The following is a 114,236-nucleotide window of genomic DNA, read 5'->3' on the forward strand; positions in this document are numbered from 1 at the left end:
ACGGGCAGGCGCGGCGAGCGTGCTGTGGACACCTCGGGCGTGCAAGGGCCGCACTTCCAGGACGAACGCCAGGGGTTGCTCAGCCGACGCCGAGCGCATCGGCGCGGCGATGGATGCAGGGGTGGTTGCATCGTTGGTGACCACCATGGGCACCCGCGATGCAACCATCGGTGCAACCAGGAATCGGGAAGCGGGGACGCTCCGTTCGGCCGCGGCGCGGTGGCGAGCTGCTCCAGTGCGAGGTCGCGGTGCGGCGCGCCGGGAGCTGCTTGCGGACATCGGTGCTGTGCAGCGCAGATGTCGGGCAGGATGTACGCCATGGACAGGCAGCAGGAGTTCGTGCTCCGCACCGTAGAGGAGCGGGACATCCGCTTCATCCGTCTCTGGTTCACCGACGTGCTCGGGATCCTCAAGTCGGTGGCGGTCGCCCCCGCCGAGCTGGAGGCTGCCTTCGCCGAGGGCATCGGCTTCGACGGCAGCTCCATCGAGGGGCTGACGCGGGTCTACGAGGCGGACATGATCGCCAAGCCCGACCCGTCGACGTTCCAGGTGCTGCCCTGGCGCGGCGAGCGGCACGGCACCGCGCGCATGTTCTGCGACCTGCTGACGCCCGACGGGGAGCCGAGCCTGGCCGACTCCCGCAACGTGCTCAAGCGCGCCCTGTCCAAGGCCAGCGACAAGGGGTTCACGTTCTACACGCACCCCGAGGTCGAGTTCTACCTGTTCGACGCCCCCGCGGACCCGGCCCAGCCGCTGGTCCCCGTGGATCAGGGCGGCTACTTCGACCACGTCCCGCGCGGCACCGCGCACGACTTCCGCCGCGCCGCGATCACGATGCTCGAGTCGATGGGCATCTCGGTCGAGTTCTCCCACCACGAGGCAGGACCGGGGCAGAACGAGATCGACCTGCGGTACGCCGACGCGCTGACGACGGCCGACAACATCATGACCTTCCGCACGGTCGTCAAGGAGGTCGCCCTCGAGCAGGGCGTCTTCGCGAGCTTCATGCCCAAGCCGCTGGCCGACCAGCCCGGCTCCGGCATGCACACGCACCTGTCCCTGTTCGAGGGGGACCGCAACGCGTTCCACGAGCCCGGTGCACCGCTCGAGCTGTCCAAGGTCGCCCGCTCCTTCATCGCCGGCCTGCTGGTCCACGCTGCGGAGATCACCGCCGTCACCAACCAGTTCGTGAACTCGTACAAGCGGCTCTGGGGCGGCGCCGAGGCGCCGAGCTACGTCTGCTGGGGCCACAACAACCGCTCCGCCCTGGTGCGTGTGCCGATGTACAAGCCGGGCAAGGGCAACTCGAGCCGCATCGAGTACCGCGCTGTCGACGCGGCGACCAACCCCTACCTCGCGTTCGCCGTCATGCTCGCCGCGGGCCTCAAGGGCATCGAGGATGGCTACGAGATGCCTGAGGGCGCCGAGGACGACGTGTGGGAGCTGACCGACGCGGAGCGCCGCGCGCTCGGCATCGAGCCGCTGCCGCAGTCGCTCGACGCCGCCATCGCCGTGATGGAGAAGTCCGAGCTCGTCGCCGAGACCCTGGGCGAGCACGTCTTCGACTTCTTCCTGCGCAACAAGAAGCGCGAGTGGGACGAGTACCGCGCGCAGGTCACGCCCTACGAGCTGCGGCGGTTCCTGCCGGTCCTGTGAGCGAGCTGCTGTGAGCGAGTCACGTGGGGCGAGCCTCGCCGGGAGGCTGACGCGCGTCGGTGTCGAGGACGTGCGGCGAGCCGAGCGGCTGGTCACCGACGCGGCACTGCTGGAGGTCCAGCCCGACGCCGCCGAGCTCGTCGTCGGTGCGCTCGCGGACGTCGCGGACCCCGACGCCGCGCTGCTCACGCTCGCCAAGCTCGCGGGAGCCGTGCGCGGCCGGCCGGACCTCGCGGCACTCCTGCGCGACGTGCTGACCGACGGCGGCCCGGCGCGCCACCGGCTCCTCGCCGTGGCGGGCGCGTCGGTCGCGCTCGGCGACACGCTCGTCGCGCACCCCGAGAACCTCCGGGTGCTGGCCGACGACGCCCCGGGCGTCGGCGTCCCCGTCGCTGACGTGCGTCGTGAGCTGCTCGTGGCGGCCGGCGCCGACCCCGACGACGACATCCCCGTGGCGACGGTGGCGGGCAGCCCTGGTGTCGACGCGATGCGCCGCGCCTACCGCACGCGTCTGCTGCGCATCGCCGCGAGCGACCTCACCGCCCAGGACCCGCTCAGCAGGCTCCCCGGCGTCGCCGCCGCCCTGGCAGACCTGGCCGGTGCGGCGCTCGAGGCGTCCCTCGCGATCGCTCGCGGCGACCTGGACGACCACGGGCGCGACGTCCGGCTCGCCGTCATCGGCATGGGCAAGGGCGGTGGCCGCGAGCTCAACTACGTGTCCGACGTCGACGTCATCTACGTGGCGGAGCCGGCGGACGGGGTCGACGAGGCGCGCGCCCTGGCGGTCGGCGCCAAGCTGGCCGCCGGCCTGGCCCGCGCCTGCTCGACGCCGTCGGCCGAGCCCGCGCTGTGGCCCGTCGACGCGGCCCTGCGGCCCGAGGGCAAGGACGGGCCGTTGGTCCGCACGATCGCGAGCCACCGCGCGTACTACGAGCGCTGGGCCAAGACCTGGGAGTTCCAGGCGCTGCTCAAGGCGCGGCCGCTGGCGGGGGACCGCGCGCTCGGCGCCGAGTACGTCGAGATGACCCAGCCGTTCGTCTGGGCCGCGGTCCAGCGGGACAACTTCGTCGAGGACTCCCAGGCGATGCGGCGTCGGGTGGAGTCTCACGTCCCGGCGGCCGAGGCCGACCGGCAGCTCAAGCTCGGCATCGGGGGCCTGCGGGACGTCGAGTTCACGGTGCAGCTCCTGCAGCTGGTGCACGGCCGGTCGGACGACGAGATCCGCAGCCCCAACACGCTCACCGCGCTCGCGAGCCTCGCGGCCCGCGGGTACGTCGGGCGCTCGGACGCCGCCAGGCTGGCCGTGGACTACCGGTTCCTGCGGCTGCTCGAGCACCGCATCCAGCTGTACCGTCTGCGCCGCACCCACCTGCTGCCGACCGCGGAGTCCGACCTGCGGCGCCTGGCCCGAGCCGTCGGGATGCGTGCGGAGGGTCCTGCGGGCCTCCTGGAGCGGTGGCGATCGGTGCGTCGTGAGGTCCGCGGCCTGCACGAGGAGCTCTTCTACCGCCCGCTGCTCCCCGCCACCGCCCAGCTCTCGGTGGAGGAGGCGGCGCTCGCACCCGACGCCGCCCGGGCTCGGCTCGCGGCGATCGGCTACCGCGACCCGGCCGGCGCGCTGCGGCACCTCAAGGCATTGACCGAGGGCCTCTCGCGTCGCGCGGCGATCCAGCGCCAGCTCCTGCCCGTGCTTCTGGGCTGGTTCGCCGACGGCCCGGACCCGGACGCCGGCCTGCTCGCGTTCCGCCGGCTGTCCGAGGAGCTCGGCACGACCCACTGGTACCTCAAGCTCCTGCGCGACTCCGCAGCGGCCGGGCAGCGCCTCGCCGCCGTCCTGTCGACGAGCCGGTACGTGGCGGACGCCCTCACGCGGTCGCCGGAGTCGGTGCGTTGGCTCGCGGACGACGACGAGCTCGAGCCGCGCTCCCGGGACCGGCTCGCGGCCGAGGCGGACGCGGTGCTGACGAGGGCCGACGAGCCCGCGGTGGCGATCGGGCTGATGCGCGGGCTGCGCCGACGCGAGCTGGCGCGCACCGCAGCCGCCGGCGTGCTGGGCGTCGTCACGGGCACCCGCGCGTCCGAGAGCCTCACCAACGCAGCGGACGTCGTCGTCGGCGGCGCGCTGCGGATCGCCGAGTGGGAGGTGCGACGTGAGCGCGGGCTCGACGAGAACCCGACACGTGTCCTGATCGTCGCGATGGGCCGGTTCGGCGGCCGCGAGATGGGCTACTCGTCCGACGCCGACGTGATGTTCGTGCACGACCCGGTGCCGGGCGTCGACCAGGTGCTCGCCCAGGAGTTCGCCGTCGCCGTCGCGAGCCAGGTCAGGGCGCTGCTCAGCGCCGTCGGTCCGGAACCGGCGCTCGCCGTCGACGCCGACCTGCGTCCCGAGGGGCGCAACGGTCCGCTCGCGCGCTCGTTCGACGCGTACGCCGAGTACTACGGACGGTGGTCGTCGCCGTGGGAGAGCCAGGCGCTGCTTCGTGCCCGGCCCGTGGCGGGGGACGTCGAGCTCGGTGAGCGGTTCGTCGCCCTCGTCGGCCCCCTGCGCTACCCGGCCGGAGGTCTCGACGCGACGGTCGTGCGCGAGGTCCGACGGATCAAGGCGCGGGTCGAGGCCGAGCGGCTTCCCCGTGGCGTCGACCCGAGCCGGCACCTCAAGCTGGGGCGAGGAGGGATCTCCGACGTCGAGTGGACGGCGCAGCTCCTGCAGCTCCAGCACGGCGCCGAGGTGCCCGAGCTGCGGACGACGGCGACGATCGGGGCACTGGACGCGGCGCGCGACGCGGGTCTCCTCGAGGTTGACGACCACGCCGCGCTCGTCGCCGCCTGGCACCTGGCCTCGCGCCTGCGCGACGCGAACGTCCTGTGGACGGGGCGCGCGGAGGGGGCGCACTCCGACGTCCTGCCGCACGACCGGCAGGCGCTGGCCGGGCTCGCGCGCGTGCTCGGCTACCCGGCCGGGTCGGGCGGTGACCTCGAGGAGGACTACCTCCGGACGGCACGTCGAGCCCGCTCGGTGGTGGAGCGCGTCTTCTACGGTTGAGCGGGCGGTCGCTCGTCGTCGGAGGTCGCCACAGCGTCGGTCGGTTGGTCCGCCGGCGCGTCGCCGGACACCGGAGCGCCGGCGACGGCGTCCTCGTGCACCTGCTTCCACCCGTGGTTTCTCTTCAGCGCGGCGACGTCCTCGGTGAGCAGCGGCGAGTCCACGAGCTCGTGGCGTCCGACGTACGTGCTCGCGATGGCCTGCACCGTCGCGACGACGGGCAGCGCCAGGAACGCGCCGATGGCGCCGAACATCGCCCCGAACCCGATGACCCCGAGAAACGACACGGCGGGGTTGAGGTCGAGCGAGTCGGCGGAGATCTTGGGGGAGAAGATCAGGTTCTCCACCTGCTGGTACGCGATGATGAACGCGAGGACGAGCAGGCCCTTGGCGGGGGAGATCGTCAGCGCCACGGCCACGGGCAGCGCCCCGCCGATGTAGGTGCCGATCGTGGGGATGAACTGCGAGACGATCCCGGTGAAGACACCCAGCGGGAGGGCGTACGGCACGTCGACGATGAGCAGGAAGACGGTGGTGAACGTCGCCGAGAGTCCGGCGAGCACGAGGCGCGACGTGATGAAGTTGGCGATCTTCTGCTGCGACACCTCCCACACGCGCAGCACCTCGACCTGGTGGTTGGTCGCGAACATGCGCAGGACGGAGGCGCGGAACGCGGGTCCGCGGCTGGCCATGTAGTACACGACCAGCAGGATCGAGCTCGCCATGAACAACCCGCTGACGATCGACGCGCCCGCGCCCAGCACGCCGGGCGCGATGTCACGCCAGTGGGCCGTGATCGTGCCGACAGCCTCGTCCGACGTCGGGATGTCGATGTCGAACTCGTTGTGCAACCAGCTGGCCAGATCCGCGTAGTACTCGGGCAACGACGAGATCAGGGCGACGAGCTGTTCGATGAACAGCTGGCCGAACAGCGCCAGGACGACGGCGCTGCCGACGAGGAACGTCACCATCACCAGGCCCGTCGCGCGCGTGCGGCGCCAGCCGTGCCGCACGAGCCAGCGGATCGACGGCTCCATGGCCAGCGCGATGAACCAGGCCAGCACGATGATCACGATGGTCGTCGTGAGCGCGCCGAGGGCACGCCAGATCCACATCCCGACGAAGGCCGCGATGACGATCATCACGAGCGCGCGCGGTAACCAGGCAGGTGGTCGCTTGTCGTCGCGCTCGGGCAGCGGCGGCACGGGCTGCACGGTCATGGCGTCCTCGAAGGTGCGTCGGGTGCTTGGCTGCAACCTATCGGTCGACGCGCCGGTTGCGGGGGAGGCGAAGGCGTCCGGACCGTCGGGCGGGTTCGCTCTGTCCCGGACGGCCCACGACTGGCAGGATCAGGGCGTCGGCGCAGGTCATCACAGCAGCAGGAGGTCGTCGTGACACCACCCCGGGGGCGCAAGCCCGCAGCAGGGAACACTCCCGAACCGGACGAGACGGTCGGCGACCAGCCCGTCGAGGACCACCCGATGCAGGACGACACCTTGGCGCTGGACCTTCCGTCGCAGGCCGACGCCCCGGTTGACGTCGACGAGCCCGTCGAGGCCGACGAGCCCGTCGAGGCCGACGAGCCCATGGCCGCGACCGAGTCCGTCCCCGTGGCGAACGACGTGGTGTCGCCGTCGGACGCCGAGCAACGGCTGGCGCGGCTCGAGGAGGAGAACGCCGCGCTGCGGGCCAAGCTCGCCGCACCCGCCGTGGAGGCGGCGCCGCGCAAGGACTCGTCGCACCGCGGTCGCCGCTGGGCTGCCGTCGCGCTGGTCGCGATCGGTGCGCTGCTGGCTCCGCTCGGCGTCGTCGCGCACTGGGCCGACCGCACGCTGACCGACACCGACCGCTACCTCGAGACGGTCGCGCCGCTCGCGGACAAGCCGCAGATCCAGAGCGCGATCATCAACCGCACGACCACGGCGATCATGTCCAACATCGACGTGTCGAGCGTGACGGGCGAGCTCGAGAACTTCCTCTCCGAGCAGGGTGCGCCGCCGCGCCTGACCGAGGCCATCCCGCTGCTCGAGCAGCCGCTGCAGAACGGCGTCCAGACGGTCGTCACCCGCGTGGTGACGCGCTTCGTGGAGTCGGACGCGTTCAACTCGCTCTGGCTGCAGGTCAACCGGATCTCGCACGAGCAGATCGTCGGCATCCTCGAGGGCGACCCGGACATCGCGCTGCAGCTCGACGACGACGGCAACCTGACCCTTCAGCTCGGCCCGATCATCGACGTGGTCAAGCAGCAGCTCGTCGACGCGGGCATCGGGATCGCGGCGTCGATCCCGGCGATCAACCCGAGCATCGCGATCGCCCAGGCCGACTCCCTGAGCCAGCTCCGGACGGGCTACAAGCTCCTGAACGCGGTCGGCACCTGGTTGCCCTGGGTCGCGCTCGCGTTCCTGATCGCGGGGGTGCTGATCGCGCCGCGGCGTGCGCGCATGGCCGTCGGCGCCGGGCTGGCGCTCGTCGTCGGGATGCTGGTGCTGGCGCTCGGCCTCGCGATCGGGCGAAGTGCGCTGCTCGGCGCGCTGCCGGCGGGTACGTCGGGTCCCGCCGTCGAGGTGCTGTTCAACGACATCGTCAGGTTCATGCGGATCAGCCTGCGAGCCGTCGCGGTGGTCGGCCTGTTCGTCGCGATCATCGCGTTCCTCGCGGGCGGCTCCGCTGCCGCCCTCGCGACGCGGCGCTCGGCCGCGTCCGGTGCCGGCGCCGTCCGCTCGTGGGGTTCGGGCCGGGGCGTCGACACGGGCGCGTTCGGGCTGTGGCTGCGGGCGCGGCTGGTGCCGCTGCGCTGGGTCGTCGCCGCGATCGCGGTGCTGGTCATCGTGCTGGCGGACACGCCGACGGCTGCACTGGTCGTCACCACCGCGATCATCGCGCTCGTGGTCCTCGGCATCCTGCAGCTGCTGAGCACGCCGCCGGCGCCGGTGGAGGCAGCGCCGGTCGCGGAAGTCCACTGACGAACCAGGTACGAGCGGAGGGCGAGGGACGATGGGCGTGGTGACGCGAGGTTTCGGTGGCAGACGGCCCGATCCCGACCGGGAGCTCCCTCCGGGGCAGTTCCTGACCCAGGACTTCCCGGTGCTGTCGGCGGGTCCGACGCCGAACGTCGACGAGGCCCACTGGCAGCTGGAGATCCACGCCGAGACGGGCGAGGTGCACCGCTGGTCGTGGGAGCAGTTCCTGGCGCTGCCTGCCCAGGACGTGACCACGGACATCCACTGCGTCACGCACTGGACCAAGCTCGGCACGACGTGGCGGGGGGTCAGCCTCGACACCCTGTTCGAGGACGTCGAGACCAGCGCCGACTTCGTGATGGCCCACTCCTACGGCGGCTACACGACCAACCTGCCGCTGCAGGACCTGCTCGACGGCCAGGCATGGGTCGCGTTCGAGTTCGAGGGGGAGCCGCTCGACCCGGTGCACGGCGGCCCGGCACGGCTGCTGGTGCCGCACCTGTACTTCTGGAAGAGCGCCAAGTGGCTGCACGGCCTGGTCATGCAGGACGACGACGAACCCGGGTTCTGGGAGCGCAACGGGTACCACCTCTACGGCGATCCCTGGCTCGAGCAGCGGTACTCGTGAGCGGGTCTGCAGCCGGTTGGCACGTGGCCACCGTCGTGGCCGCGCGCCCGCTCACGCCCACGGCGCGGGGCCTGACGCTGGCCGTACCCGGCCTGCCCGCGCCGCTGCCCGGGCAGCACGTCGACCTGCGGCTCACCGCGCCCGACGGCTACACGGCGACGCGGTCCTACTCGCTGGCCGCGAGCGGGCAGGCGGAGCGCGTCGACCTGGTCGTGGACCGCGTGCCGGGCGGCGAGGTGTCGCCGTACCTCGTGGAGGAGGCCCGGCCGGGCGACGTCATGGAGGTGCGCGGTCCGCTCGGCGGCTTCTTCGTCTGGCACGAGGACGATCCGGGCCCCGTGCTTCTGGTCGCCGGCGGCTCGGGCGTGGTGCCGCTGCTCGCGATGCTGCGGGCGCGGCGGGCGTCGTCGAGCGTTGCGCCGTTCCTCGTCGTCGTCTCCGTACGTACGCCTGACGACGCGATCGCGCGGGCAGAGATCGACGAGCCGACCGTCGGTGTCGAGGTGCGGTGGGTGTTCACGCGCCGGACGCCGCCGGACTGGCCTGCTGGCCCGCACCGATTGGCGGCCGATGACCTCGTCGCACCCGGCTTTGCGCCCGAGGACCACCCCGCCGTCTTCGTGTGCGGGCCGACGGGTTTCGTCGAGCACGCCGCGGGACTGCTCACGACGATCGGGCACGCGCCGGGCCGGGTGCGCACCGAGCGATTCGGAGGTACCTCATGAGCGACGATGCGCAGAGGACCGACCGGCTCGACGGCAACGCCGTCGCCGGCGCGCTCGGGGCGGCGTACGGCATCGACGTGACGCTCGCCGTCGTGCGGTGCGTCTCGTGCGGCCACACGGACGTCGTGGCCCGGACCCGCGTGCACCTCAGCCCGATGGGGGCCGTCGTGCGGTGCGCCGCATGCGACGCCGTGCTCGTGGTGGTGGTCGAACGGCCCGACGGGACGCTCGTCTCGAGTCCCGGCGCGAGCTGGGTCCGCGGCTGAGCGTGGTCAGCCGCCCAGGCCCGCGTCGCGTGCCGCGACGATGGCCTCGGCGCGGCTCGCGAGGTGCAGCTTGTCGAGGATCGCACTGACGTTGTTGGCGACGGTCTTGGGGGACAGGAACAGCCGCGCGCCGATCTCGGGGTTGCTCAGCCCGGCGGCGACGCCGTCGAGGATCTCGCGCTCCCGCTCGCTGAGGCTCGGGAACGCCCGCTCGGGGCGGTACGGACCGGCGCGGAACCATGCCTGCAGCCGTCGCGCGAGCGCCGTACCGAACACCGCCTGACCTGCCGCCGCAGCCCGGACGGCGGCGACGATGTCCGCGCCGTCCGCGCCCTTGAGCAGGTAACCGACCGCACCCGCCCGCACGGCGGCGAACACCGTGTCATCGTCGTCGAACATCGTGAGCACCACGACCTTCGTTGCCGAGCCGGCCGAGGCGAGCTCGGCCGTGGCGTCCAGCCCCTTCAGCTCCGGCATCTGCAGGTCCATCAGCACGACGTCCGGCCGCAGGTCGAGGCAGAGGCGGACCGCCGCCCTGCCGTCGGCCGCCTCACCGACGACCGTGAGGTCGTCGCTCGCCTCCAGCACCGCGCGCAGCCCCTGGCGGACCAGGGGGTGGTCGTCGGCCAGCACGATGGTGGTCACGTCAGCACCTCCAGCGGGTAGGTAGCCCGGACGCGACCGCCGGACGGCCCCGGTCCGGCGGTGAACGTCCCGCCCAGCTCGTCGGCGCGTTCTCGCATCGACGCGAGCCCCACGCCGGGCATGCCCCAGTCGTGGCCCGTGCCGTCGTCGACGACGGTGAGCGTGAGTGCGGTGCCGACCTCGACGACGACGTCCACACGCGTCGCGCCCGCGTGCTTCACCACGTTGTGGACAGCCTCGACGGCGGTGCGCAGGGCGGCCACCTCGACGGCTGCGGGCAGGTCCAGGGCATCAGGCACGGTCGTCGTCGCCTGCAGGGTGCCGGCCACGTGGGCGACCTGCAGCTTCAACGCGCCGGCGAACCCGAGCTCGTCGAGGTTCGGTGGTCGCAGGTCGTAGACGAGGGCGCGCAAGGTGCGGATCACCTCGCCGGACGCGTCCTTGGCGGTGGCGAGGTACTCGTTGGCACGGTCGGGGTCGGCGCGCGCCGCGTCCAGGTTGAGGCCCAGGCCCGTGAGCATGGGCCCGATGCCGTCGTGCAGGTCGCGCCGCATGCGTCGACGTTCCTCCTCACGCGCCGCGATCAGGCGCTGGCGGGCGTCGAGCAGGTCCGCCGTGAGGACCTCGGTGCGCAGCGAGCCGGCGACGAGCCGTGTCGTCGACGCGAGGACAACACGGTCCTGGCTGCTGATCTGCTCGCGACCGAAACGCGGTGCGCAGACCAGCTCGCCGAGCACCTCGCCCTCGTAGTCGATCGGCCACCGCTCGACGTCGTCCTGCGCCTGCCCGACCGACGCCACGACGACCGCGCCGCGGCACACGGCGACGTACGGCAGTCGGAGCAGGTCCGAGGTGGCGTGCACGATGCCGTCGAGCGTGCCGCCGCCGCGCAGGTGGTAGCTCGCGGAGCGGCGCACGATCGAGTCGATCGCCCACAGGTCGTAGCGCAGGATCGCGACGAGCAGCGCGGCGGGCGCGACGAATGCGGACGCGGCGAGCAACCAGGGCGGCGCGTGCCCGGTGGCGGCGACGGGCCAGCCGAGCAGTGTGACGACAGCACCCCCGGCCATCCACGCCAGCTGGCGACGTTCCAGGTCCCGAGCCCGGTACCAACGCACGACGACGTTCACGCCGGCGACGCCGGTCAGCAGCACGAGCAGGGGGAGGACGACGAGCAGTGCGGAGGCGATGCTCGGCACGGGCGTGCCGTCGATGAACCGCGACGTCCCGGCGACCGCGTCGGTGCCGTTCCAGTCCTCGAGGAGGCCGGCGCAGGCCCCCACGACGACGCCCCAGCGGATCACACGGTCGAGGAGGACCCACGTGCGGCCTGCCGGAGCACCTGTCGGGAAACGGCAGAAGACAAGCCCGAGCAGGACGTCGGGGACCCATTGTATCCCTGCCAGAGAGTAGGCCCACAGCAGCGCCGAGCTGCCGTGCCCGTCATCGAACGCGACCGCGGCCGGCACGCCGACCCCGAGGTAGACGACCTCGACCACGGCGCCGGTCGCGAAGATCCACCCGAACGACAGATCGGGCCTTCGCACGAGCAGGATCGATGCCGTCAGCCCCCAGGCGACGAGCTCGGCCGTGCGCTCCGGTATCTGCGCGTCTGGGCCGAGGTCGTCGCGGACCTGCATCCCGATCGCGGCAGCAGCGACGACCGCGGTCAGCACGAGCAGGGCGAACGCGATCACGTCCGCGCGCCTGATCAGGGCTGACCTCACGTTCGAAGTCTGGCCCACCGAGTGCCGCCATGGGGTCGACGCGGGTCCCGAGTTCCCGGGAACCGTTCCTGCAGCGGCGGGATCGCGGCGTGAGCCCGTGCCCTGTGGCCGGGATCGAGCCGGGGGCCACGGTGGGGCTACCTCGAACCGAAGGAGATCATGATGGCTTCCCTGACGAACACGCCCACCGGGCACCTGGCGCCCGAGCCCACCACGGTCCACGACGCCCGCCGGTTCTGGCGGCTGCTCCTGGCCGTCGTCGTCCCGATCCCGTGGCTGGCCAAGGGCATCCAGTACGTCGTCGACGGACGCAGCTTCGACCACGCCGCCGACCAGATCAGCTACGACGCCGCGCACGGCGCCTACCAGTACCTGCAGTGGCTCGACGCGCTGTTCGTCGTCCTGGTCGTGCCGTCGGTTCTGGCGATGGTGTTGATCTCCCGGCGCGGGGCGCCGCGCCTCGCGACCGCGGCGACCGTCCTGATGGCGGGCGGCTTCCTCCTCGCGTTGACGCTGAACAACGCTGGTGGCGGTGACTGGTCGGCATGGGCGGCGGCGCAGAAGGGGATGGATCCCGCCACCACGGGCGCGACGCTCGACGCGCTGGTGGATCCTCGTCAGCCCGTCGGGATCCTCGGCTTCCTCGTGGCGATCGTCGTCGGGTCGATCCTGATCGGACTCGCACTCTGGAAGAGCGCCGCGGTGCCGCTCTGGGCCGCGTTGTGCATCGCGCTCGGCGGTGCGACGCACATCTTCCTGACGTTCGACCACGTGGTGCATGGCGCGGGTCTGGTGGTCCTCGCCGCGGGCTGCGTCGGCGTCAGCCGTGCGCTGGTCCAGCTGCCCGACGACGAGTTCGACCTGCGCCCGTTCACCGAGCGGACGAGCTGAGTCGACGACGAGAACGAACACCCCCGCCGCCCTGAGGGCGACGGCCGGCCGGACAAGGCCGACACGGACAACGATGGCCTCCCGGACCCGGTCTGGCCGCGCCTGACGTCATGTGCGGCCTGGGCGGTAACGACACCATCAACGGCGGCAACGGCGACGACGTCATCGACGGTGGAGCCGGCAACGACACGATCGCGGGCGGGATGGTCGCCGCGGCCGCGCTCGTCGCCAAGAAGCTCGAGGCTCCTGAGCTGGGCAGGGGAGCGGCGAACACCTTGAGCCAGAGGGTCGGCACCGCCCCCACGATGGACCCGGCAGCAATCGGCCGGATCGCGGCCGTTGTCGCAGTCTCGACGACCCTGTACCGCGAGTCGCAGGTCAGCTCCGACGCCGAGCGGCGCGACCGGGTGACCCGCGCAGTGCGGGCGTGCTCGCAGACGGCCGTGCTCTTGATCCTTCCGGACCGAGGCGCCGCTCACCCGTGCAGGTTAACCCGATCTTCCTTCCGGGGGAGACCGACGCCGGCGGCGCAGCGCGCAATGACGCTGCGGCCATCGCTGCAGACCCGAGCAAGCTGCTGCTCCAGTACGCGCCTGCTGCCGAGCGGCTCCCTGTCGTCCAGGCCGCACTGATCGCTGATGGGAAGCCGTCGAGCAACCCGCGCCAGTGGTACCAGCAGTACGACCCGTGCAAGACGTACTCGGCTCCGTACGCCTGCGATGAATATCCATTCTTCGCATCGACGCGTTCGGGGCCGCCGGTTGGCGGGGCCGGGTCGCGGCTGGCCGTGGTGCTCGGCTCGGAGAACACGGCCGAGGGGAACGCCTACTCGGCGTTCACCAGGTCGTGCCCTCCGGTGAGCTCGACACCGCGCAAGCCGTTCCTGGTGGTTCCGCTGGTGGGGCCCGCAGCCGCTCCGACAGACTGGGTTTGCCCCCGATGAGCGGGGCAACGGCTTCAGATGGGACAGCGTTGAGTAACGAAGCAGACCGGTTCAGTGCCGCCTCGGAGCAGTTCGAGGCGGCACTGGCCGCCCGCAACCACCCACTGGGCCGGTTTTTGCGCCCGGGGCTGTCCGTCGAGCGGATCGAGTCGCTGATGGCCACAACCCACCGGGGCACGCCACCGGCCGGCGCGAGCGGGCCGCCGCTGCGGCTGCCTGAGGCGGCCGCGCGGTTGTGGTCGTGGCACGACGGGGTCGACACCACGGACCTGACCCGCGTCCCGGGCAGTGAGCAGCTACCCGGAGGCCTGGTGTTCCTGCCGCTCGAGCTGGCCGTGCAGAACTACCAGGCCTCCGTGGCGGACTTTCCGTGGACAGACCTGGACGACATGTCACCGGACTGGTTCCCCATCGCCACGATGGGGCACGGTGACCAGCTGCTTGTCGACTGCGCCGGCACAGCGCAGGGCCAGCTCATCTACCGGAAGCTGGGGGACTACAACACCCAGGAGGACTTCGAGCGGGAGAACCTGCCATCGATCGCTCACGCGTTCGAGGCGTGGACGAGACTGCTGGTCAGCGGGGACTGGGCCTTGGACGGCGGCACGTGGACGTACACCCGAGAGTGGCAGCCTGAGCTGCCCAGCTGGTACTGACCGACTGATCTCGGTGGATGCTCCCGCGCTCGCAGCCGAGCTCATCGCATCCGGTGCGCCGGGAAGTTCCGCAGGAAGGGGCGTCGAGCGCGGCACCTGACGCGGTTCAGCAGTAGCTCGAGACGTGGGTGTCGGGCTCCCGCCACACCGTCGTCAAGCTCGGAACGACGATGCTGACCAGTTCGGCAGGGGCGGCCGGGATGTACTTTGCGCTCCCCACTACTCGGATGCCGACTCGGTCGGCGGGGACGCGTGCCAAGCGTTCTGCCGGTGAGCCGGAAAGCAGGCGGGAAGTCGGGTCGGCCCAGCAGGGCTCGCGTGGCGCGGGTGCCCTGGCGCAAGGCCACGGCGATGTGCTCGACCGCCCAGATCGGGTCGGCCTGGTCGACCGGGAGAAGTGGTGTGCGTCCGCTGTGCATGACGCGGAACGTCCCCACTCGCCGCGGGGGGCGCACTCCCCGCATGGAACTTGTGGCAAAACGTGTGGCACCCCCGCCGCACGGAGGCGACGGGGGTGCCGTTACTGCAGGTCACCGCCTCACGGGAGCAGCCGTGAGGCGGGACGATCACACGTCGTAGTAGAGCTCGAACTCGTGCGGGTGCGGCCGCAGGCGAATCGGGTCCACCTCGGCGGAGCGCTTGTAGTCGATCCACGTCTCGATCAGGTCGGGCGTGAAGACGTTGCCCGCCGTGAGGAAGTCGTGGTCGGCCTCGAGACGGTCCAGGACCTCGCCCAGCGAGCCCGGGACCTGCTGGATGAGCGCGTGCTCCTCCGGGGGCAGCTCGTACAGGTCCTTGTCGACCGGCTCCGGCGGCTCGATGCGGTTCTGGATGCCGTCGATGCCGGCCATCAGCATGGCCGCGAACGCCAGGTACGGGTTCGACGACGGGTCCGGCACTCGGAACTCGATGCGCTTGGCCTTCGGGTTGGAACCGGTGACCGGGATGCGGATGCACGCGGAGCGGTTACGGGCCGAGTAGACCAGGTTGACCGGGGCCTCGAAGCCGGGGACCAGGCGGTGGTAGGAGTTCACCGTCGGGTTGGTGAAGGCCAGCAGCGAGGGCGCGTGCTTGAGCAGGCCGCCGATGTACCAGCGGGCCGTGTCGGACAGGCCGCCGTAGCCCTTCTCGTCGAAGAACAGCGGCTCGCCGTCCTTCCACAGGGACTGGTGCACGTGCATGCCCGAGCCGTTGTCGCCGAACAGCGGCTTCGGCATGAAGGTGGCCGACTTGCCGTTGTTGTGGGCCACGTTCTTCACGACGTACTTGAAGAGCATGACCTTGTCGCCGGAGATCGCCAGCTTGTCGAAGCGGTAGTTGATCTCCTGCTGGCCGGCGGTGCCGACCTCGTGGTGCGCGCGCTCGACGCCCAGGCCCAGCGCGTCCAGCTGCAGGCTGATCTCGTCGCGGATGTCGGCGAAGCCGTCGACCGGCGGGACGGGGAAGTAGCCACCCTTGTAGGGGATCTTGTGGCCGAGGTTGCCACCCTCCTCCTCGCGGCCGGTGTTCCAGGCCGCCTCGAAGGAGTCGATCTTGTAGAAGGACTCGTTCTGCGCCGTCTTGAAGCGCACGTCGTCGAAGATGTAGAACTCGGCCTCGGGCGCGAAGAACGCGGTGTCCGCGATGCCGGTCGAGCGCAGGTACGCCTCGGCCTTGGCGGCGACCTGACGCGGGTCGCGGCTGTAGGGCTCGTCGGTGTACGGGTCGACGATGTGCATGTTGATGTTCAGCGTCTTCTCGACGCGGAACGGGTCGATGTAGGCCGACGTCACGTCCGGGATGAGCTTCATGTCGGACTCGTGGATGGCCTGGAAGCCGCGGATCGACGAACCGTCGAACATCTGGCCGTCGGTGAAGAACGCCTCGTCGACGGACGCTGCGGGCACGTTGAAGTGCTGCATCGTGCCGGGCAGGTCGCAGAACCGCACGTCGACGAACTTGACGTCCTCGCTCGCGATGAACGCCAGGACTTCCTCTGGCTTCTTGAACATCCGCTGCTCCTCGGTTGGTGGCGCCCGTGCGTCGGGCAGGGCTGACGTTACGAGCGCGCCGTTTCTCTGTGGTGTACCAAATGTTTCCGCCGCGTTACGCCGAAGGCTCGGGTGTAACGATCCGTGGTCGAACCGGACAGGCGTCCGGACCCAGGTACGGCACCTACCCTGGTCGATATGACGTCGCGCGACAACATGGGTTCCTGGCTCGAGGGTGGACCGACCGGTCCGGACCAGTCCGGGCGTCGCCTGGGCCTGCCCGAGGACGGCCCCGGCTCGCGGGCGGATCTGGGGCGGCGCGTCGGTGCGCTCGCCATCGACTGGGTCGCCTGCCTGGCGATCTCGGCGGCGTTCTTCCCGACGAGCACCGGCGCATGGCTGACGCGCGGGAGCTCGGGCGCGACGCTCCTGATCTTCGCGATCGAGAACCTGCTGCTGATCGGTTCGCTGGGCTTCAGCTTCGGGCATCGCCTTGTGGGACTGCGGGTCCGGCGGATGCTCATCGCGACCGAGGGGGGAGCGGCGGAGCCCGACGACGGCCGCGCACCCGGCTTCGGGCGCGCGCTGATCCGCACGGTCCTGCTCTGCCTGGTCGTCCCGGCCGTCGTGTGGGACTCGGACGGCCGCGGCCTGCACGACCGGCTCGCTGGGACCGCGATCGTCCGCCGCTGAGCCCGTCGGGGATCCGTCGGCGTCAGCGCCCGCGCATGCCCTTGCGGTCGGGGCGTGCCCGCATCGGGTCGACGCCCTTCGGGACGGGCAGACGGACGCCACCGAGGGCGGTGAGGCGCTTGCTGACCTCGGCGACCTCCTGCTTGGTCAGCTTCGGCTTGAGCTTCTGCACGGCGCGGGGCAGGCTGCGCAGCGCGACCTGGCCCTCCTCGTTGCCGCACTGGATGATTGTGATCGGTGCACCGGAGATGACGCGGGCGGTGCGCTTGCGCTCGGCATCGAGCAGGCGCCCGACGCGGTTGGCCGGTCCCTCGCTCACCAGGACGACGCCGGCACGGCCGAGGCCGCGGAAGACCATGTCCTGTGTGCGCGGGTCCACGGCCACGGGCTCCTCGGCGAACGTCCAGCCGCGGCGGATGGTGCCGAGCGCCGCACGCGACGCACCCGGCTGCCCCTCGATGCTCGCGTACGCCGAGCTTTCGGCGCGGCGGGCCAGCAGGAACATCCCGACGAGCACCGCGAACGGGATGCTGAGCAGCGCCATGTAGACGGTGTGCCCGATGATCAGGCCGACGACGACGCCGAGCACGATCACGCCGAGGAACGAACCCAGGACGATCCACGTCACCGCCGGGTCGTTCTTGCGCGTCATCTGGTACGCCTGCCAGATCTGCGTGTACCAGCGGGTCTTCTTCACCTTGGGCGCATCGGCGGCAGAGTTGTCACGGGCCATGGTCAGTGAGTCTACCGAGCGCCCGAACCGGCGCGGACCGCGTCCGCTCAGGGCGCAGCCGTCCGGGACGTGTCAGCGCGCGAGCAGGCTCGCGGCCTCCTGGCGTGCGGTCGTCGGCTCGCCCAGGTGGGCCAGCGCGTCGGGGATCGGCAGGCCGCGGCGGCGCATCGCCTGGCCCCACAGGCGTCCGGCGCGGTACGACGAGCGCACGAGGGGCCCCGACATCACGCCGAGGAACCCGAGGCGCGTGGCCTCCTCCGACAGCTCGACGAACTCCTCCGGGCGGACCCAGCGGTCCACCGGGTGGTGGCGCAGCGACGGGCGCAGGTACTGCGTGATCGTGATGAGGTCGCAACCGGCCTCGTGCAGCTGGGCGAGCGCCTCGACGATCTCCTCGGTCGTCTCGCCCATGCCCAGGATCAGGTTGGACTTGGTCACCAGCCCGGCCTCGCGGGCGCGAGTGATGACGGACAGCGACCGCTCGTAGCGGAACCCGGGGCGGATCTGCTTGAAGATGCGGGGGACCGTCTCGAGGTTGTGGGCCAGCACCTCGGGCCGCGACGAGTTCACCTCGTCGAGCAGCTCGGGAAGCGCGTTGAAGTCGGGGATCAGCAGCTCGACGCCCGTGCCGGGGTTGACCGCGTGGATCTGGCGCACGGTCTCGGCGTACAGCCACGCACCGCCGTCGGCCAGGTCGTCGCGCGCCACGCCCGTGACCGTCGCGTACTTCAGGCCCATGGCCTGCACGGACGCGGCCACGCGGCGGGGTTCGTCGGCGTCGAAGTCCGCGGGCTTGCCCGTGTCGATCTGGCAGAAGTCGCAGCGTCGCGTGCACTGGTCGCCGCCGATGAGGAACGTGGCCTCGCGGTCCTCCCAGCACTCGAAGATGTTGGGGCAGCCGGCCTCCTCGCACACCGTGTGCAGGCCCTCGCGCTTCACCAGGCCCTTGAGCTCCGAGTACTCGGGCCCCATGGTGGCGCGGGTGCGGATCCACTCGGGCTTCTTCTCGATGGGCGTCGCGGCGTTGCGGGCCTCGACGCGGAGCAGCCTGCGTCCGTCGGGTGCGGTGGTCACGTCGTTCACCCTAGACCGCCTCGCCGGAGTTGGGACTGCGGCGAGGTGGACGTCACACGGGACCTGGGTCCCACGCGGACCGGTCCGGGTCGGGAGAAGGCTGGGGGAACGACGACACGTCGTGAACGTCCGGATCGGAGGGGTCGTCATGCGGGTGCTGGTGAGCGTGGCGTCGCGCCACGGCGCGACGGCCGAGATGGGCGAGGAGATCGCGCTCGAGCTGGCGCGGGCGGGGCACGACGTGCACGTGGTCGAGCCCGACGAGGTCGAGGGCGTGACCGACTACGACGCGGTGGTGCTCGGCTCCGCCGTGTACGCCGGGCGTCTGGCCGTCGCGCTGCGGGCGCTCGTCGAGCGGTTCGGCGGACAGCTGCGGGCGCGGCCCGTGTGGCTGTTCTGGTCCGGGCCCGTGGGTGACCCGCCGCTGCCGATCACACCGCCCGACGACGTCCACGTCATCGCCGACGCCGTCGGCGCGCTCGAGCCCCGGTGCTTCGTCGGCCGCATCGACCCCGGCGTCCTCGACCTGAGCGAGCGTGCGCTCGTCGCGCTCACGCAGGCCCCCGCGGGCGACTTCCGCGACCTCGACGCCGTGCGCGCGTGGGCGCGGACCGTCGCCGAGAACCTCACGGCGCAGCCCGTCTGAGGTCCTCCAGACGCGTGACGGACCCGGACTCGGCGACGAGGGCGGTGGCCGGGTTCGTCACGCCACCCCGTCGTCGGCTTCTCAGCCGGCGACCGGGGCCTCGACGTCCGGCCGCGTCGCGGCGAGCAGCGGTGCCAGGGCGTCGACGAGGTGCACGCGCACCAGCGGCACCACCTCGGCGATCGTGACCCGGCGGCCGGTCTCGAGCGTCAGCGACGTGACGTCCGCGTCCGCGATCCCGCACGGGACGATCCGCGTGAAGGCGTCCAGGTCCGGCTCGCAGTTGAGCGCGAAGCCGTGCATGGTCACGCCGCGGCTGACACGCACACCGATGGCGGCGACCTTGCGCTCGCGGCGCCCCGTGGCCGGGTCCGCGGCGAACCAGACACCGCTGCGCCCGTCGACGCGGACGGCGGTCAGGCCGAGATCGGCGCAGGTGCGGATCAGAGCCTCCTCGAGGGCGCGGACGTAGCGCACGACGTCGAGCGGTTCGCCCAGCCGGACGATGGGGTAGCCGACCAGCTGGCCGGGACCGTGCCACGTGATGCGACCACCACGGTCGACGTCCACCACCGGGGTGCCGTCGACGGGGCGGTCCCACCGGGCGGTGCGGCGACCGGCCGTGTAGACGTCCTCGTGCTCGCACAGCAGGACGGTGTCGGGTGCGTCGCCCGCGACGACCGCGGCGTGGACCTCGCGCTGCAGCTGCCAGGTCGGCTCGTAGGGCAGCCGCCGCGTCCCCAGGTCCAGCTCGTCGAACCTCATGGCGAGCAGGCTAACCCCGCGCGTGCGACCTGCGAGAGCGCGCGCCGTCCCGCAGGATGTCTGCATGCCCCGATCACGTCGCGCCGCGGTCACCCGCGCCCTCGTCCTCGTCGCCGTCATCGCCGTCTGGCTCGTGTTCGGGTCGATCGGGGGGCAGGCCCAGGGCAAGCTCTCCGAGGTCCAGACCAACGACGCGGCCGCGTTCCTGCCCTCGACGGCAGAGTCGACGCGGGCCGCGGAGGCGAGCCGCGCCTTCGTCGAGCAGGAGACGCTGCCGGCGCTCGTCGTGCTCACGGCCGCGGACGGGACGGCGATCACGGCCGAGCAGACGGCCGCGGTGCAGGAGTTCGCGGCAGGCGTGCCGGACCGTGCGGTGCCCGGCGGCGGGACGTGGTCCGAGTACCTGGTGGGCCAGCCCGCCGTGGTGCCGTCGCAGGACGGCGCGGCTTTGCTTGTCGCGTTCTCGCTGGACGCCGACGCGGCCGAACAGCTGCTGCCCGACGGCGACGGCGTCACCGACGCGTTCGTCGTCGACCTGCGGGCGGGTCTCGAGGACGACCTGGGGGCCACGGCGACGACGTCGGGGGACCTGGGCCTGCATGCCTGGGTGACCGGGCCCGCGGGCTTCGTGGCGGACCTCGTGACGGCGTTCGGTGGGATCGACGGTGTGCTGCTGCTGGTCGCGCTCGGGGCGGTGCTGCTGATCCTGGTGCTGGTGTACCGGTCGCCGCTGATCCCGCTCGTCGTGATCCTGACAGCGGTCTTCGCGCTGTGCCTGGCCGGGCTCGTCGTCTACCACCTGGCCGACGACGGCACCATCACGCTCAACGGTCAGGCGCAGGGGATCCTCTCGATCCTGGTGGTGGGCGCGAGCGTCGACTACGCGCTGCTCCTCGTCGCGCGCTACCGCGAGGAGCTGCGGTCCGTCGACGATCCCTTCACGGCGATGCGGCGCGCGTGGCGGGCCTGCGTCGAACCGATCGCGGCCAGCGCCGGCACGGTGATCGCGGGCGTGCTGTGCCTGCTCCTGTCCGAGCTCGGCTCCAACCGCGGTCTGGGGCCCGTCGCCGCGATCGGGATCGCGTCCGCGCTGCTCGCCGCGCTGACGCTGCTGCCCGCCCTGCTCCTCGTCGGGGGCCGGGGGTCGCGCGTGCTGTTCTGGCCGCGGGCGCCGCGACCGTCGGCGCGCGACGCGGACGGTCGGGGTGCGCCCGACCCGGCGCAGGGCACCGGCCTGTGGGCGCGGCTCGCGCGCTTCGTCGGCGCGCACGCACGCGTCGTGTGGATCGTCACGGCACTGCTGCTCGCGGTGGGGGCCGCGTTCCTGCCCACGCTGCGGGCGTCGGGCACCAGCCAGGCGGACGTCTTCCGCACCGACGTCGACGCGGTCAGCGGTCAGGAGGTCCTCGCCGAGCACTTCCCGGCGGGGTCGGTGCAGCCGGCGACGATCATCGTCGACCAGGACCAGGCTGACGCGGTCTCGCAGGCGGCCCAGGGCGTCGACGGCGTCGAGTCGGTCGCGCCGTACGCGGGGGCATCGGCCGGCGCCGGCGAGCCCGACGAGGGCGGCGAGCCCGTCGTCGTCGACGGCCGGGTGCGGCTCGACGTGGTGACCACCGCCCCGTCGGACTCCCAGGAGGCCGTCGCCACGGTCGCCGACCTGCGCACCGCCGTGCACCAGGTCGACCCCGACGCGCTGGTGGGTGGTGCCGCGGCCGAGCAGCTGGACACGCAGCAGGCCGGCGAGCGGGACATCCGGGTCATCGTGCCGGTGGTGCTGCTGGTCATCGGCCTCATCCTCATGGTCCTGCTGCGGTCGATCGCCGCGGCGGTGCTGCTGCTCGTCGCGAACGTGCTCTCGTTCGCGGCGGCCCTGGGTGTCTCCGCGGTCGTCTTCAACCACGTCCTCGACTACCCGGGCGCGGACCCGACGGTCCCGCTGTTCGCATTCGTCTTCCTCGTGGCGCTCGGGGTGGACTACTCGATCTTCCTCATGACGCGCGTCCGGGAGGAGTCGGTGGCCTCCGGCACCCGGCTCGGTGTGGTGCGCGGGCTGGCCGTGACGGGCGGTGTGATCACGTCGGCGGGCGTGGTGCTCGCGACGACGTTCGCGGCCCTCGGCATCATCCCGCTGCTGTTCCTCGCGCAGATCGCGTTCATCGTCGCCTTCGGCGTGCTGCTCGACACGCTCGTCGTGCGCAGCCTGCTGGTGCCCGCGCTCGTCCACGACCTGGACCGGCGCACGTGGTGGCCCAGCGCGCTGAGCCGGCGGGCCAGGTCGTCGGCCTGACGTCGCGCGGCGTCAGACCGACGCCGCGACCTCCTCGAGCGCCTCGCGGAAGGCGGCGACGGCGGGGGAGCCGAGCCCGGCCGTGCGCTGCGCGGTGAAGACCGTGCGGTGAGGCGCCCCCGCGAGCTCGACGAGCCGACAGGTCGTGTCCCGTCCGACCCAGAGCAGGTCGGGCAGGAACGCGACCGCGTTCCCGGACTCGACCAGCCGGATCTGCGCCTGGAGGTCGGCGGTCTCGTAGCGGACGTCCGGCTCGAAACCGGCGGTGCGGCACGCCTGCTCCGCGAAGTGCCGGGTGGCGGTCCCGCGCGGTTCCATGACCCACGGCATGTCCCGCGCGCCGAGCAGGTCGGTCGAGGTGAGCGGGACCGCGATGCCGGCGGGCGGCAGTGCGAGCCGGATCTCGTCGCGCGTGAGCTCGCGTCGGTCGAGGTCGGGGAGCCACGCGGCCGTGTGGGACGGGTACTGCTCGGCGACGACGATGTCGAACTCGCGCGCCCAGGTGTCGTGCAGCGCCTCCTCGGGCTCACGCTGCACCATCTCGACGCGAACCTCGGGGAATCGCTCCGACATGATGCGCAGCGCCTGAGGCATGAGGGCGAGCGCGGCCGACTGGAACACCGCCACCCGGACGCGTCCCCGCACCTCCGTGAGAGACGCGGCCAGCGTCGCCTCGGCCCGCTCGATCGTGTCGAGCAGCTCGGAGGTCGCTTCGACCAGCACCTCGGCCTGCGGGGTGAGGCGGACCCCACGGCCCGACTTGCGGAGCAGCTTCACACCCGCCTCCTTCTCGAGCAGGCTGAGCTGCTGCGAGACGGCCGACGGACTGTGGTTCAGCGCCTGTGCGACCGCGGCGAGCGTGCCGCGGATCGAGAGCTCACGCAGGAGCACGAGGCGATGCAGGTCGAGCACGAGGCCTCCCGATGTGCGTGTGCCATGTCGTCCTCATGTGTACAGCACCCCGGCTGGACCCGCGCCCAGCGCCTAGGGTGGTGCGCATGCGGGTCGGGTTGATCGGGTACGGCGGGGCAGGACGAGGCATCCACGCGCGGCTCGTGCGCGCGGCGGGACAGCAGGTGACGCACGTCGTCACGCGCAGCCGTGGTGAGCAGGTGCGGGGTGACTGGCCGGACGCCGTCGTCGTGCCGGACGTGGAGGCGCTGCTGGCGCACGCGGACCGGCTGGACCTCGTCGTCGTCGCAAGCCCCACCGGCGACCACGTCGAGCACGCGCTCGCCGCGCTCGCGTCGGGTGTGCACGTGCTCGTCGACAAGCCGCTCGCGACCACCACGGCCGACGCGGAGCGGGTGGCGGCCGCCGGGGACGGTCGTCTCACCGTGTTCCAGAACCGGCGCTGGGACCCCGAGCAGCTCGCGCTCGCCGGACTGCTGCGGGACGGTTCGCTGGGAACCGTTCACCGGTTCGAGCGGCGGTGGGAGAGGTACCGGCCGCAGCCGCAGGACCGGTGGAAGGAGAACGACGTCGAGGCGGGCGGGCTCCTCCTCGATCTCGGCGCGCACCTCGTGGACTCGGCGGTGCAGCTCTTCGGCCCCGCGACCAGCGTGTACGCGGAGCTCCGCGCCCTGACGACGCCCGCATTCGACGACGTCTTCCTCGCACTGACCCACGCGGGCGGAGTGATCAGCCACCTGCAGGCCGGCGGGCTCGTCGGCGCACCCGGGCCCCGCACGCGCGTCCTCGGCTCGGGCGGCGCCTACCTGGTCACCAGCTACGAGGGCGAGCCGACGCCCTTCGCGGCGTTCGACGACGCGTACGCCGAGACGCGGCGGCCGGGCGAGCCCGAGCACGAAGGCTGGCTGGTGCAGGGCAGCGACCGCCGCCCGGTCCCGGCACCGTCCGGCGGGCACGGGGACATCTATCCCGCGGTGGCCGCGTGGGTGCGCGGCGACGGACCGGTGCCCGTCGACCCGGCGGACGCCGTCGCCACGGCGCGGGTCCTCGACCTCGCGCGGCTCTCGTCGGAGCGTGGGCAGGTCGTCACCGCCGGTTGAGGTGGGGGCCTGTGGATGACGGCCGACGCGTCGTGCACCAGCGCGCTTGCATGGGCGCATGGACCCCGCACTGGTGCCGTTGGACGTCACGGAGGCGCTCGCCGAGCTCGGTATGCGGGCGGTCGCGCCTGCCGGGCCCGAGGGCACCGGGTGGCTGGCGGTCGCTGACGACCGAACCGACCGCTACGTCGAGCTGCACGTGGTGCCCGTGCCGTTCGATGACGAGCTGGCTCGCCGCCTCGACCTCCTACGGGCCCTGCACCACCCGCACCTGAGCGAGCTCCTCGACGCCCGTGAGCTGTCCGCCGGCCGGCTCGCACTGCTCGTCGAGCACGTTCCCGGTCTCACGCTCGACGAGCTGACCGGGGCGCGGGCACCTCTGAGCGACGGGGAGGGGGTCACGCTCGTCGTCCCGATCCTGCAGGCCCTCGCGGCGCTGCACGGAGCCGGCCTCGTGCACGGGCCCGTCACGGCGTCGACCGTCGTCGTGCGGCCCGACGGCCGGCCCGTGCTCACCGACCTGCGGGGCGCGGTGCTCGGGTCGGGGTCGGTCGACGGCGACGTGCGGCGATGGCTGGCCACGGTCGTCGGCCGTCTGCCCGGCGCCGACCTCGACGCACTGCTCCCGGTGCCGCGCGACCCCACGTTGCGCGAGGTGCTCGAGCCCGCGCTGCGCGACGACCTCGACCTCGACACGCTCGTCCGGTCGTGCTTCGCGGCCGCCGAGCCGGAGGGCCTGCGGCTTCCCGACCCGGCCGTGCTGGCTGCGGGCGAGCTGACCCGGCAGGGTGCTCGGCGCGGTGAGCCCCCGGCGCGTCGGGCCGACCGTGCGCCGGTGCGGGCGATGCGTGCCGGCAGAGCACCACGACCCCGCAGGGAGCGCAGTGACCGCGGCGGCCCGGACCGGTGGACGCTGGGCCCGCGTGCTCGGGCGTGGTTGATCGGCGCGACCGTCCTGTCCCTCCTCGTCACGGGCGCCGCGCTGGTGATCGGCGCTCTCGGTGGCGATCGTGGGGGAGACCGCGTCGCGACGAGGCCCGACGCGGTCCGGGCTGCGGTCGATCTCAGCCGGGCTCGGGGATCGGTGCTCGCGGCGGGCGACGCGGACGCGCTCGGTTCGGTGGAGGTGCCCGACGGGCCGGCGCATGCCGCCGACGCGGCGTTGGTCGCGTCGTGGGACGGGGCCCGCATGGAGGGCCTCGCGGTCGAGGTGCGGTCCGCGACGCGCGCGGAGCCCGCCGGGACGGACGACGCGCCCCGGGTCGCGGTGACCTCCGCGGCGGGCAGCTACGTCCGGGTCGACCCGGACGGGGGTCGCACGCGAGTGGCTGCGGCTCGCGAGCGCGCCGTGGTGCTGGAGCTGAGGTGGACCGACGACGGGTGGCGGGTGTGGGCCGTCAGCCCGTCGTGACCGCCCACGCGGCGGCGTCGTCGAGGTCGGCGAGCTCCGGCTCGAAGCCCGACGCGACCAGAGCCGTCGGTATCGCACGGACCGAGCCGAGCACCTCGGAGGAGAAGTCGCCCAGCGCGAGTCGCAGCGCGAAGGCGGGGACCGGGACGCGAGCAGGCCGGTGCATCGCGCGGGCCAGCGCCTCGATCACCTCGATGCTGCGGCGTGGCTCGGTCACCAGGTTGACCGGCCCGTGCACGTCGGCGGACAGCAGGTGCTCGATCGCGCGCGCCTCGTCGAGCAGGCTGATCCACGGCCAGTACTGCTCGCCGGAGCCGAGCCTGCCGGCCAGGCCGAGCCGCATGATCGGGAGCAGCGGGCCGAGCGCGCCCCCGCCAGGGCCGAGCACGATGCCGGTCCGCAGGTTCACGACCCGCACGTCCGCGTCCCTCGCCGACGCCGTCGCGGACTCCCACTCGCGCACCACGTGCGCGAAGAACGTCGAGCCCAGCGGCTCAGCCTCCGTCAGCACGTCCTCGCCTCGCGGCCCATAGGCGCCGATGCCCGATGCCTGCAGCAGCACACGCGGCCCGTCGTCCATGCGTGCGAGCGTGTGGGAGAGAAGGCTCGCTGAGCGGACGCGCGACGAGAGGACGAGCCGCTTGCGGGCCGTGGTCAGAGGCCGGCCGGCCGGGTTCACGCCCGCCAGGTCGACCACCGCGTCGACACCGTTCAGCGCCGCCGGGTCCAGCTCGCCCGCGTCCGGGTCCCAGAAGATCTCGTCGGCCGACGCGGGTGCGCGACGCACCAGGCGACGGACCTCGTGCCCCCGGTCCTGCAGCAGCGGCACCAGCGCACCACCGATGAACCCGTGCGAACCTCCGACGACCACGCGCATCCGGTCACCCTATGCGCGCCGGACGCACGACGCCCCCGGACCGCCGAAGCGAGCCGGGGGCGTCGTGGTGAGCCTGCTCAGAGGCCGATCTCGGCCTCGAACGCGCCCTCCTCGAGACGGGCCTTGAGAGCCGAGAGGTAGCGCGACGCGTCGGCGCCGTCGACCAGGCGGTGGTCGTACGACAGCGACAGGTAGCACATCGAGCGGATGGCGATGACCTCGCCGCCGTCGCCGTCGGAGATGACGACGGGCCGCTTGACGATCGCGCCCGTGCCCAGGATCGCGGACGTGCCGCCGGGGACGATGGGCGTGTCGATGATCGCGCCGCCCGAGCCGGTGTTCGTCACCGTGAAGGTGGCCCCGCTCAGCTCGTCGGGCGTGACCTTGTTCTCCCGCGTGCGGCCGGCGAGGTCGACGATCTTGCGCGAGATGCCGGCCAGGTTCAGGTCACCCGCGTCGCGGATGACCGGGACCAGCAGGCCACGCTCGGTGTCGACGGCGATGCCGACGTTCTCCTCGCCGTGGTACGTGATCTGGTTGCCCTCGAGCACCCCGTTGATCTTCGGGTACGCCTTGAGGCCCTCGATCGCGGCGAGCACGAAGAACGGCAGGAACGTGAGGTTGACGCCCTCACGAGCCTTGAAGTCGTTCTTCGCGCGGGCGCGCAGGCGGGCGATCTTGGTGACGTCCACCTCGATGACCGTGGTGAGCTGCGCCTGCGAGTGCAGGGCGTCGACCATGCGCTCGGCGATGATCTGGCGCAGACGGCTGGCCTTCTCCGTGGTGCCGCGCAGCGGCGAGACCGACGGGACCGTGGCGGCCTTGGCGGGCGACGGAGCGGTCGCCGCAGGGGCGGCCTGAGCGGCCTTGGCCGCCTCCTCCGCCTTCGCGGCCGCCTCGAGGACGTCCTCCTTGCGGATGCGACCGCCGACGCCCGTCCCGGTGAGGGTCGAGACGTCGACGCCCTTGTCCGCGGCCAGCTTGCGCACGAGCGGCGTCAGGTACGAGCCCGAGGCGGCAGGCGCCGCAGGAGCGGCGGGAGCTGCGACTGGCGCGGGCTGCGGGGTGGCCGGGACGGGTGCGGGAGCGGACTTCGCCGTCTCCTGCTCCGCGGCGGGCTCGGGCGCGCTCTGCGGCTCGGGCTTCGCCTCGGGCTTCTCCTCGGCCGCCGGTGCCTCGGGCTCCGCGGCGGGCTCGGGAGCGGACGGCTGATCGGCTGCCGGGGCGTCGCCCGAGCCGATGACGGCCAGAGGGGCGCCGACCTCGACGGTCTCGTCCTCCTGGACCAGGATCTCGGTGAGCGTGCCGGCGAACGGCGACGGGATCTCGGTGTCGACCTTGTCGGTCGAGATCTCGAGCAGTGGCTCGTCGACCTCGACGCTGTCGCCGACCGACTTGAGCCAGCGCGTGACGGTGCCCTCGGTCACGGACTCGCCCAGCGCGGGGAGCGTGACCTTCTCGCCTGCACCGGCCCCGCCGGAGCTGCCCGACGACGCGGCGGCTGCCGGCTCGGACTCCTCGTGCTGCTCAGGTGCCTGCTCGGCCGGGGCGGCCTCGGCGGCCGGCTCCTCGGCGGGGGCCTGCTCCGCGGGTGCCTCCTGCGCAGCGGACTCCTGTGCGGGGGCCTCGTCGGACGACGAGTCGTCGCCGGACACGCCGTCGCCCGAGCCGATCACGGCCAGGGTGGCGCCGACCTCGACGGTCTCGTCCTCCTCGACCAGGATCTTCTCGAGCACGCCGGCGAACGGCGAGGGGATCTCCGTGTCGACCTTGTCGGTGGAGATCTCGAGCAGGGGCTCGTCGACCTCCACCGTGTCGCCCACGTTCTTCAGCCAACGGGTGACGGTGCCTTCGGTGACGGACTCACCGAGTGCGGGAAGCTGCACGTTGTCGGACATGACCGCGTCGTCTCCTTTGATCCTGGGGTCAGTTGTGGGCGTGCAGCGGCTTGCCGGCGAGCGCGAGGAAGGCCTCGCCGACGGCTTCGGTCTGCGTGGGGTGTGCGTGGATGAGCGAGGCGACGTCCTCGGGGTAGGCCTCCCAGTTCACGATGAGCTGGCCCTCCCCGATGAGCTCGCCGACGCGGGCGCCGATCATGTGGACGCCCACGACGGGGCCGTCCTTCTGGCGGACCAGCTTGACGAAGCCCTGCGTGCCGAGGATCTTGCTCTTGCCGTTGCCGGCCAGGTTGTACTCGAGCGTCTCGACCGAGTCCTCGCCGTGCACCTCCTTGGCAGCGGCCTCCGTGAGACCCACCGAGGCGACCTCGGGGTCGGAGTACGTGACGCGGGGGATGCCGGACTCGACGATCGGGGCCGGGTTCAGGCCCGCGATCTGCTCGGCGACGTAGATGCCCTGCGCGAAGCCGCGGTGCGCGAGCTGCAGGCCGGGGACGATGTCGCCGACGGCCCAGATGTTGGCGACGCCCGTGTGCAGCTTCTCGTCGGTGATGACGAAGCCGCGATCGAGCGTGACGCCCTGCTCCTCGAAGCCCACGCCGTTGGTGCTCGGCCCGCGGCCGACGGCGACGAGCAGGAGGTCGGCGTCGAACGTCTTGCCGTCCTCGAGCGTGACGTGGACGCCGTTGTCGTCCTGCGTGACGCCGGAGAAGCGGACGCCCAGGTTGAACTTGATGCCGCGCTTGCGGAACGCGCGCTCGAACGCCTTGGACAGCGCCTCGTCCTCGTTGGGGACCAGGTGGGGGAGCGCCTCGATGATCGTGACGTCCGCGCCGAACGACTTCCAGACGCTCGCGAACTCCGAGCCGATGACGCCGCCGCCGAGGATGAGCGCCGACTTCGGCACCCAGTCCAGCGTGAGGGCCTGGTCGGAGGTCATGACCCGACCACCGATGTCCAGGCCGGGCAGCGAGCGGGCGTACGAGCCGGTCGCCAGGATGATGTGCTCCGCGGTGTACCGCGTGCCGTCGACCTCGACGGCGTCGGTCCCGACGAGCTTGCCCCAGCCCTCGACCACCGTGATCTTGCGGGACTTGATCAGCCCCTGCAGACCCTTGTACAGGCCGCCGATGACGGTGTCCTTGTACTGGTTCACCCCGGCCATGTCGATGCGCTCGAGCGAGGAGTGCACGCCGTAGTGCTCACCCTCTCGAGCGTTGTCCGCCAGCTCGGCGGCGTGCAGCAGGGCCTTGGTCGGGATGCAGCCGTTGTGCAGGCAGGTCCCGCCCAGCTTGCCGGCCTCGATCAGGGCGACGTTCTTGCCGAGCTGGGCCGCGCGCAGCGCCGCGGCGTAGCCGCCGCTCCCCGCTCCCAGGACGATGATGTCGAAAGCGGTGCCGTTGGTGTCGGCCACGTGCAGACTCCTCATACGCAGACGTAGAGACGTGTCGGTCTCATGCTCGCTGTCCATCTTGTCATCAAGCCAGGTCCGCAACGAACCGGACCGCGCCGTGGGACGTGTGACGCTCGGAACAGTGTTCCGGGCAGCGGTCTCGCGGTGACGGTGAGGCGCGACGAGTCCGTCAGGACCTGCCGGAACCGGCCCCGGACCGCTCGTGCGGCCGATAATCTTCACGGCATGGGCCTGTTCTCCCGACGCCGCGCGTCGACGCCGACGCCTGCCGCCGACACGAGCGACCGCGCCGCGCGCGACGCCACCACCGCGCACCTGCGCGAGTTCGTGCAGACGCGGGTCGGCGTCGAGGCCTACATCGAGCCCGCCACGAACGTCACGCAGACCACCGTGATGCTCGTGGCCACGGACGGCGAGTGGACCCGACGTCGTGTCCCGGACGGCGCGACGGCCGCCAAGCTCGCCCGTGCGCTCGGCATCCCTGCTTACGACGTCCAGCGCACGGGCTACCCGCAGCGCGTCCGGGACTACAACGCCCGCCAGAGGTTCGAGCGGCAGCGCAAGATCGTCTGACGGGCGTCGTCGGCCGGGATCAGCGCGCGGCGCGTGCCTCCAGGAACCCGAGCAGGGTGCGGACGCCCACACCGGTGCCGCCGACGGGCGTGTAGCCGTGGGCGCCCTTCTCGTTGAAGGACGGTCCGGCGATGTCGAGGTGGGCCCACGGCGTCTCGCCGACGAACTCACGCAGGAAGACCCCGGCGGTCAGCATGCCGCCGAACCGGTCGCCGATGTTGGCCAGGTCGGCGACCTTCGACTTCAGGCCCGCGCGGAGCTCGGCGGGCAGCGGCATGGGCCAGAACTGCTCGCCCGTCGCCGTGGCGGCGTCGACGATCTCGGTGCGCACGTCGTCGGCGCCCATGACCGCGGAGACGCGGTAGCCGAGCGCGACCATCTGCGCACCCGTGAGGGTTGCGATGTCGAGGACGACGTCGGGCTTCTCCTCCACGGCGGCGACCAGGCCGTCGGCCATGACCAGGCGGCCCTCGGCGTCGGTGTTCAGCACCTCGACAGTCTTGCCACCGCGGATCGTGATGACGTCCGACGGGCGCTGCGCGCTGCCCGAGGGCATGTTCTCGGCGAGGCACAGCCAGCCGGTGACGGCCACGGGCAGCTCGAGGCGGGCCGCCGCGACGACCGTGTGCAGCACGGCCGCGGCGCCGGCCATGTCGGACTTCATCGCGTCCATGCCCGCTGCCGGCTTGATCGAGATGCCGCCCGAGTCGAACGTGATGCCCTTGCCGACCAGCGCGACCGAGGCGTGCGGGCGCGACGGCGAGTAGGAGACGCGCACCAGGCGCGGGCCGCGGGTGGAGCCCTGGCCGACGCCGATCAGGCCGCCGTAGCCGCCCGAGGCGAGCGCCTTCTCGTCGAGGACCGAGACCTTGACGCCCTTGGCCTCCTTGGCCGCGACCTTGGCGAGGTCCGCGAAGGCGGCGGGGAACAGGTCGTTGGGGGCGGTGTTCACGAGGTCGCGGGTCGCGCGCACGGCGTCACCGATCACCTCAGCGCGCGCGACGGCCTTCTTGGCGGCCGCGTCGCGCGTCCGGTCGGTCACGAGCTCGAAGCGCTCGACCGCGGCCGGGGCCTTGGAGTACCGGTCGTAGGAGTAGGCGCCGAGCAGCGCGCCCTCGGCGACGGCGGCGACCTGCGCAGCGTCGACCGCGGGAAGGGCCAGACCGACCGACGACGTGCCGGCGAGCTCGCGGGCCGCGGCTCCCGCGGCCCGGCGCAGGGTCTCGGGCGTCACGGCGTCGACGTCGCCGACCCCGGTCACCACGAGGACGGCGGCGGAGATGCCGAGGCCGGGCACGCGCCGCACCTCGTCGACCGCGCCGGTGATGCCGAGCTTTGCGGCATCCGTGCTGATCAGCCGCGCGAGGTCCTGGGGGAGCCAGTCCGCGTCCAGCGGCGTCACCGCCTCCCCGGATCGGCCGACGGCCACCACGAGGGCGTCGACGGACAGGCGGGCGGGGGACTTGGACGTCAGCGAGATCACGTCTCGATGGTAGTCCGCGACGCACGAGCGCTCGTCAACGGCCCTGCGATCGGGCCGGTAGGTTGGGGCCTCGTGATCCTGCCCGTCGCGCTGCTCGTCGGCGCCCTGTGCGTCGCGCTGGCCGCGTGGGCGGCGTGGTTCGTGGCCGCCGACCGGGCCGTGGTCCTGCGTCAGCTCTGGGGCGGGGCCGTGGTCGAGGCCGTGCTCGTCGTCCAGGGCGTGATCGCCGCAGCGGTCCTGGCCACGAAGGACCACGACGTCGACGCCGCCCTGTTCTGGGGCTACGTCGTGGTCCAGCTCATCGTCCTGCCCATCGCCGCCGCGTGGGCCTTCGCCGAGCGCACCCGCTGGAGCTCGGTCGTCCTGCTCGTCGCCGCCCTCACCACCGGTTTCCTCGAGTACCGGTTGTGGCAGATCTGGGGAGTCTCGTGACCAAGGTCGCACCCACCCGTCCGACCGGCTCCGGTCCGGGCCGCCTGCTCGTCGCCGTGTACGGGATCCTGGCCCTGGCGGCCACGGCGCGTGGGATCTACCAGGTCGCCACCAAGCTCTCCGACGCGCCGGTCGCCTACCTTCTCTCGCTGTTCTCGGGCGTCGTCTACATCCTGGCCACGATCGCGCTCGCGACCGATCGCCGCCGCCTGGCGTGGGTCACCGTTCTCGTCGAGCTGGTGGGCGTGCTCGTGGTCGGCACGCTGTCGGTGGTCGACGTGGGCGAGTTCCCCGACGAGACCGTGTGGTCGGGCTTCGGTGCCGGGTACGGGTACATCCCGCTGGTGCTGCCGTTCCTCGGTCTGCTCTGGCTGTGGCGCACGGGCCGCCGGGCGCCCGACGACGTGGCCGCCGCGGACTCGACCGACGACGACGGCGCCGCCACCGTAGGGTGAACGGCGTGTACCGGCTGCTCTTCGACCTCGTCTTCCGTCGCATGGACCCCGAGCACGCCCACGAGGTCGCGTTCGGCCTGATCCGTGGCGTCGGGCGCGTGCCTGTCCTGCGTGACGTGATCGCCGGCGTGATGACCCCGCCCGCGAGCGGCTCCGTCCGGGTGCTGGGGCGCGGGTTCCCGTCCCGCTTCGGCGTGGCGGCCGGCTTCGACAAGGACGCGCGCGGGGTCGAGGGTCTGACGATGCTCGGGTTCGGTTTCGTCGAGGTCGGCACCGTCACCGCGCACCCGCAGCCCGGCAACGAGCCGCCGCGGCTGTGGCGCGTGCTCGACGACCGCGCGCTGCGCAACCGGATGGGCTTCAACAACCAGGGCTCGGCCGCGGTCGCGGAACGTCTCGCGGAGCTGCGCTCGACCCGCCGGGGTCGTCGCCTCGTCGTCGGGGTGAACATCGGCAAGACGAAGGTCACGCCCGCCGAGCAGGCGCCCGACGACTACGCGATCAGCGCCGGCCGCCTCGCGCCGTTCGCCGACTACCTCGTGGTCAACGTCTCCTCACCCAACACGCCCGGCCTGCGCGACCTGCAGTCCGTCGCGGCGTTGCGCCCGATCCTGCAGGCCACCCGTGCGGCGGCCGACGAGGCGACGGCACGGGCAGGGCGTCCGGACGTTCCTCTGCTGGTCAAGATCGCCCCGGACCTCTCGGACGACGACGTCGACGCGGTCGCCGAGCTCGCCGCCGAGCTCGGGCTCGACGGCGTGGTCGCGGTCAACACGACGATCGCGCACGACCTGGGGCCCGGCGGACTGTCCGGTCCGCCCGTCCTCGAGCGTGGCCTGGACGTCGTCGCCCGCCTGCGCAACCGGCTGGGTCCGGACCCCGTGATCATCGGCGTCGGCGGCGTCAGCACCCCGGCCGACGCGCTCGAGTACCTGGCCGTCGGCGCGACGCTCGTCCAGGGGTACACCGGCTTCATCTACCGCGGACCGTTCTGGGCCGCGCGCATCGGCCGGGCGCTCGCGCGCGACCGTGGCGCCGAGACGTCGACGAGCGAGACCGCGACGAGCGGAGCGGCGTGATGGTGCTGCGGCCGCAGTGGGAGTGGCGACTCGACGCCGCGTCGGCGGAGCCGCCCGGCGTCCCGACGAGTCCCGTGTTCACCACGCGCTACGACGCCGAGCAGTGGATCGGTGAGCACTGGCGGTCGCTCGCGGGTCAGGGTGTCGTCGCCGCGACGCTGCTGCACCACGGCGAGCCGGTCGCGGCGACGCTGCCGCTCCCGCAGGCCTGAGGGCTCAGACCACCATCGCCGTCGCGGGTCGGCCCACGAGACGGTGCGCCTCACCGCCCACGTCGGTCCACGCCCGCCGCAGGCCGGTGACAGCACGCCGTAGGTCGTCGGGCGACGCGCTGAACGGGATCCGCAGGTAGTCCTCGAAGCTGCCGTCGACGGAGAACGCGGTGCCGGCCGCGACACGCACGCCGTGGCGCGGCGCGAGGGCGGCGAGCGCCGACGACAGGGGAGCGCCCAGGTCGACCCAGAGCGCGAGGCCGCCGGCCGGTGCGTTGGGCCGCCACCCTGGCAGCTCGTCGGCGAGCGCGTCGAGCAGCAGGTCGCGGCGCTCTCGCAGGCCCGCGCGCCGGCGTTCGAGCGTGCCGTCGTCCGCGGTCAGGAGCTCGGCGGCAACGAGCTGCTCGAGCACTGGCGTCGCGATGTCCACGTGGCCTCGTCGGACGGCGAGGCGGGCGACGAGGTCCGGGTGCGCCCGCACCCACCCCACGCGCAGCCCACCCCAGAACGCCTTGGACACCGACCCGATCGAGACGACGTGCGCGCCGCCGGTCCCGTCCCCGTCGAACGGCTCGGGCTCCGGGCCGTCGAGCGTGAGGTCACGCAGGACCTCGTCGCCGACGACGAGGGTGCGGTGCCGCCGGGCGAGGCTGCGCACGCGTTCCCGCTCCGCGCCGGTCAGGCTGGTCCCGGTCGGGTTGCGGTGGTCGGGGATGAGGTAGACGAGGCGCGGCGCGGACTGTCGCAGCGTCGACTCGAGCAGGTCGAGGTCGAGGCCGTCCGGACCGGCGGGCACGGCGACCGGCCGGGCGCCGACCGCGCGGACCGCCTCGATCGCGTGCGGGTACGTCGGGTGCTCGACGGCGACGCGGTCGCCAGGGCCGGCGTGTGCGGCGACCAGCAGGTGGATCGCCTGCTGGGCGCCCGTCGTCACCAGGATCTGCTCGGGCGTCGTCGGGGTCCCGCGGTCGCGGTAGCGCTGCGCGATCGCCTCCCGCAGGACGGGCAGGCCCGCCGGTGCGTACCCGGTGCCGGTCAGGTGGCGGGGGAGTGCGTCCAGAGCGGCGAGGTAGGCGCCGTGGAGGCTGGACGGCGCGCTGGGTGCGGCGATGGTGAGGTCGACGAGCGCGTCCACGGGCCCGACCGTGTCAGGGGCGGAGGCGCTCCGATCGACCGGGAGCGTCGTCACCGTGCCGGAGCCGCGGCGGCTCACCAGGTAGCCCTCGTCGCGCAGCAGGTCGTACGCCGCGGTCGTCGTCGTCCGCGAGACCCCGACCGCCTCCGCGAGCTCGCGCTCGCTCGGCAGGCGCGTGCTCAGCGGAACGGAGCCCGAGAGCACGGCCGAGCGCAGCGCGTCGGCGAGCGCACCGTAGGCGGGGCCCGGGCGCTGCCACGTGCCGAGGACGGCGGCGAGGCGGGCGCCCGCGATGCGGCGGTCCGGCGGAAGGTCGATGATTGTCACGAGGCCACTATCTCCCAGGTGGCTATGGATCGGATAGCCATCGTGCGCGTGAATGGTCCTATGCGAACGTTTCTCGTCCCCGCCCCCGTCGGCAGGCGCTCCGCCCAGCTCGTCGTCGGTCTCGTGCTCTACACCCTCTCGATGGCGTTGCTCGTGCACGCCGACCTCGGCAACATGCCGTGGGACGTGCTGTCCCAGGGGATCGCCAGGCGCACGGGTGCGTCGTTCGGGACGGTGACGCTGGCGATCAGCGTGCTGGTGCTCGTCTGCTGGATCCCGCTGCGCCAGCGCCCCGGCGTGGGCACGGTGGCGAACGTCCTGGTCATCGGGTTCCTCGTCGACCCGCTCCTGGACCTGCTGGACCTGCTGCCGGACCTGCCGTGGGCAGCCCGTGCGGCGATGGCCGGTCTCGGGATCGTGATGAACGCGGTCGCGACGGGGCTCTACGTCGGTGCCCAGCTCGGACCGGGTCCCCGCGACGGGCTCATGACGGGGCTCGTGCGCCGCACCGGACGGCCGGTCGCGGTGGTCCGCACCACGATCGAGGTGCTCGTGGTGAGCGTCGGCTGGGCGCTCGGGGGCAGGCTCGGCATCGCGACCGTCGTCTACGCGGTCTGCGTCGGTCCGCTCGTGCACCTGGTGCTGCCTCGCCTGACCATCGCCGTGCCAGACGCCGCGCCGGCGCGTGCGTCGGGGCGGGTCAGCGCCGGGGCGAGCTCTTCTCCGTCTCCCGCGGGTCGCTGACGACGCTGTCACCGAGCACGTCGTCGATGCGGGCGAGCAGCTCGGTGGGGATCTCGACGCCGGAGGCCCGCACGTTCTCGGCGACCTGCTCCGGTCGCGACGCTCCGATGATCGCCGACGCGACGTTCGGGTTCTGCAGCACCCAGGCGACGGCGAGCTGGGCCATCGTCAGGCCCAGTTCGTCGGCGATCGGGCGCAGGTCCTGGACGCGCCGCAGCGTCTGCTCCTGCTCCAGGAAGCGGCTGATCATCTGCGCGCCGCCCTTGCTGTCGGTGCCGCGCGACCCGGCCGGTGCGGCCTGACCGGGCAGGTACTTGCCCGTCAGGACCCCCTGGGCGACGGGGGACCAGACGATCTGCGAGAGCCCGAGCTCCGCGCTGGTCGGCACGACCTCGTCCTCGATGACGCGCCAGAGCATCGAGTACTGGGGCTGGTTCGAGATCAGCCGGAAGCCGAGGTCGGAGGCGAGCGCCTGGCCGTCGCGGATCTGCTCGGCAGTCCACTCGGAGACCCCCACGTACAGGGCCTTGCCCTGGCGGACGACGTGCGCGAACGCCTGCATCGTCTCCTCGAGCGGCGTCGCGTTGTCGTAGCGGTGCGCCTGGTAGAGGTCGACGTAGTCCGTGCCGAGCCGGGCCAACGAGCCGTCGATCGACTCGAGGACGTGCTTGCGCGACAGGCCCGAGTCGTTGGCGCCCTTCGGTCCCGTCGGCCAGTAGACCTTGGTGAAGATCTCCAGGCTCTGCCGGCGCTCGCCCTTCAGGGCAGCCCCCAGCACCGACTCGGCTGCTGTGTTGGCGTACGTGTCAGCGGTGTCGAAGGTGGTGATGCCCGCGTCCAGCGCTGCGCGGACGCAGGCCGTGGCCTGCTCGTTCTCCACCTGCGACCCGTGGGTCAACCAGTTGCCGTAGGTGATCTCCGTGATCTTGAGCCCGGAGCGGCCGAGGGTGCGGTAGGCGACCATCCCTCGACCTTACGTCGACTCACTCCGGTTTGTAGCCGCGCTTGACCTGCGCCTTGGGCAGGCGGGTGGGGCGCAGCTGGAACGCGCGCATCTCGGTGTACATCACCAGGCCGCGGCCCAGGTTGTCCGCGCCGAACTTCGCGCGCAGGCGCTTGCGCAGGCCACGCCACAGGAGGAAGCCGTCGACGATCGCGAAGATCACGTAGGCGTACAGCACGACGATCGCGAGGGCGGCCAGGTTCGGCGCCGACGACGCCAAGCTGATCTGCAGCACGAGGAACACGGCCGCGACGGGGAGGAAGAACTCGGCGAGGTTGAACCGGCCGTCCACGTAGTCGCGGATGTACTTGCGGACCGGGCCGCGGTGGTTGGCCGGCATCGACTTCTCGTCGCCGGTCTGCATGGCGCGGTACTCGCGGTTGCGCGTGTCGCGCGCCGCACCCTTGCTCGCCTTCGTCGCGCCCTTGCGGTCGGTCGGGACCAGGGGGCGCTTGTTGAGAGCCTCGGACTCCTTGCGCTTGGGCGTCGGGCGCCCCTTGGGGGCGCCGGCGCCCGTGACCTCGCCGGACGTCTGGTCACCCGTCTCGCCCGAGGGCGTCGAGGCAGCGTTCATGGGTTCCTTCTCCAGTCGAGGCACCCTGACAGGGTAGTCGAGTACGGTGGACGGTCGTGACGGACGAGCGAAGCACCACCCCTGCCAGCACCCCCGCCGACGACCGGACGAGCGAGCTGCGGGCTCGGGCCGCAAGCCTCTTCCCCGCGCTGCGGGCGGACCTCGAGCGGCTGGTGCGCATCCCCAGCGTCTCGAACGGCGAATTCGACCAGACGCACGTCGCGGCGGCCGCGGACGCCGTCGCGGAGCTGTTGCGCGGCGTGGGGATCGACGACGTCCGGCTCACCTCGGCGACCACGGCGGACGGGCAGCGAAGCCGGCCCGCGGTGATCGCTCGTCGGCCCGCCCCTGCCGGGGCGCCGACCGTCCTGCTGTACGCGCACCTGGACGTCCAGCCTCCCGGCGAGGACGCCGACTGGGACACGCATCCGTTCGAGCCGACCGAGCGTGACGGCCGGCTCTACGGGCGCGGGGCGGCCGACGACAAGGCGGGGATCGTCGCGCACCTGGGCGCGCTGCGCGTCCTGGCCGACGACCTCGGGGTGGGTGTCACCGTCTTCGTCGAGGGCGAGGAGGAGATCGGTTCGCCGACGTTCGTCGACTTCCTGCACGCCCACCGCGACGAGCTCGCGGCCGACGTCATCGTGGTCGCGGACTCCGCCAACTGGGCCGTCGGGACCCCGGCGCTGACGACGTCGCTGCGCGGGCTCGTCGACTGCGAGGTCGAGGTCGCGGTCGTCGACCACGCCATCCACTCCGGCATGTTCGGCGGCGCCGTGCTCGACGCGCCGACGCTGCTGGCCCGGCTGATCGCGACGTTGCACGACGACGCGGGCGACGTGGCCGTCGCCGGTCTGGTGCGCGCGCCCGACCCGGCCGTGGACTACGACGAGGCCGCGTTCCGCGCCGATGCGGGCGTCCTGGACGGCGTCCCGCTCGCCGGGACCGGGCCCATCACCGCGCGGCTGTGGACACGGCCGGCCATCAGCGTGATCGGGTTCGACGCCCCGCGCGTGGCGAGCGCCTCCAACACCATCACCCCCCGCGCGACGGCCAAGCTCTCCGTCCGCATCGCGCCCGGCCAGGACCCCGCGGCGGCGATGGCCGCGCTGCGCACCCACCTCGAGGAGCACGCACCCCTCGGTGCGCGCGTGACCATGCACGAGGGTGACCAGGGCAAGCCGTTCCAGGCTCCGGGGGACTCGGACGCGATGCAGGCCGCACGCTGGGCGTTCGGTCAGGCGTGGGGGACGGACCCGGTCGACGTCGGCATCGGCGGGTCGATCCCCTTCATCGCGGACCTGCTCGAGGTGTACCCGTCGGCGTCGATCCTCGTGACGGGCGTCGAGGACCCCGACAGCCGGGCGCACGGCGCCAACGAGTCGGTGCACCTGGGCGAGCTGGAGAAGGTCGTCCTCGCGGAGGCCCTGATGCTGGAGCGGTTGGCCGGCGGGAGGTAGGGCGTCAGACCCCAGAGGTCAGACCTCGGGGCGCTGGGCGACGTCGACGGCGCGAGCCCACGCCTGCACGTCGTCGGGCAGCGCGGGGCTCTGCACCGGTGCACCGCTCAGCAGCGCGACGACGTCGGGCGCGGGGACGCGCTCGCCCGTGCGGCTCAGGAAGCGGCCGGCGATCACGGCACGCGCGACGTGCTCGTCGCCGCGCTTCGTCGGCCGCGAGAACGACTGCTCGAGGTAGACGACCCGCTCGTCCCAGCCCAGCACCCGCGTGGTGAGCTCGAAGCGCTGACCCAGCGTCAGCGAGCGTCGGTACTTGATGGTCTGCGCGGCCACCACGGGGTACCAGCCCTTGTCGTTGAGCGCACCGAACGCGCCCAGGTCCGCGAGGAAGTTGCTCCGGCCCACGTCGCAGCACTGCAGGTAGACGCCGTTGTTCACGTGGCGGTAGAGGTCCAGGTCGGTGGGCCAGACCCGCATCCGCGTCACGGACGCGTCGAACATCCGCTGGCCGGGGACGGCCTTGCGCGGGCGGAACGTGGCGAGGGCGAGCTGCACGGTGCGGGTCACGGCGCGATGTTACTCGTGAGTAGCTACGAAGTGCTCGACGATCGGGAAGGGGTCGTAGAACTGGTGCAGCAGGCTCCGCCAGCGTTCGTAGTCGGCCGACCCGCGGAATCCCACCTCGTGCGCCTCGACCGAGTCCCAGCCCACGAGCAACAGGTAGGTGTCGGGTCGTTCCACGCAGCGGGACACGCGCGCCCCGTGGCAGCCCGGCACGGCGCGGATGATCGGCAGCGCCTGCGCCATCGCCCGCTCGAACGCGGCGGACGTCCCGGGACGTACGGGGAGCAGGGCGTGCTCCAGCACGGGAGCGGCCAGCAGGTCACCCATCAGACCGGGGGAGCCGGGTCGTACTGGATCCCACGCCTGACCTCGCGGGCCGCCGCCACGGACTCGAGGCGCGAGACCAGGTGCAGCGCCATGTCGATGCCCGCCGACACGCCGGCCGACGTCACGACGTCTCCGTCGTCGACGAACCGTGCCTCGTCGTCGGCGAGGACGCTCGGGTCGTACGCGGCGAGCTCGTCGAACGCGCTCCAGTGCGTCGTCGCCGGCCGTCCCGCGAGCAGACCCGCGGCCGCGTAGACGAGCGAACCCGTGCACACGCTGGTCATGAGCGGCGTCGACGCCCGCATCCCGCGCACCCACTCGAGGTGCTCGGTGTCGGCCGTCAACGGACGGGTGCCGCGGCCGCCCGGGTAGACGAGCACGTGCAGCGGCCCGACGTCCGCGGCGGAGTGGTCAGGGACGAGGCAGAGGCCCTTGGCGCACCGGACGCCGCCGCCGTCCGCCGAGAACGTGACGACCTCCGGGTGCAGAGCCGAGTGCTGCGCCCAGTACGCGAGCACCTCGTAGGGGCCGACGACGTCGAGCTCCTCGGCCCCGTCGAAGACGAAGACGCCGACGCGCAGCGCGCTGCCCGTGCTCATCGCTCGCTCGTGCGCACGGTCAGTACCCCGGCAGGGCGAGCATCTGGTCGAGGGCCACGCGCGCCCAGTGGGCGTCGTCCTCGTCCACCACGATGCGGTTGACGGTCTGCCCGGCCAGCAGCTGTTCCATGGCCCAGACCAGGTGGGGCAGGTCGATGCGGTTCATCGTCGAGCAGAAGCACACCGTCGAGTCCAGGTAGTGGATCTGCTTGTCCGGGTGCGCGGCGGCGAGGCGTCGCACCAGGTTGAGCTCCGTGCCGATGGCCCACGTCGAACCGGCGGGGGCCGCGTCGAGCGCCTTGATGATGTACTCCGTCGAGCCGACCATGTCGGCCGCGGTGACGACCTCGTGCTTGCACTCCGGGTGGACCAGGACGGTCACGCCGGGTGCGGCGGCACGGATGTCGCTCACGTTGCGGGCAGAGAAGCGACCGTGCACCGAGCAGTGCCCGCGCCACAGGATCATGCGAGCCGCCTCGAGCTCGGCCTTCGTCAGCCCGCCGCCGGGCTTGCGCGGGTCGAAGACCACGCAGTCGTCGAGGGAGAGCCCCAGCTCGAGCACCGCGGTGTTGCGGCCCAGGTGCTGGTCGGGCATGAACAGGACCTTGCCGGTGCCCTCGACGCCGCCCACCTGGTCGAAGGCCCACCGCAGCGCGACGTGCGCGTTCGACGACGTGCAGATGGTGCCGCCGTGGCGACCCGTGAACGCCTTGATCGCCGCCGTCGAGTTCATGTACGTCACCGGCACGGTCTGCTCGGCCACGCCCGCGTCGACGAGCACGTCCCACGCGTCCTCCACCTGGTCGATCGCGGCCATGTCGGCCATCGAGCAACCGGCGGCCAGATCGGGCAGGACCACCTGCTGCGTGTCCGACGTGAGGATGTCGGCGGACTCGGCCATGAAGTGCACGCCGCAGAAGATGACGAACTCGGCCTCGGGCCGCGCCGCCGCCTCGCGCGCGAGCTTGAACGAGTCGCCCGTGACGTCGGCGAACGCGATGACCTCGTCACGCTGGTAGTGGTGGCCCAGCACGAACGCGCGGTCGCCGAGCGCGGCGCGCGCGACGCGGGCCCGCTCCACCAGGTCGGGGTCGCTCGCGGCGGGCAGGCCGCCGACGCACTCGACGCCGCGCTCCGAGGCGAGGTCGACGCCGCGGCCCAGCAGCAGCAGGGCGGACGGGGCGGGCTCGGCGAACGAGGGGGCGGAGGTCGCAAGGCTCACGCCGCGATCTTCCCACACGGGTGGCGACGCGCCACGGGCGACGTGGTGCCGGCGCGAGTGGTGCACGTCACGTCGCGCGACCCGTGCCACGATGCCGGGCGTGGATGTCCTCGTCGCCCCCGACTCGTTCGGCTCCGCCCTCAGCGCCCGGCAGGCTGCGGACGCGATCGCCGCCGGCTGGCGTCGCGGCGCGCCGCACGACGACGTGCGCACGCTGCCCATGTCGGACGGAGGGCCGGGATTCGTCGAGGCCCTGCACGCGAGCCTCGGTGGGTCCCTCGAGGCCGTCACGGTCACCGGCCCGCTCGGCGACCCCGTGCCCGCGGTCGTGCTGCGCGTCGACGACGAGCGCGGACCCACCGCGTACGTCGAGTCCGCCCAGGCGATCGGGCTGCCGCTGGTCCCCGTCGACCGGCGCGACCCGACGCGCACCACGACCCGTGGCGTGGGGGAGCTCGTCGCCGCGGCGGTCGAGGGCGGGGCGCGCCGTGTCGTCGTCGGGCTCGGCGGTTCGGCGACCAACGACGCGGGCGCCGGCGCGCTCGTCGGGCTGGGGCTCGCGGACCCGACCGGGCTGCTCGGCTCCGGCGGGGGCGGCATCGGGGGCCTGAGCGCACCGGACCTCGCTGGGCTCGTCGCGCTGCGCGAACGGTGGGTGCGCACCGAGATCGTCGTCGCGACCGACGTCGACGTCCCCCTGCTCGGTCTGCAGGGCGCGAGCGCGGGCTTCGCGCCGCAGAAGGGCGCGAGCCCCGAGCAGACGCAGCAGCTCGAGCGCGCGCTCGGTGCGTTCGCGCACGCGGCGGCCGACGTCCTGGGGGCCGTGCTGCGGCCCGATCTGCTCACCGGCGGGTCGACCGGTTCGCGACGACTGCTCACGGCCGCGGGCGCCGGGGCCGCGGGTGGCCTGGGGTTCGGCCTGTCGCTCGTCGGCGCGCGACTGGTCCCGGGTGCGTCGCTCGTGGCCGCCGCGACCGGCCTCGACGCGGCGCTGCGGGACGTGGACGTCGTCGTGACGGGCGAGGGGCGCTTCGACTGGCAGTCGCTGCACGGCAAGGTGACGACGTCCGTGGCGGAGCGGGCGCTGCGGCACGCCGTCCCGGCCGTCGTGATCGCCGGCGAGGTGCTGGTGGGGCGTCGCGAGCTCTCGTCGGCGGGCATCGCGGCTGCGTACGCTGTGGCGGACGCGCCCGACGAGGTCGCCGCCGCGATCGCCGACGCACAGGGCTCGCTGGAGCGGCGGGCCGAGCGCGTCGCCCGGACCTGGTCGCGCTGAGGCCCCGACGCGCTGTGGTGGACGTCATCCTCTGACACCACGGCGGCGGCGTACGCTGAACGTGCATCGCAGGGCCGGGAACAATTGCGCGTGCGCGTCGGTTGCCGGTCTTTGGAGCGGGAGTCGCGGCACGCGGGTCCGCCCGGGAAGCACAGACCGCCAGCATCCAGGAGAGATCAATGAGCGAGACCACCGAGACCGCGACGCACGGCGTCCTTCTCACCGACTTCGCCGCGGACAAGGTGCGCAGCCTGCTGGAGCAGGAGGGTCGCGACGACCTTCGTCTGCGCGTGGCCGTGCAGCCCGGCGGCTGCTCGGGCCTCATCTACCAGCTCTACTTCGACGAGCGCTACCTCGACGGCGACGTCACCAAGGACTTCGGCGGCGTGGAGGTCATCGTCGACCGCATGAGCGTCCCGTACCTGGACGGCGCGACCATCGACTTCGCCGACACGATCGAGAAGCAGGGCTTCACGATCGACAACCCCAACGCGGGCAGCGCCTGCGCGTGCGGCGGCTCCTTCAGCTGACCACGTCGGCACGAGAGGCCCGGCCCACCCTCACGGGGCGGCCGGGCCTTCGTCGTCCCGGGACGATGCGTGGAGCGGTCGGACCTCGACGGTGATCGCGACGTGCTCGGGTCCCCGAACGGTCCCGACGAGCGTGTGGCCGCGCATGCGGGCCCAGGCGGGGACGTCGTGCTCGGCGGCGGGGTCGGTGCACAGGACGGTCAGGCGCTCGCCCGGTGCGGCTGCCTTCGCGGCCCGCGCGAGCCGGATGACGGGGGCGGGGCAGCGCAACCCGCGCGCGTCGACGATCGTCGGCCCCTGGTCCGCAGCCGCGTTCACAGCCTTTCGACCCCCAGCGCCGAGCGGACCTGCGCCACCGCCGACGGCAGCGTCGCCAGGAACGCGTCGAGGTCCGCCTCCGTCGTACCGGTGGGCAGGACCAACCGCACGTTGCCGTGCGTGAGGACGCCCATCGCCGCGAGCACGTGGCTCGGCTCGAGAGCGCTGGACGTGCACGCGGAGCCCGAGCCGACGCCGAAGCCGCGGGCGTCGAGCTCGGTCACCAGCGCCTCGCCGTCGACGTAGAGGCAGGAGAACGTGACGACGTGGGGGAGCCGGTCGGTGGCGTCGCCGACGACCTCGACGTCGGGGACGTCGGCGACCACACGTGTGCGCACGCGGTCGACGAGGTCGCGCAGCGCGTCGGCCTCGCGGACCCTGCGCGCCTCGGCGACCTGCAGTGCGACGGCGGCCGCCAGTGCCGCCGGGATGCTCACGCCGCCGGGGAACCAGCGGTCGTCGTCCTCCGGCCAGTCCGGGGTGCGCCGGACGCCCGCGCGGGTGGCCAGCACGCCGATGCCCGCCGGGCCGCCCCAGTCGGCGGCGTCGGCGGCGAGCAGGTCCCAGGTCGGCGGCACGGGCGTGTGGCCCAGGCTCGCGCCGGCGTCGACGAGCAGCGGCACACCTGCCGACCGAGCCGCCGCGTGGACCTCGTCGACCGGCTGGAGCGTGCCGACCTCGCCGTTGGCGTGCTGCAGCACGGCCAGCGCGACGCCCGGCGCGGCGACGGCCGACGAGAACGCGTCCACGTCGACCCGGCCGGACCCGTCCACCGGGACGACGACGTGGTCGTCGGGTGCCGTGAAGGTCGCCGCCTGCAGGAGTGCCGCACGCTCCACCGCGCTGGTGACGACGCCCGGGCCCACGCGGCGGCGCCCTCGGGCGACCGACCGGACGGCTCCGTGCAGGGCGGCGACGTGGGACGGCGCCAGGTCGACCTGCTCGGTGCGGGCGCCGACGACGGCCGCCACGGCCTCGCGCGCGCCGTCCAGCAGCATCCGCGCGCGCCGCCCCTCGGAGAAGAGACGACGCGGGTCCGCCCAACCCTGGTCGAGCGCCTCGAGGAACGCCTGGCGGGCCTCCGGGAGCAACGGCGCGTGACCACCGGCGTCCAGGACGACACGCCGGGTTCCCGCACGGGACGTGGGATCGGTCACATCGCGGGCGCCGTCGGAGGGGTCCGGGTACGTGCTCACGGTCGCACGGTAGCCCGCCGTGGCGCATGAGGACGCGGCCCGAGCCCGTCCACCCGTTCCGAATGCCGCACTTCGGTGATGTGATGGTCCTGACACCGTGTCGCCAAGGGGTGTCGCCGGGGCGAAAGCCGGTGGTCGGCGCGCTAGGCTGCACGGGTCGAGGACGAAGGTCCCGGGTGACGGCTGCCTGCACTGGGTGGTGCGTCGACGGGACGCCAAGTGAGAGGTCCCCAGTGCACCCGGAAACCCCCCGCCGGAAGCGGCGCCTGGCCCTGAAGTGGGCCGGACTCGCAGCCGTCGTCGCGGTAGCCCTCAGCGGATGCTCCGCCGAGGTGCAGCGCGGCTGGCTGCCCGGCAACTCCGATGCCGAGATCACCGACCAGACCGGTCGGATCGTGAACCTGTGGGTCGGGTCGTGGGTCGCCGCGCTCGCCGTGGGCCTGCTGACGTGGGGGCTGATGCTCTGGTGCGTCGCGGTCTACCGCAAGCGCAAGGACGACAACGTCCTGCCCGTGCAGCTGCGCTACCACGTGCCGCTGGAGTTCATGTACGTCGTGCTCCCGATCGTGATGGTCGGCGTGCTGTTCTTCTACACGAACCGCGACGTCACGGAGATCCAGTCCACCTCCACGGAGGCGCAGAACCACGTCGAGGTGATCGGCAAGCAGTGGAGCTGGGACTTCAACTACCTCGACGACGACGCGTACGACACCGGTCAGCACGCCGAGGACGTCGGCAGCGCCGGCACCGGTCAGCTGCTCGACCAGGTCACCCTGTGGCTCCCTGTGAACGAGAGCACGCGCTTCACGCTTGAGTCGCGCGACGTCATCCACTCGTTCTGGGTCCCGTCCTTCCTCTACAAGATGGACATGATCCCGGGCAAGACCAACTCCTTCCAGCTCACGCCCAAGGTCATCGGCACGTACGAGGGCAAGTGCGCGGAGCTGTGCGGCGAGTACCACTCGTCGATGCTCTTCACCGTCAACGTCGTCTCTCGCGAGGACTACGACAAGCACATCGCGGAGCTCAAGGCCAAGGGTCAGGAGGGTGCGCTCGGTCTCGAGTACAGCCGCCAGCAGGACCTCGAGAGCGCGGCGACGCACGGCGACACCAAGGAAGGCGACAGCTGATGGCGTACGCCGCAGAGACCATCCCGGGCCTGGCGCCGTCGCGCCAGTCGCTGGGCCGCACGCTGGTCAAGTGGGTCACCTCGACCGACCACAAGACCATCGGGTACATGTACCTGATCGTCTCGTTCGTCTGGTTCATGGTCGGTGGCGTCCTGGCCCTGCTCATCCGCGCCGAGCTGTTCGCTCCCGGGATGCAGGTGTTCCAGTCCAAGGAGCAGTACAACCAGGCGTTCACGATGCACGGCACGATCATGCTGCTGCTCTTCGCCACGCCCCTGTTCGCCGGCTTCGCCAACGTGATCATGCCGCTGCAGATCGGCGCGCCCGACGTGGCGTTCCCGCGGCTCAACATGTTCGCGTTCTGGCTCTTCTTCTTCGGCGGCCTCATCGCCGCGTCGGGCTTCCTGACGCCTCAGGGCGCCGCCTCGTTCGGCTGGTTCGCGTACGCGCCGCTGTCCAACACGGTGTACTCACCCGGGTTGGGCGGTGATCTGTGGGTCTTCGGGCTCGCGCTCGCCGGCTTCGGCACCATCCTCGGTGCCGTCAACTTCATCACCACGGTCGTCACCATGCGTGCGCCCGGCATGACGATGTTCCGCATGCCGATCTTCACCTGGAACATCCTGGTGACGTCGCTGCTGGTGCTCATGGCCTTCCCGCCGCTGGCCGCCGCGCTCTTCGCGCTCGGTGCGGACCGTCGCCTCGGTGCCCAGGTGTTCAACCCCGAGAACGGGGGAGCGATCCTCTGGCAGCACCTGTTCTGGTTCTTCGGGCACCCCGAGGTCTACATCATCGCCCTGCCGTTCTTCGGCATCGTGACCGAGATCCTGCCGGTGTTCAGCCGCAAGCCCGTCTTCGGCTACAAGGGCCTGGTCTACGCGACCATCGCGATCGCTGCCCTGTCCGTGACGGTGTGGGCCCACCACATGTACGTCACCGGTTCGGTGCTCCTGCCGTTCTTCTCGTTCATGACCATGCTCATCGCGGTCCCGACCGGTGTGAAGTTCTTCAACTGGATCGGCACGATGTGGCGGGGGAAGCTCACCTTCGAGACCCCCATGCTCTGGACGATCGGCTTCCTGGTCACCTTCCTCTTCGGCGGTCTGACCGGCATCATCCTGGCCAGTCCCGCCCTCGACTTCCAGCTCTCCGACTCCTACTTCGTGGTGGCGCACTTCCACTACGTCGTCTTCGGCACGGTCGTGTTCGCCATGTTCGCGGGCTTCTACTTCTGGTGGCCCAAGATGACGGGCAAGATGCTGAACGAGACGCTCGGCAAGTGGCACTTCTGGCTGCTGTTCATCGGCTTCCACACCACGTTCCTCATCCAGCACTGGCTCGGCGTCATCGGGTTCCCGCGCCGGTATGCGGACTACTCGCCCGCCGAGGGCTTCACGTGGATGAACGAGCTGTCGACCATCGGCGCCTTCATCCTGGCCGCGTCGACGCTGCCGTTCCTCTGGAACGTCTACACGACGGCCAAGAACGCACCCAAGGTGACGGTCGACGACCCGTGGGGCTACGGTGCCTCGCTCGAGTGGGCCACCAGCTGCCCGCCGCCGCGGCACAACTTCGTCTCGCTCCCGCGGATCCGCTCGGAGCGCCCGGCCTTCGACCTGCACCACCCGGAGGTCGCCGCGATGGACTTCGTCGAGCCCAACCCTGGTCCGCTCGACTGGGAGGCCAGCCGTAGCGGGGAGACCTCGCTGGCGAACGACCGCGTCGTCAACGGCACCGGCGAGCAGCACCAGTCGTCGACGACGATCGTCGACGAGCGTGGCGACACCGCCCGTGACGAGGAGGAGGGCAAGTGAAGCTCGAGACGAAGCTCTTCCTCTACGGGGTGGTCTTCTTCATCCCGGTCGGCGTCATCTACGGGATCTGGAGCGACGGCGAGGCCGTCGGCATGCTCGGCATCCCGCTGGTAGGCGGCATGGTCGGCATGATCGGTGCCTACTTCGCGCTCCTGTCCCGCCGCATCGACGCGCGTCCTGAGGACGACGAGGACGGTCGGATCGAGGAGGGTGCCGGCGACCAGGGTGTCTACGCGCCCTGGAGCTGGTGGCCGCTCGTCATCGGCGTCGCCGGCGCCGTCACGTTCCTCGGCTTCGCGGTCGGGTTCTGGCTCAGCGGCATCGGCCTCGCGATCGGCGTCATCGGCCTGGTCGGCTGGGTGTTCGAGTTCTCCCGCGGACAGCACGCGCACTGACGCTGCGCGACCCTGCGCACACGACGGCACCACCCCGCGGGGTGGTGCCGTCGTTGTGTCCCGGGCCTCTCAGTCGCCCTTGACGTTCACCAGCTGGTGCAGGACGTGCCGGACCTCCACGAGGTCCTGCGCGTCCGCCATCACCTGGTCGATGTCCTTGTACGCCGCGGGGATCTCGTCGAGGAACGCCTCCGTGTCGCGGTAGTCGATGCCGGCCATCGACTCCCTCAGCTGGTCGTGCGTGAACAGCCGTCGCGCCGCCGTCCGCGAGTGGTTGCGCCCGGCGCCGTGCGGTGCTGAGCTCAGCGACAACCGGTCGCCCTTCCCGACGACCACGTAGGACGCCGTCCCCATCGAGCCCGGGATGAGACCGGGGCGCCCCTCGTCGGCTTGGATCGCCCCCTTGCGGGAGACCCACACCCTCTTGCCGAAGTGCGTCTCCTGCTCCGTGAAGTTGTGGTGGCAGTTGATGCGCTCCCGCTCGTCGACGTCCTCGCCCATGTGGCCGGCGATCGCGGCGACGACGCGATCCATCATCTCCTCACGGTTGAGCAGCGCGTAGTGCTGCGCCCACCTGAGCTCGCGGACGTACGACCAGAACTCGTCCGTCCCCTCCACCAGGTAGGCCAGGTCGCGGTCGGGCAGGCCGATCCACCAGCGGGCGCACAGCTCGCGGGCCACGGCGATGTGGTGCTGGGCGATCTTGTTCCCCACGCCCCGGGACCCCGAGTGCAGGAAGAGCCAGACCGTACCGGTCTCGTCGGCGCTCACCTCGATGAAGTGGTTGCCGGACCCCAGCGACCCCAGCTGGAGCCGCCAGCGCCCCAGGCGCTGGTCGGGGTCGAACCCCGCCGCAGCCGCCTCCTGCTCGAGGAGCGTGACCCGAGCGGCTGCCGACGCGGTGAGGTCCTGGTTGGCGGCGCCCGCGGACAGGGGAACGGCCTTCTCGATCGCCCGGCGCAGCGAGGAGAGGTCACCTTCGGCTCGCACCTGCTCCGCCGTCCACTGCGTGCGGACGGCGATCATGCCGCAGCCGATGTCCACCCCGACGGCGGCCGGGATGATGGCGCCGAGCGTCGGGATCACCGACCCGACGGTCGCGCCCTTGCCGAGGTGCGCGTCGGGCATGAGTGCCAGGTGGGGGAAGACGAACGGCATGGCGGCCGTGCGCAGTGCCTGCTCGCGGGCGCCGTCGTCGAGGACGGAGGCCCAGCTGATCAGGGTGGGGGACAGGTGCTCGCGTGTCATGGCGGCGATCCTGGCAGCTCCGGGCTGCTCGACGGCAGCGAATAACGGCACTGCCCGCCTCACGACGAAGGGCGGCCCCCGCGGGACCGCCCTTCGTCGTGAGATGAGGCGTCAGAGCGCCGGGACGATCAGCCCCGCGGTCTGGGAACGCGCGCGGTCGAAGCGGGCGCCTGCGTCGGCCCAGTTCACGATGTTCCACCAGGCCTTGATGTAGTCGGCCTTGACGTTCACGTAGTCGAGGTAGAAGGCGTGCTCCCACATGTCCAGGACGACGATCGGCACGAGGCCCAGCGCGATGTTGGACTGCTGGTCGTACAGCTGCACGATGACGAGCTTGGCGCCGATCGAGTCCCAGGCCAGGATCGACCAGCCGGAGCCCTGGATGCCCGCGGCGTTGGCCGCGAAGTGCTTCTGGAACGCGTCGAACGAACCGAAGAACTCGTCGACCGCGGCGGCGAGGTCGCCGACCGGCTTGTCGCCGCCCTCGGGGGAGAGGTTCTGCCAGAACACCGAGTGGTTGACGTGACCACCGAGGTTGAACGCCAGGTTCTTCTCGTGCAGGTTGACGGCCGCCAGGTCGTCCTTCTCGCGTGCCTCCGCGAGCTTCTCCAACGCCGTGTTGGCGCCCGTCACGTAAGCGGCGTGGTGCTTGTCGTGGTGCAGCTCCATGATCCTGCCGGAGATGTGCGGCTCGAGGGCCGCGTAGTCGTACGACAGGTCCGGAAGCGTGTAGTCAGCCATGCGTTGAGTACCTCTCCTGCGTCGTGTGCGGGGCGATGGGGCGTCCCGCGGGGGACTGACGAGAACGGGCGGCCCGCCGCTACGGCGAGCCGCCCGACTCATCCAACTCTTGCTCAGATCTGGGGATTCCGCCCCTCGACGCCTGTCTCAGCATCCGGCTCGACAAGGTGTGACCCGCCGCCTACCTGGGTGGGCTCGTGAACATCCGCCTCGAGCGCGTCGTGCTCGCCGTGCGAGTGCGACGCGGTGAGCTCCGCGGGAGTGACCGGCTCGACGCGGTCCTCGTAGAAGACCTGCGACACGCGCTGCCTCATCCGGTCCAGGGCGTACCCCTTGCGGCGCACGCCGCGCGAGTCCTCGGCCGGCTCGATCTCGAGCGGGCGGATGGCCTCGTGCTGGACGCGCAGCCAGCGCTCGTGGGCATCCAGCGGCTTGTGGACCTCGATGTACTCACCGCTCGCGAACCGCACGATGCGGCCCGTCTCGTGGCCGTGCAGGACCAGCTCGCGGTCCTTGCGCTGCAGCCCCAGGCAGATGCGCTTGGTGATGACGAACGAGAGCCACGGGCCGACGAAGATCAGGACGCGGAAGGCCCACGTGATGTCGTTGATCGACAGGTGGAAGTGCGTAGCGATCAGGTCGTTGGAGCCTGCCAGCGCGAGGATGAAGAACGCTACGACGATGGAGACGCCGAAAGCCGTCCGGAACGGCCGGTTGCGCGGCCGGTCCAGGATGTGGTGCTCACGCCGGTCGCCGGTGACGGCCGCCTCGATGAACGGGTAGGCCGCGAGCATCGTGAACAAGATCCCCGGCACGATCATCGCCGGGATGATGATGTTCGCACTGACCGTGTACCCGCCCCATGTCACGAACTCCGCCTGCCCCGGCATGAGTCGTAGCGATCCTTCGAGGAAGAGCATGTACCAGTCCGGCTGCGCACCGGCGGAGACCGGGGACGGGTCGTACGGTCCGTAGTTCCACACCGCGTTGATCGACATGGTGGCACCCATGAGGGCGATCACGCCGAACACGACGAAGAAGAACCCGCCGGCCTTGGCCGCGTACACCGGCAGGACCGGGTAGCCGACGACGTTCTTCTCGGTCCGGCCCGAACCCGGGTACTGCGTGTGCTTGTGCAGGACGACGAACAGCAGGTGCAGACCGATCAGCGCGAGGATGAGCGCGGGGATCAGCAGGACGTGCACCGTGAACAGGCGGGGGATGAGCTCCTGGCCCGGGAACTCGCCGCCGAACACGAAGTAGGACGTGTACGAGCCGATCAGCGGGACGGCCTTGATGACGCCGTCGGCGATCCGCAGGCCGTTTCCGGACAGGACGTCGTCGGGGAGCGAGTAGCCCGAGAAGCCCGCGAGCATGCCGAGGATCAGCAGCGTGAAGCCGACGACCCAGTTGAGCTCACGCGGCTTGCGGAACGCGCCGGTGAAGAAGACACGCATCATGTGCGTGACGATCGCGGCCATGAAGATGAGCGCGGCCCAGTGGTGGACCTGCCGCATCAGCAGACCGCCGCGGACCTCGAACGAGAGACGCAGCGTCGAGCTGAACGCCTGCGACATCTCGACGCCCTGCATCGACGACCAGGGACCGGTGTACGTGGTCTCGCCCATGCTCGGCACGAAGAACATCGTGAGGAACACGCCCGAGATCAAGATGGTGACGAAGCTGTACAGCGCGATCTCGCCCAGCAGGAACGACCAGTGGTCGGGAAAGATCTTGCGGGCGAACGTCTTGACGACGACGCCGATCCCGGTGCGCTGGTCCAGGTAGTCCGCCGTCGCGCCTGCCGCCTTCGCGGCAGGCGTCGGGGTCGATGTGGTGGTCACTTCTTCCGCTCCCAGAAGCTCGGGCCGACCGGCTCGTGAAAGTCGCTCTGCGCGATGAGGTAGCCCTCGTCGTCGATCGTGATCGGCAGCTGGGGCAAGGCCCGCTTCGCGGGGCCGAACACGACCTTGGCGCTGTCCGCGACGTCGAACGTCGACTGGTGGCACGGGCAGAGAAGGTGGTGCGTCTGCTGCTCGTACAGGGCCACCGGGCACCCGACGTGCGTGCAGATCTTGGAGTACGCGACGATGCCGTCGTACGACCAGCCCTCACCCTGCTCGGACTTGATGTCCCGGGGGTCGAGCCGGATCAGCAGGACGACGGCCTTGGCCTTCTCGTCCAGCGGGTGCTCCGCCTCCTCGAGGTTCTCGGGGATGACGTGGAAGACCGAGCCGATGGTGACGTCGGAGGCCTTGATGGCGCGGCCGGAGGGGTCCCGGGCGAGGCGGGTGCCCTTCTTCCACATCGTGTGCTTCAGCTTGCCGACGTTCCAGTCGCCACCGATGTTGCCGATCAGCGGCAGCGCGATGGTGATGGGGAACAGGGCGAGCGCACCGATCACGGCCCCCTTGAGGGCCCCACGGCGGCTGATGCCCGAGTCCTCGGCACCGTCCTGCAGCGCCTGCAACGCGGCCTCGCGCGACTCGGCGTCGCTGGCGATCGCGTGCCGCTCCTCGCTCATCTCGTGGTCGTTCATGAGCGTCTTGGCCCAGTGCACGGCCCCGGTGCCGATGCCGAGCAGCGCGAACGCGAGGGTCAGGCCCAGCCAGAGGTTCTCGGTGCGCGTCGCGGACGCGATCTTCGTCGGGTCGGTCGTCGGGTCGCCGAGCGCGAAGTACGCGACGGCGAAGGCGATCGTGCCCACGACCGAGACCGTGAACAGCGCGAGGACCTGGCGCTCGGCCTTCTTGTTGGCCTTGGGGTCGAGGTCGCCCAGGCGCTGGTGGTGCTCCGGGTGGCCCGGGTTCTCGAACCGGTCCGGCAGCGTCCCGTCGCCGTGCGGCTCGAGCTCGTGGGAGTGGGTGTCGTGCGTGCTCACGAGGACTTCGCTCCGATCCAGACGGCCGCGCCGATGAGCAGGCCGATGCCGACGATCCAGGCCCACAGGCCCTCGCTGACGGCGCCGAGCGAACCGAGGTCGAGGCCACCGGGGGCCACGTCACCCTGCTCGCTGATGAACGCGATGATGTCGCGCTTCTCGTCGGGCGACAGGTTGGTGTCGCTGAAGACCGGCATCGACTGCGGGCCGGTCAGCATGGCCTCGTACAGGTGCGTGGGGCTGGTCTCCCACAGCTTCGGGGCGAACTTGCCGCGCGAGAGCGCGCCGCCGGCGCCCACCGCGTTGTGGCACATGGCGCAGTTCGTGCGGAACAAGGCCATGCCGTTGGCGGAGTTGCCCTTGCTCGGGTCGACCTGGTCCTCGGTCGGGACCGCAGGCCCGGCGCCGAGGGACGCGACGAACGCACCGAGCTGGCTGATCTGCTCGTCGTCGAACTGGACGGGCTTGGCCTCGATCTGCGGGCCGTTCTGCTGCGCCGGCATGCGGCCGGTCCCGACCTGGAAGTTGACCGCTGCCGCACCGACACCGATGAGCGACGGGCCGCTCGCGGTACCGGCACCGGACGGGCCGTGGCACGTCGCGCAGTTGGCCTGGAACAGCTTCTCACCGGTCTGGATGTCGCTCGCGCTGGGAGCAGCGGCAGCCGCATCGGCCGATGTGGGGGCCAGTACTGCGTACAGGCCACCGGTGAGCAGCAGCGCCAGCAGGAGCAGGACGATCGGCGCGCGCCGATCGTGCCTGCGGGCTGCGAGTGCCTTCACGGATCGTTCCTCGTCTCGCACATGGGGGGAAGGGGGCAAAGGTGGCGCGACTGCGCGCCGGGCTTACTTCAGAAGGTAGATGACCGCGAAGAGCGCGATCCAGACGACGTCGACGAAGTGCCAGTAGTACGACGTCACGATCGCGGTGGTGGCCTCGTGGTGACCGAACCGCTTGGCCGAGAACGAGCGGCCGAGCAGGAACATGAAGGCGATCAGACCGCCGATGACGTGAAGACCGTGGAAACCGGTCGTCAGGTAGAAGACCGAGCCGTACGGGCTGGAGGAGATGGTCAGACCGTCGCGCACCAGGCTCGCGTACTCGTAGACCTGGCCGCCGATGAAGAAGGCACCCATGACGTACGTCAGGGTCATCCACTCGTTCATGCCCCAGCGGTTGACCGCCCACAGCTTGCCGCTGCGCACGGGCTGGAAGCGCTCGGCCGCCCACACGCCCATCTGGCACGTCACGGACGACAGCACCAGCACCGTGGTGTTGATGGAGGCGAACGTGACGTTCAGCTTGGCAGTCTGCAATGCCCACTCGTCAGGCACCGCGGAGCGGAGCGTGAAGTACATGGCGAAGAGGCCTGCGAAGAACATGAGCTCGCTGGCGAGCCACACGATCGTTCCTACCGACACCGGGTTGGGTCGGTTGACGCTCACGTGGGGGGCGGTGCGAGGGGCAGCCGTTGCGGTCGACACGTTCGCCATTATGGCCGATCAACGCCCCGAGTGGGACGTTGGGCCCAGGTCGCGTCGCGCGGCGAATCTCACATCTGTCAGTGGGCTCTCAGGTTCACGTGCGTGGTGGCGCGCAATCATCGGCCACGGGCGCCCCCGCGCACGCTCGGCCCGGGGGTGCGCGGGGTCCGACACGCCGTGCCCACCTGCCCGTCCGTGCTATGCGGTCGCGGCACGCCGCGCCCGAGCCGTGACACGGTGCCCGTCGGTCGTGCCAAGATGCCGTTCGGACGCACGTCGACGACGAGTGAGGACCACCATGAGCACCGAGCAGGCAAGCACCTCCGGCCCGCGCATCCTGCTGTACAGCGACGACGTGGACGCGCGTGCGCAGGTCCGTCTCGCCGTCGGCCGGCGTCTACGCCACGACGCGCCCGAGATCGAGTGGGTCGAGGTGGCGACGGCCGCCGCGGTGATCGCCTCGACCGAGGCAGGCGGCCTCGACCTGCTCATCCTCGACGGCGAGGCAGACAAGGTCGGTGGCATGGGTCTGGCGCGTCAGCTCAAGGACGAGGTCTACCGGTGCCCGCCGACCCTCGTCCTGACCGGGCGCCCGCAGGACGCGTGGCTCGCGTCCTGGTCGAACGCGGACGCGGTGGTCAGCCGCCCCCTCGACCCGATCGAGCTGCAGGCGGCGGTCGCGCGCGTGCTCGAGCCGCGGGCAGTCGCCGGATGAGCGACGCGCCCACCTGGCCCGACATCCTCACGTGGCTCGTCGCACGTCGCGACCTCACCACCGCGCAGGCGTCCTGGGCGATGGACGAGATCATGAGCGGCGAGGCGAGCCCCGTCCAGATCGCCGGCTTCCTCGTGGCGCTGCGGGCCAAGGGTGAGACGGTCGACGAGCTCACCGGCCTCGCGGACACGATGCTCGACCACGCCGTCCGCATCTCCGTACCGGGTCGGACCCTCGACATCGTCGGCACCGGTGGCGATCGGTCGCACACGGTCAACATCTCCACGATGTCGGCGGTCGTGATCGCGGGCGCGGGCATCCGCGTCGTCAAGCACGGCAACCGCGCTGCGTCGTCGTCGTCGGGATCCGCCGACGTGCTCGAGGCGCTCGGCATCAGGCTCGACCACAGCCCTGAGCGCGTCGCGCAGATCGCGGGCGACGCGGGGATCACGTTCTGCTTCGCGCAGGTGTTCCACCCGTCGTTCCGGCACACGGCCGCGGCCCGGTCCGGCCTGGGCATCGCCACTGCCTTCAACTTCCTGGGCCCGCTCACCAACCCGGCCCAGCCCGACGCGTGCGCGATCGGCGTGGCCGACGCGCGGATGGCCCCCCTCATCGCGGGGGTGCTGGCCGCGCGGGGCAAGAGCGCGCTCGTGTTCCGCGGCGACGTGGACGGCAACGGGCTCGACGAGATCGCAGCCACCGGGCCCACGCAGGTCTGGGAGGCGCGCGACGGCGGCGTCACCGCGTCGGTGGTCGACTGGCCCACCGACCTGGGCGTCGCACCCGTCACGCTGGCCGACCTGCGCGGCGCCGACGCGGCCTTCAACGCCGACGTCGCGAGCCGGCTGCTCGCCGGCGAGCCCGGCCCGGTCCGCGAGACGGTGCTCCTCAACGTCGCCGCGGCGCTCGTCGCCGACGGGACGCTGCCCGGCACCGCCGACGGCCCCTTGCTCGAGCGTCTGGCCGCCGGGGTCGAGCTGGGCCGGGCGTCCCTGGACTCGGGGGCGGCCGCTGGTGCGCTGGAGCGTTGGCGCGCAGCGAGCGCGTGACCCGGGGCGCCCGACTGCTGCGTGCGCGACTGGTGCGAGCGCGTCGCCTGCGGTAGCTCAGCTGCGCGGCGTGGTAGTCGAGTTCCAGCGAGGTAGTCGGTAGCGATCGACTACCTTGTGGGGAGATCGACTACTTGTGCTGGGAAACCGACGCGCGGGTCAGGCCGCGAGGGCTCGCTGCGCTCGGGTTGGTCTGTCTGGTGCGGGGCAGTCCACTGTGCTTGTGGTCGGACTGAACCTCCGCTCCGCGAATCGCGAGGGCTCGCTGCGCTCGGGTTGGTCTGTCTGGTGCGGGGCAGTCCACTGTGCTTGTGGTCGGACTGAACCTCCGCTCCGCGAATCGCGAGGGCTCGCTGCGCTCGCCCTCACGATTCGCTCCGCTCCGGTTCAGTCCTCCAGCCCGAGCGCGAACGCCTGGTCCAGGTCGTGCCTCGAGTACGTGCGGAACGCGATGTACGTCTGGGTGCGGATGACGCCCTCGATCTTGCTCGCCTTGTCGGCGATCACGTCGGCGAGGTCGTCGTGCTCGCGCACACGCACCAGCGCGATGAGGTCGACCTCGCCGGTGACCGAGTAGACCTCGGTCACGCCGGGGATCTCGGCGATGGCGGCGGCGACCTCGGGGATCCGGGCGGCGTCGGTGTCGATGAGGACGATCGCAGTCAGCATGCATTCATCATGCCGTGCGCGGGACTGCCGCGCCGAGATCCGCCTCCGGCCGCGCCGGGCTGGAGTCCGCGCCGAAGCCGGTCGACGCCTCGACACCGGCCAGAAGGCGACCGTGCGCGTCCAGCGCTGCAGCCGTGTCGGGATCGGCCAGGGCGGACCGGACCGGGTAGGCGTAGACACCGTCCACGTGGACGAGGCGCACACCCGGCTGGTCGAGCCACGCCAGGACCAGGTCGGTCTCCTCCGGGTGCGCCGCCGGGGCTGGAGCGACCGGGGCGACCACGTGCGCGGCCGTCTCGCGCAGCGTCGCGATCACCGGGCGCGGGTCGGTGCGTCGGTCGACCCGCGCGGTCGCGGCCAGGCGCCCGTGCCGGACGAGCACCAGCTCCCACCCGCCGTCCGGCGTGCGGGCCGCGGCCACGAGCTCGGCGCAGCGCGCCAACGGGTCCAGTCGCTGCGCACGCGACGCGCCCCGCAGGAACGCACCGAGCCGGTCCCGCACCGTCGCGGCCTCCTCGTACCGCTGCTGGTCGACGAGCTGCTGCAGCCTCCCGGCGTGCGCCGCGACCACCGGCGCCGGGTCGCTCGTCATGGCCCGCCGGACGCGTTCGACGAGCACCGCGTACTCGTCGGCGCCCTGGGCCCCGACGCACGGCGCCCCGCACCGTCCCATGCCCGCCAGGGCGCACGACGACGCACCCGGCGTCGCGACGAGCGGCAGCCGGCGCGTGCACTGGCGGATCTCGAAGCTCTCGTGCAACGCGTCGACCGCGAGCGTGGCCGTGCGCGCCGACCCGAACGGACCGATGTAGGCGGCGCCGTCCTCGTCGCGCACGTCGCGGACCACCGACAGCCGCGGGTACGGCTCGGAGGTGAGCCGGACCCACGGCATCCGCTCGGGGAAGCGCGAGCGTCGGTTGTAGCGCGGGGAGTGCTCGGCGATGAGGCGCAGCTCGCGGACCCGTGCCTCCAGGGGCGTCGCGCACACCACCGGGTCGACGCGTTCGGCGATCCGGACCATCTCGGTGATCCGGCCGCGCTTCTCGGACGACGTGAAGTAGGAGCGGACCCGCCGCCGCAGGGAGGTCGTCGACGTGCCGACGTACAGCACCTCGTCGCCGGGACCGCGGAACAGGTACACGCCGGGGGAGTCGGGCAGCCCGTCGGCCAGCGTGCGTTTGCGCCGCACGTCGGCCGGTACGGGGTCGGTGGCCGTCGCGAGGTCCTCGAGGTGGGTCACCCCGAGCGGCGCCAGGCGGCCCAGGAGCGCGTGCAGGACGTCGACCGTGGCGCGCGCGTCGGACAGGGCACGGTGGTTGGGCGTCACGGTGGCGCCGAACAGCGCGGCCAGGCTGGAGAGCTTGTGGTTGGGCGCCTCGTCGCGCGTCACCACGCGCCGCGCGAGCCGCACGGTGTCCAGCACGCGGTTGCCGGGCCAGCGGTGGCCCGTGCGTGCGGCGGCGGCCTTGAGGAACCCGACGTCGAACGGTGCGTTGTGCGCGACGAGCACCGCGTCGCGCGCGAACTCGAGGAACGACGGCAAGACCTCCTCGATGGGCGGCGCGCCGATGAGCATGGTCGTGGTGATCCCGGTCAGCACCTGGATGAACGGCGGGACCGGGCCGCCCGGGTCGACCAACGTCTGGAACTCGCCGAGGACCTCGCCGCCCCGCACCTTGACGGCGCCGATCTCGGTGATCGCGCAGTCGGCGGGCGTGCCGCCCGTCGTCTCCAGGTCGACGACGACGAAGGTCACCTCGGACAGCGGCGTCCCCACGTCGTCGAGGCTCGGCTGGATCGCACGCGCTCCGGGGTCGACCGACTGCTGGGCCCACACGGGGCGCAGGCGGCGGACGGTCGACACCTGACGGACGCTACCCACGACCACCCACACCGCCGTGCGGCACGCCGCGGCGCACCTAGTCTGGGCGGATGAGCACCGGTCAGGTCCCGCCTGCACTGCAGGCCCGCCTGGTGGCGTTCGCCGCCGAGGTGCTGGGGGAGATGGAGCCCGCGGAGGTGCCCGCCGGCCTGCGCGCCGTCGCGCGGTTCGCCCCACGCAAGCGCGCGTCGGCCGGAGCCGGACCGTTGTGGTCCGCGCTCCAGGGCGACCCGTTCCGGGCGCGCGTCGCGCGGGTGTGGGCGACGCGGTCGGCCTCGTCGGCGGTCGACGGCGAGGAGCGCCCCGGGGAGGTGGAGGAGGGGACCCCACCGGCCGGAGCGCCGGACCTCGACGCCGCGGCCGGGGCGTGGCTGCGCCGCGACGACTGGGCGGCGCTGGTACCGCCCGTGGAGCCCGCCGGTGAACAGACCGATGCGCGACTGGTCCGGGCGACGGCAGCCGTCGACCGGGTCCGCGCGGAGCGGGACGAGGCGCTGGCGGCCGCGCGGCTGGCCCGCGACGAGGTGGCCGCCAACCAGCGCGAGCTGCGCCGGCTGCGGTCCGACGCGGACCGTGCCCGGAGCGAGGCACGCCGTGCGGTCGAGCAGGCGGCTGACACGCTCGACGAGGCGCGCCGCGAGCGGGAGGCCGCTGCGGCGGCGCACGACGAGGCGGTGCGCGAGCGGCGCGAGGCCGGGGCGCTGCGCGACCAGGCGCGTGCCGAGGTCCGGGTCGCACGTCAGCTCGCACAGGCCCGGGTGCGGCTCCTGCTGGACACCATCGTCGACGCGGCGAGCGGGTTGCGGCACGAGCTCGCGCTGCCACCTCTCGACCAGCTGCCCGCCGACCTCGTCGCGCCGCCCGCGCCGGTCGACGCCCAGCGACAGGGATCTCGTGGGCGGTCTCTCGACGATCCCGCCCTGCTCGACGAGGTGCTGCGTCAGCCGTGGGCACACCTGCTGGTGGACGGCTACAACGTCTCCAAGACGGGGTTCGGCGCGTTGCCGCTCGACGAGCAGCGTCGTCGGCTCGTCGACGGGCTGGCCGTCGTCGCGGCGCGCACGGGCGCCGAGATCACGTGCTGCTTCGACGGTCAGGAGACCGCCCTGCCGCCCGGCGGGTACGCGCGGGGCGTGCGCGTGCGGTTCTCCGTCGGCGAGATCGCCGACGACCTCATCCGCCGCCTCGTGCACGCGGAGCCGCCGGGTCGCGTGGTCGTCGTCGTGACCAGCGACCAGGCCGTGGCACGCGACGCGGAGTCCGACGGCGCGTGGGTGGTGCCGTCTGCGACCCTGGTCGCGCGGCTCAACCGGGTCTGAGCCCCCGCGGCACAGGCCGTGTCAGACCTCGTCGCTAGTTTGCCGCGCATGAGGATCGACTGCGAGACCTGCACCGTCGGCAAGGCCGGCCCGGCTGCGTGCGACGACTGCGTGGTGACGTTCCTGACGATCGGGCGGCCGTCCGAGGCGATCAGGCGCGTCGTCGCGTCGGACGGGTTGGAGCTCGACCCGGCGGAGCAGCGCGCGATCGGCGTGCTCGCCGCGTCCGGGCTCGTGCCCCCGTTGCGCATGGAGCCCGCCGTGTGAGGGCGGGCTCCATGCGCCGGCGCGTCAGCCCTCGCGCTCGTCCGTGTAGAGCGCCTCGACCTCTGCCGAGAAGTCCTTGAGCACGATCGAGCGCTTCACGCTCAGCTTGGGCGTGAGGTAGCCGTTCGCGATCGTGAGGTCGGTGTCGAGGATGCGGTACTTGCGGATCGACTCGGCCCGGGACACCGCCTTGTTCGCCTTCTCGACGGCCAGGTCGATGGAGGCCAGCACGTCCGTGTCGGTCGCCGCCTGCTCGAGCGTGAGCGCCGGCTTGCCGTGCGCCGCGAGCCAGCCGGGCACGCCCTCGGGGTCGAGGGTGACGAGCGCACCGATGAACGGCTTCTGGTCGCCGACGACGACGACCTGGCTGATCAGCGGGTGCGCGCGCAGGCGGTCCTCGAGCACGGCGGGGGCGACGTTCTTGCCGCCCGCGGTGACGATGATCTCCTTCTTGCGGCCCGTGATCGACAGGTTCCCGTCCTCGTCGATCGCACCCAGGTCGCCCGTCTTGAACCAGCCGTCCTGCAGGGACTCCGCGGTGGCCACGTCGTTGGCGTGGTAGCCACGGAACACCTGGATGCCCTTGACCTCCACCTCGCCGTCGTCGGCGATCCGCACCGCGGTGCCGGGCAGGGGGCGCCCGACGGAGCCGATCTTCGTCGTGTCGGGCCGGTTCACCGTGGCCGGAGCCGTGGTCTCGGTCAGCCCGTAGCCCTCGAGGACCACCAGCCCGACGCCCCGGTAGAAGTGTCCGAGCCGCTCACCGAGCGGTGCGCCGCCCGAGATGGCCCAGCGCGCCCGGCCACCGAGCGCCTTGCGGAGCTTCGACAGCACCAGGACGTCGGCCACCTTGTGCTGCAGGCGGAGCCACGGGCTCGGGCCGCGGGGCGTGTCGAGCGCCCGTGAGTAGACGATCGAGGTCTTGGCGGCACGCTGGAAGATCGCACCCTTGCCGCCGGCCGCGGCCTTCTGCTCGGCGGAGTTGTAGACCTTCTCGAACACGCGCGGCACGGCGAGGATGAACGTCGGCTGGAACGAGGCGAGGTCGTCGAGCAGCGTGCGGGTGTCCGGCGTGTGGCCCAGGACCGCGCCGGCCGGGATCGCGAGCACGTGGATGAAGCGCGCGAACACGTGGGCCAGCGGCATGAACAGCAGCGTGCGCGAGCCGGGCTCGGCGACCACCACGTTCAGGTCGGCGACCGTGTTGACGGTCAGCTCGTAGAAGTTGCCGTGCGTGAGCTCGACGCCCTTGGGCCGGCCGGTCGTGCCGGACGTGTAGATGACGGTCGCGACGTCGGCCAGGTCGGCCAGACCGCGCCGGTGGACGATCTCGTCGTCGCTCACGTCCTGTCCCGCCGAGACGAGCTCGTCGACGGCGCCCTCGTCGATGACCAGGACCTTGCGCACGTCGGGCGTGTCCGGGAGCACCTCGGCCACGGTCGCCGCGTGCGCGGCCGACTCGACGACCAGCAACGAGACGCCTGCGTCCGTCAGGATCCAGGCGACCTGCTCGGCCGAGGACGTCTCGTACAGCGGGACGGGAACGGCGCCCACGGCCCACGCGGCCCAGTCGAGCAGCGACCACTCGTAGCGCGTGCGCGACATGATGCCGACGCGGTCACCGGGGGCCACGCCGAGGGCGACGAGGCCCTTGGCCGCGGCGACGATCTCGGCGTCGTACTCGCGCGCCGACAGGGGGATCCAGGGACCGTCCTCCTGCGTCTTGTGCTCGACGACGGGACCGTCCGGGTCGGCGTCGACGCGGGCGGCGAAGAGGGTGTTGAGGTTGCTCGACGGGTCGACCTCGATGAGCAGGGGCGTACGGGACTCGTCCATGCTGACTCCAGTGGCAGGTGGCGAAGCGTGAGCAGAGGATACGCGAAGTTACTCGCGAGTAGGTTCCGCTGTTCGCGGATGTCCGCCGATCGGCACAGCGTGCCCGGGACGAACGTCGTCCGCATCAACCCGTAGCGACCGCTAGCGTGGTCCACCGGACCGCACCGCAGGCGGTCCTCATTCGACCATCGCGTAGGAGCACTCACACATGCACGCCATCGGTGTGGACATCGGCGGGACCAAGATCGCGGCAGGCGTCGTGGACGACGAGGGCACGATCCTCGCGCAGACGCGCCGCGACACTGCGCCCGACGACGCCGCGAGCATCGACCGCGCCATCGCCGACGTCTACGGCGAGCTGAGCTCGAAGTACGACATCGGCGCGATCGGCCTGGCCGCCGCCGGGTTCGTCGCGGCGGACCGCTCGGGCGTCCTGTTCGCACCCAACATCGCCTGGCGCGACTACCCGCTGCGCGACAACGTGGCTGCGCTGATCGACGACAAGGTGGACATCGTCGTCGAGAACGACGCGAACGCCGCCGGCTGGGCCGAGTTCCGCTTCGGCGCCGCGCGCGACGTCGACGACATGCTGACGCTGACCGTGGGCACCGGGCTCGGTGGCGCGATCGTCTCGAGCGGGGAGCTGGTCCGTGGGGCGTGGGGAGTCGCGTCCGAGATCGGCCACATGCGGGTCGTCCCCGGCGGCCACTACTGCGGGTGCGGCCACGAGGGCTGCTGGGAGCAGTACACGTCGGGCAGCGCGCTGGTCCGCGACGCCCAGGCGGCCGTGCTCACCCAGCGGGCGCGTGCCGCCCGCATCCTGGAGCTGGCCGGTGGCGAGGTCGAGAAGATCACCGGCCCGCACGTGACGCGTGCGGCGCAGGAGGGTGACGCGCTCGCGATCGAGCTGCTCGCCGAGCTCGGGCGGTGGCTCGGTGAGGGGGCAGCCTCCGCGACCGCGCTGCTCGACCCCGCGCTCATCGTCGTGGGCGGCGGCGTCGCGGCCGCCGGTGACCTGCTCCTGGCACCTGCACGCAAGGCGTTCAGCGAGCAGCTCTCGGGCCGGGGACACCGCCCCGAGGCGCCGTTCGTGGTCGCGTCGATGGGCAACGACGCCGGCATGGTCGGTGCGGCAGACCTGGCTCGGATCTGACCCGCGATCGCGCGGCGCGCGCTCCGAGGGGCGGCGCCTCAGACGACGGCGCCCGTGTCGTCGTCGCCGGGGTCCCGTCGGCTGGGCATGCGCCAGACGAGCACGCCCACACCCAGCACGAACACGACGCACGCCGCCTGCACCAGGGCGGCGGGGGCTCCGGCCCAGGCGATGAGGACGACGAGCAGGAAGATCGGCATGCCGGCGGCGGCGAGCCACGCCATCGTCAGCAGCGGGTCGCCGCCGAGCACGGGGCCCGGGTCCGGCGGCTGGAAGGCCTCCGCCTCGTCGACCGTCGCCTCGGCGTCGTCGTACTGCGACGTGCCGTCCCAGTCGCGGGCGGCCGCCGGGGGCTCGTCGGCCGCGCGGACGACGTGCGGCGTCGTGACCCACGGTGCCACCGGGAAGTCGAGACCCCGGTCGGGCGCCTCGTCGGTACGCGTCGGCGCGTCGGCACTGTCGACCTCGTTCAGCTGGGCGACGATGGCCGCCCACGCGGCGTCGTCCACGGGTGCCGAGGCGTCGGCGCCCGGGTCGGGTCGCTCGACACCCGGTCCGGGGACGTCGCCTTCGGGTCCGCGGGCCGGCTCGTCCGGGTCGTCGGGGCGAGGAGCCATGAGAGCACTCTAGAGTCGGACGGTGCGGGTCGGGAGTCCGGGCCGCGATGCGGCATGCTGGCAGGCACGTTCGCTGGAGAGGTGAGCACTTGTTCTACTGGTTGATGAAGCGGGTCTTCGTGGGTCCGCTCCTGCACCTGGTCTACCGACCGTGGATCCGTGGTGCCCAGAACATCCCCGCCGAGGGCGGGGCGATCCTCGCCAGCAACCACCTGGCGGTCATCGACTCGTTCTTCCTGCCGCTCATGCTGGACCGCGAGCTCGTGTTCATCGGCAAGCAGGAGTACTTCACCGGGAGCGGGCTCAAGGGCCGCCTCCAGGCGGGCTTCTTCCGCGGCGTCGGCACGATCCCCGTGGACCGCGGCGGCGGCAAGGCGAGCGAGGCCGCGCTGCGCACGGGGCTGCGCAGGCTCGAGGAGGGTGGCCTCTTCGGCATCTACCCCGAGGGGACGCGCAGCCCGGACGGGCGCCTGTACCGCGGCAAGACCGGAATCGCGCGTCTGGCCATCGAGTCCGGCGCCCCTGTGATCCCCGTCGCCATGGTGGACACGGACGTCGCGCAACCGCTCGGCCGCACGATCCCCAAGGTCATGCGCATCGGGATGGTCGTCGGCGAGCCGCTCGACTTCAGCCGATATCGTGGGATGGAGAACGACCGGTTCATCCTGCGCTCGGTGACCGACGAGATCATGTACGCGATCATGAGCCTGTCCGGCCAGGAGTACGTCGACGTCTACGCGGCGACCCAGAAGGCGCGCATCGCGACCGGTCACCCCGCGGCGAGCGGCGAGTCCACCGACCAGCTCCCGGCGGCGCCGGGCGGCCGTCCGGCCCCCGACGTCCAGGTTCCGGTCCCCCCGCAGGACGGCGACGCGACGTCAGTAGGATGACGGACGTGCTCCGCCGTCGGTGACGTCCCTGTCCCGGCCGCGTGCGGACCGTCGGTCCGCGCCAGCTCGTGCAAGTTCCCCGTGCAGTTCTACGAGAGGTGTTTCTCATGTCGGTTCGTCGCGTCGCGCTCCTCACCGCGGGTGGCTTCGCTCCGTGCCTGTCCTCCGCCGTCGGTGGGCTCATCGAGCGCTACACCGAGATCGCGCCGGACGTCGAGATCATCGCCTACGAGCACGGTTACTACGGCCTGCTGCGCGGGGACAAGATCGTCATCAGCGACGAGGTCCGCAAGAACGCCGGCATCCTGCACCGGTTCGGCGGCTCGCCCATCGGCAACTCGCGCGTCAAGCTCACCAACGCCAAGGACTGCGTCAAGCGCGGCCTGGTCCAGGAGGGCCAGGACCCGCTGCAGGTGGCTGCCGAGCAGCTCAAGGCCGACGGCGTGGACGTGCTGCACACCATCGGTGGCGACGACACGAACACGACGGCCGCCGACCTGGCCGCCTACCTCGCGGACAACGACTACGGCCTGACGGTCGTGGGTCTGCCCAAGACGATCGACAACGACGTGGTGCCGATCCGCCAGTCGCTGGGCGCGTGGACCGCCGCCGAGGAGGCCGCCGGCTTCGCCGCGAACATCATCGGCGAGCACCGCTCGGGCCCGCGCATGCTCATCGTGCACGAGGTCATGGGCCGGCACTGCGGCTGGCTCACCGCCGCCGCCGCCGTCGAGTACCGCAAGTGGCTCGACCAGCAGGAGTGGGTGCCGGGCATCGGCCTCACCCGCGAGCGCTGGGACATCCACGCCGTCTTCGTGCCCGAGCTCGCGCTCGACATCGACGCCGAGGCCGAGCGCCTCAAGGGCGTGATGGACAGCCAGGGCAACGTCAACATCTTCCTGTCCGAGGGCGCGGGCATGCACGAGATCGTCGAGCAGCTCGAAGCCGCCGGCACGCCGGTGGAGCGCGACCCGTTCGGCCACGTCAAGCTCGACACCGTCAACCCGGGGCAGTGGTTCGCCAAGCAGTTCGGTGAGAAGCTGGGTGCCGAGAAGACGATGGTCCAGAAGTCGGGCTACTACTCGCGCGCCGCGGCCGCGAACGCGGAGGACCTGCGTCTCATCAAGTCCATGACCGACCTGGCCGTCGAGTGCGCGCTGCGCGGCGAGTCCGGCGTGATCGGGCACGACGAGGAGCAGGGCGACCTGCTGCGCGCCATCGAGTTCCCGCGCATCGCGGGCGGCAAGGCGTTCGACGTCTCCCAGCCCTGGTTCGGCGCGCTCCTGGCCGACATCGGGCAGGACCTCGTCCCGGCGAGCCACTCATGACCGTCGCACCGGCTCCGGGGGTCGTCGAGGGTCTCGACGCATGGCGCGACCTGCCCGCCGGGCAGCAGCCGGCGTGGCCGGACGCGGACTCGCTCGCACGGGTGACGTCACGCCTCGAGCAGCTGCCACCGCTCGTGTTCGCCGGCGAGTCGGACGCGCTGCGCGCCCAGCTCGCCGCCGCGGGCCGGGGTGAGGCGTTCCTGCTCCAGGGCGGCGACTGCGCCGAGACGTTCGGCGAGGCGACGGCGGACAACATCCGCAACAAGATCAAGACGATCCTGCAGATGGCGGTCGTCCTGACCTACGGCGCGAGCCTGCCCGTCGTCAAGATGGGTCGCATGGCGGGGCAGTACGCCAAGCCGCGTTCGTCGGACAGCGAGACGCGCGACGGGGTCACCCTGCCCGCGTTCCGCGGCGACATCATCAACGGCTACGACTTCACGCCCGAGGCCCGCACGCCGGACCCGCAGCGGCTGCTCGAGGCGTACCACACGTCCGCCTCGACGCTGAACCTGATCCGCGCGTTCACCACCGGTGGCTTCGCGTCGCTGCTGCGCGTGCACGAGTGGAACCGCGGCTTCACGGCCAACCCGGCCTACTCGCGGTACGAGGAGATCGCCGCCGAGATCGACCGGGCCATCCGCTTCATGGCGGCGTGCGGGGCCGACTTCGACGCCTTGCGCACGGTCGACTTGTTCTCGAGCCACGAGGGTCTGCTGCTCGACTACGAGCGACCGCTGACCCGCATCGACTCGCGGACCGGCCAGCCGTACGACTGCTCGGCCCACTTCGTGTGGATCGGGGAGCGCACACGCGAGCTCGGGGGAGCGCACGTCGACTACTTCTCCCGGCTGCGCAACCCCATCGGCATCAAGCTGGGTCCCACGTCCAGCGGCGACGACGCGCTCGCCCTGATGGACAAGCTGAACCCGACGGCGGAGGAGGGGCGCATCACGTTCATCACCCGCATGGGTGCGAGCAAGGTGCGTGACCTGCTGCCGGCTCTCGTCGAGAAGGTGGCGGCGGACGGCCGTCCCGTCACGTGGGTGTGCGACCCGATGCACGGCAACGGCATCACGTCGGCGTCCGGCTACAAGACGCGGCGGTTCTCCGACGTCATGGACGAGGTCACGGGCTTCTTCGAGGTGCACCGCGCGCTCGGCACCGTGCCCGGTGGCCTGCACATCGAGCTCACGGGTGACGACGTCACCGAGGTGCTCGGCGGGTCCGAGGAGATCGACGACGAGGGTCTGGGGCGTCGCTACGAGACGCTCGTCGACCCGCGCCTGAACCACCAGCAGTCGCTGGAGCTGGCCTTCCAGGTGGCGGAGCTCCTGCGAGCCTCCTGATCGGACGAACGCGCAGGGCGCGACGGCAGTGAGCCGTCGCGCCCTCCGCGTCCTCCGGACCGCGCGCCGTCGCGACGAGGTCAGACGACCGTCAGCACGATGGTGGAGCCGAACGGCGCCTCTGTGTCGGCATCGACGCTCTGGTCGACGACCTGGTTGAGCAGACCGCCCCACGACGTCTCACGCTTCACGACGAAGCCGAGGTTCTCGAGCGTCGCCTTCGCGTCCGCGAAGCCGGTCCGCTCCACGTTCGGCACGACGACCGGCGCGTGGCCCTTGCTGACCTTGAGCTTGACGGTGTCTCCCTTGTGCGCCTTGGTCCCCGACTTCGGCGCCTGGCTGATGACGGTTCCCGCGGGGACGGTGTCGCTGTAGGCCTTCGCAGACTTGACCTCGAGACCGTCGCCGGTGAGCTGCGCCGTCGCGTCGGTGAGGGTCGCACCGACGACGCTCGAGACCGTGACCGGCTCCGGGCCCTGGGAGAGCGTGAGCGTGACGGTCGTCCCGCGCGTGGTTTGCGTGCCGGGGTCTGCCGGCGTGCCGTCGGGCAGGACCGCCGAGAGGACCTCACCCACGGAGGCCGTGTCGTCGTACGCCGGCGATGCGTAGGCGACCTTCAGGCCGGCCTGGTCGAGGGTCGTCTCGGCGGCCTTCTGCATCTGCCCGACGACGCCGGAGGGAACGTTCACGTAGTCGGGGCCCTTGGAGACGCTGAGCTCGACGGTGGATCCCTTGCGTGCGCGGGCGTCGGACGCGGGGTCGCTGGAGATGACCTCGCCGGACGGGACCTTCGGGTCGTAGCTCTCCGTGGCGTGGGCGTCGAGCCCCTGGGCGTCGAGCGCAGCCTCCGCCACCTCCTGGCTCTGCCCGGCGACGGTGGGGACGGTGGTCCACGATCCCGGGCCGTGGGTGGCGTACCACCACACGCCGCCGCCGACGAGCGCGAGGACGACGAGCAGGACGACGAGGATCCGGCCTCGGCGGCGCCGGCCGCGCGCGTGGGCCGCGGGCGGGGGCGGACCAGCCGGGGCGACGAGGGCGCCGTTCAGGCCGATCGGCAGGGCGACGGTCGATCCGGTCTCGAGGCGCTTCGTCGCGTGGTCGTCGGGCGTGTCGTCGCCCGGGTCCGCGGTGGCGACGACCGGGTCGGACGTGAGGTCGGTCTCGTCGGGGTCGGTCGCGGCGGGCAGGACGATCGACGGGGGCACGTCCGCGCGACGCTCGAGCGTCTCCTCGTCGAGCGCTGCGCGGGTGCGCCGCAGCAGCTCGGCCGCTGCGCCCGCGTCGACCGGTCGGTCCTCGGGGTCGCGCGCCGCGAGCGAGCGCACCAGCTCGTCGACCTCGATCGGCAGCCAGTCGACCAGGTCCGAGGGCGCCGGGATGTCGTTGTTGACGTGCTGGAACGCGACCTGGATGGGTGTCTCGCCCGTGAAGGGCTGACGGCCGGTGAGCATCTCGAAGATCAGGACGCCGCACGCATACACGTCGGTGCGTGCGTCGCTCGCGCCGCGGACCACGAGCTCGGGCGCCAGGTACGCGACCGTGCCGAGCACGGTGCCGGTCGTCGTCGACGTGACCTCGGTGACGGCGCGTGCGAGGCCGAAGTCGGCCAGCTTCACGCGGTCGTCCGTCGCGATCAGCACGTTCTCGGGCTTCACGTCGCGATGGACGAGGCCGGCGCGGTGCGCCGCGGCAAGTGCGTCGAGGACGGCGGCCGCGACGCCGAGCGACTCGCCGACCGACAGCGCCCCGCGTTCGCCGATGCGGCGGCGCAGGTTCACGCCGTCGACGTACTCCATGGTCAGGTAGCTCGTCTCGCCGTCGACTCCCTGGTCGTACACGCCGACGAGGCCGGGGTGGGTGAGACGGGCGGCGGTGCGGGCCTCGCGGCGGAACCGGGCGACGAAGTCGGCACCCGAGGCTCCCTCGGCGAGGTGCGGGTGCATGACCTTGAGCGCGACGTCGCGGTCCAGGCGTCGGTCGACCGCGAGGTACACGGTGGCCATGCCTCCGCGGGCGATGCGGGACACGACCTCGTACCGCCCGTCGACCAGGCGGCCGAGGAGCGGATCGGTGACGGTTGTTCCCACGCGCGAGATTCTACGGGCGCCCGGGCGCAGACCGGGGGAGGCGGGCGGGTGTCAGTCCGCTGGTCGGGCGAGTCAGCGGAATCGCGCCATGAGCGTCTGCACGTTGGCGACGTACCGGCGCGTGTCGGAGAACATCCCGTACTTCCTCACGGATGTCGCGCCCTGGTAGTAGCCGGCGATCGCGCGGGGGAGGTCGGGCGACGTGCGGACCAGCGAGCGCAGGATCGCGACGCCGGCCGTGACGTTGTCGTCCGGGTCCAGCAGGTTGAGGTGCCGCCCGACGAGCTGGGATGCCCACTCGCCGGCGGACGGGATCACCTGCATGACGCCGATGGCGTTGGCGGGGGAGACCGAGGTGTGGTTGAACCCGGACTCCTGGAACGCGACGGCCTGGGCCAGAGCGGGGTCGACGCCCATCGCCCGCGCGGTGGCGCGGACCTTGGCCTGCATCGTGGCGGGCGACGGGACACCGGTGCTCACCAGCGTGTTCTTGTTGGCGTTGGCGGCGCCGACGACGGCCGCGGAGTAGGTCCGGCCCTCGAACGTGCTGGGGACCGCCTGCTTCGAGGAGGACGCCTTCGAGCTGCTCGACGAGGACGCGGCCCCGGGCAGCGTCAGCACGTCGCCGATGCGGATCAGGGCGCGGGCGTCGAGGTGGTTGGCCTTGACGATGGCCGCGACGGTCAGGCCGTGGCGGCTCGCGATCGCGCCGACGGTGTCGCCGGCCTTGACGGTGTAGCGGCTCGACGCGCCGGACGTGCTCGCCGGCTTCGCCGCCGACGAGGTCGAGGTCGTCGTCGCCTCGGAGATCGTGAGGACCTGACCGATCCGGATGAGCGCACGCGCGTCGAGGTGGTTGAGCTTGACCACCTTCGCGACGGTCGTCGAGTACCTGGAGGCGATCGCGCTCACGGTCTCGCCCGCGCGCACGGTGTGGGTCACCTTGGCGGTGTGCTTGGTGGCCGTCGTCGTGGCCGCGTGCTTGGCAGGGATCGTCAGGACCTGTCCCACCTGGATGCGCGAGGCGTCGGCCAGCGAGTTGGCCCGCGCGATGGAGGTGATCGACGTACCGGTGCGCGCGGCGATGTGGCTCACGGTGTCACCCGGGCGCACGGTGTAGCGCTCGTCGGCCTGCGCGCCGGACCCGGTGGCGGACACGGCGATGGCGGCGAGCGCGATGGCGCCGGTGCTGGTCGTCGCGAGGCGACGCGCATCCGAGCGGCTGGCGATGGGCTGCGTCATGGTGTGACCCCTGGTGCACGAGTGACAGAATGTGACTGGTGTTACTGATGTGACAGAACGTGAACGTATCCCAGTGACACACCTGTGAAAAGCCCAGGACCGAATTGCACCGGAATTCGCGCGGGTCGCCCGCGGCATGATCACGCCCGTCGCGCTGGCATGCGTAGGCTTGTCGCGTGACCGACACTGCTGCCCTGGATGCCCTCGTCGACGACTGGCTGACCGTTCCCGACGTCGCCGAGAAGCTGGAGATCGACGCGGGAAAAGTGCGTCGCAGCCTTCAGGAGGGCCGGCTGGTCGGCGTCCGTCGCGGCGAGCCGAAGGTGCTGAGCGTCCCGGCCGCGTTCCTGGTGCCCGGCCACCTCGCGAACCCGGCGGCACCGTCGCGTGCCGCCGGCCTGCCGCAGTGGACCATCCTGGCTGCGCTGCAAGGCACGCTCACGGTGCTGCGCGACGCCGGTTTCGGCGACGCCGAGGCCATCGCCTGGTTGTTCACGCCCGACGACTCGCTGGGCGGCTCCCCGCTCGACGCGCTGCGCGACGGTCGCAAGACCGAGGTGCGCCGCCGGGCGCAGGCCGAGCTGTAGCAGCGGGTCTTCGGCCCGCCGGGCTGTTCGGCGCCGCCGTCAGGCGGTGCGCTCGACGGCGGCACGCGCGAGCGCGACGAGCATCCCGCGCGCCGGTTCCGGCCACCCGCGGGCGTCGATCGCGGCGAAGGCGGTCGACGAGAGATCGGCGATGAGCTCCTCGACCGACTCGACCGACCCCGTGCTCGCGACGGCGTCCGCGAGCGCGGCGACGGCCTCCGCGTCCGCGTCCCGGTCGCCGAGGGTGCGGTCCACGAGCTCGAGCGTGCGGGTGTCGCGCGTGCCGCGTGCCCGGTCCACCGCGCGCGCGACGAGGACCGTTCGCTTGCCCTCGCGCAGGTCGTCCCCGGCGGGCTTGCCGGTCGCGGCGGGGTCGCCGAAGACACCGAGCAGGTCGTCCCTGAGCTGGAACGCCTCACCCAGCGGCAGCCCGATCGCGCGGCACGCGTCCAGGTCGTCGTCGCCCGCCCCCGCGAGGGCCGCACCGAGCACGATCGGGTGCTCGACGCTGTAGCGCGCCGACTTGGCGCGGATGACCTCGCGGGCCCGGGCCTCGTCGGCGCCCGGGTGCGTCGACCACGGCAGCGCCTGGGCGACGACGTCGAGGTACTGGCCGACCGTCACCTCGGTCCGCATGTGGTCGAAGACCGCCCGGGCCCGCGCGGCGCTGGGAGTCACGACGCCCGCCACGGCTGCCGAGAACTCCTCCTCGCTCGCCACGAGGGCCAGGTCGCCGAGCAGGATGGCGGCTGCCTGACCGAACCGGTCACCGTCGCCGCCCCACGACTCCTGCGCGTGGCGCTCGGCGAACGCGCGGTGGGCGGCGGGGAAGCCGCGACGCGTGTCGGAGTCGTCCATCACGTCGTCGTGGAAGAGCGCCGCGGCCTGGAAGAGCTCGAGCGCGGCACCGACGCGCAGCACCGACGCCTCGTCGGCGGTGCCGACCTGCCCGCCGTGCGCGCGCCAGGACCAGTAGCAGAACGCCGCCCGCAGGCGCTTGCCGCCGGAGAGCATCTGCGCGACGGCGTCCGCGAGTGGCGCGGCGTCGGTGCCGATCGCGACCACCGTGCTACGCAGGCGCGTGGCGTACTCGTCGAGGAGGGTGTCGATCCGGCCGCGGACGTCGTCGACGTCCGTCAGGGCGCGCGGGGTCGGGGTCACCGTCCGCAGCCTAGGCGACGTCCTCGACCTGGCCGCTGAGCGTCAGCGTCCGTGCGCCGCCGGAGTCGAGGATCCCGAGCAGCACGTGCTCCTTGCCGTCGTGACGGGTGAAGGAGGCCTGCACGGCGAGCTCCGGCTCCTTCTCGTCGGGGTCGCTGCGCGTGAAGCCGGCCTTCTCGAGCGGCTTGCCGACAGCCGCGAGCAGCGCCTTGGCGGAGGCGTCGCTGCGCAGGTTGAGGCTGATCGTGACCAGGTCGGAGTCGGGGACGGGCTCGGCCGACGAGAGCAGGACGGTCGCGTCGTCGGGCACGGGCAGCAGCGCGGACGGGAAGCCCGGCGCCAGGCCGCCCACCGTGGCCGCGGTCGCGGTCGGCGCGGCCAGCAGTGAGTCCGTGGGGCTCGGAGCGGGGTCGACGAGCAGCGACGCGGAGGCCGACGGCTCGAGGGTCGCGGGCTCGCTCGGGCTGCACGCCGCGAGCATCGCGGCGGCGACGGCGCAGCAGGCGGGGACGACGAGGAGGCGGACGCTCAGCACCGGGTCAGGGTAGCCGTGCCCGTCGACGTGACCACAGCCACCGTCGCCCGGACCGCCGGCCCACAGATCGGGCCGCTCGCCCGTCACACCGCCGTCTCGTGCAGTGGGCTGGTGCCATGGACACCGACCTCGAGACAGTGCGTACCAGCGAGCCCCGCGAGCTGCTGGCCCTCATCCCGCACCGGCTGGGATTCCGGCCGCGCGACAGCGCGGTGCTGGTGAGCCTGCGCCCACCGCGTGGCCGGGTGGGCCTGGTGATGCGGGTCGACCTGGTCCACCTGGCCGACGGCGGCACCGGGCGTCAGGTCGCGCGGTCGGCCCTGTCGGCGCTGGACGCGGACGGTGCGCGGCACGTCGCGTGCGTCCTGTACGTGGGCCCGGACGACCCTCGTCTGCACGCCGAGCCCGGTCGGTCGGCCGCGCACCGGGCCGCCGCCCACGTCCGGGAGGCCGCCGAAGGGCCGTTCGGCTGGGTCCCCGTGCACGTCGTGACCGACTCGGGCTTCCTCACGCTCGACTGCACCGACCCCGTCTGCTGCCCTGCCGGCGGACGTCCGCTGAGCGAGCTCGACGCGACGCAGGTGGGTGCGCACATGGTGCTCTCGGGGTCGGTGGTGGCCGGCTCGCGCGAGGAGCTGGTGCGGTTCCCGGCGGTCGGTCAGCAGGCGCGGCGGTCCGCGGCGCGTGTGCGGGCCCGGTGGGTCACGCGTGGTGTCGAGGCGGACGAGCGGGCCGGCGAGCAGCGTGAGGAGGCGCGCGCGGCGTGGCGGGCCGACTCCGTCGCCGCGTGGCGCTCGGCCGTGCGGTGCGTCGAGGGCACGGGACCCGAGCACCCTGCCCCGTGGGGCAGGCTCGAGGCGGGTCTCGTGGACCGGCGCGTGCGCGACGCGGTCCTCGTCGCCCTCATCCCGGGCACGGGTGAGCTGGCCGAGCGGTACGTGCTCGGCAGGGCGCCCGAGACGGCGGACGACGTGGCGGTCCGGGAGGCGCTCCGGCTCGTGATGGACCCCGCTCACGGGGTCCGCCCGCCGCCGGACCAGGCGCGGGTCCACCAGGAGGCGCTCGAGCTCGTCGTCGCGCACGGGCGCCCTCGCCGTCAGGCGCCCGCGCTGACGCTTCTCGCCGTGCTCGCGTGGTGGCAGGGCGAGGGCGCGCGTGCGCAGATCCTGCTGGCCACGGCGCTCGAGCACGACGCCACCTACCGGTTGGCGAGGATGGTCGAGGACCTGCTGCGCTCGGCCGTCAGCCCAGGGTGGGTACGGCGCGACGCGGCGTGAGGTGGTGCACCGGTTCGCGACGGCGTCCGGGCGGTGACGTGGGTCCGCGCGCGCTCGTCGGGACCGGCCGACTCCGGTAGCGTCGCGCCAGCACGGTCGTGCACCCGCTCGGCGGGTGCGCTCGAGCGTGAGCTCGGCCAGGAGGTCGGGCGGTGGCGGTGGGACGGGAGCGCGTCATGGGGATCGTGGTCGGATATCTGGCGACTCCGGAAGGTCGCGCGGCGCTCGCCGCGGCCGTCGACGAGGCCCACAAGCGCTCGACGACGGTCGTCGTGGTGGTCAGCACGCGACCGGACGAGCCGGCCGAGCAGCGCGCGACGGTCGAGGCCGAGCTCGCGAGCGTGGCGGCCGACCTGGACCGGGACCACACACCGCACGAGATCCGCCTCCTGGACGGCGGGGACGTCGCCGACGACCTCATCGGGACGGCGGAGGAGATCGACGCCGAGCTCGTCGTGATCGGGCTTCGTCGGCGCAGCCCGGTCGGCAAGCTCATCCTCGGCGCGAACGCCCAGCGTGTGCTCTTCGACGCACCGTGCCCTGTCCTGACGGTGAAGCCCGGTCCGACGGGCTGAGCGGGAATCTTCGGCCGCGCTCACGCGTTCCACCCATCGAGCCCCCTGTTTCCGGTCGCTTCGTCATGCCCGTCGGGGCGCCGGGAGGGGAAATGGCTCGGTACAATATCGTCACACCACGCCGCTCCTTCCCGGGGGGCTGCGCTGCCGAAAGGTCGTTCGTGTCGTCCCAGACCCCGCATCCCGCACTTCCGCGTGAGTTCGAGCACCCCGCTCTCCAGGACCTCGTCGTGCGTGGCAGGACCCATGGCACCATCGCCGCCGCCGAGGTGCGCGCGGCGTGCGAGGTCGCCGACGTCCAGGACGCCAAGCGGCTCCGGGCCGTGGTGCGTGGCCTCGCGACGGCCGGTATCGCCGTGAGCGAGCCGACCCCCGCCCGTGCCGTGGCAGCCACGCGTACCACTGGACGCCCCGCGGCCCAGGCCGCGGTGAGCGGCGACGAGCAGGCCGCCAAGCCCGCGCGTCGTCGTGCCGCCGCGCCCAAGGCGACGGTGACGGCCGCCGAGACGGCTGACGGCGCCGCGCCCGCCGCGAAGAAGGCGGCGCCCAAGGCCAAGTCCGCCACGGCCACGAAGGCCGCGGCGAAGGCCAAGGGGGCAGCCGAGGCGGAGACGTCGGACGACGACGAGCCCACGAACCTCGAGGAGATCGAGGTCGACGACGTCGAGGTCGAGGCGGACGACGCCGAGGCCACGAGCGACGCGGACTCGGACGAGAGCGACGACGCCAAGAAGCCTGCCGCCGCCGCCGAGGAGACGGAGGACTCGGGGTTCACCTACTCCGACGCCGACGACGACGACGCCCCCGCGCAGCAGGTCGTGACGGCGGGCGCCACCGCGGACCCCGTCAAGGACTACCTCAAGCAGATCGGCAAGGTCGCGCTGCTGAACGCCGAGCAGGAGGTCGAGCTCGCCAAGCGCATCGAGGCCGGCCTGTTCGCTGAGGAGCGTCTGGGGGCCGGGCTCACGCTCGAGCCCAAGGCCCGCCGCGAGCTCGAGTGGATCGCGCAGGACGGCCGCCGCGCCAAGAACCACCTGCTCGAGGCCAACCTGCGCCTCGTCGTCTCCCTCGCCAAGCGCTACACGGGCCGCGGCATGCTCTTCCTGGACCTGATCCAGGAGGGCAACCTCGGTCTGATCCGTGCTGTCGAGAAGTTCGACTACACCAAGGGCTACAAGTTCTCGACGTACGCCACGTGGTGGATCCGGCAGGCCATCACGCGCGCCATGGCCGACCAGGCCCGCACCATCCGTATCCCGGTGCACATGGTCGAGGTCATCAACAAGCTGGCCCGCGTCCAGCGGCAGATGCTCCAGGACCTGGGCCGCGAGCCCACGCCCGAGGAGCTCGCCAAGGAGCTCGACATGACGCCCGAGAAGGTTGTCGAGGTCCAGAAGTACGGCCGCGAGCCCATCTCGCTGCACACGCCCCTGGGCGAGGACGGCGACAGCGAGTTCGGCGACCTCATCGAGGACTCCGAGGCCGTCGTTCCCGCCGACGCGGTCAGCTTCACGCTCCTGCAGGAGCAGCTGCACCAGGTGCTCGACACGCTCTCCGAGCGCGAGGCCGGCGTGGTGTCGATGCGCTTCGGCCTCACCGACGGCCAGCCCAAGACGCTGGACGAGATCGGCAAGGTCTACGGCGTGACGCGTGAGCGGATCCGTCAGATCGAGTCCAAGACGATGAGCAAGCTGCGTCACCCGTCGCGCTCGCAGGTGCTGCGCGACTACCTGGACTGACGCGCGGTCGTCACGAACCAACGACGCGGGGCCTGCCACGAGGCGGGCCCCGCGTTGGCGTTCCCAGGGCTTCGGGCCTCCGAGACGGATGCGCTCGGGGACGAGAAAGGCCCGGACCTCATGGGTCCGGGCCTTCCTGGTCGTCGGTGCGACCAGCTGTCAGACGCTCGCGGCGCCCGCGCCGGCGCCGTGCTCGGCGAGCAGGCGGTCGGTCTCGTCCTGGACGTGCGTGGCGAGCTCGGCGAACTTGGGGGCGTGCTCGCGCGCGTGGTGCGCGCAGAACAGCAGCTCGCCCACGGGCAGGACGACGCGGACGTACGCCTGCGCGTTGCAGCGGTCGCAGCGGTCGGCTGCGGTCAGCGGTTCAGTCATGGTCCCAGTCACATAGACATAGAACCATCTCGTCGCGGATTCCATCTCACCGACAGGGGGTGGTTCGCTGACCGCGTACACAACCGTCACCTGATCGTGACGTGACGGCGATCCTGCGGCACGTGAGCCGCGGCGTGCCGCGCCGCTCCGGGTTCTGACGGTGGTCGCGACTACGATCTCCCCGTGACGACCACCTCCTCGCAGTCCGGATACACCGCCCGGCACCTGTCGGTGCTCGAGGGCCTCGAGGCGGTGCGCAAGCGCCCCGGCATGTACATCGGGACCACCGACAGCCGCGGCCTGATGCACTGCCTGTGGGAGATCATCGACAACTCCGTCGACGAGGCGCTGGGCGGGTTCGGCGACCGGATCGAGGTCATCCTGCACGCGGACTCGTCGGTCGAGGTGCGGGACAACGGCCGCGGCATCCCCGTCGACATCGAGCCCAAGACAGGACTCACCGGTGTGGAAGTCGTGTTCACCAAGCTCCACGCGGGCGGCAAGTTCGGCGGTGGTTCCTACGGCGCGTCGGGCGGCCTGCACGGCGTCGGCGCCTCGGTCGTGAACGCGTTGTCGTCGCGCCTCGACGTCGAGGTCGACCGCGGCGGCAAGACGCACCGTATGACGTTCCACCGCGGCGAGCCGGGAGTGTTCGACGACTCGGGGGAGCGGTCGCCCGAGGCGCCGTTCGAGCCCTTCGTCTCCGGCTCCGAGCTGGCGATCGTCGGCAAGACGGCACGGGCGCGCACCGGGACGCGCGTGCGCTACTGGGCGGACCGGCACATCTTCCCCAAGACGGCGGTGTTCTCCTACGACGAGCTCGTGACGCGCGCCCGGCAGACGAGCTTCCTGGTGCCGGGCCTGACGATCGTCGTGCGTGACGAGCGCGGCATCGCCGGCACGCCGGGCCAGGACGGCCCGCACGAGGAGACGTTCTTCCATTCGGGAGGGGTCGTCGACTTCGTCGACCACCTGGCGCCCGACGCGGCCGTCACCGACACCTGGAAGCTGACGGGACAGGGCACGTTCACCGAGACCGTGCCGGTGCTCGACGAGCGGGGGCACATGACCCCGCAGGAGGTGCAGCGGTCCTGCGACGTGGAGGTGGCGCTGCGCTGGGGCGTCGGCTACGACACCGAGGTGCGCTCGTTCGTCAACATCATCGCGACCCCCAAGGGCGGTACGCACCTGGCGGGCTTCGAGGCGGGGCTGCTGCGCGTGCTGCGCAAGCAGGTCGAGCTCAACGCCCGTCGGCTGAAGATCGCGGCCAAGGACGCGGCCACCGAACGGATCGAGAAGGACGACGTCATGGCCGGCCTGACGGCTGTCGTGACCGTGCGCCTGGCGGAGCCGCAGTTCGAGGGCCAGACCAAGGAGGTCCTCGGCACGGGGCCCGTGCGGGCCATCGTGACGAAGGTCGTCGACGCGCAGATCGCGGAGATCTTCGCCTCGCCCAAGCGCGACCACAAGGCGCAGTCGTCGCTGCTGCTGGACAAGATCGTCGGCGAGATGCGGGCTCGGCTGTCCGCCCGCAAGCAGAAGGAGATCTCGCGGCGCAAGAACGCGCTCGAGACGTCGACGCTGCCGGCCAAGCTGGCCGACTGCCGGATCGACGACGTGGACCGCAGCGAGCTGTTCATCGTCGAGGGCGACAGCGCCCTGGGCACCGCCAAGCTGGCACGCAGCTCGGACTACCAGGCGCTGCTGCCCATCCGCGGCAAGATCCTCAACGTCCAGAAGGCGTCGATCTCCGACATGCTCAAGAACGCGGAGTGCGCGGCGATCATCCAGGTGGTGGGTGCAGGATCGGGTCGGTCGTTCGATCTGGAGGCCGCGCGGTACGGCAAGATCGTCCTGATGACGGACGCCGACGTCGACGGCGCGCACATCCGCACGCTGCTGCTGACGCTCCTCTTCCGGTACATGCGCCCGCTGGTCGAGGCGGGTCGCGTGTACGCGGCCGTGCCGCCGCTGCACCGCATCGAGGTGATCGGTGCCGGCAGCAGGAAGAACGAGTACATCTACACGTACTCGGAGGCGGAGCTCACGGCGACCCTGAAGAAGCTCGACCGGGCCGGCAAGCGCTACAAGGAGGACATCCAGCGCTACAAGGGCCTGGGGGAGATGGACGCCGACCAGCTCGCCGAGACGACCATGGACCCGCGTCACCGCACGTTGCGGCGGGTCACGGTCGAGGGGGCCCAGCGGGCCGACGAGATCTTCGAGCTGCTCATGGGCTCCGACGTGGCGCCGCGCAAGGACTTCATCGTCGCCGGCGCCGACGGGCTGGACCGCAGCCGCATCGACGCCTGACCTCGGGTTGCCGGCCCGGGCAGCGGGTCGGCAGGCTGGGCTGCATGGACGACGAGTCGCAGTCCCTCGTGCGGCGCTTCGCGGTACCCGCGGTCGCGCGCCGCCCGGATGCCGGGTCGGGCCTGATCTGGCGGCCGCTCACGGACGGGGACGTGCCCGCGCTCGCACGGCTGGTCGCGGCCATCGAGCAGGACGCCGGTGCGCCCTACCGGACGTCGGAGCAAGAGCTCGCCGAGCGTCTCGGCGCGAGCGACCTCGATGCTGAGGCGGACACGCTGGGTGGGTGGGACGCCCACGGCACGCTGCGCGCGTGGGCACTGGTGGACCAGCCCGAGGGCGACGAACGTGTCGTGCGGGCGTTCCTGTCCGGCGGCGTGCACCCGGCGTGGACGGGCCGGGGGATCGGCCGCCAGGTGCTCGTCTGGTCGCAGGACCGCGCCCGGCAGCGCATCGCGGCCGCGGCCAAGGACGCGCCAGCGCGGATCGGGGCGTTCACCGACGACACCGACGCGCGGACGGCCGCGCTCCTCGAGGCGGGCGGGATGAGACCTGTCCGGTACTACGCGGAGCTGCGTCGGCCCGTGCGTGACCCGCTGGCCGTCGTGACGGTCGACGGCGTCGAGGTGCGGGCATGGTCCGACGACATCGAGGAGGCGGCGCGTGTCGCACACAACGAGGCGTTCGCCGACCACTGGGGCAGCGAGCCTCGCACGCGGAACCAGTGGTTCGAGGGACGGTCGCAGTTCGCCGCCGGATGGAGCTTCGTGGCCGTCGACGCGGCGTCCGGGGAGATCGTCGGGTATCTGATGTCCGGACGCTACGAGCAGGACTGGGCTGTCACCGGGCACTCCTCGGGCTATGTCGAACGGCTCGGCGTGCGACGGGCGTGGCGCGGGCGCGGCGTCGCGAGCGCGCTGCTCGTCGCCGCCATGCAGGCGTACCGCCGTGACGGCGTCGAGCACGCCGAGCTCGGCGTCGACACCGACAACCCCTCCGGCGCCCACCGTCTCTACGCGGGACTCGGGTTCGGGGTGTTCCACCGGGTCACGCTGCGCAGCATCGAGCTGTGACCCGGGTCAGCCGATCGCGTGCACCGGGGCCGGCAGCGGCTGACCCGACATGTCCCGACGCTGGTCGAGCGCGGGCAGCTCGATCGCCTGCCCGCCCGAGCCGGTCGCCCACGCAGGGCCGACGCCCACCCACGCCAGGATCAGCGCGTCCTCGCCCTTGAGCAGCCGGTGCGCGCGGACCCCGCCCGTGGCACGGCCCTTGCCGGGGTAGACCTCGAACGGTGAGACCTTGGCGCTGCCTGCCTGCGTCCCGGGCAGAGCGGACGACGACCCGGCGACGGTGACGACCACCGCGTCGGCGGCACGGTCGGCAGGAACGACGCCGAACGTGACGACGCGCTGACCGGCGGCGAGCTTGATGCCCGCCATGCCGCCGGCCGCGCGGCCCTGCGGGCGGACCTGGGAGGCGGGGAAGTGCAGCAGCGACGTGTCCGAGCTGACCAGCGTCAGCTCGTCGTCCTCTGACGCCGCGGCCGCGCCCACCACCTCGTCGCCCGGCTTGAGCGCGACGACCTCCCACGTGTCGCGGTTGTTCGGCACGTCGCCCGACGCGACGCGCTTGACGACCCCCTGCGCCGTGGCCATTGCGAGCGTGGGCGCTTCGACGGCCAGCGACGCCACCGCGACGACGCGCTCACCCTTCTCGAGCGTGACGACCTCGGACACCGGCACGCCGCCCGAGAGCGAGGGCGTCCCGTCCGTCGGCGGGAGCGACGGCAGGTCGAGGACCGAGAAGCGGACCATGCGGCCGGCCGACGTCACGGCACCGAGCTCGGCCCGTGCGGTCGTCAGGACGGTGCTGACCAGCACGTCGTGCTTGGCGCGTCGCGACTCCTCGTCGCGCAGCACCGGCTCGTCGGAAGCGGTCCGCGCGAGCAGACCGGTGCCGGACAGCAGCACCCAGGTGGGGGTGTCCGCGATCTCGAGCGGCGTGGCGGCGGCGCGCGTGGACCGGCCCGCCGCGGGGGCACCGGTCACCGACGAACCGCCCGCGGAGTCGAGCAGGATCGTGCGTCGCGGTGTGCCGTACGTGGCGGCGACGTCCGCCATCTCGTCGGACACGAGCGCACGCAGCCGGGCGTCGTCTGCGAGGATCTCGCGTAGCTCCGCGATCTGCTCGGTCAGCTCGGCCTGCTCGCGCTCCAGGTCGAGGCGGGAGAACTTGGTCAGGCGCCGCAGACGCAGCTCGAGGATGTACTCGGCCTGCGCCTCCGACAGGTCGAACACCGTGCGGAGACGCGACCGGGCCGAGTCCGCGTCGTCGGAGGTGCGGATCACCTGGATGACCTCGTCGATGTCCAGGATCGCGATGAGCAGACCCTCGACGAGGTGCAGCCGCTCGAGGCGCTTGCTCAGCCGGTGCTCGGACCGCCGCCGTACCACGACGAGCCGGTGCTCGACCCACACGACTAGGAGCTCGCGCAGCCCGAGCGTGCGCGGCTGCCCCTCGACGAGCGCCACGTTGTTGATCGAGAACGAGTCCTCCAGCGGCGTGAACCGGTAGAGCTGCTCGAGGACCGCGTCGGGGTTGAACCCCGTCTTGACCTCGATGACCAGGCGCAGGCCGTGCTGGCGGTCGGTCAGGTCGACGGCCGCCGAGATCCCGGACAGCTTCTTGGTCTGCACGCCCTCCTTGATGCGCTCGATGACCTTCTCCGGGCCCACGCCGTAGGGGAGCTCGGTGACGACGATGCCCTTGCGCTTGGGCGTCACGTTCTCGACGCGCGCCGTGGCGCGGGTGCGGAACGCGCCACGGCCCGTGCGGTAGGCGTCGCGGATCCCGTCCAGGCCGACGATCTTGCCGCCGCCGGGCAGGTCGGGGCCGGGCACGAACCGCATGAGCTCGTCGAGCGTCGCGTCCGGATTGGCCACCAGGTGCCGTGCCGCGGCCACCACCTCGACGAGGTTGTGCGGGGCCATGTTGGTGGCCATGCCGACCGCGATGCCTGCCGCGCCGTTGACGAGCAGGTTCGGGATCGCCGCCGGCAGGACCTCGGGCTGCGTGAGCTTGTTGTCGTAGTTCGGGACGAAGTCGACGACGTCCTCGTCGAGCCCCGTGGTCATCGCCATCGCCGCCGGTGCCATGCGGGCCTCGGTGTAGCGGGGGGCGGCCGGGCCGTCGTCGAGCGAGCCGAAGTTGCCGTGCCCGTCGATCAGCGGCAGGCGCAGCGAGAACGGCTGCGCCAGGCGCACCATCGCGTCATAGATCGCGCTGTCGCCGTGCGGGTGCAGCTTGCCCATGACGTCGCCGACCACACGGGCCGACTTCACGTACGGACGGTCCGGGCGCAGGCCCATCTCCGACATCTGGAACAGGATGCGGCGCTGGACCGGCTTGAGGCCGTCGCGGGCGTCCGGCAGCGCACGCGAGTAGATGACCGAGTACGCGTACTCGAGGAACGAGCCCTCCATCTCGGTCGCGACGTCGATGTCGACGATCCGCTCGACGAGGTCGTCGGGCGGCAGGTCGGGGGTCGCGGGGCGACGCGCCATGCGGGGTGCTCTCCTCGGGGACAGGCGGTGGTGCGGCGACCATTGTCGCCCGACGAGCACGCCGACGGTGCCGCGGCACGCGGGTCGGTCCGCGGTCGCGCACTACCCTGGCGGTCATGGCAGACGTCAGCGACGACGCAGCGCAGCACGCCCCGGCCTATCCCGCGGCGTGGGAGGCGGACGTCGTGCTGCAGGACGGCAGCACCGCGCAGCTGCGTCCGATCCGGCCACAGGACGCCGACGCGCTGCAGGCCTTCCATGTCGCACAGTCGGAACGGTCCACCTACCTGCGCTTCTTCGCCCACCTCGAGCGGCTGCCCGCCCGGGACCTGGAGCGGCTCGTGACGGTCGACCACGTCGACCGTGTCGCGCTCGTGGCGGTCGCGACGTCGCAGGGGGGCCGTGCGGGCGACGACGAGGGCGGTGCCGAGACCGAGGCCGAGCACATCATCGGGGTGGCGCGGTACGACCGGATCGACGACGACGAGGCCGAGGTCGCCTTCAACGTCGCGGACGCCCACCAGGGGCGCGGCCTGGCGTCCGTGCTGCTCGAGCACCTCGCCGCGGCGGCGCGCGAACGGGGGGTGCGCCGGTTCGTCGCCGAGGTGCTGCCCCAGAACGGCCGCATGATCGGTGTCTTCAAGGACGCCGGCTACGCGGTCCGTCAGCAGACCGAGGACGGCGTCGTCGCCGTCGCGTTCGACATCGACCCGACGGACCGGTCGCTCGCCGTGATGGCGGACCGTGAGCACCGCGCCGAGGCGCGCTCGATGCGCGCCCTGCTCGAGGCGAGCTCGGTGGTGGTCGTCGGTCCGGGGGAGTCCGGAACCCACCTGGACCGGATGGCCTCGGCCGCCTTCGCCCACCTCGTGGCCGGCGACGAGTCCGTGCGGGTGCACGCCGTCGACGTCGTCGGCGTGCCGTGCGTGGCGTCGGTCGCCGCCGTCCCGGGGCCGCTCGACCTCGCTGTCGTCGCGGTGCCGTCCGAGCGCGCACCCGCGGTGGTGCGCGAGCTCGCGCGGCGCGGTGTGCGCACGGTGGTCCTGATGTCCGCCGGGTTCGCCGAGCTGGGACCCATCGGGCTGGCCCGGCAGCGCGAGCTGCTGCACCTCGCGCACGCCGCCGGCATGCGCATCGTCGGGCCGGCGTCCCTGGGCGTGCTCGTCGCCCGTCCGGGCGGCTGGCTCAACGCCTCCCTCGCCGCGGCGCCACCGGCCCCCGGGCGTGTCGGCCTGTTCTGCCAGTCCGCGCCGCTGGCCGTCTCGCTGCTCGCCGCCGTCTCGCGGCGCGGCCTCGGCCTGGCCGAGTTCGTCTCGGCCGGGCACCGCGCCGACGTGTCCGGCAACGACCTCATGCAGTTCTGGGCCGACGACGACGGCACCGACGTCGTCGGGCTCTACCTCGAGTCGATCGGCAACCCCCGCAAGTTCTCCCGCATCGCGCGCCGGCTCTCCCAGCTCAAGCCCGTCGTCGTCGTGACCACCGGTCGCTCCGGCCAGGTGGTCCCACCCGGGCATGCCGTCCGCCCCACGCACGCTCCGCCCCGCGCGCTCGACGAGGTGCTGCGCCAGTCCGGCGTGGTCCGCGTCGACAACACGCACCAGCTGCTCGACCTCGTCCAGGTCTTCGCCCACCAGCCGCTGCCGGTGGGACGTCGCGTCGCCATCGTCGCGAGCTCCGCCTCGGTGGCGGCGCTCGTCGCCGAGGCGGCGGCCAGCGCGGGCCTGACCGTCCCGGGCGCCGTCACGGTCCTGCCCGAGGACGCCGACGCCGACGAGGTGCGCGACCGGATCGACGCGCTCTACGACGACCCGGACTGCGACGTCGTCCTGGTCGTCGTCGTGCCGACCGTCGGTGAGCCCGATCCGGCCCTGGCCGGCGTCGTCGCGCGGGCCGCGGCGCGCACCGGGCGGACGACCGCCGCGTGCATCCTGGGTCTGCACGGCATCACGGACGTCCTGACCGCAGCCGGAGCCGACGGCAGGTCGTGGACGGTCCCCGCCTACAGCGCACCCGAGGACGCCGCACTCGCCCTCGGCCGCGCCGCCCGCTACGCCACGCGCCGCGCCGCCGACCACGGGCGCCCGCTGCAGGTCGAGGGCGTCGACACCCAGGCGGCACGCCGCATCGTCGCGCGGTGGCTCGCGGAGCACGGCAGCGACGGCCTGGTCCTGAGCCCCGCGCAGGTCGCGGAGCTCCTCGCCACCGTCGGGATCCCGGTGCTCGCCTCCTACGAGGTGCACGACGCGGACGAGGCCGTCGAGGTCGCGCGACGCATCGGGTGGCCGGTCGCCGTCAAGACGACCGTCCCCGCGCTTCGCCACCGCGCCGACCTGGGCGGGGTCCGGCTCGACCTCAGCGACGAGGCGTCGCTGCGTGCCGACGTCGCGCAGGTGCTGGCCCTGGCTGCCGGCCACGCCCCCGACGGCGACCGCGCGCCGTTGGAGGTGCAGGCGATGGCGGCGCGGGGGTCGGCGTGCGTGATCCGTTCCGTCGAGGACCCGTTGTTCGGGCCCATCGTCAGCTTCGGGCTCTCGGGAGACGCCTCCGACCTGCTCGGCGACGTGTCGTACGGCGTGCCGCCCCTGACCGACACCGACGTCGCCGAGCTGGTCCGCGCGCCGCGGGCGGCCCCGCGACTGTTCGGCTACCGCGGCCTGCCGCGCCTGGACATCGAGGCCCTCGAGGCCCTCGTCGCGCGTGTCGCCCTGCTGTGCGACGACCTGCCCGAGCTGCGCTCCCTCGAGCTCAACCCGGTGGTCGTCAGCGAGCAGGGGGTCGTCGTGCTCGGGGCGCGAGCGAGCCTCGCGCCCGCCGACCGTGCCGACGCCACGAGGCGGCTGCTGCGCGGGTGAGCGGGCACGTCCGGGGACGTCGCGCCGGAGGTCGTGCACGGAGGTGGAAGGATGGGGGTGTGCCCGCCGCATCCCCATCCCTGCGCCAGGACCTGCACCGCGCGGGTTACTACCCGGAGCTCGTCGCCGACGTGCTGGACGTCGCCCTCGCCGACGAGCAGGTCGTGGCCCACCTGGTCCACCCCGAGACGACGTTCGACGCCGCCGAGGTGCGTCGCCACGTCACCGTCCTGGTCCTGACCCCCACCCGTCTGGTCTGCGCCCACGTCGACGACCACCCCGCGGACCTCGAGCACCCTTCCGCGAGTGCGTCCGCCACCACGGAGTCGGTGCCCCTGTCCGAGCTCCGGTCCGTCGCGCTGACGCACGTGGTGGCGGAGCCGGCCAAGCACAAGCCCGGTCGCCCGGCGCTCGAGCTCACGCTCGCGATCGGGTGGGGGGCGGTGTCCCGCGTGGACCTGGAACCGGCCACCTGCGGCGACCCCGCGTGCGAGGCCGACCACGGCCTGACCGGCACCCTGGCGCCCGACGACGTCGTGGTTCGTGTGAGCACCGCGGCGGAGGGGCCCGACTCCGTGCGTGCGGCCACCGACTTCGCGCGCGTGCTCTCCGCGGCGAGCGCTCGGGCGCGATGACGACGACGAGCGCCGCGACGCCGGCCGCGCTCGCGCAGTCCGGCGAGCTGGTCCTGCCGGGTCGCGATCGGCACTGCGTCGGCTCGGTGCTCCCCGCGGTCGCGGGTGCGCTCGGGGTACCCCTGGACGGCGAGACGGCGGGACCCGCGATCCCCGCGGCGTCGCGCGTGTGCGTGGTGCTTGTCGACGGGCTCGGCTGGACGAACCTCTCCGAGCGGGCCGGCCACGCGCCGTTCCTGCGTCGCGCCCTTGCCGGTTCCGAGCCGCTGACCAGCACGTTCCCGTCGACGACCGCCACGGCCATGGGCACGTTCGGGGTCGGGCTGCCCCCCGGGTCGACGGGCATGCTGGGCTACACCGTGCGTGACCCCGGCACGGCCACGCTCGGGAACCTGGTGTCGTGGACCGGCCTGCCGCCCGCGGAGCAGTGGCAGCCCGAGCCGACGATCTTCCAGCGCCTGGTCGCGGCGGGCAGCGCCGTCACGAGCGTCGGCCCCGCGCGGTTCGCCGGGTCGGGCCTCACGCAGGCGGCGTTGCGTGGAGCCGCGTACGTCGCGGCCGAGTCGCTGCCCGCGCGTGTCGACGCGGCCGTCGCGACGCTTCGACAACCCGGGCTCGCGTACCTGTACTGGGGTGACGTCGACAAGGCCGGCCACCACCACGGGTGGGGGTCCTGGCAGTGGGGGGACGCGCTCGCGGAGCTCGACTTCGAGCTGGGGCGGCTCGCGCGGTCGCTGCCGCGCGGGACGGTCGTCGTGATCACGGCCGACCACGGCATGGTCGACGTCGACCTCGCCGCCCGCTGGGACGTCGCGCACGACGCGACGCTCGGCCGTGACGTCGCGCTCGTGGCCGGCGAGCCCCGCGCGCTCCACCTGCACCTCGACGACCAGGCCGACCCGGTGGCCGTCCGGGACCGTTGGGCGCAGGTGCTGGAGCACAACGCACTGGTCCTGACCCGGGACGACGCGATCGCCGCGGGGCTGCTCGGCACCGTCGCCGAGCGGGTCCGCCCCGTCATCGGCGACGTCGTCGTCGCGATGCGCGGACGTGCGACCGTCGTGGACTCGCGCACGCAGACGCCCGCGTCGCTCGAGCTCGTGGGCGTGCACGGTTCGCTGACCCCGTCCGAGATGCTGATTCCGTGCCTCGTCGTCGCCTGACGGGTCGTCGGGCGACGACCCGCTCGAGCAAGGGAGCCTGACCGTGGCCGAGCTCGTCTTCTTCTCCGGGACCATGGACTGCGGCAAGTCCACGCTCGCGCTGCAGATGCACCACAACCACGCGGCGCGCGGGCGTGACGGCGTCCTGTACACGCGCCAGGACCGGGCGGGGAGCGCCACGATCTCCTCCCGCCTGGGCCTGGTGCACACCGCGGCGGAGGTCGACGATGCGACGGACTTCTGGCTCGAGATCATCGGGCGTCGCACGCAGGGCAGCCCGGTCGACTACGTGATCGGCGACGAGGCGCAGTTCTACACGGCCGCGCAGGTGGAGCAGCTCGCGCGTGTGGTCGACGAGCTGGCGGTCGACGTGTTCGCGTTCGGCATCTCGACCGACTTCCGGGCGCGGCTCTTCCCGGGTGCCTCCCGCCTGGTCGAGCTGGCCGACCGCGTCGAGATCTTGCAGGTCCGCGCGCTGTGCTGGTGCGGTGCGAGGGCGACCCACAACGCCCGCACGGTCGACGGCGTCATGGTCGTGGAGGGTGCCCAGGTCGTCGTCGGGGACGTGGGGGCCGCCGCGGGAGAGGTGGCGTACGAGGTCCTGTGCCGGCGCCACCACATGCGGCGCATGACGGCCGCGACGGCGCGCGCGTCCGCCCCGAGCGCTCGTCTGCTGGGCGACGAGCTGCTCGGGTAGCCGTCCTCACTCCGGGCGGGCGCCGAACACGATCTCGTCCCAGCTCGGGACCTTGGCGCGGGCCCGCCGCGACCGGGGCCGTTCGGTCTCGTCACCCACGGCCGCCGGCGTCGCCTCGGCCTCGCCGGGCGTCGGCTGGGGCCCGGGGTCCGGCTCCGCGGCGGGCAGGGCGCTGATGTGCGTGGGCCGGATGGCGACGGGCTTGCGGGTCTGTTCGGCGGGCGTCTCGGGCGCTGACCTCTCGGCAGCGGCGGTCGCGTCGTCCGGGCGGGCGGGAGCCGGGAGCACCACGGCCTCGGCGTCGTCGTCGGCGTCCACCGGGTGCGCACCGGGCACCGACTCGTCCAGGTGCGAGAAGTCGAAGGCGTGCTGGGGTCCGAAGCCCTCGAACTCGTCCGCGTCGTCGTCGAGCTCGATCGCCTGTCGGACGCCGCGCCTGGAGCGCAGGTCGTCGAGCAGGTCGGCGGTCGCGTCGCTCTCGTCGGCAGCCGCCGGTTCCTCCACCGCGGGGACCGCCTGCGTGGAGGCCGCGACCGTCGAGTCGAAGTCGAAGACGACGTCGCGGACGGCCGCCAGGTGGCGGCGCGCGACGGGCTCGTCGGCGATCTCCGTCTCGGACAGCCAGCGTGCCTCGTCCTCGTCGGCCGCGAGCGAGCGGGCGTTGGCGTCGAAGACCCATCGTGCCTCGTGCGCTGTGCCGTCCACCGAGTAGCGCGCAAGCACGGTCCACGGACCTGCCGCCAGGCGGGCCGCGTCCCAGGACAGCGAGCCGGAGTCCACGCCGCGTGTCGCGAGGCGGTCCGTGACGAGGTCGCCGAGCGTCGGCGCGCCGGAGTCGCGGCCTATCCGGGTGGCCCTGGCCTGCTCGGCCACGTACTCGCGCTCGGCAAGGACGGGCCCCTCGTACCGGCGCACGTGCTCGACGCTCAGGCCGGACGAGTCCGCGACCTCCTGAGCGGTGGCACCCGCACGGATGCGCGCCTGGATCTCGCGCGGGCTCAGCGTCCCGGCGTTCTCGGCCCGGAGCTGTTCCAGCTGCGGGCGATCACGCCGCACCGCGGCGCGCAACGGTTCGTCGATGCGGACGCGGAACCGTCCGCCGTCGGCGCGTGCCAGGACCAGGTGCTCCCCGTCCTCGTGCAGACCGACCAGCTCGAGCTCTTCCATCCGACCTCCCAGTACCTCGGGACGAGCCTGCCATCCCGGCGTGCGGATGCGCTGCAAGCCTGCCGGTGTGCCGCGAGGGGATGCGTCACGCCTCGCGCACGTCAGGATGGGGGCATGGCAACGGATCCGGACCCGCAGCTCGTCGACGACCTGATGGAGGTGGCGCACACGGTCGCGCTCGAGGGCGGTGCGATGGTGCGCGAGGGGCGACCGTCGACGGTCGAGGTCGCCGCGACCAAGTCCAGCGCGCAGGACGTCGTGACGGCGATGGACCTCGCGGTCGAGCAGCACCTGCGCACACGGCTGGCCCGGCTGCGCCCCGACGACGCGTTCCTGGGGGAGGAGGGCGGCGCGACGGGTGGCACGAGCGGCGTGACGTGGGTGGTCGACCCCATCGACGGCACCGTGAACTACCTGTACGGCCTGCCGTCCTACTCGGTCTCGGTCGCGGCCGTGCTCGGCGAGCCCGACCCGGCTCGGTGGACGGTCGTGGCCGCGTGCGTGCACGCGCCTGCGGACGGCAGGACGTTCCGCGCGGGCGCCGGGCGTGGGGCGACGCTCGACGGGCAGCAGCTCCGGGTCCGGGCGGCGCCGTCCATGCTCGACTCGTTGGTGGGGACGGGGTTCGGCTACCGGGCGGAGCGCCGGCGCGCGCAGGGAAGAATCGTCGCGGAGCTGTTGCCCCGAGTACGTGACATTCGTCGCATCGGTTCGGCCGCCCTGGACCTGTGCACGCTCGCCGCGGGTGGCCTCGACCTGTACTACGAGCGCGGCCTGTCGCCGTGGGACCTGGCCGCCGGCCAGCTGGTCGCGACCGAGGCGGGCGCGCTGGTCAGCGGCCTGAACGGGGCGGCACCGGGAGCGGAGATGACGGTAGCGGGGCACCCGTCGCTGCAGCGCGAGCTGTGCCGTTTCCTCGAGGCGAACGACGCCGCCACGGACTTGTGAAAGAACGCGCACAAACAGGTCACGTGTCCACATTCGCACATCTGCGCGATGTGGTGCACAATCCCACCGCACGTGGGAACAAAATGCGTCTCGTACGCATTGGACACGCGTACCGAACAGACCACGCAGAAGACGGAGTGTGACGCCACACATGGCTACGGACTACGACGCCCCGCGCAAGACCGAGGAGGACCTCAGCGAGGACTCGCTGCAGGAGCTCCAGGCCCGGCGCTCCGACAAGAACTCGGGCGTGGTGGACGAGGACGAGACGGAAGCAGCCGAAGGATTCGAGCTTCCCGGCGCGGACCTCTCGGGTGAGGAGCTCTCGGTGCGGGTGCTCCCGCGTCAGGCCGACGAGTTCACGTGCTCGCACTGCTTCCTGGTGCACCACCGCAGCCAGCTCGCCTACGAGCGCGACGGCCAGCCCGTCTGCTCGGAGTGCGCTGCCTGAGCTCGCCCCACCACGTACGACCACGGCCGACGGCCCGGACACCCGGGACGTCGGCCGTCGTCGTCTGTGCGCCGTGCCCGGTCAGGCTGTGGCGAGCAGGTCAGCGCGGGCCGAGCGCCTTCGCCAGCGCGTCGGGGTGCCGGCTCGAGACGATCCAGTACGGCGTCGGGTCGGCCGGGTCGGTGACCGTGACACGGACGGCGCCTCGGACCCAGCCGCGCGTGCACAGGTAGGCGCGCGCGTCCAGACCGGTTCCGAGCTCGGTGCGCAGCTGCCCGCGGTCGAGCACGCGGGCGTCCGTCAGGAAGGTGGTCGGGATCCGCGCGGCTCCCGCGTGCAGCGTGCCGTCGCGCACCTCGACGCGCGTCGTCATGACGACGGCCAGGACCACCAGGACGACGAGGGCCACGACCGCCACCACGAGGGCGAGGACGTCGTCGATCGGCAGGGCCGCGATCCCGAGCACCAGGGCGAAGCCGACGAGGCTGATCCAGCCGACGGGACCGAACCACAGTCGTTCCGAGTAGGACAGGGTGGGTGGCGCGGCCGTCATGGGACCAGCGTCTCATCCGCGCGCCGTCGGGCCCGCACCCGGGACGTCCTTGGGGCGTCCCTGGGGCGGTGGCCCGGGCTGTAGGGTCGTGGCCCGTGATCGACGACCGCACCACCGAGGTGCTGCTGCTCCGGCTCGACCCCGACCTGGCGCCCCCCGCGTACGCCCACCCGGGCGACGCGGGCGCGGACCTGCTGGCCCGCGTGGACGTGACCATCCCGCCGCAGGGCCGGGTGACCGTTCCGACGGGCGTCGCGATCGCGCTGCCCGACGGGTTCGCGGCGTTCGTGCACCCGCGATCGGGGCTCGCGGCCAAGCACGGGCTGACCATCGTGAACGCCCCGGGCACGGTGGACGCGGGGTATCGCGGCGAGATCGCGGTGACGTTGCTGAACACCGACGTCGAGCACACCCTCGAGCTCCACCGCGGCGACCGGATCGCGCAGCTCGTCATCCAGCGCGTCGAGCGCGTGCGGTTCGTCGAGGTCGAGACCCTTCCCGGCTCGCACCGCGGGTCGGGTGGATTCGGCTCGTCCGGCGGCTGGCACGCGGCCGGGGCGCACTAGCCCGCCCGCGGGCGACTACGCTCGATGCCGAGGACGCGCACGCGCGCGTCGATACGAAGGAGTGACACGTGGCCCTGTTCCGGCGTGGCGCGAAGGACATCGCGCCCGACGACACCACCGAGACGCAGGTCGACGCGCCCGCCGACGACGACGTCGTCGACGCGCCCGCACGCGAGCGTGGCCCGTGGGACGTGAGCGAGGTCGACGACGAGGTCGCCCGCGTCGACCTGGGTGCGCTGCGCGTGCCCGGCGTCGCCGGCATGGAGCTGCGGATGGAGATCGACAAGGCCACCGACGTCGTCTCCGCGGCGAGCGTGAGCGTGGACGGCTCCTCGATGCAGCTGCAGGCGTACGCGGCGCCGCGGACCGACGGCATCTGGGACGAGATCCGCGAGGAGATCGCAGCCTCCGTCGTCCAGCAGGGCGGCTCGGCCGACGACCTGCCCGGGCCGTTCGGGCGCGAGCTGCTCGCGCGGCTCCCCGTCCGGACGGCCGAAGGGCGCACCGGTCACCGCCCGGCGCGGTTCCTCGGCGTCGACGGACCGCGCTGGTTCGTCCGGGCCGTCGTGACGGGCAAGGCGGCCGTCGAGCCCGGTGCCGCGGCCGTCCTGGAGCAGGTGTTCGCGGGCGTCGTCGTGGTGCGGGGGACCGAGGCGCACGCGCCGCGCGACCTGCTGGCGCTGACCCTGCCGGGAAGCGTGTCCGCGCCCGAGGCGACCGCGGCCGAGCCGGAGCAGGAGTCGTCGAACGACGACGCCGGCTTCAACCCGCTCGAGCGCGGACCGGAGATCACGGAGATCCGATGAGCCTCACCGACCGCCTGCGCACCCTGGCCGCCTCCCGCGCGGAGATCGAGGCCACCGAGGAGCGCGCCGAGGCCGTGCGCGCGGTCGGCTGTACCCCGGTCGACCAGCTCCCCGTCCGTTCGCGTGCGCGCGTCTCCGGCGTGGTCCGCTCCGTGACGTTCCGTCCGCGCGACGGTGTGCCAGCCCTCGAGGCCGAGCTGTACGACGGCAGCGGCACGCTGGTGCTGGTGTGGCTGGGCCGGCGTGAGATCGGAGGCATCGTCCCCGGTCGGAGGCTCAAGGCCGAGGGGCTCGTGTGCATGGTCGACGGCCGTCGGACGGTCTTCAACCCCGGCTACGAGCTCAAGCCGCGGCCGGGTGAGTGACGTGACGGGCCGTCTCCCCGACGAGCGGCCGGAGGGGCCGGTCGACGCGATCGACGACGTGGTGCAGCCCGAGGAGGGTGGCCTGCGCGGGCTCAAGGCTCTGACTGCCGAGGAGTTCTCGGCGCGGGACGCGGTCGGCGGTGTGCGGGGGGTCGTCGAGTCGGTCGCCCCGGGCCTGCTGTTCGTGATCGTGTACCTGGCGACCGGGCAGGAGCTCAAGCCGGCCCTGATCGCCGCCGCGGGCGCGGCGGTGCTTGCGGTCCTGGCGCGCCTGGTCCAGGGCACTCCGGTGACGCAGGCGTTCTCCGGGCTGCTCGGCGTCGGCATCGGCGTGGTCTGGGCGTGGCGCACCGGCGACGCGTCGGACTACTTCGCCTACGGGCTGTGGGTCAACGGCGTCTACCTCGTCGGCACGCTCGTGAGCGTCCTGGTCGGCTGGCCGTTGGTCGGTCTGGTGATGGGGCTGTTCGCCAAGGGCGGGCCGCTGTCCGGGGGGTCCTGGTCCGCCGCTGTGGCGTGGCGTGGCGACCCTGCGCTGCGACGCAGGTACGCGCTCGCGACGTGGCCGTGGGTCGCGATGTTCGCCGTCCGGCTGGCCGTGCAGGTGCCGCTGTACTACTCCGACGACATCGGGTGGCTCGGGACCGCCAAGCTCGCGATGGGTCTGCCGCTGACGGCGCTCGCGCTGTGGATCAGCTGGATGCTGGTTCGCGGCTCGCGTCCAGCCCCCGCCTGAGCACCTGCTCCAGGGCGGCCTCGTCGGCGTCGCGCCCCATCACGAACAGCAGCTCGTCACGCCCCTCGAGGGTGTCGTCGGCGCTCGGTGCGATCGGGCGCGCGTCGCGGACGATGCAGGCGAGCACCGTGTCGTCGGGCCACGCGATCTGACCCACGCGCACGCCGGCCAGCGGGGACCCGTCGGGGAGCGTGAGCTCGAGGATCCCGGCCCGCGACTGGTGGAACGTGAAGATCCGGACGAGGTCGCCCACGGAGACGGCCTCCTCGACCATCGCCGTCATGATGCGCGGGGTCGAGACCGCGACGTCCACGCCCCACGCCTCGTCGAACATCCACTCGTTCTTGGGGTTGTTGACGCGGGCGACCGTGCGGGGCACGCCGAACTCCGTCTTGGCGAGCAGCGAGATGACCAGGTTCGCCTTGTCGTCGCCCGTCGCCGCGACCATGACGTCGCACTCGTCGGCACGAGCCTCGCGCAGGATCGGCAGCTCGCACGCGTCCGCCAGCAGCCAGTCCGCGTCGGCCACCTGTGCGATGCGCATCGCCGTGGGCTGGCGGTCGATGATCGTGACCTCGTGGTCGTGCGCGAGCAGCTCGCGGGCGATGGAGCGGCCGACGGAGCCTGCTCCTGCGATGACGACCCTCACTCGGACACCTCCGGTGCGCGCGCGAGCACGCGTTCGACGTGGGCGAGCTGGTCCACCAGGACCAGCACGTGGACGGTGTCGTTCTCCTGCAGCACCGACTCGGCACCGGGCAGGATGCCGTCACCGAACCGCGTCAGGTAGGCGACGCGGGCGCTGCTGGCGTCCTCCAGCGCGCGCAGGGGGCGGCCGATCCACCCCTCGTGGACGTCGATCTGGACCAGCTTGACCTGGCCCGACGAGTCGACGAACTCGCTGGTCGAACCGAGTGGCAGCAGGCGTCGCAGGACCTGCAGCGCGGTCCAGCGCACGGTCGCCACCGTGGGGATGCCCAGGCGCTGGTAGATCTCGGCGCGGTGCGGGTCGTAGATGCGTGCCACGACGTTCTCGATGCCGTACGTCTCGCGCGCCACCCGAGCGGCCAGGATGTTGGAGTTGTCGCCGTCGGCGACCGCCGCGAACCCGAACGCGTCGTCGATGCCCGCTTTGCTCAGCGTGTCCCGGTCGAACCCCAGACCCGTGACCTTGTTCCCGCCGAAGTCGGGCGGGAGGCGCCGGAAGGCGTCCGGGTTCTGGTCGATCACGGCCACCGAGTGGCCGTGCTCCTCGAGGTTCTGCGCGAGGGAAGCCCCGACGCGGCCGCAGCCCATGATGACGAAGTGCACAGCCGGTCACGCTATCCCACCGGACGCCGGTGCGTGCAGCCGGCCGTCCGGGCCTACGATCACACTCGTGTCGGACCTCTCGGATGCCGCCAAGCGCTTGCTGATCGGACGGCCGGTCCGCAGCGAGAACGCCGGCCACTCGTTGCTGCCCAAGCGCATCGCGCTGCCCGTGTTCGCGTCGGACGCGCTCTCGTCCGTGGCGTACGCGCCGGACGAGATCCTGCTCACGCTCTCGATGGCGGGCCTCAGTGCGCTCGTGATCTCCCCGTGGGTCGGTCTCGCCGTCGCACTCGTGATGATCACCGTGGTGGCCTCCTACCGCCAGAACGTGCGTGCGTACCCCTCGGGTGGTGGCGACTACGAGGTCGCGACGGTCAACCTCGGCCCGACGGCTGGTGTGACGGTCGCGAGCGCGCTGCTCGTCGACTACGTCCTGACGGTGGCCGTCTCCATCTCCTCGGGGGCGCAGTACGCGGCGACAGCCTTCCCGGCCCTGCGGGGGCACGAGGCGGCGTTCGCCGTCGGCCTTGTGATCCTGCTGACCGTCGCCAACCTCCGTGGCGTGAAGGAGTCGGGCTCGGCCTTCGCGATCCCCGTCTACCTGTTCATGTTCGCCATCGGCCTCATCGCCGTGTTCGGTGCCGTGCGCTACGCGACGGGCAACCTGCCGATGGCCGAGAGCTCCGACCTCGACATCGTGGCGGAGCCCGCGTACAGCCAGGGCCTGGTGGGACTCGCTGGCTTCTTCCTGATCCTGCGGGCCTTCGCCTCCGGCTGTGCTGCGCTGACGGGCGTCGAGGCCATCAGCAACGGGGTCCCGGCGTTCCGCAAGCCGAAGTCGAAGAACGCCGCGACCACGCTCGCCCTTCTGGGCGGCATCTCCATCACCATGATCCTGGCGATCCTGTTCCTCGGCCGGGCGACAGGGATCCGGTTCGCGGACGACCCCGCCACCCAGCTGCTGCGCGACGGCGTCCCCGTGGGGGACACGTACGTCCAGCACCCCGTGATCAGCCAGCTCTCGTCGGCGGTCTTCGAGGGCGTCCCCGCACTGTCCGTCCTGGTGGCCGTGGTGACCGGCCTGATCCTGGTTCTCGCCGCCAACACCGCGTTCAACGGCTTCCCGGTGCTCGGCTCGATCCTGGCCCGTGACGGCTACCTGCCGCGCCAGCTCCACACGCGCGGCGACCGGCTGGCGTACTCCAACGGCATCGTGACGCTCGCTGCGGTGGCGATCGTGCTGATCTGGGCGTTCGACGCCGAGGTCACGCGCCTGATCCAGCTCTACATCGTCGGCGTGTTCGTCTCGTTCACCCTCAGCCAGCTCGGCATGGTGCGGCACTGGACGAGAGAGCTGCGGACCGAGACTGAGTCGGGCCGCCGGTCGCAGATGCTGCGTGCCCGCGTCGTGAACTCGATCGGGTTCGTCATGACGGGGACCGTGCTGATCGTCGTCCTGCTGACCAAGTTCACGCACGGCGCCTACATCGCGATCATCGCGATGATCGTGGTCTTCGTGATCATGCGAGCCATCCACAAGCACTACGAGACGGTCCGCAAGGAGCTCGCGCTGGGCGTGGACGCGGAGGCGGCGCGCGCGCTGCCCAGCCGTGTGCACGCCATCGTGCTCGTCTCGCACCTGCACCGCCCGACGATGCGCGCGCTCGCGTACGCCCGCGCGTCGCGACCCAGCGTGCTGGAGGCGGTGACCGTGGGCGTCGACCCGGACGACGTCGCCGACCTGCGCACCCAGTGGGACGCGATGGACCTCCCGGTCCCGCTGCGGATCCTCGACTCCCCGTTCCGGGAGATCACGCGTCCCGTGCTCACCTACGTCCGCTCGATCCGCCGGGAGAGCCCGCGCGACCTGGTGGTCGTCTACATCCCCGAGTACGTGGTGGGGCACTGGTGGGAGCAGCTGCTGCACAACCAGAGCGCGCTCCGGCTCAAGGGACGTCTGCTGTTCACACCCGGCGTCGTCGTGGCGTCCGTGCCGTGGCAGTTGTCGTCGACCGAGGGGCAGACGGGCCTCGAGGACCCCGTGCGAGGACCGGTGAAGCGTGGCTTCTGACATGTCCCAGCTCGTAGAGCTCGAGATCGGCCCGATCGCCCACGGCGGTCACTGCGTGGCGCGGTACGAGGGCCGCGTCGTCTTCGTGAGGCACACGCTGCCGGGGGAGCGCGTGCTCGCGCGGTTGACGGACGCGGCACCCGACGCGAAGTTCTGGCGGGCGGACGCGGTCGAGGTGCTGGACGCGTCGCCCGACCGCGTGCCGTCCGCGTGGCCGCAGGCCGGACCCGGCGGCGTCGGCGGGGGAGAGCTCGCGCACGTCGCGCTGCCCGCGCAGCGGGCGTGGAAGACGGCCGTGCTCGACGAGCAGCTGCGCCGGCTGGCGAAGCTGGACCTGGACGTCGCCGTGCTCGGCGCACCCGGCGACGACGAGCGGGGCGGGCTGGGCTGGCGCACGCGGATCGACCTGGTGGCGGACGCCGAGGGCCGTGCCGGCATGCGCGGTCACCGCTCGCACGAGGTGCACGCCATGGAGTCGATGCCGCTCGCGTCACCCGCCATCGAGAACCTGGACCTGTTCGGCCGGCGGTGGCCGGCCGGTACGCACATCGAGGCGATCGCCCCAGCGGGTGGGGACGACCCGATCGTGCTGCTCGACGGCGTGCCCTACGACGTGCGCCGCAGTCGCGTCGACCCGCGCCCGAACGCCCGCACGTCGGTGCGTGAGCGCGTCGGGGACCGCGTCTACCGGGTCGCCGCGGCCGGGTTCTGGCAGGTCCACCGCGAGGCGCCCGGTGTGCTCGTCGACGCCGTCCTGGCCGGCGTGGGCGACGTCGACGGTGCGGCCGTGCTGGACCTCTACTCGGGCGCGGGCCTGTTCACGGCACCGCTGGCCGACGCGGTGGGCGATTCGGGCGAGGTCGTGTCGGTCGAGGGTGACGAGCGCGCGGTCAAGGACGCGCGCCGCAATCTGCACGACCGCTCGAACGTCGAGCTGCACGCCGGGGACGTGGCCCGCGTCCTGACCGGCCGCGACGACGCGGACTCCGACGTGGTGCACGCCGACGTCGTGGTGCTGGACCCGCCCCGGACGGGTGCCGGGCGCGCGGTCGTGGACGGGATCCTGGACCTGCGGCCCGAGCGCGTGGTGTACGTCGCGTGCGACCCGGCCGCGCTCGCGCGCGACCTGGCGACGTTCGGCGCCGGCGGCTACTCCGTGGCCTCCCTCGTCGGGCACGACCTGTTCCCGATGACCCACCACCTCGAGGCCGTCGCGGTCCTGACGCGCTGACGGGCGCCCACGTGCGTGGGCGCCCGTCAGGCGCGGGTCAGCCGACCTTCGCGCTCGCCGCCGAGTACGTCGAGGCGGTGAGGTACCCGGTCTTGGTCCCGGTGACGCGCACCTTGATCGTCGCGCCCTTGTCGGCGGTGACCAGCTTGTACGACGACGACTTCGCGCCGCTGATCGCCGTCGAGCCGCGGTACCACTGGTAGGTGAGCGTGACGGGCGACGGCCCCCACGTCCCGGCCGTGGCCTTGAGCGTCTGACCCACCTTCGCGGTGCCGCTGATCGTCGGCGTCTTCGTCGTGAGCTTGCCGAGGATCGCCGCGGTGGCGGCCGAGCCGCGCACGGCGGTCACGAACCCGGACTTCGACCCGGTGACGTGGACCGTGAGCGTCTTGGCCCGGTCGGACGTGGTCGGCGTGTAGGTGCTGGCCGTCGCTCCCGAGATCGCCGTGCCGGACCGGTACCACTGGTACTTCAGCGTCACGGGTGACGGCCCCCAGGTGCCAGGCACGGCGGTGAGCTTGCTCCCCACGGCACGCGTCCCGCTGATGGTGGGTGTGGGAGCCGTCAGGACGCCCTGGATCGCGGTGGTCGGCGACGAGTAGGTCTCGGCCCTCGCGTAGCCGGTCTTGGTCCCGATGACGTGGACCGTGAGCGTCTTGGCCTGGTCCGACGCGGTGAGCTTGTAGGTGCTCGCCGTCGCGCCCGTGATCTTGGAGCCCGCGCGGTACCACTGGTAGGCCAGCGTCACCGGAGCGGGCCCCCACGTGCCGGGCTTCGCCGTCAGCGTGCTGCCCACCGCGAGGGTGCCGGAGATCGTCGGCTTGGGGGCGGTCAGGGTCCCGGTGACGACGGTCGAGGCCGCCGCGTGGAGCTCGTTGTAGCCCGACGAGCCGGAGACCGTCATGTGCACGCTGATCCGCTTGCCGACGTCACCGGGAGCGACCACGTAGCTGGTGTCACCCGAGGACATGCCCTGGTTCGTGGCACGGCCGTCGACGTACCAGGTGAACATCGCGGGGTTGTCCGTCGCCGGCGTGACCATGCCGTACTTCACCTGGAGCGTCGAGCCGACCGTGGGTGTCCCGGAGATCGTCAGAGGGGCGGACAGCGTGGGGGAGGGCCGGCCGACGGTGCCGGCGTACCCGTACTGCGACGTGGTCTTGTAGCCCGCTCGCGTGCCGGTCACGACGACGAAGATCGAGTCACCGGCCTGCGCGGCCGTCGGGGAATAGGTCCGTCCCGTCGCGCCGGGGAAGTCGACCCGCGTCGAACCCTCCCAGGTGCCCCACTGGTAGGTGAGCGCGGTGTCGCCGGGGATCCAGGTGCCGGGGTCCACCGTGAGCACGCCGCCGACGGCTGCCGAGCCCGTCACCCACGGCGTGCCCGGCACGAGGGACTTTCCGGCCGGCGTCAGGGCGACGGTGAGCTCCTGGCGCCGGTTCGTCGCCGTGACGGTGATGTCCGTGGCCGTGTCCTGCGTCGCCTCGTCGTCCCAGCACCTGTCGGCGTATCGCTGGGAGGGGACCCAGTCGTCGTCGACGTAGAAGTCGTCCATGAAGCACAGGCGGTAGGTCTTGCCGACCTCCGTGCGCCACCACATCTGCCCCTTCTCGTCGGTGATGAGCGGACCCATCTGCGGCGGGTACCAGTCCTGCTCCTGCGGGCGCCACTCCAGCACGGTCCAGCCGATGTTGGGCAGCGGGTTGCCTGCCAGGTCGGTCGCCGTGCCGAGGATGCCGGTCGCGGGCGGGAGGACGAGGTCGACACCCGACACGGAGGTGCTCGGGACCGTGAACGACGCGCCATAGCCCTCGACGCTCTTCGTGCCGTCCCAGGTCGCGCTCGCCAGCACGTGGTCGTCGACGACGGGGGCGGCCGTCAGGTCGCTCTTGCCCGGCGTGGCACCGCTGATGGTGAAGGAGCCGTCGGCCTTCGTGGTCGCGTCGATCGACGCGTTCGAGACCCACGAGTAGTACTGGACGGTCGCGGAGACCGGGTGGCCCTGCTCGTCCTTCACCGATCCGGAGATCGTCACCGTGGTGGCGGCGTGGGCGGGGGCTGCGACGACGGTCGCCAGCCCCGCGACGAGCACCGCCCCCAGGGTTGCAGCGAGTGCTCGTGGTGCTCGACGCAGGAGACGATCGTTCGTCGCCCCCTGGGTCCGCCGGCTGTGCTGTCTGCGGATCACGCCCGTCCTCCGATGTCGTGGTTGCCTCGGTGCGCGGACAGGTTACGCGACAAGTCGGGCAGATCACCCGGCGCCGACATGTCGCGCGGCGTGCACGGGCGTCCTAGCGTGGGTGGGGCAGGACGGCCCGCCGACGAGAGGAGAGTGTCGTGAGCGACGAGAGCACGCAGGAGAAGCTGGCCGAGGCGAAGCGGACGGCCACCCAGGAGCTGTTCAAGTCCGGCACGCCGGACTACGACCCGCGCGCTCAGCAGCGGGCGGTCGAGGCCGAGCGCAAGGCGCAGCACGCCGCCGACGAGGCGCGCGACGCGAAGTAGCCCGACTCCCCGGCACGCGGGGTCGCGGGCGACGTGCATGGTGATGTATCTTGATGTCAAGATACTTCGGTGCGACCACTAGGCTGGTCCCGCATCGTCTCGAGCCGGGCCCCCACACGCTCCCGGCCGACTCGCCCCGATGAAGGAGTCCTGCGTGAGCACTGTCGACAGCTTCGGATCCAAGGGAACCCTCGAGGTAGGTGACGCCTCGTACGAGGTCTACCGCCTGGCGGCCGTGCCCGGCCTCGAGCGTCTTCCCTTCAGCCTCAAGGTGCTCGCGGAGAACCTGCTGCGCACCGAGGACGGCGCCAACATCACCGCCGACCACATCAACGCGCTCGCGACGTGGGACCCCGACGCCCAGCCCGACACCGAGATCCAGTTCACGCCCGCGCGCGTGATCATGCAGGACTTCACCGGTGTGCCCTGCGTCGTCGACCTCGCCACCATGCGTGAGGCCGTCGTCGAGCTCGGCGGCGACGCGACCCGCATCAACCCCCTCGCGCCGGCCGAGATGGTCATCGACCACTCGGTCCAGATCGACGTCGCCGGCCGCGCCGATGCGTTCGAGCGCAACGTCGAGCTGGAGTACCAGCGCAACCGCGAGCGCTACCAGTTCCTGCGCTGGGGCCAGACGGCGTTCGACGACTTCAAGGTCGTCCCCCCGGGCACGGGCATCGTGCACCAGGTCAACATCGAGTACCTGGCCCGCGGCATCATGGTCCGCGACGGCAAGGCGTACCCCGACACCTGCGTCGGTACCGACTCGCACACGACGATGGTCAACGGCCTGGGCGTGCTGGGCTGGGGTGTCGGCGGCATCGAGGCAGAGGCCGCGATGCTCGGCCAGCCGGTCTCGATGCTCATCCCGCGCGTCGTCGGCTTCAAGCTGACCGGCAACATCCCCGCGGGCGTCACCGCCACGGACGTCGTGCTGACCATCACGCAGAAGCTGCGCCAGCACGGCGTCGTCGGCAAGTTCGTCGAGTTCTACGGCGAGGGCGTCGCGGCGGTGCCGCTGGCCAACCGCGCCACGATCGGCAACATGAGCCCCGAGTTCGGCTCCACCTGCGCGATCTTCCCGATCGACTCGGTCACGATCGACTACCTGCGTCTCACGGGCCGGTCCGACGAGCAGCTCGCGCTGGTCGAGGCCTACGCCAAGGAGCAGGGCATGTGGCTCGACCCGAGCGCCGACGGTTACGTGCAGCCGGTGTTCTCGGAGTACCTCGAGCTCGACCTGTCGACGGTCGTCCCGTCGATCGCCGGCCCCAAGCGTCCCCAGGACCGCATCGAGCTGTCGCGGGCCAAGGAGCAGTTCCAGCGCGACCTGCCCACCTACGCGCCGGAGTTCGCCACGGGCGTCGACGAGGCGGAGCGTGAGTCGTTCCCGGCGTCTGACTCGCCGGCGATCACGTCGGCGGCCGAGCGCACCTACCCGGTCACGGACGCCGACGGCCGCCAGTTCGAGCTCTTCCACGGAGCCGTCGCGATCGCGTCGATCACGTCGTGCACCAACACGTCCAACCCGTCGGTCATGATCGCCGCGGCCCTGGTCGCGAAGAAGGCCGTCGAGAAGGGTCTCGTCGCCAAGCCGTGGGTCAAGACGTCCATGGCGCCCGGCTCGCAGGTCGTGACCAACTACTACGAGAAGGCCGGCCTGTGGCCGTACCTCGAGAAGCTGGGCTTCCACCTGGTCGGCTACGGCTGCGCCACGTGCATCGGCAACTCGGGCCCGCTCGACGACCAGGTCTCGGCCGTCGTCAACGAGCACGACCTGGCCGTCGCCGCGGTGCTGTCCGGCAACCGCAACTTCGAGGGGCGCATCAACCCCGACGTGAAGATGAACTACCTGGCGTCCCCGCCGCTGGTCATCGCGTACGCGCTGGCCGGGACGATGGACTTCGACTTCGAGTCCGACCCGCTGGGTCGCGACGAGGCCGGTCAGCCCATCTTCCTGGCGGACATCTGGCCGTCCCCGGAGGAGGTCCAGGCGACCATCGACGCGTCGATCGACCGGGCGATGTTCACCAAGGACTACGCCGACGTCTTCACGGGCGACGAGCGGTGGCGCGCGCTGCAGACCCCCGAGGGCGACACGTTCGAGTGGGACGCCGACTCCACCTACGTCCGCAAGCCCCCGTACTTCGAGGGCATGCAGGCCGAGCCCGCGCCCGTGGTCGACTTCACGGGTGCCCGCGTGCTGGCCAAGCTGGGCGACTCGGTCACCACCGACCACATCAGCCCCGCCGGCTCGATCAAGGCCGACAGCCCCGCCGGCCTGTATCTCGCCGAGAACGGCGTCGAGCGTCGTGACTACAACTCCTACGGCTCGCGCCGCGGGAACCACGAGGTCATGATCCGCGGCACGTTCGCCAACATCCGCCTGCGCAACCAGCTGGTCCCCGGTGTCGAGGGCGGGTTCACCAAGAACCTGCTGACCGGCGAGCAGACGTCGATCTACGACGCGTCGCAGGCGTACCAGGCCGCCGGCATCCCGCTCGTCGTCCTCGGCGGCAAGGAGTACGGCTCCGGCTCGTCGCGCGACTGGGCCGCCAAGGGCACCAGCCTGCTGGGCGTCAAGGCCGTCATCACCGAGAGCTTCGAGCGGATCCACCGCTCCAACCTCATCGGGATGGGGGTGCTGCCGCTGCAGTTCCCCGAGGGCGAGTCGGCCGACTCCCTGGGCCTGGACGGCACCGAGACGTTCGACATCGCGGGCGTCACGGCGCTCAACGAGGGCACCACGCCGCGCACCCTGGCCGTGAAGGCGACCAAGGAGGACGGCTCGGTCGTCGAGTTCGACGCGGTCCTGCGCATCGACACCCCCGGTGAGGCGGACTACTACCGCAACGGCGGCATCCTGCAGTACGTGCTGCGCCAGGTCGCGCAGGCCTGACCAGCACGACGACGCGAGCCCGGTCCTGACACCAGGACCGGGCTCGCGGTGTGTCAGGGCTGGGGCGAACTCACGACGTCGCGGCGACGAGCCAGTCCAGCGCGACGGGCAGGGCCTCGAGGACGGAGACGTGGCTGTCGCGAGGGCGGGTCCAGAGCTCGGCGGCGGGCAGGTGCTCGAGCAGCCACGCGCTGTGCTGCGGCGGCACGACACGGTCCAGCGACCCGTGCACCAGGAGCACGGGCACGGTGATCGACGCGGGGTCGAAGCCCCACGGGTGGGCGAACGCGACGTCGTCGTCGACGATCCCGTCGAGCCCTTGCCCCGAAGCTCGTTGTGCATCCTCTCCGAGCGGCGCCCATGCCCCGGACAGCGTCGCCCAGTCGGCGGCCGTGAACGCCTCGACACCGCCCTCCGGTGTCGCGGCCCGCACGCCGCGCCCGGCCGCACCCGCGCGGAGCGTGGCGTCGGACGCCATCCCGGCCGCCCAGTCGAAGCCGTCGACGAACGGCGCGAGCCCCGCCAGCGACACGACGCCCGTGGTTTTGTCGGGGAGCAACGCGGCGCACGCGAGCGCGTGCGGGCCACCACCGGACGCGCCGGCGTGCGCGGCGGAGTCGATGTCGAGGGCATCGAGCACGTGTGCGACGTCGCTCGCAGCGGACGCGACGTCGCGTCCCGGGTGCGGGGTGGACCCGCCGTAGCTGGGACGGCCGTAGGACAGCAGGCGCAGTCCGCGCGCCCGGGCGGCCTCGAGGACCGGTGCGAGCAACGCGCCCGTCTGCGGGGAGCCGTGGTGCCAGACGAGCGCTGGTCCGTCGTCGCCGCTGTCGTGCACCCGCAGCGTGCGGCCGTCGGGCAGGTCCACGTCGAGAACGGTCATGGGCGTGAGGCTACGGCCTCGGGCCGTCAGGGGGCGAGGGCCTGCTCGAGCCCGTGCCGGCCGATCGCGAGCATCTGCGGGTACTGCTCGGGATGCGCCTGCATCGCGACCGCGAGGTGCAACGCCCACGCCTGCGCGCGTTGCCAGGTCGCCGCGTCCCAGCCGCTGCCGGCATCCACGCGGGCCCGGAACAGCGCACGACCGGCCTCGTCGAACGTCAGCCACGCCGTGGCCAGGTCGCACGCCGGGTCGCCCGACGTCACGTCACCGAAGTCGATCACGGCACGCAGCCCATCGTCGTGCACAAGGAGGTTGGCGGGGTGCGGGTCACCGTGGATCCACGTGGGCGGCCCGTCCCAGGCAGGAGCAGCCGCGAGCTCGTCGAACCGTGCTGCGATGCGCGCGGCCGCGGGCTGGCGCTGCGTCGCCAGGCGTTCGTGCAGCGGTTCGCGGCGCGTGCGGATGTCGTCGCCCCGCACCGGGTTGTCCGGGGCGTCGTCGGGCGCCGGGGTGTGCAGCGCGACGAAGACGTCGGCGAGGTGCTCCGCCCACGCGGTCCGCGCGGCTACCGGCACCGCCCACGCGGGGACGGCGTCGAACCACGGCACGACGCTCCAGGTCCACGGGAAGCCTGCGCCCGGCGCTCCGACCCGGACGGGCGCAGGCACGTCGACCGGAAGCCGGGGCGCGAGCACGGGCAGCGCCTGCTGCTCGTGCTCCACCAGGTGGGCGGCCGCCTCGCGGACGGGGAGGCGCAGCGCCAGGTGCTCGCCGAGCCGCCACGTCGCGTTGTCCCACCCCGTCCCGACGAGGGTTACCGGCAGGTCCGCGAGGTCAGGGTGCTGGTCGCGCAGCAGCGCGCGCACGAGGGCCTCGTCGAGCATCACCTCGATCATGGGGTGGGTCACGAGACCTCCACGAGGCGGTGGGTGTCCCACGGGAGTGCCCAGCCGAGCGCCTCGAACATCCGGGACAGCACGATGGCCGTGAAGCCCCACACCAGCGTGCCGTCGACGACGAACGCGGGGGTCCGCACGGTCGCGCCCGAGCGCGAGTGGGCGACGCTCGCCCGGTTGGCCGGGTCGAGCAGGTCGGCCACCGGCAGGCGGAAGACCTCGACTGTCTCGGCGTGGTCGACGGCCGCGACCTGCGAGGGACGCGCCCACCAGGCCGGGACGGGCGTCACCAGGTGGTTGCTCACCGGGACCGGCAGGGGAGCAAGCGTGCCGAGGACGTCCACGCCGGCGACGTCGAGCCCCACCTCCTCGGTCGCCTCCCGCAGGGCCGCAGCGACCGGTCCGTCGTCGGACGGCTCCAGGCGACCGCCCGGGAACGCGACCTGCCCCGCGTGGTGCCCGAGCGTGGACGCCCTGCGCTGCAGCAGCACGTCGAGGTCTGCCGGCACCGCCGCCGCACCGGCAGTTGCGGGCGTCGCGTCCAGGCGCCCGAACAGCACGAGCACCGCCGCGGGCCGGCTCGCCGTCCCGAGCGTGATCATCCGCGACGGGTCAAGGCGCCAGTCGATGCCCCGCCGGCACAGCTCGACGAGGCCGGACCGGGCGTCGGCAGACGAGGTCAACCGCGCGCCCGCACCTGCGTAGCGAACGCACCGACGAACGCACGCGCTGCGGGCGCCAGGTCGGGAAGGTACTTGGCGCCGTCAGCGCGGATCGCCTCGATCTCGTCCTCGCCGAGCCGTTCGGTCATCTCGGGCGTCGACAGCCACAGGTCGAGCATCCCGGGCTCCAGCTCGGGATGGAACTGCAGCGCGAGCGCCGAGCCGAGGCGGAACGCCTGGACGGGCGTCGTCGACGTGGAGGCCAGGAGCGTCGCGCCCGGCGGGAGCGAGACGGCGTCGTCGTGCCAGTGCAGGACGGTCGGCTGCTCGCCGAGGACCGACAGGGCCGGGTCCTCGGCCACCACGTCGACCGGCGCGAAGCCGATCTCCGTGCCGTGCCGGCGCGACAGCTCGCCGCCCAGCGCGAGGCCGACGAGCTGCATGCCCAGGCAGATGCCGAGCACGGGCACGTCGGCCTCGACGGCACGGGCGATCAGGTCGCGCTCGGCGGCCAGCCCGGGGAAACGGTCGTCGTCGGCGTCCATCGCACCGCCCATGACGACCAGCCCGGAGATCTCGTCGAGCGCTGGCAGGTCGGGTGCGTCCGAGGAGACGACCGTGCGCACGCGCACCGGCGCGTCGAGGGCCGGGGCGATGAGCCCCGGGCCCTCGTGCGGGGCGTGCGTGAGGATCAGGACGGGACGCATGCCGGTCACCAGCCGTCAGGCAGCGGGCGGCCCTCTTCGTAGCCGGCCGCGCTCTGGATCCCAACGACAGCACGCTCGTGCAGCTCGTCGAGCGTCGTGGCGCCCACGTACGTGGCGGCCGAGCGGACGCCCGCGGTGATGTGGTCGACGAGGTCCTCGACGCCCGGACGCTTCGGGTCCAGGTACATGCGCGAGGAGCTGATGCCCTCCTCGTACAGCGCCTTGCGGGCCCGGTCGAACGCCGAACCACCGCGGGTGCGGTTGGCGACGGCACGCGCGGACGCCATGCCGAACGACTCCTTGTAGAGCCGGCCGCTGCCATCGTCGTGCAGGTCGCCGGGCGACTCGTAGGTGCCTGCGAACCACGACCCGACCATGACCTGCGACGCGCCGGCCGCCAGGGCGAGCGCGACGTCGCGCGGGTGGCGCACGCCGCCGTCGGCCCAGACGTGCTTGCCGAGCCGGCGGGCCTCGGCGGCGCACTCGAGGACCGCGGAGAACTGCGGGCGGCCGACGGCCGTCATCATGCGCGTGGTGCACATGGCGCCGGGGCCGACGCCGACCTTGACGATGTCCGCACCGGCCTCGATGAGGTCGCGTGTGCCCTCGGCGCTCACCACGTTGCCGGCGACGACCGGGACCTGCGGGTCCAGCGCGCGCACCGACGCCAGCGCGTCGAGCATCTTGCGCTGGTGGCCGTGCGCGGTGTCGACGACGATCACGTCGATGCCGGCCTCGAGGAGCTCGGCGGCCTTGGCCTTGACGTCACCGTTGATCCCCACGGCGGCGGCCACACGCAGGCGGCCCGACGCGTCGAGCGCGGGCTCGTAGATGGATGAGCGCAGCGCGCCCACGCGGGTCAGCACGCCGACGAGCGCGCCGTCGCGGACCACGGGGGAGAAGCGGCGACGCGAGGCGTGCAGACGCTCGAACGCCTCCTCCAGGCCGCGCGGGCCGCTGCCCTCGAGCACGTCCGCGTCGATGGTCGTCGGGTCCGCCGTCATGACGTCGGCGACCTGCGTGAAGCGGTCGACGCCCTGGCAGTCGGCCTCGGTCACGACGCCGACGGGACGCCCGTCGGTCACGACCACCGCGGCGCCGTGCGCGCGCTTGCCGATCAGGGTCAGGGCGGTGTGCACGGTGTCGTGCGGCGCCACGACGACAGCTGTCTCGACGACCGGGCTCTTGGCCTTCACCGACGACACGACGTCCGCCACCACCTCGGTGGGGATGTCCTGCGGGATGACCGCGATGCCGCCGCGACGGGCGATCGTCTCGGCCATCCGTCGGCCGGCGACGGCCGTCATGTTGGCCACGACGAGCGGGACGGTGGTGCCGGTGCCGTCGACGGACGACAGATCGACGTCGAAGCGGGAGGTGACCTCGGAACGCGACGGGACGAGGAAGACGTCGCCGTAGGTGAGGTCGGAGGTGGCCTGGTGGCCGGGCAGGAAGCGCATGGGTGTTCCCCTTTCCGATCAATGATAGAGGCTCGCGGGCGCGAGGGCTCTGCACAGGACCGTCACGAGGCTCACCCCGCCCTGGCGCGACCGCGGGTCGGGCCGGCCTCTACAGTGGGGTGACCCGACGAGCCGAGGCCGACACCGCCGTCGGCACGCACAACCCGGACAGGAGGCACGGTCGCGTTGAAGCGCACGATCCTGTCGACCATCTCGAAGCCCGCCGACGTCCGGGCGCTGACGCCGCGCCAGGTCGAGCAGCTCGCCACGGACATCCGCACCTTCCTCGTGGAGTCGGTCTCGCGCACGGGTGGGCACCTCGGTCCCAACCTGGGCGTGGTCGAGCTGACGATCGCGATGCACCGCGTCTTCGAGTCGCCCGCCGACACGTTCGTCTTCGACACGGGCCACCAGTCGTACGTGCACAAGCTGCTCACCGGTCGCCAGGACTTCTCCGACCTGCGCCGCCGCGGCGGGCTGTCCGGCTACCCCAGCCGCGCCGAGTCCGAGCACGACGTCGTGGAGAACTCGCACGCCTCGACCGCGCTGTCCTGGGCCGACGGCATCGCCAAGGCGAACCAGCTCAGCGGTCGCTCCGACCGCTCGGTGGTCGCCGTGATCGGCGACGGCGCGCTGACCGGCGGGATGGCCTGGGAGGCGCTGAACAACATCGCCGCAGGTCAGGACCGCCGCCTGGTCATCGTCGTGAACGACAACGGTCGCTCGTACGACCCGACGATCGGTGGGCTCGCCCAGCATCTCGACACGCTGCGCACCACACAGGGCTACGAGAACGTCCTGTCGTGGGGCAAGCGGACGCTGAACCGCTCGGGTCCGCCCGGGCGGGCGGCCTACGACGCGCTGCACGGTCTGAAGAAGGGCATCAAGGACGTCGTCGCCCCGCAGGGGATGTTCGAGGACCTGGGTCTGAAGTACGTGGGCCCGGTCGACGGGCACGACGAGGCCGCCGTGGAGCGGGCCCTGCGCCGGGCGCGCGGCTACGCAGGACCGGTGATCGTGCACGTCATCACCGAGAAGGGCCGCGGCTACACGCCCGCGGAGGAGGACATCGCCGACCGGTTCCACTCGGTCGGCAAGATCCACCCCGAGACCGGCCTGCCCGTCGCACCGTCGCGCTTCGGCTGGACCAGCGTGTTCGCCGACGAGATCGTCCGGATCGGTCGCCGCCGCAAGGACGTCGTCGCGATCACGGCCGCGATGCTGCAGCCCGTCGGGCTCGCGCCGTTCGCCGCCGAGTTCCCCGAGCGCGTCTTCGACGTCGGGATCGCGGAGCAGCACGCGGCGACGTCGGCGGCCGGGATGGCCTTCGGTGGGCTGCACCCCGTGGTCGCGGTGTACGCGACGTTCCTCAACCGCGCGTTCGACCAGGTCCTCATGGACGTGGCCCTGCACCGCGCGGGCGTCACGTTCGTGCTCGACCGGGCCGGCCTGACGGGCGACGACGGCGCGAGCCACAACGGCATGTGGGACATGGCGATGCTGGGCGTCGTCCCGGGGCTGCGCCTGGCGGCGCCGCGCGACGAGGCCACGCTGCGGTCGGCGCTGCGGGAGGCGGTCGACGTCGACGACGCACCCACCGTCGTGCGCTACCCCAAGGGGGCGATGGGCGACGCGATCGAGGCGGTCGACACGGTCGACGGCGTCGACGTGCTGGCCCGGCGCGAGGCAGCACCCGACGCACGTTCCGTCCTGGTGGTCGGCGTCGGCGCCATGGCCCCGACAGCGCTCGAGCTGGCCGACCTGCTGGTCGCGCACGGGCTGGGCGTCACCGTCGTCGACCCGCGTTGGGTGCTGCCCGTGGCGCCGGGCCTGACCAAGCTGGTCGGGGAGTTCGACCACGTGGTGACGCTCGAGGACGGTGTCGTCGACGGGGGCATCGGTGCGATCGTCGCGCAGCGGGCCCGCGAGGCGGGCATCGGGACGCCCGTGCAGTCGTTCGGGATCCCACGCGAGTTTCTCGACCACGCGACACGCGACCAGCTCGTCGGGACGCTGCGCCTGGGCGCCGCCGACGTCGGGCGCGACGTGCTGGCGGCCCTGGGGGACTGATCCGGGACTCAGGTCCCAAGACATCCCATCATTTGCTCCCTAGGTTCGAGGTATCGGGTCGAACCAAGGGAGTCGGGATGTCCACCACCGCAGTTCCGCAGCAGGTCAGCGAGCAGACGATGCCCGAGTCGTGGGACGGCTTCGTCGCCGGACCATGGGTCGACCACGTCGACGTGCGCGACTTCATCCAGCGCAACTACAGCCCGTACACGGGTGACGCGTCCTTCCTTGCCGGCCCGACGGCGCGGACCACCGCGATGTGGGACCGGCTCGCGGTGATGTTCCCCGTCGAGCGAGCCAAGGGTGTCTACGACATCGACGCGACGACGCCGTCGACCATCACGTCGCACGCACCCGGCTACATCGCCCAGGACGACGAGGTCATCGTCGGCCTGCAGACCGACGCCCCGCTCAAGCGCGCGATCATGCCCAACGGCGGCTACCGCATGGTGCTCAACTCGCTGCAGACGTACGGCTACGAGGCCGACCCGGTCGTCACCGAGATCTTCACCAAGTACCGCAAGACCCACAACGACGGGGTCTTCGACGTCTACCCGCCGGCCGTGCGTGCGGCACGCAGCAGCCACATCATCACGGGCCTGCCGGACGCCTACGGGCGCGGCCGCATCATCGGCGACTACCGGCGCGTGGCCCTGTACGGCGTGGACGCGCTGATCGCCGCCAAGAAGCTGGAGCGCGCCGAGCTGGACCTCGAGCGCTCGGTCGAGAACGTCATCCGTGACCGCGAGGAGCTCGCGGAGCAGGTGCGGGCCCTGGGTGAGCTCAAGGCGATGGCCGCGTCGTACGGATACGACATCTCCGGCCCGGCGACCACGGGCCGCGAGGCCGTGCAGTGGCTCTACTTCGGCTACCTGGCCGCGGTGAAGGAGCAGAACGGCGCGGCGATGTCGCTGGGCCGCACGTCGACCTTCCTCGACGTGTTCCTGCAGCGTGACCTGGAGGCCGGCACGCTGACGGAGGAGCAGGCGCAGGAGATCATCGACGACTTCGTCATCAAGCTGCGGATCGTCCGCTTCCTGCGCACTCCCGAGTACGACGAGCTGTTCTCGGGCGACCCGACGTGGGTGACCGAGTCCATCGGCGGCATGGGGGAGGACGGGCGTCCGCTCGTCACGCGCACGTCGTTCCGCTACCTGCAGACGCTCTACAACCTGGGCCCGGCACCCGAGCCGAACATGACGGTGTTCTGGAGCGACGCGCTGCCGCAGGGGTTCAAGGACTACTGCGCGCAGGTGTCGATCGACACCTCGGCGGTGCAGTACGAGTCCGACGACCTCATCCGCGGCTCGTGGGGCGACGACGCGGCCATCGCGTGCTGCGTGTCCCCGATGCGCGTCGGCAAGCAGATGCAGTTCTTCGGTGCCCGCGTGAATCTGGCCAAGACGCTGCTGTACGCGATCAACGGCGGCCGCGACGAGGTGTCGGGCAAGCAGGTGGCGCCGGTGAGCGCCCCCGTGGCCGGCGACGTGCTGGACTACGACGACGTCATGGCCAAGTTCGACGGCCTCATGGACTGGTTGGCCCAGACCTACGTCGACGCGCTCAACTGCGTGCACTACATGCACGACAAGTACGCGTACGAGCGCATCGAGATGGCGCTGCACGACCGGACGGTCCTGCGCACGATGGCCTGCGGCATCGCCGGGCTGTCCGTGGTCGCCGACTCGCTGTCGGCGATCAGGTACGCGACGGTGCGTCCCGTCCGCGACGAGAACGGCCTGGTCACGGAGTACGAGATCGAGGGCGACTTCCCGACCTTCGGCAACGACGACGACCGCGTCGACGACATCGCCGTGGGTCTGGTCCGCACGTTCATGGAGAAGGTCCGCCGGTTCCCGACCTACCGCGACGCGGTGCACACGCAGTCGGTGCTCACCATCACCTCGAACGTGGTCTACGGCAAGGCCACGGGCTCGACGCCCGACGGCCGGCTCAAGGGTCAGCCGTTCGCACCGGGCGCCAACCCGATGAACGGCCGCGACACGCACGGCATGCTCGCGTCGGGCCTGTCGGTCGCGAAGCTGCCCTACGCCGCGGCGCAGGACGGCATCTCGCTGACGTCGTCGGTCGTGCCGTCCGGCCTGGGCCGTACGCGCGAGGAGCAGGTGCGCAACCTCGTCGGGCTGCTGGACGCGTACACGCTGTCCGAGGGCTACCACATGAACGTCAACGTGCTGAACCGCGAGACGCTGCTGGACGCCATGGAGCACCCCGAGAACTACCCGCAGCTCACCATCCGGGTCTCCGGCTACGCCGTGAACTTCGTGCGGCTGACGCGTGAGCAGCAGCTCGACGTCCTGTCGCGGACCTTCCACGGAGCGGTCTGACCATGAGCACCGTCACCGACGAGCGGCAGCCAGGCGCCCCCGTGGTCGCGCTCGGGATGCCGCTCGTCGGCGGCTCGCACGAGCGGGCCCACGGGCACGGCACGGCCGGGCTGGAGAGCGTCGAGGCCGGACGGTCCGCGCGCCTGGCGGCCGTCCGCGCCGGCGACCTCGGGTCCGTGCACTCGTGGGAGCTCGTCACGGCCGTCGACGGTCCCGGGACGCGTCTGACCGTGTTCCTGTCCGGGTGCCCCCTGCGCTGCCTGTACTGCCACAACCCCGACACGATGGAGATGCGCCGGGGCACGGACGTCGCGGCCGACGAGCTCCTGGCCCGCATCGCCCGTTACCGCGGCGTGTTCCGGGCGACCGGCGGGGGCCTGACGATCTCCGGCGGCGAGCCGCTCATGCAGCCGGCGTTCGTGCGGCGTCTGCTGCGGGGTGCGAAGGCGATGGGCGTGCACACGACGATCGACACGTCGGGCTACCTGGGCGCGCACCTGAGCGACGAGATGCTCGACGACGTCGACCTGGTGCTGCTGGACGTCAAGTCCGGCGACCCGGCGACGTACCGCCGCGTGACGGGCCGCGACCT

The 114,236-nt window shown here is 72.2% G+C and carries 104 protein-coding genes (1 of these 104 cut by a window edge); 57 read left to right on the forward strand and 47 right to left on the reverse strand.

The window, feature by feature from the left end; genetic code table 11:
• Window positions 1–318 precede the first annotated feature (318 nt).
• Window positions 319–1,656: a glutamine synthetase family protein gene (locus IC607_RS06010; protein ID WP_191786094.1), complete on the forward strand. Its 1,338-nt coding sequence runs from the start codon at window positions 319–321 to the stop codon at window positions 1,654–1,656.
• Window positions 1,657–1,666: 10 nt separating this feature from the next.
• On the forward strand, window positions 1,667–4,702 hold the full coding sequence (locus IC607_RS06015) for a bifunctional [glutamine synthetase] adenylyltransferase/[glutamine synthetase]-adenylyl-L-tyrosine phosphorylase (RefSeq protein WP_191786095.1): 3,036 nt from the start codon (window positions 1,667–1,669) through the stop codon (window positions 4,700–4,702).
• Here the strand turns inward: IC607_RS06015 and IC607_RS06020 are convergent.
• The gene (locus tag IC607_RS06020; protein WP_191786096.1) at window positions 4,693–5,922 is read right to left on the reverse strand and encodes an AI-2E family transporter; all 1,230 of its coding nucleotides are present in this window, start codon (window positions 5,920–5,922) and stop codon (window positions 4,693–4,695) included. The genes IC607_RS06015 and IC607_RS06020 overlap by 10 nt on opposite strands.
• A 171-nt stretch (window positions 5,923–6,093) precedes the next feature.
• Between IC607_RS06020 and IC607_RS06025 the strand changes: the two genes are divergently transcribed.
• From IC607_RS06025 to IC607_RS06035, 4 genes are read left to right on the forward strand one after another with little or no spacing between them, the layout of a single operon-like run.
• Complete coding sequence (locus tag IC607_RS06025) at window positions 6,094–7,665, forward strand: hypothetical protein (protein WP_191786097.1); 1,572 nt, start codon at window positions 6,094–6,096, stop codon at window positions 7,663–7,665.
• 31 nt (window positions 7,666–7,696) lie between these two features.
• Window positions 7,697–8,290 carry a sulfite oxidase-like oxidoreductase gene (locus IC607_RS17335; protein WP_225224562.1) on the forward strand — a complete coding sequence of 198 codons (594 nt, stop codon included), beginning with the start codon at window positions 7,697–7,699 and terminating at the stop codon, window positions 8,288–8,290.
• Window positions 8,287–9,015 carry an FAD-binding oxidoreductase gene (locus IC607_RS06030; RefSeq protein ID WP_370526041.1) on the forward strand — a complete coding sequence of 243 codons (729 nt, stop codon included), beginning with the start codon at window positions 8,287–8,289 and terminating at the stop codon, window positions 9,013–9,015. Before IC607_RS17335 ends, IC607_RS06030 begins: the two co-directional genes overlap by 4 nt.
• Complete coding sequence (locus IC607_RS06035) at window positions 9,012–9,281, forward strand: DUF6510 family protein (protein WP_191786101.1); 270 nt, start codon at window positions 9,012–9,014, stop codon at window positions 9,279–9,281. The genes IC607_RS06030 and IC607_RS06035 overlap by 4 nt, the downstream gene beginning before the upstream one ends.
• Window positions 9,282–9,287: 6 nt before the next feature.
• Here IC607_RS06035 and IC607_RS06040 read toward each other — a convergent pair whose 3' ends face one another.
• On the reverse strand, window positions 9,288–9,926 hold the full coding sequence (locus tag IC607_RS06040) for a response regulator (protein WP_370526042.1): 639 nt from the start codon (window positions 9,924–9,926) through the stop codon (window positions 9,288–9,290).
• The gene (locus IC607_RS17810) at window positions 9,923–11,653 is read right to left on the reverse strand and encodes a histidine kinase (protein ID WP_191786103.1); all 1,731 of its coding nucleotides are present in this window, start codon (window positions 11,651–11,653) and stop codon (window positions 9,923–9,925) included. The genes IC607_RS06040 and IC607_RS17810 overlap by 4 nt, the downstream gene beginning before the upstream one ends.
• 162 nt (window positions 11,654–11,815) lie before the next feature.
• On the opposite strand from IC607_RS17810, the gene IC607_RS06050 reads away from it, so the two are divergent.
• The 3 genes from IC607_RS06050 (at window position 11,816) to IC607_RS06060 (ending at window position 14,143) form a co-directional block, all read left to right on the forward strand.
• Complete coding sequence (locus IC607_RS06050) at window positions 11,816–12,544, forward strand: hypothetical protein (protein ID WP_191786105.1); 729 nt, start codon at window positions 11,816–11,818, stop codon at window positions 12,542–12,544.
• A 110-nt stretch (window positions 12,545–12,654) separates the two neighbouring features.
• Window positions 12,655–13,176 (forward strand): hypothetical protein, encoded by a 522-nt coding sequence (locus IC607_RS17715; RefSeq protein ID WP_191786107.1) that lies wholly within the window; start codon window positions 12,655–12,657, stop codon window positions 13,174–13,176.
• A gap of 340 nt (window positions 13,177–13,516) precedes the next feature.
• Window positions 13,517–14,143, forward strand: a complete 627-nt coding sequence (locus IC607_RS06060; RefSeq protein WP_191786109.1) for an SMI1/KNR4 family protein — start codon at window positions 13,517–13,519, stop codon at window positions 14,141–14,143.
• A gap of 566 nt (window positions 14,144–14,709) precedes the next feature.
• On the opposite strand, the gene glnA is transcribed toward IC607_RS06060, so the two are convergent.
• Window positions 14,710–16,134, reverse strand: coding sequence for a type I glutamate--ammonia ligase (glnA, locus tag IC607_RS06065; protein WP_191786111.1), 1,425 nt, complete (start codon window positions 16,132–16,134; stop codon window positions 14,710–14,712).
• A gap of 177 nt (window positions 16,135–16,311) precedes the next feature.
• Here glnA and IC607_RS06070 point away from each other — a divergent pair, with 177 nt between their 5' ends.
• Entirely contained in the window at window positions 16,312–16,806 is a 495-nt protein-coding gene (locus IC607_RS06070) for an RDD family protein (protein WP_191786113.1), read from the forward strand.
• 22 nt (window positions 16,807–16,828) lie between these two features.
• Here IC607_RS06070 and IC607_RS06075 read toward each other — a convergent pair whose 3' ends face one another.
• Together IC607_RS06075 and lipA are read right to left on the reverse strand one after the other, a co-directional pair.
• Window positions 16,829–17,539 carry a DUF4191 domain-containing protein gene (locus IC607_RS06075; protein ID WP_191786115.1) on the reverse strand — a complete coding sequence of 237 codons (711 nt, stop codon included), beginning with the start codon at window positions 17,537–17,539 and terminating at the stop codon, window positions 16,829–16,831.
• A gap of 72 nt (window positions 17,540–17,611) precedes the next feature.
• Window positions 17,612–18,613 carry a lipoyl synthase gene (gene lipA / locus IC607_RS06080; protein ID WP_191786116.1) on the reverse strand — a complete coding sequence of 334 codons (1,002 nt, stop codon included), beginning with the start codon at window positions 18,611–18,613 and terminating at the stop codon, window positions 17,612–17,614.
• A 148-nt stretch (window positions 18,614–18,761) separates the two neighbouring features.
• Between lipA and IC607_RS06085 the strand changes: the two genes are divergently transcribed.
• The gene (locus IC607_RS06085; protein ID WP_191786117.1) at window positions 18,762–19,259 is read left to right on the forward strand and encodes a flavodoxin domain-containing protein; all 498 of its coding nucleotides are present in this window, start codon (window positions 18,762–18,764) and stop codon (window positions 19,257–19,259) included.
• A gap of 81 nt (window positions 19,260–19,340) precedes the next feature.
• On the opposite strand, the gene lipB is transcribed toward IC607_RS06085, so the two are convergent.
• Window positions 19,341–20,024 (reverse strand): lipoyl(octanoyl) transferase LipB, encoded by a 684-nt coding sequence (gene lipB, locus IC607_RS06090; protein WP_191786118.1) that lies wholly within the window; start codon window positions 20,022–20,024, stop codon window positions 19,341–19,343.
• A gap of 64 nt (window positions 20,025–20,088) precedes the next feature.
• Between lipB and IC607_RS06095 the strand changes: the two genes are divergently transcribed.
• Window positions 20,089–22,314, forward strand: a complete 2,226-nt coding sequence (locus tag IC607_RS06095; RefSeq protein ID WP_191786120.1) for an MMPL family transporter — start codon at window positions 20,089–20,091, stop codon at window positions 22,312–22,314.
• 12 nt (window positions 22,315–22,326) lie between these two features.
• Here IC607_RS06095 and IC607_RS06100 read toward each other — a convergent pair whose 3' ends face one another.
• Complete coding sequence (locus tag IC607_RS06100) at window positions 22,327–23,226, reverse strand: LysR family transcriptional regulator (protein WP_191786122.1); 900 nt, start codon at window positions 23,224–23,226, stop codon at window positions 22,327–22,329.
• A gap of 86 nt (window positions 23,227–23,312) precedes the next feature.
• Between IC607_RS06100 and IC607_RS06105 the strand changes: the two genes are divergently transcribed.
• Both IC607_RS06105 and IC607_RS06110 read left to right on the forward strand, forming a co-directional pair.
• Window positions 23,313–24,326 (forward strand): Gfo/Idh/MocA family oxidoreductase, encoded by a 1,014-nt coding sequence (locus IC607_RS06105; protein ID WP_225224563.1) that lies wholly within the window; start codon window positions 23,313–23,315, stop codon window positions 24,324–24,326.
• A 58-nt stretch (window positions 24,327–24,384) separates the two neighbouring features.
• Window positions 24,385–25,737 carry a hypothetical protein gene (locus IC607_RS06110; protein WP_191786124.1) on the forward strand — a complete coding sequence of 451 codons (1,353 nt, stop codon included), beginning with the start codon at window positions 24,385–24,387 and terminating at the stop codon, window positions 25,735–25,737.
• On the opposite strand, the gene IC607_RS06115 is transcribed toward IC607_RS06110, so the two are convergent.
• From IC607_RS06115 to lpdA, 3 genes are all read right to left on the reverse strand, one after another.
• Window positions 25,724–26,614, reverse strand: coding sequence for a TIGR01777 family oxidoreductase (locus IC607_RS06115; protein ID WP_191786126.1), 891 nt, complete (start codon window positions 26,612–26,614; stop codon window positions 25,724–25,726). The genes IC607_RS06110 and IC607_RS06115 overlap by 14 nt on opposite strands.
• A gap of 77 nt (window positions 26,615–26,691) precedes the next feature.
• Window positions 26,692–28,512 (reverse strand): 2-oxoglutarate dehydrogenase, E2 component, dihydrolipoamide succinyltransferase, encoded by a 1,821-nt coding sequence (sucB, locus tag IC607_RS06120; protein ID WP_191786128.1) that lies wholly within the window; start codon window positions 28,510–28,512, stop codon window positions 26,692–26,694.
• Window positions 28,513–28,540: 28 nt separating this feature from the next.
• On the reverse strand, window positions 28,541–29,926 hold the full coding sequence (gene lpdA, locus IC607_RS06125; protein ID WP_370526043.1) for a dihydrolipoyl dehydrogenase: 1,386 nt from the start codon (window positions 29,924–29,926) through the stop codon (window positions 28,541–28,543).
• Window positions 29,927–30,151: 225 nt separating this feature from the next.
• Here lpdA and IC607_RS06130 point away from each other — a divergent pair, with 225 nt between their 5' ends.
• Window positions 30,152–30,499 (forward strand): oxidoreductase, encoded by a 348-nt coding sequence (locus tag IC607_RS06130; protein ID WP_191786132.1) that lies wholly within the window; start codon window positions 30,152–30,154, stop codon window positions 30,497–30,499.
• Between the two features lie 19 nt (window positions 30,500–30,518).
• Here the strand turns inward: IC607_RS06130 and IC607_RS06135 are convergent, their stop codons facing one another.
• Complete coding sequence (locus IC607_RS06135) at window positions 30,519–31,982, reverse strand: leucyl aminopeptidase (protein WP_191786134.1); 1,464 nt, start codon at window positions 31,980–31,982, stop codon at window positions 30,519–30,521.
• 72 nt (window positions 31,983–32,054) lie between these two features.
• On the opposite strand from IC607_RS06135, the gene IC607_RS06140 reads away from it, so the two are divergent.
• Genes IC607_RS06140 through IC607_RS06155 form a run of 4 tightly spaced genes read left to right on the forward strand, consistent with a single transcriptional unit; the run spans window position 32,055 to window position 34,160 of the window.
• Window positions 32,055–32,414 carry a hypothetical protein gene (locus IC607_RS06140; protein WP_191786137.1) on the forward strand — a complete coding sequence of 120 codons (360 nt, stop codon included), beginning with the start codon at window positions 32,055–32,057 and terminating at the stop codon, window positions 32,412–32,414.
• Window positions 32,411–32,869: a hypothetical protein gene (locus tag IC607_RS06145; RefSeq protein WP_191786138.1), complete on the forward strand. Its 459-nt coding sequence runs from the start codon at window positions 32,411–32,413 to the stop codon at window positions 32,867–32,869. Before IC607_RS06140 ends, IC607_RS06145 begins: the two co-directional genes overlap by 4 nt.
• A 5-nt stretch (window positions 32,870–32,874) precedes the next feature.
• Window positions 32,875–33,948 (forward strand): quinone-dependent dihydroorotate dehydrogenase, encoded by a 1,074-nt coding sequence (locus tag IC607_RS06150; protein WP_191786140.1) that lies wholly within the window; start codon window positions 32,875–32,877, stop codon window positions 33,946–33,948.
• On the forward strand, window positions 33,948–34,160 hold the full coding sequence (locus IC607_RS06155; RefSeq protein WP_191786141.1) for a hypothetical protein: 213 nt from the start codon (window positions 33,948–33,950) through the stop codon (window positions 34,158–34,160). Before IC607_RS06150 ends, IC607_RS06155 begins: the two co-directional genes overlap by 1 nt.
• A 4-nt stretch (window positions 34,161–34,164) precedes the next feature.
• Here the strand turns inward: IC607_RS06155 and IC607_RS06160 are convergent, their stop codons facing one another.
• The gene (locus IC607_RS06160) at window positions 34,165–35,622 is read right to left on the reverse strand and encodes a PLP-dependent aminotransferase family protein (protein WP_191786143.1); all 1,458 of its coding nucleotides are present in this window, start codon (window positions 35,620–35,622) and stop codon (window positions 34,165–34,167) included.
• Between the two features lie 60 nt (window positions 35,623–35,682).
• On the opposite strand from IC607_RS06160, the gene IC607_RS06165 reads away from it, so the two are divergent.
• The gene (locus IC607_RS06165; protein ID WP_191786145.1) at window positions 35,683–36,366 is read left to right on the forward strand and encodes a YitT family protein; all 684 of its coding nucleotides are present in this window, start codon (window positions 35,683–35,685) and stop codon (window positions 36,364–36,366) included.
• On the opposite strand, the gene IC607_RS06170 is transcribed toward IC607_RS06165, so the two are convergent.
• Window positions 36,323–37,330 carry an aldo/keto reductase family protein gene (locus tag IC607_RS06170; protein WP_191786147.1) on the reverse strand — a complete coding sequence of 336 codons (1,008 nt, stop codon included), beginning with the start codon at window positions 37,328–37,330 and terminating at the stop codon, window positions 36,323–36,325. The two genes, IC607_RS06165 and IC607_RS06170, sit on opposite strands and share 44 nt — an antisense overlap.
• Before the next feature lie 19 nt (window positions 37,331–37,349).
• Window positions 37,350–37,943: a DUF3043 domain-containing protein gene (locus IC607_RS06175; RefSeq protein WP_191786149.1), complete on the reverse strand. Its 594-nt coding sequence runs from the start codon at window positions 37,941–37,943 to the stop codon at window positions 37,350–37,352.
• A 56-nt stretch (window positions 37,944–37,999) separates the two neighbouring features.
• Between IC607_RS06175 and IC607_RS06180 the strand changes: the two genes are divergently transcribed.
• On the forward strand, window positions 38,000–39,403 hold the full coding sequence (locus IC607_RS06180; protein WP_191786150.1) for a dipeptidase: 1,404 nt from the start codon (window positions 38,000–38,002) through the stop codon (window positions 39,401–39,403).
• 18 nt (window positions 39,404–39,421) lie between these two features.
• Here the strand turns inward: IC607_RS06180 and IC607_RS06185 are convergent, their stop codons facing one another.
• The 4 genes from IC607_RS06185 to nadA are packed head-to-tail and all read right to left on the reverse strand — an operon-like array spanning window position 39,422 to window position 42,115.
• On the reverse strand, window positions 39,422–39,970 hold the full coding sequence (locus IC607_RS06185) for a thioesterase family protein (RefSeq protein WP_191786151.1): 549 nt from the start codon (window positions 39,968–39,970) through the stop codon (window positions 39,422–39,424).
• 9 nt (window positions 39,971–39,979) lie between these two features.
• The gene (locus IC607_RS06190; RefSeq protein ID WP_191786152.1) at window positions 39,980–40,294 is read right to left on the reverse strand and encodes an antibiotic biosynthesis monooxygenase; all 315 of its coding nucleotides are present in this window, start codon (window positions 40,292–40,294) and stop codon (window positions 39,980–39,982) included.
• Entirely contained in the window at window positions 40,294–40,893 is a 600-nt protein-coding gene (locus tag IC607_RS06195; protein WP_191786153.1) for a DJ-1/PfpI family protein, read from the reverse strand. Before IC607_RS06195 ends, IC607_RS06190 begins: the two co-directional genes overlap by 1 nt.
• A gap of 19 nt (window positions 40,894–40,912) precedes the next feature.
• Entirely contained in the window at window positions 40,913–42,115 is a 1,203-nt protein-coding gene (gene nadA, locus IC607_RS06200; protein WP_191786155.1) for a quinolinate synthase NadA, read from the reverse strand.
• A gap of 91 nt (window positions 42,116–42,206) precedes the next feature.
• Here nadA and IC607_RS06205 point away from each other — a divergent pair, with 91 nt between their 5' ends.
• Complete coding sequence (locus IC607_RS06205) at window positions 42,207–43,391, forward strand: glycerate kinase (RefSeq protein ID WP_191786158.1); 1,185 nt, start codon at window positions 42,207–42,209, stop codon at window positions 43,389–43,391.
• Between the two features lie 179 nt (window positions 43,392–43,570).
• Entirely contained in the window at window positions 43,571–43,921 is a 351-nt protein-coding gene (locus IC607_RS06210; RefSeq protein WP_191786160.1) for an iron-sulfur cluster assembly accessory protein, read from the forward strand.
• A gap of 30 nt (window positions 43,922–43,951) precedes the next feature.
• Here IC607_RS06210 and IC607_RS06215 read toward each other — a convergent pair whose 3' ends face one another.
• Both IC607_RS06215 and IC607_RS06220 read right to left on the reverse strand, forming a co-directional pair.
• A complete protein-coding gene (locus IC607_RS06215; protein ID WP_191786161.1) occupies window positions 43,952–44,239 on the reverse strand; it encodes a sulfurtransferase TusA family protein in 288 nt (95 codons plus the stop codon).
• Window positions 44,236–45,435 carry a cysteine desulfurase family protein gene (locus IC607_RS06220; RefSeq protein ID WP_370526044.1) on the reverse strand — a complete coding sequence of 400 codons (1,200 nt, stop codon included), beginning with the start codon at window positions 45,433–45,435 and terminating at the stop codon, window positions 44,236–44,238. The genes IC607_RS06215 and IC607_RS06220 overlap by 4 nt, the downstream gene beginning before the upstream one ends.
• A gap of 233 nt (window positions 45,436–45,668) precedes the next feature.
• On the opposite strand from IC607_RS06220, the gene coxB reads away from it, so the two are divergent.
• From coxB to IC607_RS06235, 3 genes are read left to right on the forward strand one after another with little or no spacing between them, the layout of a single operon-like run.
• Window positions 45,669–46,565: a cytochrome c oxidase subunit II gene (coxB, locus tag IC607_RS06225; protein ID WP_370526045.1), complete on the forward strand. Its 897-nt coding sequence runs from the start codon at window positions 45,669–45,671 to the stop codon at window positions 46,563–46,565.
• Complete coding sequence (ctaD, locus tag IC607_RS06230) at window positions 46,565–48,379, forward strand: cytochrome c oxidase subunit I (RefSeq protein ID WP_191786164.1); 1,815 nt, start codon at window positions 46,565–46,567, stop codon at window positions 48,377–48,379. Before coxB ends, ctaD begins: the two co-directional genes overlap by 1 nt.
• Window positions 48,376–48,774 (forward strand): cytochrome c oxidase subunit 4, encoded by a 399-nt coding sequence (locus tag IC607_RS06235; protein WP_191786166.1) that lies wholly within the window; start codon window positions 48,376–48,378, stop codon window positions 48,772–48,774. The genes ctaD and IC607_RS06235 overlap by 4 nt, the downstream gene beginning before the upstream one ends.
• A gap of 69 nt (window positions 48,775–48,843) precedes the next feature.
• On the opposite strand, the gene IC607_RS06240 is transcribed toward IC607_RS06235, so the two are convergent.
• From IC607_RS06240 to IC607_RS06265, 6 genes are all read right to left on the reverse strand, one after another.
• Window positions 48,844–50,022, reverse strand: coding sequence for an RtcB family protein (locus tag IC607_RS06240; RefSeq protein ID WP_191786167.1), 1,179 nt, complete (start codon window positions 50,020–50,022; stop codon window positions 48,844–48,846).
• A 111-nt stretch (window positions 50,023–50,133) separates the two neighbouring features.
• Window positions 50,134–50,763 carry a superoxide dismutase gene (locus IC607_RS06245; RefSeq protein WP_191786168.1) on the reverse strand — a complete coding sequence of 210 codons (630 nt, stop codon included), beginning with the start codon at window positions 50,761–50,763 and terminating at the stop codon, window positions 50,134–50,136.
• A gap of 113 nt (window positions 50,764–50,876) precedes the next feature.
• Window positions 50,877–52,607: a cytochrome bc complex cytochrome b subunit gene (locus IC607_RS06250; protein WP_191786170.1), complete on the reverse strand. Its 1,731-nt coding sequence runs from the start codon at window positions 52,605–52,607 to the stop codon at window positions 50,877–50,879.
• Entirely contained in the window at window positions 52,604–53,644 is a 1,041-nt protein-coding gene (locus IC607_RS06255) for a Rieske 2Fe-2S domain-containing protein (protein ID WP_191786176.1), read from the reverse strand. The genes IC607_RS06250 and IC607_RS06255 overlap by 4 nt, the downstream gene beginning before the upstream one ends.
• Entirely contained in the window at window positions 53,641–54,426 is a 786-nt protein-coding gene (locus tag IC607_RS06260; RefSeq protein WP_191786178.1) for a c-type cytochrome, read from the reverse strand. Before IC607_RS06260 ends, IC607_RS06255 begins: the two co-directional genes overlap by 4 nt.
• Window positions 54,427–54,489: 63 nt before the next feature.
• A complete protein-coding gene (locus tag IC607_RS06265) occupies window positions 54,490–55,137 on the reverse strand; it encodes a heme-copper oxidase subunit III (RefSeq protein WP_191786180.1) in 648 nt (215 codons plus the stop codon).
• 289 nt (window positions 55,138–55,426) lie between these two features.
• On the opposite strand from IC607_RS06265, the gene IC607_RS06270 reads away from it, so the two are divergent.
• Both IC607_RS06270 and trpD read left to right on the forward strand, forming a co-directional pair.
• The gene (locus IC607_RS06270) at window positions 55,427–55,843 is read left to right on the forward strand and encodes a response regulator transcription factor (RefSeq protein ID WP_191786184.1); all 417 of its coding nucleotides are present in this window, start codon (window positions 55,427–55,429) and stop codon (window positions 55,841–55,843) included.
• Window positions 55,840–56,895, forward strand: coding sequence for an anthranilate phosphoribosyltransferase (gene trpD / locus IC607_RS06275; RefSeq protein WP_191786185.1), 1,056 nt, complete (start codon window positions 55,840–55,842; stop codon window positions 56,893–56,895). The genes IC607_RS06270 and trpD overlap by 4 nt, the downstream gene beginning before the upstream one ends.
• Before the next feature lie 387 nt (window positions 56,896–57,282).
• Here the strand turns inward: trpD and IC607_RS06280 are convergent, their stop codons facing one another.
• Both IC607_RS06280 and IC607_RS06285 read right to left on the reverse strand, forming a co-directional pair.
• On the reverse strand, window positions 57,283–57,564 hold the full coding sequence (locus IC607_RS06280; RefSeq protein WP_191786186.1) for an Lrp/AsnC family transcriptional regulator: 282 nt from the start codon (window positions 57,562–57,564) through the stop codon (window positions 57,283–57,285).
• 7 nt (window positions 57,565–57,571) lie between these two features.
• A complete protein-coding gene (locus IC607_RS06285) occupies window positions 57,572–59,428 on the reverse strand; it encodes a DEDD exonuclease domain-containing protein (RefSeq protein ID WP_191786189.1) in 1,857 nt (618 codons plus the stop codon).
• 68 nt (window positions 59,429–59,496) lie between these two features.
• Here IC607_RS06285 and IC607_RS06290 point away from each other — a divergent pair, with 68 nt between their 5' ends.
• Together IC607_RS06290 and IC607_RS06295 are read left to right on the forward strand one after the other, a co-directional pair.
• Entirely contained in the window at window positions 59,497–60,765 is a 1,269-nt protein-coding gene (locus IC607_RS06290; RefSeq protein ID WP_191786191.1) for an NYN domain-containing protein, read from the forward strand.
• A 48-nt stretch (window positions 60,766–60,813) separates the two neighbouring features.
• A complete protein-coding gene (locus IC607_RS06295; RefSeq protein ID WP_191786193.1) occupies window positions 60,814–61,032 on the forward strand; it encodes a hypothetical protein in 219 nt (72 codons plus the stop codon).
• A 24-nt stretch (window positions 61,033–61,056) separates the two neighbouring features.
• Here IC607_RS06295 and IC607_RS06300 read toward each other — a convergent pair whose 3' ends face one another.
• Window positions 61,057–62,868, reverse strand: a complete 1,812-nt coding sequence (locus tag IC607_RS06300) for a long-chain fatty acid--CoA ligase (protein WP_191786195.1) — start codon at window positions 62,866–62,868, stop codon at window positions 61,057–61,059.
• A 208-nt stretch (window positions 62,869–63,076) separates the two neighbouring features.
• Between IC607_RS06300 and IC607_RS06305 the strand changes: the two genes are divergently transcribed.
• Window positions 63,077–64,021, forward strand: coding sequence for an ROK family glucokinase (locus tag IC607_RS06305; protein WP_191786197.1), 945 nt, complete (start codon window positions 63,077–63,079; stop codon window positions 64,019–64,021).
• 38 nt (window positions 64,022–64,059) lie between these two features.
• Here the strand turns inward: IC607_RS06305 and IC607_RS06310 are convergent, their stop codons facing one another.
• Complete coding sequence (locus tag IC607_RS06310) at window positions 64,060–64,638, reverse strand: hypothetical protein (RefSeq protein WP_191786199.1); 579 nt, start codon at window positions 64,636–64,638, stop codon at window positions 64,060–64,062.
• 89 nt (window positions 64,639–64,727) lie between these two features.
• On the opposite strand from IC607_RS06310, the gene IC607_RS06315 reads away from it, so the two are divergent.
• From IC607_RS06315 to IC607_RS06325, 3 genes are all read left to right on the forward strand, one after another.
• Entirely contained in the window at window positions 64,728–65,528 is an 801-nt protein-coding gene (locus tag IC607_RS06315) for a 1-acyl-sn-glycerol-3-phosphate acyltransferase (protein ID WP_225224565.1), read from the forward strand.
• 107 nt (window positions 65,529–65,635) lie between these two features.
• Window positions 65,636–66,856 (forward strand): pyrophosphate--fructose-6-phosphate 1-phosphotransferase, encoded by a 1,221-nt coding sequence (locus tag IC607_RS06320; RefSeq protein ID WP_191786201.1) that lies wholly within the window; start codon window positions 65,636–65,638, stop codon window positions 66,854–66,856.
• On the forward strand, window positions 66,853–68,205 hold the full coding sequence (locus tag IC607_RS06325) for a class II 3-deoxy-7-phosphoheptulonate synthase (protein WP_191786203.1): 1,353 nt from the start codon (window positions 66,853–66,855) through the stop codon (window positions 68,203–68,205). The genes IC607_RS06320 and IC607_RS06325 overlap by 4 nt, the downstream gene beginning before the upstream one ends.
• A gap of 80 nt (window positions 68,206–68,285) precedes the next feature.
• On the opposite strand, the gene pknB is transcribed toward IC607_RS06325, so the two are convergent.
• Together pknB and IC607_RS06335 are read right to left on the reverse strand one after the other, a co-directional pair.
• Entirely contained in the window at window positions 68,286–70,295 is a 2,010-nt protein-coding gene (gene pknB, locus IC607_RS06330; RefSeq protein ID WP_191786205.1) for a Stk1 family PASTA domain-containing Ser/Thr kinase, read from the reverse strand.
• Window positions 70,296–70,367: 72 nt separating this feature from the next.
• Window positions 70,368–71,537, reverse strand: coding sequence for a LysM peptidoglycan-binding domain-containing protein (locus IC607_RS06335; protein ID WP_191786207.1), 1,170 nt, complete (start codon window positions 71,535–71,537; stop codon window positions 70,368–70,370).
• 176 nt (window positions 71,538–71,713) lie between these two features.
• Between IC607_RS06335 and IC607_RS06340 the strand changes: the two genes are divergently transcribed.
• Window positions 71,714–72,124 (forward strand): Rv2175c family DNA-binding protein, encoded by a 411-nt coding sequence (locus IC607_RS06340; RefSeq protein WP_191786209.1) that lies wholly within the window; start codon window positions 71,714–71,716, stop codon window positions 72,122–72,124.
• Window positions 72,125–72,163: 39 nt separating this feature from the next.
• On the opposite strand, the gene IC607_RS06345 is transcribed toward IC607_RS06340, so the two are convergent.
• Together IC607_RS06345 and IC607_RS06350 are read right to left on the reverse strand one after the other, a co-directional pair.
• A complete protein-coding gene (locus IC607_RS06345; protein ID WP_191786211.1) occupies window positions 72,164–73,285 on the reverse strand; it encodes a polyprenyl synthetase family protein in 1,122 nt (373 codons plus the stop codon).
• A 10-nt stretch (window positions 73,286–73,295) separates the two neighbouring features.
• Window positions 73,296–73,820 carry a hypothetical protein gene (locus IC607_RS06350; protein WP_191786213.1) on the reverse strand — a complete coding sequence of 175 codons (525 nt, stop codon included), beginning with the start codon at window positions 73,818–73,820 and terminating at the stop codon, window positions 73,296–73,298.
• Between the two features lie 116 nt (window positions 73,821–73,936).
• On the opposite strand from IC607_RS06350, the gene IC607_RS06355 reads away from it, so the two are divergent.
• The 3 genes from IC607_RS06355 (at window position 73,937) to IC607_RS06365 (ending at window position 77,411) form a co-directional block, all read left to right on the forward strand.
• Window positions 73,937–75,097, forward strand: a complete 1,161-nt coding sequence (locus IC607_RS06355; RefSeq protein ID WP_191786215.1) for a DUF4192 domain-containing protein — start codon at window positions 73,937–73,939, stop codon at window positions 75,095–75,097.
• A 176-nt stretch (window positions 75,098–75,273) separates the two neighbouring features.
• The gene (locus tag IC607_RS06360; protein WP_191786217.1) at window positions 75,274–75,672 is read left to right on the forward strand and encodes a universal stress protein; all 399 of its coding nucleotides are present in this window, start codon (window positions 75,274–75,276) and stop codon (window positions 75,670–75,672) included.
• A gap of 161 nt (window positions 75,673–75,833) precedes the next feature.
• The gene (locus IC607_RS06365; protein ID WP_370526047.1) at window positions 75,834–77,411 is read left to right on the forward strand and encodes an RNA polymerase sigma factor; all 1,578 of its coding nucleotides are present in this window, start codon (window positions 75,834–75,836) and stop codon (window positions 77,409–77,411) included.
• A gap of 159 nt (window positions 77,412–77,570) precedes the next feature.
• Here IC607_RS06365 and IC607_RS06370 read toward each other — a convergent pair whose 3' ends face one another.
• Complete coding sequence (locus IC607_RS06370) at window positions 77,571–77,783, reverse strand: hypothetical protein (protein WP_191786221.1); 213 nt, start codon at window positions 77,781–77,783, stop codon at window positions 77,571–77,573.
• Window positions 77,784–77,966: 183 nt separating this feature from the next.
• On the opposite strand from IC607_RS06370, the gene IC607_RS06375 reads away from it, so the two are divergent.
• Window positions 77,967–80,096 (forward strand): DNA topoisomerase IV subunit B, encoded by a 2,130-nt coding sequence (locus IC607_RS06375; protein WP_191786223.1) that lies wholly within the window; start codon window positions 77,967–77,969, stop codon window positions 80,094–80,096.
• 44 nt (window positions 80,097–80,140) lie between these two features.
• A complete protein-coding gene (locus IC607_RS06380) occupies window positions 80,141–81,166 on the forward strand; it encodes a GNAT family N-acetyltransferase (protein ID WP_191786225.1) in 1,026 nt (341 codons plus the stop codon).
• A 6-nt stretch (window positions 81,167–81,172) separates the two neighbouring features.
• Here the strand turns inward: IC607_RS06380 and IC607_RS06385 are convergent, their stop codons facing one another.
• Window positions 81,173–83,659, reverse strand: coding sequence for a DNA topoisomerase (ATP-hydrolyzing) subunit A (locus tag IC607_RS06385; protein WP_191786226.1), 2,487 nt, complete (start codon window positions 83,657–83,659; stop codon window positions 81,173–81,175).
• A 116-nt stretch (window positions 83,660–83,775) separates the two neighbouring features.
• Here IC607_RS06385 and IC607_RS06390 point away from each other — a divergent pair, with 116 nt between their 5' ends.
• From IC607_RS06390 to IC607_RS06405, 4 genes are read left to right on the forward strand one after another with little or no spacing between them, the layout of a single operon-like run.
• The gene (locus IC607_RS06390) at window positions 83,776–86,514 is read left to right on the forward strand and encodes a GNAT family N-acetyltransferase (RefSeq protein ID WP_191786227.1); all 2,739 of its coding nucleotides are present in this window, start codon (window positions 83,776–83,778) and stop codon (window positions 86,512–86,514) included.
• Between the two features lie 59 nt (window positions 86,515–86,573).
• Window positions 86,574–87,149 (forward strand): DUF5998 family protein, encoded by a 576-nt coding sequence (locus IC607_RS06395; RefSeq protein WP_191786228.1) that lies wholly within the window; start codon window positions 86,574–86,576, stop codon window positions 87,147–87,149.
• Window positions 87,146–88,312 (forward strand): alkaline phosphatase family protein, encoded by a 1,167-nt coding sequence (locus IC607_RS06400; protein WP_191786230.1) that lies wholly within the window; start codon window positions 87,146–87,148, stop codon window positions 88,310–88,312. The genes IC607_RS06395 and IC607_RS06400 overlap by 4 nt, the downstream gene beginning before the upstream one ends.
• A 43-nt stretch (window positions 88,313–88,355) precedes the next feature.
• Window positions 88,356–89,009 carry a thymidine kinase gene (locus tag IC607_RS06405; RefSeq protein WP_191786232.1) on the forward strand — a complete coding sequence of 218 codons (654 nt, stop codon included), beginning with the start codon at window positions 88,356–88,358 and terminating at the stop codon, window positions 89,007–89,009.
• Between the two features lie 6 nt (window positions 89,010–89,015).
• Here the strand turns inward: IC607_RS06405 and sepH are convergent, their stop codons facing one another.
• Window positions 89,016–90,176 carry a septation protein SepH gene (gene sepH / locus IC607_RS06410; RefSeq protein ID WP_191786234.1) on the reverse strand — a complete coding sequence of 387 codons (1,161 nt, stop codon included), beginning with the start codon at window positions 90,174–90,176 and terminating at the stop codon, window positions 89,016–89,018.
• 114 nt (window positions 90,177–90,290) lie between these two features.
• Between sepH and IC607_RS06415 the strand changes: the two genes are divergently transcribed.
• A complete protein-coding gene (locus IC607_RS06415; protein ID WP_191786235.1) occupies window positions 90,291–91,124 on the forward strand; it encodes an inositol monophosphatase family protein in 834 nt (277 codons plus the stop codon).
• A gap of 151 nt (window positions 91,125–91,275) precedes the next feature.
• Window positions 91,276–91,575, forward strand: a complete 300-nt coding sequence (locus IC607_RS06420; protein WP_191786237.1) for a DUF4193 domain-containing protein — start codon at window positions 91,276–91,278, stop codon at window positions 91,573–91,575.
• Between the two features lie 100 nt (window positions 91,576–91,675).
• Here IC607_RS06420 and IC607_RS06425 read toward each other — a convergent pair whose 3' ends face one another.
• On the reverse strand, window positions 91,676–92,128 hold the full coding sequence (locus IC607_RS06425; protein ID WP_191786239.1) for a DUF3093 domain-containing protein: 453 nt from the start codon (window positions 92,126–92,128) through the stop codon (window positions 91,676–91,678).
• 95 nt (window positions 92,129–92,223) lie between these two features.
• Between IC607_RS06425 and dut the strand changes: the two genes are divergently transcribed.
• The 4 genes from dut to IC607_RS06445 all read left to right on the forward strand — a co-directional run bounded on the left by dut (window position 92,224) and on the right by IC607_RS06445 (window position 94,601).
• Window positions 92,224–92,694, forward strand: coding sequence for a dUTP diphosphatase (gene dut, locus IC607_RS06430; RefSeq protein ID WP_370526049.1), 471 nt, complete (start codon window positions 92,224–92,226; stop codon window positions 92,692–92,694).
• A gap of 68 nt (window positions 92,695–92,762) precedes the next feature.
• Window positions 92,763–93,500, forward strand: a complete 738-nt coding sequence (locus IC607_RS06435) for a DUF3710 domain-containing protein (protein ID WP_191786241.1) — start codon at window positions 92,763–92,765, stop codon at window positions 93,498–93,500.
• Window positions 93,497–93,865 (forward strand): OB-fold nucleic acid binding domain-containing protein, encoded by a 369-nt coding sequence (locus IC607_RS06440; protein WP_191786243.1) that lies wholly within the window; start codon window positions 93,497–93,499, stop codon window positions 93,863–93,865. Before IC607_RS06435 ends, IC607_RS06440 begins: the two co-directional genes overlap by 4 nt.
• Window positions 93,858–94,601, forward strand: coding sequence for a DUF3159 domain-containing protein (locus tag IC607_RS06445; RefSeq protein WP_370526050.1), 744 nt, complete (start codon window positions 93,858–93,860; stop codon window positions 94,599–94,601). The genes IC607_RS06440 and IC607_RS06445 overlap by 8 nt, the downstream gene beginning before the upstream one ends.
• Here IC607_RS06445 and IC607_RS06450 read toward each other — a convergent pair.
• Window positions 94,558–95,250 (reverse strand): NAD-binding protein, encoded by a 693-nt coding sequence (locus IC607_RS06450; RefSeq protein ID WP_191786245.1) that lies wholly within the window; start codon window positions 95,248–95,250, stop codon window positions 94,558–94,560. The two genes, IC607_RS06445 and IC607_RS06450, sit on opposite strands and share 44 nt — an antisense overlap.
• On the reverse strand, window positions 95,247–95,897 hold the full coding sequence (locus tag IC607_RS06455; RefSeq protein ID WP_191787035.1) for a TrkA family potassium uptake protein: 651 nt from the start codon (window positions 95,895–95,897) through the stop codon (window positions 95,247–95,249). The genes IC607_RS06450 and IC607_RS06455 overlap by 4 nt, the downstream gene beginning before the upstream one ends.
• A gap of 82 nt (window positions 95,898–95,979) precedes the next feature.
• On the opposite strand from IC607_RS06455, the gene IC607_RS06460 reads away from it, so the two are divergent.
• Together IC607_RS06460 and IC607_RS06465 are read left to right on the forward strand one after the other, a co-directional pair.
• On the forward strand, window positions 95,980–97,983 hold the full coding sequence (locus tag IC607_RS06460; protein WP_191786248.1) for an APC family permease: 2,004 nt from the start codon (window positions 95,980–95,982) through the stop codon (window positions 97,981–97,983).
• A gap of 1 nt (window position 97,984) precedes the next feature.
• The gene (locus tag IC607_RS06465; protein ID WP_191786249.1) at window positions 97,985–99,214 is read left to right on the forward strand and encodes a class I SAM-dependent RNA methyltransferase; all 1,230 of its coding nucleotides are present in this window, start codon (window positions 97,985–97,987) and stop codon (window positions 99,212–99,214) included.
• Between the two features lie 37 nt (window positions 99,215–99,251).
• On the opposite strand, the gene IC607_RS06470 is transcribed toward IC607_RS06465, so the two are convergent.
• Complete coding sequence (locus IC607_RS06470) at window positions 99,252–101,306, reverse strand: hypothetical protein (RefSeq protein ID WP_191786251.1); 2,055 nt, start codon at window positions 101,304–101,306, stop codon at window positions 99,252–99,254.
• A gap of 245 nt (window positions 101,307–101,551) precedes the next feature.
• On the opposite strand from IC607_RS06470, the gene IC607_RS06475 reads away from it, so the two are divergent.
• Both IC607_RS06475 and acnA read left to right on the forward strand, forming a co-directional pair.
• A complete protein-coding gene (locus IC607_RS06475; RefSeq protein ID WP_191786253.1) occupies window positions 101,552–101,719 on the forward strand; it encodes a translation initiation factor 2 in 168 nt (55 codons plus the stop codon).
• Between the two features lie 139 nt (window positions 101,720–101,858).
• Window positions 101,859–104,618, forward strand: coding sequence for an aconitate hydratase AcnA (gene acnA / locus IC607_RS06480; RefSeq protein ID WP_191786255.1), 2,760 nt, complete (start codon window positions 101,859–101,861; stop codon window positions 104,616–104,618).
• Window positions 104,619–104,688: 70 nt separating this feature from the next.
• Here acnA and IC607_RS06485 read toward each other — a convergent pair whose 3' ends face one another.
• Genes IC607_RS06485 through IC607_RS06505 form a run of 5 tightly spaced genes read right to left on the reverse strand, consistent with a single transcriptional unit; the run spans window position 104,689 to window position 109,226 of the window.
• On the reverse strand, window positions 104,689–105,501 hold the full coding sequence (locus tag IC607_RS06485; RefSeq protein WP_191786257.1) for an alpha/beta fold hydrolase: 813 nt from the start codon (window positions 105,499–105,501) through the stop codon (window positions 104,689–104,691).
• A 26-nt stretch (window positions 105,502–105,527) separates the two neighbouring features.
• Window positions 105,528–106,409 (reverse strand): aminoglycoside phosphotransferase family protein, encoded by an 882-nt coding sequence (locus IC607_RS06490; protein ID WP_370526052.1) that lies wholly within the window; start codon window positions 106,407–106,409, stop codon window positions 105,528–105,530.
• Window positions 106,406–107,080, reverse strand: a complete 675-nt coding sequence (locus tag IC607_RS06495; RefSeq protein ID WP_225224566.1) for a CoA pyrophosphatase — start codon at window positions 107,078–107,080, stop codon at window positions 106,406–106,408. The genes IC607_RS06490 and IC607_RS06495 overlap by 4 nt, the downstream gene beginning before the upstream one ends.
• Window positions 107,077–107,766 (reverse strand): type 1 glutamine amidotransferase, encoded by a 690-nt coding sequence (locus IC607_RS06500; protein ID WP_191786259.1) that lies wholly within the window; start codon window positions 107,764–107,766, stop codon window positions 107,077–107,079. The genes IC607_RS06495 and IC607_RS06500 overlap by 4 nt, the downstream gene beginning before the upstream one ends.
• Before the next feature lie 5 nt (window positions 107,767–107,771).
• On the reverse strand, window positions 107,772–109,226 hold the full coding sequence (locus tag IC607_RS06505; protein WP_191786261.1) for a GuaB1 family IMP dehydrogenase-related protein: 1,455 nt from the start codon (window positions 109,224–109,226) through the stop codon (window positions 107,772–107,774).
• A 186-nt stretch (window positions 109,227–109,412) separates the two neighbouring features.
• On the opposite strand from IC607_RS06505, the gene dxs reads away from it, so the two are divergent.
• The 3 genes from dxs to pflA form a co-directional block, all read left to right on the forward strand.
• A complete protein-coding gene (gene dxs, locus IC607_RS06510) occupies window positions 109,413–111,296 on the forward strand; it encodes a 1-deoxy-D-xylulose-5-phosphate synthase (RefSeq protein ID WP_191786263.1) in 1,884 nt (627 codons plus the stop codon).
• A gap of 77 nt (window positions 111,297–111,373) precedes the next feature.
• The gene (gene pflB / locus IC607_RS06515) at window positions 111,374–113,644 is read left to right on the forward strand and encodes a formate C-acetyltransferase (protein WP_191786265.1); all 2,271 of its coding nucleotides are present in this window, start codon (window positions 111,374–111,376) and stop codon (window positions 113,642–113,644) included.
• A 2-nt stretch (window positions 113,645–113,646) separates the two neighbouring features.
• Window positions 113,647–114,236 carry the 5' portion of a pyruvate formate-lyase-activating protein gene (gene pflA, locus IC607_RS06520; RefSeq protein ID WP_191786267.1) on the forward strand. 298 nt of this gene lie beyond the right edge of the window, so 590 of the gene's 888 nt are visible here — the first part of the coding sequence; the start codon lies at window positions 113,647–113,649; its stop codon lies beyond the right edge, outside the window.

Origin of the sequence: Cellulomonas sp. JH27-2 (assembly GCF_014837175.1) — a bacterium.
Lineage (GTDB): Bacteria > Actinomycetota > Actinomycetes > Actinomycetales > Cellulomonadaceae > Cellulomonas.

Bases quoted from the DNA above. Each gene is read 5' to 3' on its own strand.
- IC607_RS06010 (WP_191786094.1), top strand. From the start codon at position 319: ATGGACAGGCAGCAGGAGTTCGTGCTCCGCACCGTAGAGGAGCGGGAC.
- IC607_RS06020 (WP_191786096.1), bottom strand. From the start codon at position 5,922: ATGACCGTGCAGCCCGTGCCGCCGCTGCCCGAGCGCGACGACAAGCGA.
- IC607_RS17335 (WP_225224562.1), top strand. From the start codon at position 7,697: ATGGGCGTGGTGACGCGAGGTTTCGGTGGCAGACGGCCCGATCCCGAC.
- IC607_RS06035 (WP_191786101.1), top strand. From the start codon at position 9,012: ATGAGCGACGATGCGCAGAGGACCGACCGGCTCGACGGCAACGCCGTC.
- IC607_RS06050 (WP_191786105.1), top strand. From the start codon at position 11,816: ATGGCTTCCCTGACGAACACGCCCACCGGGCACCTGGCGCCCGAGCCC.
- IC607_RS17715 (WP_191786107.1), top strand. From the start codon at position 12,655: ATGTGCGGCCTGGGCGGTAACGACACCATCAACGGCGGCAACGGCGAC.
- glnA (WP_191786111.1), bottom strand. From the start codon at position 16,134: ATGTTCAAGAAGCCAGAGGAAGTCCTGGCGTTCATCGCGAGCGAGGAC.
- IC607_RS06070 (WP_191786113.1), top strand. From the start codon at position 16,312: ATGACGTCGCGCGACAACATGGGTTCCTGGCTCGAGGGTGGACCGACC.
- IC607_RS06075 (WP_191786115.1), bottom strand. From the start codon at position 17,539: ATGGCCCGTGACAACTCTGCCGCCGATGCGCCCAAGGTGAAGAAGACC.
- IC607_RS06085 (WP_191786117.1), top strand. From the start codon at position 18,762: ATGCGGGTGCTGGTGAGCGTGGCGTCGCGCCACGGCGCGACGGCCGAG.
- lipB (WP_191786118.1), bottom strand. From the start codon at position 20,024: ATGAGGTTCGACGAGCTGGACCTGGGGACGCGGCGGCTGCCCTACGAG.
- IC607_RS06095 (WP_191786120.1), top strand. From the start codon at position 20,089: ATGCCCCGATCACGTCGCGCCGCGGTCACCCGCGCCCTCGTCCTCGTC.
- IC607_RS06105 (WP_225224563.1), top strand. From the start codon at position 23,313: ATGCGGGTCGGGTTGATCGGGTACGGCGGGGCAGGACGAGGCATCCAC.
- IC607_RS06110 (WP_191786124.1), top strand. From the start codon at position 24,385: ATGGACCCCGCACTGGTGCCGTTGGACGTCACGGAGGCGCTCGCCGAG.
- IC607_RS06115 (WP_191786126.1), bottom strand. From the start codon at position 26,614: ATGCGCGTGGTCGTCGGAGGTTCGCACGGGTTCATCGGTGGTGCGCTG.
- sucB (WP_191786128.1), bottom strand. From the start codon at position 28,512: ATGTCCGACAACGTGCAGCTTCCCGCACTCGGTGAGTCCGTCACCGAA.
- IC607_RS06130 (WP_191786132.1), top strand. From the start codon at position 30,152: ATGGGCCTGTTCTCCCGACGCCGCGCGTCGACGCCGACGCCTGCCGCC.
- IC607_RS06155 (WP_191786141.1), top strand. From the start codon at position 33,948: ATGGTGCTGCGGCCGCAGTGGGAGTGGCGACTCGACGCCGCGTCGGCG.
- IC607_RS06165 (WP_191786145.1), top strand. From the start codon at position 35,683: ATGCGAACGTTTCTCGTCCCCGCCCCCGTCGGCAGGCGCTCCGCCCAG.
- IC607_RS06170 (WP_191786147.1), bottom strand. From the start codon at position 37,330: ATGGTCGCCTACCGCACCCTCGGCCGCTCCGGGCTCAAGATCACGGAG.
- IC607_RS06175 (WP_191786149.1), bottom strand. From the start codon at position 37,943: ATGAACGCTGCCTCGACGCCCTCGGGCGAGACGGGTGACCAGACGTCC.
- IC607_RS06190 (WP_191786152.1), bottom strand. From the start codon at position 40,294: ATGGGTGACCTGCTGGCCGCTCCCGTGCTGGAGCACGCCCTGCTCCCC.
- IC607_RS06195 (WP_191786153.1), bottom strand. From the start codon at position 40,893: ATGAGCACGGGCAGCGCGCTGCGCGTCGGCGTCTTCGTCTTCGACGGG.
- IC607_RS06205 (WP_191786158.1), top strand. From the start codon at position 42,207: ATGCCGGGCGTGGATGTCCTCGTCGCCCCCGACTCGTTCGGCTCCGCC.
- IC607_RS06210 (WP_191786160.1), top strand. From the start codon at position 43,571: ATGAGCGAGACCACCGAGACCGCGACGCACGGCGTCCTTCTCACCGAC.
- ctaD (WP_191786164.1), top strand. From the start codon at position 46,565: ATGGCGTACGCCGCAGAGACCATCCCGGGCCTGGCGCCGTCGCGCCAG.
- IC607_RS06240 (WP_191786167.1), bottom strand. From the start codon at position 50,022: ATGACACGCGAGCACCTGTCCCCCACCCTGATCAGCTGGGCCTCCGTC.
- IC607_RS06245 (WP_191786168.1), bottom strand. From the start codon at position 50,763: ATGGCTGACTACACGCTTCCGGACCTGTCGTACGACTACGCGGCCCTC.
- IC607_RS06265 (WP_191786180.1), bottom strand. From the start codon at position 55,137: ATGGCGAACGTGTCGACCGCAACGGCTGCCCCTCGCACCGCCCCCCAC.
- IC607_RS06270 (WP_191786184.1), top strand. From the start codon at position 55,427: ATGAGCACCGAGCAGGCAAGCACCTCCGGCCCGCGCATCCTGCTGTAC.
- trpD (WP_191786185.1), top strand. From the start codon at position 55,840: ATGAGCGACGCGCCCACCTGGCCCGACATCCTCACGTGGCTCGTCGCA.
- IC607_RS06280 (WP_191786186.1), bottom strand. From the start codon at position 57,564: ATGCTGACTGCGATCGTCCTCATCGACACCGACGCCGCCCGGATCCCC.
- IC607_RS06290 (WP_191786191.1), top strand. From the start codon at position 59,497: ATGAGCACCGGTCAGGTCCCGCCTGCACTGCAGGCCCGCCTGGTGGCG.
- IC607_RS06295 (WP_191786193.1), top strand. From the start codon at position 60,814: ATGAGGATCGACTGCGAGACCTGCACCGTCGGCAAGGCCGGCCCGGCT.
- IC607_RS06300 (WP_191786195.1), bottom strand. From the start codon at position 62,868: ATGGACGAGTCCCGTACGCCCCTGCTCATCGAGGTCGACCCGTCGAGC.
- IC607_RS06305 (WP_191786197.1), top strand. From the start codon at position 63,077: ATGCACGCCATCGGTGTGGACATCGGCGGGACCAAGATCGCGGCAGGC.
- IC607_RS06310 (WP_191786199.1), bottom strand. From the start codon at position 64,638: ATGGCTCCTCGCCCCGACGACCCGGACGAGCCGGCCCGCGGACCCGAA.
- IC607_RS06320 (WP_191786201.1), top strand. From the start codon at position 65,636: ATGTCGGTTCGTCGCGTCGCGCTCCTCACCGCGGGTGGCTTCGCTCCG.
- IC607_RS06325 (WP_191786203.1), top strand. From the start codon at position 66,853: ATGACCGTCGCACCGGCTCCGGGGGTCGTCGAGGGTCTCGACGCATGG.
- IC607_RS06335 (WP_191786207.1), bottom strand. From the start codon at position 71,537: ATGACGCAGCCCATCGCCAGCCGCTCGGATGCGCGTCGCCTCGCGACG.
- IC607_RS06355 (WP_191786215.1), top strand. From the start codon at position 73,937: ATGGACACCGACCTCGAGACAGTGCGTACCAGCGAGCCCCGCGAGCTG.
- IC607_RS06360 (WP_191786217.1), top strand. From the start codon at position 75,274: ATGGGGATCGTGGTCGGATATCTGGCGACTCCGGAAGGTCGCGCGGCG.
- IC607_RS06370 (WP_191786221.1), bottom strand. From the start codon at position 77,783: ATGACTGAACCGCTGACCGCAGCCGACCGCTGCGACCGCTGCAACGCG.
- IC607_RS06380 (WP_191786225.1), top strand. From the start codon at position 80,141: ATGGACGACGAGTCGCAGTCCCTCGTGCGGCGCTTCGCGGTACCCGCG.
- IC607_RS06385 (WP_191786226.1), bottom strand. From the start codon at position 83,659: ATGGCGCGTCGCCCCGCGACCCCCGACCTGCCGCCCGACGACCTCGTC.
- IC607_RS06390 (WP_191786227.1), top strand. From the start codon at position 83,776: ATGGCAGACGTCAGCGACGACGCAGCGCAGCACGCCCCGGCCTATCCC.
- IC607_RS06400 (WP_191786230.1), top strand. From the start codon at position 87,146: ATGACGACGACGAGCGCCGCGACGCCGGCCGCGCTCGCGCAGTCCGGC.
- sepH (WP_191786234.1), bottom strand. From the start codon at position 90,176: ATGGAAGAGCTCGAGCTGGTCGGTCTGCACGAGGACGGGGAGCACCTG.
- IC607_RS06415 (WP_191786235.1), top strand. From the start codon at position 90,291: ATGGCAACGGATCCGGACCCGCAGCTCGTCGACGACCTGATGGAGGTG.
- IC607_RS06420 (WP_191786237.1), top strand. From the start codon at position 91,276: ATGGCTACGGACTACGACGCCCCGCGCAAGACCGAGGAGGACCTCAGC.
- IC607_RS06425 (WP_191786239.1), bottom strand. From the start codon at position 92,128: ATGACGGCCGCGCCACCCACCCTGTCCTACTCGGAACGACTGTGGTTC.
- IC607_RS06440 (WP_191786243.1), top strand. From the start codon at position 93,497: ATGAGCCTCACCGACCGCCTGCGCACCCTGGCCGCCTCCCGCGCGGAG.
- IC607_RS06455 (WP_191787035.1), bottom strand. From the start codon at position 95,897: ATGGGCTGCGGCCGCGTCGGGGCTTCCCTCGCGCAGAACCTCGAGGAG.
- IC607_RS06465 (WP_191786249.1), top strand. From the start codon at position 97,985: ATGTCCCAGCTCGTAGAGCTCGAGATCGGCCCGATCGCCCACGGCGGT.
- acnA (WP_191786255.1), top strand. From the start codon at position 101,859: ATGAAGGAGTCCTGCGTGAGCACTGTCGACAGCTTCGGATCCAAGGGA.
- IC607_RS06485 (WP_191786257.1), bottom strand. From the start codon at position 105,501: ATGACCGTTCTCGACGTGGACCTGCCCGACGGCCGCACGCTGCGGGTG.
- IC607_RS06500 (WP_191786259.1), bottom strand. From the start codon at position 107,766: ATGCGTCCCGTCCTGATCCTCACGCACGCCCCGCACGAGGGCCCGGGG.
- IC607_RS06505 (WP_191786261.1), bottom strand. From the start codon at position 109,226: ATGCGCTTCCTGCCCGGCCACCAGGCCACCTCCGACCTCACCTACGGC.
- pflB (WP_191786265.1), top strand. From the start codon at position 111,374: ATGTCCACCACCGCAGTTCCGCAGCAGGTCAGCGAGCAGACGATGCCC.